General features: G+C 45.9%; 103 protein-coding genes and 1 tRNA gene (2 of these 104 running past the window's edge). 66 read left to right on the top strand and 38 right to left on the bottom strand.

Annotated elements, in window-relative coordinates:
* From wecB to IYN85_RS05105, 14 genes are all read left to right on the top strand, one after another.
* A protein-coding gene (gene wecB / locus IYN85_RS05040) for a non-hydrolyzing UDP-N-acetylglucosamine 2-epimerase (protein ID WP_230390473.1) crosses the window boundary here: on the top strand, positions 1 to 1,041 show its 3' portion. The gene continues 78 nt to the left of window position 1, outside the view; the window shows 1,041 of its 1,119 coding nt (coding positions 79–1,119); its start codon lies off the left edge, out of view; it ends in the stop codon at positions 1,039 to 1,041.
* A gap of 14 nt (positions 1,042 to 1,055) precedes the next feature.
* Positions 1,056 to 2,303: a UDP-N-acetyl-D-mannosamine dehydrogenase gene (wecC, locus tag IYN85_RS05045; protein ID WP_196157736.1), complete on the top strand. Its 1,248-nt coding sequence runs from the start codon at positions 1,056 to 1,058 to the stop codon at positions 2,301 to 2,303.
* 3 nt (positions 2,304 to 2,306) lie between these two features.
* The gene (locus IYN85_RS05050; protein WP_196157737.1) at positions 2,307 to 3,503 is read left to right on the top strand and encodes a glycosyltransferase family 4 protein; all 1,197 of its coding nucleotides are present in this window, start codon (positions 2,307 to 2,309) and stop codon (positions 3,501 to 3,503) included.
* Entirely contained in the window at positions 3,500 to 4,900 is a 1,401-nt protein-coding gene (locus tag IYN85_RS05055) for a lipopolysaccharide biosynthesis protein (protein ID WP_196157738.1), read from the top strand. Before IYN85_RS05050 ends, IYN85_RS05055 begins: the two co-directional genes overlap by 4 nt.
* Entirely contained in the window at positions 4,887 to 5,438 is a 552-nt protein-coding gene (locus IYN85_RS05060) for an acyltransferase (RefSeq protein WP_196157739.1), read from the top strand. Before IYN85_RS05055 ends, IYN85_RS05060 begins: the two co-directional genes overlap by 14 nt.
* Positions 5,435 to 6,631 (top strand): hypothetical protein, encoded by a 1,197-nt coding sequence (locus tag IYN85_RS05065; protein WP_196157740.1) that lies wholly within the window; start codon positions 5,435 to 5,437, stop codon positions 6,629 to 6,631. Before IYN85_RS05060 ends, IYN85_RS05065 begins: the two co-directional genes overlap by 4 nt.
* On the top strand, positions 6,628 to 7,674 hold the full coding sequence (locus IYN85_RS05070) for a glycosyltransferase family 4 protein (RefSeq protein WP_196157741.1): 1,047 nt from the start codon (positions 6,628 to 6,630) through the stop codon (positions 7,672 to 7,674). The genes IYN85_RS05065 and IYN85_RS05070 overlap by 4 nt, the downstream gene beginning before the upstream one ends.
* Positions 7,667 to 8,944, top strand: a complete 1,278-nt coding sequence (locus IYN85_RS05075) for a hypothetical protein (protein WP_196157742.1) — start codon at positions 7,667 to 7,669, stop codon at positions 8,942 to 8,944. Before IYN85_RS05070 ends, IYN85_RS05075 begins: the two co-directional genes overlap by 8 nt.
* Positions 8,945 to 8,946: 2 nt before the next feature.
* Positions 8,947 to 9,993, top strand: a complete 1,047-nt coding sequence (locus IYN85_RS05080; RefSeq protein WP_196157743.1) for a glycosyltransferase family 4 protein — start codon at positions 8,947 to 8,949, stop codon at positions 9,991 to 9,993.
* 10 nt (positions 9,994 to 10,003) lie between these two features.
* Positions 10,004 to 11,275: a nucleotide sugar dehydrogenase gene (locus IYN85_RS05085; protein WP_196157744.1), complete on the top strand. Its 1,272-nt coding sequence runs from the start codon at positions 10,004 to 10,006 to the stop codon at positions 11,273 to 11,275.
* 98 nt (positions 11,276 to 11,373) lie between these two features.
* Complete coding sequence (locus tag IYN85_RS05090) at positions 11,374 to 12,465, top strand: glycosyltransferase family 4 protein (protein ID WP_196157745.1); 1,092 nt, start codon at positions 11,374 to 11,376, stop codon at positions 12,463 to 12,465.
* Positions 12,462 to 13,412, top strand: a complete 951-nt coding sequence (locus IYN85_RS05095; protein WP_196157746.1) for an SDR family oxidoreductase — start codon at positions 12,462 to 12,464, stop codon at positions 13,410 to 13,412. The genes IYN85_RS05090 and IYN85_RS05095 overlap by 4 nt, the downstream gene beginning before the upstream one ends.
* Positions 13,412 to 13,963, top strand: coding sequence for a sugar transferase (locus IYN85_RS05100; RefSeq protein WP_196158491.1), 552 nt, complete (start codon positions 13,412 to 13,414; stop codon positions 13,961 to 13,963). The genes IYN85_RS05095 and IYN85_RS05100 overlap by 1 nt, the downstream gene beginning before the upstream one ends.
* Positions 13,964 to 13,973: 10 nt before the next feature.
* Positions 13,974 to 15,878, top strand: a complete 1,905-nt coding sequence (locus IYN85_RS05105; protein WP_230390474.1) for a nucleoside-diphosphate sugar epimerase/dehydratase — start codon at positions 13,974 to 13,976, stop codon at positions 15,876 to 15,878.
* A 16-nt stretch (positions 15,879 to 15,894) separates the two neighbouring features.
* On the opposite strand, the gene IYN85_RS05110 is transcribed toward IYN85_RS05105, so the two are convergent.
* The 6 genes from IYN85_RS05110 to IYN85_RS05135 all read right to left on the bottom strand — a co-directional run bounded on the left by IYN85_RS05110 (position 15,895) and on the right by IYN85_RS05135 (position 22,905).
* Positions 15,895 to 16,947: an LptF/LptG family permease gene (locus IYN85_RS05110; protein WP_196157748.1), complete on the bottom strand. Its 1,053-nt coding sequence runs from the start codon at positions 16,945 to 16,947 to the stop codon at positions 15,895 to 15,897.
* A complete protein-coding gene (gene lptF / locus IYN85_RS05115; RefSeq protein WP_196157749.1) occupies positions 16,944 to 18,038 on the bottom strand; it encodes an LPS export ABC transporter permease LptF in 1,095 nt (364 codons plus the stop codon). Before lptF ends, IYN85_RS05110 begins: the two co-directional genes overlap by 4 nt.
* On the bottom strand, positions 18,022 to 19,335 hold the full coding sequence (locus tag IYN85_RS05120) for an O-antigen ligase (protein ID WP_196157750.1): 1,314 nt from the start codon (positions 19,333 to 19,335) through the stop codon (positions 18,022 to 18,024). Before IYN85_RS05120 ends, lptF begins: the two co-directional genes overlap by 17 nt.
* A gap of 66 nt (positions 19,336 to 19,401) precedes the next feature.
* A complete protein-coding gene (locus IYN85_RS05125) occupies positions 19,402 to 20,220 on the bottom strand; it encodes a glycosyltransferase family 2 protein (RefSeq protein WP_196157751.1) in 819 nt (272 codons plus the stop codon).
* A 231-nt stretch (positions 20,221 to 20,451) separates the two neighbouring features.
* Positions 20,452 to 21,537, bottom strand: a complete 1,086-nt coding sequence (locus IYN85_RS05130) for a Wzz/FepE/Etk N-terminal domain-containing protein (protein ID WP_196157752.1) — start codon at positions 21,535 to 21,537, stop codon at positions 20,452 to 20,454.
* Between the two features lie 66 nt (positions 21,538 to 21,603).
* The gene (locus tag IYN85_RS05135; protein ID WP_230390596.1) at positions 21,604 to 22,905 is read right to left on the bottom strand and encodes a Wzz/FepE/Etk N-terminal domain-containing protein; all 1,302 of its coding nucleotides are present in this window, start codon (positions 22,903 to 22,905) and stop codon (positions 21,604 to 21,606) included.
* Positions 22,906 to 23,075: 170 nt separating this feature from the next.
* On the opposite strand from IYN85_RS05135, the gene IYN85_RS05140 reads away from it, so the two are divergent.
* Together IYN85_RS05140 and IYN85_RS05145 are read left to right on the top strand one after the other, a co-directional pair.
* On the top strand, positions 23,076 to 24,440 hold the full coding sequence (locus IYN85_RS05140; RefSeq protein ID WP_196157754.1) for a phosphomannomutase CpsG: 1,365 nt from the start codon (positions 23,076 to 23,078) through the stop codon (positions 24,438 to 24,440).
* Positions 24,441 to 24,740: 300 nt separating this feature from the next.
* The gene (locus IYN85_RS05145; protein WP_196157755.1) at positions 24,741 to 26,429 is read left to right on the top strand and encodes a stealth family protein; all 1,689 of its coding nucleotides are present in this window, start codon (positions 24,741 to 24,743) and stop codon (positions 26,427 to 26,429) included.
* A gap of 58 nt (positions 26,430 to 26,487) precedes the next feature.
* On the opposite strand, the gene IYN85_RS05150 is transcribed toward IYN85_RS05145, so the two are convergent.
* The gene (locus IYN85_RS05150) at positions 26,488 to 26,976 is read right to left on the bottom strand and encodes a hypothetical protein (RefSeq protein ID WP_196157756.1); all 489 of its coding nucleotides are present in this window, start codon (positions 26,974 to 26,976) and stop codon (positions 26,488 to 26,490) included.
* Positions 26,977 to 27,093: 117 nt separating this feature from the next.
* On the opposite strand from IYN85_RS05150, the gene IYN85_RS05155 reads away from it, so the two are divergent.
* The 7 genes from IYN85_RS05155 to IYN85_RS05185 all read left to right on the top strand — a co-directional run bounded on the left by IYN85_RS05155 (position 27,094) and on the right by IYN85_RS05185 (position 34,433).
* The gene (locus tag IYN85_RS05155; protein ID WP_196157757.1) at positions 27,094 to 27,324 is read left to right on the top strand and encodes a hypothetical protein; all 231 of its coding nucleotides are present in this window, start codon (positions 27,094 to 27,096) and stop codon (positions 27,322 to 27,324) included.
* Entirely contained in the window at positions 27,321 to 28,064 is a 744-nt protein-coding gene (locus IYN85_RS05160; protein WP_196157758.1) for a pseudouridine synthase, read from the top strand. Before IYN85_RS05155 ends, IYN85_RS05160 begins: the two co-directional genes overlap by 4 nt.
* A 25-nt stretch (positions 28,065 to 28,089) precedes the next feature.
* Positions 28,090 to 29,856, top strand: a complete 1,767-nt coding sequence (locus IYN85_RS05165) for an ABC transporter ATP-binding protein/permease (RefSeq protein ID WP_196157759.1) — start codon at positions 28,090 to 28,092, stop codon at positions 29,854 to 29,856.
* Between the two features lie 306 nt (positions 29,857 to 30,162).
* Positions 30,163 to 31,191, top strand: coding sequence for an enoyl-CoA hydratase/isomerase family protein (locus tag IYN85_RS05170; protein WP_196157760.1), 1,029 nt, complete (start codon positions 30,163 to 30,165; stop codon positions 31,189 to 31,191).
* A 12-nt stretch (positions 31,192 to 31,203) separates the two neighbouring features.
* The gene (locus tag IYN85_RS05175) at positions 31,204 to 31,959 is read left to right on the top strand and encodes an SDR family oxidoreductase (protein WP_196157761.1); all 756 of its coding nucleotides are present in this window, start codon (positions 31,204 to 31,206) and stop codon (positions 31,957 to 31,959) included.
* Positions 31,960 to 31,982: 23 nt separating this feature from the next.
* Entirely contained in the window at positions 31,983 to 33,158 is a 1,176-nt protein-coding gene (locus IYN85_RS05180) for a thiolase family protein (protein ID WP_196157762.1), read from the top strand.
* 846 nt (positions 33,159 to 34,004) lie between these two features.
* Positions 34,005 to 34,433, top strand: a complete 429-nt coding sequence (locus IYN85_RS05185; protein ID WP_196157763.1) for a GNAT family N-acetyltransferase — start codon at positions 34,005 to 34,007, stop codon at positions 34,431 to 34,433.
* A 137-nt stretch (positions 34,434 to 34,570) separates the two neighbouring features.
* Here IYN85_RS05185 and IYN85_RS05190 read toward each other — a convergent pair whose 3' ends face one another.
* Positions 34,571 to 36,259: a hypothetical protein gene (locus tag IYN85_RS05190; RefSeq protein ID WP_196157764.1), complete on the bottom strand. Its 1,689-nt coding sequence runs from the start codon at positions 36,257 to 36,259 to the stop codon at positions 34,571 to 34,573.
* A 215-nt stretch (positions 36,260 to 36,474) separates the two neighbouring features.
* Between IYN85_RS05190 and IYN85_RS05195 the strand changes: the two genes are divergently transcribed.
* From IYN85_RS05195 to IYN85_RS05205, 3 genes are all read left to right on the top strand, one after another.
* Entirely contained in the window at positions 36,475 to 37,500 is a 1,026-nt protein-coding gene (locus IYN85_RS05195; RefSeq protein ID WP_370592158.1) for a Fe(3+) ABC transporter substrate-binding protein, read from the top strand.
* Between the two features lie 70 nt (positions 37,501 to 37,570).
* Positions 37,571 to 39,193: an iron ABC transporter permease gene (locus tag IYN85_RS05200; protein WP_230390475.1), complete on the top strand. Its 1,623-nt coding sequence runs from the start codon at positions 37,571 to 37,573 to the stop codon at positions 39,191 to 39,193.
* A 3-nt stretch (positions 39,194 to 39,196) separates the two neighbouring features.
* Positions 39,197 to 40,276, top strand: coding sequence for an ABC transporter ATP-binding protein (locus IYN85_RS05205; protein ID WP_196157765.1), 1,080 nt, complete (start codon positions 39,197 to 39,199; stop codon positions 40,274 to 40,276).
* Positions 40,277 to 40,290: 14 nt separating this feature from the next.
* On the opposite strand, the gene arsJ is transcribed toward IYN85_RS05205, so the two are convergent.
* The 4 genes from arsJ to IYN85_RS05225 all read right to left on the bottom strand — a co-directional run bounded on the left by arsJ (position 40,291) and on the right by IYN85_RS05225 (position 46,379).
* A complete protein-coding gene (arsJ, locus tag IYN85_RS05210) occupies positions 40,291 to 41,484 on the bottom strand; it encodes an organoarsenical effux MFS transporter ArsJ (RefSeq protein WP_196157766.1) in 1,194 nt (397 codons plus the stop codon).
* On the bottom strand, positions 41,484 to 42,479 hold the full coding sequence (locus IYN85_RS05215; RefSeq protein WP_196157767.1) for an ArsJ-associated glyceraldehyde-3-phosphate dehydrogenase: 996 nt from the start codon (positions 42,477 to 42,479) through the stop codon (positions 41,484 to 41,486). The genes arsJ and IYN85_RS05215 overlap by 1 nt, the downstream gene beginning before the upstream one ends.
* A gap of 140 nt (positions 42,480 to 42,619) precedes the next feature.
* Complete coding sequence (locus IYN85_RS05220) at positions 42,620 to 44,575, bottom strand: hypothetical protein (protein WP_196157768.1); 1,956 nt, start codon at positions 44,573 to 44,575, stop codon at positions 42,620 to 42,622.
* A 193-nt stretch (positions 44,576 to 44,768) separates the two neighbouring features.
* Complete coding sequence (locus tag IYN85_RS05225; RefSeq protein ID WP_196157769.1) at positions 44,769 to 46,379, bottom strand: isocitrate lyase; 1,611 nt, start codon at positions 46,377 to 46,379, stop codon at positions 44,769 to 44,771.
* A 213-nt stretch (positions 46,380 to 46,592) separates the two neighbouring features.
* On the opposite strand from IYN85_RS05225, the gene IYN85_RS05230 reads away from it, so the two are divergent.
* Both IYN85_RS05230 and IYN85_RS05235 read left to right on the top strand, forming a co-directional pair.
* On the top strand, positions 46,593 to 47,543 hold the full coding sequence (locus IYN85_RS05230) for a LysR family transcriptional regulator (protein WP_196157770.1): 951 nt from the start codon (positions 46,593 to 46,595) through the stop codon (positions 47,541 to 47,543).
* A 114-nt stretch (positions 47,544 to 47,657) separates the two neighbouring features.
* Positions 47,658 to 49,829, top strand: a complete 2,172-nt coding sequence (locus IYN85_RS05235; RefSeq protein WP_196157771.1) for a malate synthase G — start codon at positions 47,658 to 47,660, stop codon at positions 49,827 to 49,829.
* 49 nt (positions 49,830 to 49,878) lie between these two features.
* Here IYN85_RS05235 and IYN85_RS05240 read toward each other — a convergent pair whose 3' ends face one another.
* The 4 genes from IYN85_RS05240 to purM are packed head-to-tail and all read right to left on the bottom strand — an operon-like array spanning position 49,879 to position 53,348.
* A complete protein-coding gene (locus tag IYN85_RS05240) occupies positions 49,879 to 50,874 on the bottom strand; it encodes a 2-hydroxyacid dehydrogenase (protein WP_196157772.1) in 996 nt (331 codons plus the stop codon).
* 18 nt (positions 50,875 to 50,892) lie between these two features.
* Positions 50,893 to 51,618 (bottom strand): DUF3108 domain-containing protein, encoded by a 726-nt coding sequence (locus IYN85_RS05245; RefSeq protein ID WP_196157773.1) that lies wholly within the window; start codon positions 51,616 to 51,618, stop codon positions 50,893 to 50,895.
* Positions 51,619 to 51,652: 34 nt separating this feature from the next.
* Complete coding sequence (gene purN, locus IYN85_RS05250; protein WP_196157774.1) at positions 51,653 to 52,294, bottom strand: phosphoribosylglycinamide formyltransferase; 642 nt, start codon at positions 52,292 to 52,294, stop codon at positions 51,653 to 51,655.
* Between the two features lie 4 nt (positions 52,295 to 52,298).
* The gene (gene purM / locus IYN85_RS05255) at positions 52,299 to 53,348 is read right to left on the bottom strand and encodes a phosphoribosylformylglycinamidine cyclo-ligase (RefSeq protein ID WP_196157775.1); all 1,050 of its coding nucleotides are present in this window, start codon (positions 53,346 to 53,348) and stop codon (positions 52,299 to 52,301) included.
* A gap of 328 nt (positions 53,349 to 53,676) precedes the next feature.
* Between purM and IYN85_RS05260 the strand changes: the two genes are divergently transcribed.
* Genes IYN85_RS05260 through hda form a run of 3 tightly spaced genes read left to right on the top strand, consistent with a single transcriptional unit; the run spans position 53,677 to position 56,586 of the window.
* On the top strand, positions 53,677 to 54,696 hold the full coding sequence (locus IYN85_RS05260; protein ID WP_196157776.1) for a DUF2066 domain-containing protein: 1,020 nt from the start codon (positions 53,677 to 53,679) through the stop codon (positions 54,694 to 54,696).
* Positions 54,697 to 54,715: 19 nt separating this feature from the next.
* Positions 54,716 to 55,885 carry an AI-2E family transporter gene (locus IYN85_RS05265; RefSeq protein ID WP_196157777.1) on the top strand — a complete coding sequence of 390 codons (1,170 nt, stop codon included), beginning with the start codon at positions 54,716 to 54,718 and terminating at the stop codon, positions 55,883 to 55,885.
* Positions 55,882 to 56,586, top strand: a complete 705-nt coding sequence (hda, locus tag IYN85_RS05270; protein WP_196157778.1) for a DnaA regulatory inactivator Hda — start codon at positions 55,882 to 55,884, stop codon at positions 56,584 to 56,586. The genes IYN85_RS05265 and hda overlap by 4 nt, the downstream gene beginning before the upstream one ends.
* A gap of 72 nt (positions 56,587 to 56,658) precedes the next feature.
* On the opposite strand, the gene IYN85_RS05275 is transcribed toward hda, so the two are convergent.
* Positions 56,659 to 58,500: a beta-ketoacyl synthase gene (locus IYN85_RS05275; protein ID WP_196157779.1), complete on the bottom strand. Its 1,842-nt coding sequence runs from the start codon at positions 58,498 to 58,500 to the stop codon at positions 56,659 to 56,661.
* A gap of 100 nt (positions 58,501 to 58,600) precedes the next feature.
* On the opposite strand from IYN85_RS05275, the gene IYN85_RS05280 reads away from it, so the two are divergent.
* Positions 58,601 to 59,575, top strand: a complete 975-nt coding sequence (locus IYN85_RS05280) for a GlxA family transcriptional regulator (RefSeq protein ID WP_196157780.1) — start codon at positions 58,601 to 58,603, stop codon at positions 59,573 to 59,575.
* A 140-nt stretch (positions 59,576 to 59,715) separates the two neighbouring features.
* Here IYN85_RS05280 and IYN85_RS05285 read toward each other — a convergent pair whose 3' ends face one another.
* From IYN85_RS05285 to arsC, 3 genes are read right to left on the bottom strand one after another with little or no spacing between them, the layout of a single operon-like run.
* A complete protein-coding gene (locus tag IYN85_RS05285) occupies positions 59,716 to 60,117 on the bottom strand; it encodes a DUF2069 domain-containing protein (RefSeq protein WP_196157781.1) in 402 nt (133 codons plus the stop codon).
* On the bottom strand, positions 60,110 to 60,703 hold the full coding sequence (gene wrbA / locus IYN85_RS25795; protein ID WP_230390477.1) for an NAD(P)H:quinone oxidoreductase: 594 nt from the start codon (positions 60,701 to 60,703) through the stop codon (positions 60,110 to 60,112). The genes IYN85_RS05285 and wrbA overlap by 8 nt, the downstream gene beginning before the upstream one ends.
* Complete coding sequence (gene arsC, locus IYN85_RS25800) at positions 60,704 to 61,048, bottom strand: arsenate reductase (glutaredoxin) (RefSeq protein ID WP_230390479.1); 345 nt, start codon at positions 61,046 to 61,048, stop codon at positions 60,704 to 60,706.
* 27 nt (positions 61,049 to 61,075) lie between these two features.
* Here arsC and IYN85_RS05295 point away from each other — a divergent pair, with 27 nt between their 5' ends.
* Positions 61,076 to 61,885: a YihY/virulence factor BrkB family protein gene (locus IYN85_RS05295; protein ID WP_196157782.1), complete on the top strand. Its 810-nt coding sequence runs from the start codon at positions 61,076 to 61,078 to the stop codon at positions 61,883 to 61,885.
* On the opposite strand, the gene IYN85_RS05300 is transcribed toward IYN85_RS05295, so the two are convergent.
* Positions 61,870 to 62,226 (bottom strand): hypothetical protein, encoded by a 357-nt coding sequence (locus tag IYN85_RS05300; protein WP_196157783.1) that lies wholly within the window; start codon positions 62,224 to 62,226, stop codon positions 61,870 to 61,872. The genes IYN85_RS05295 and IYN85_RS05300 overlap by 16 nt on opposite strands.
* A gap of 237 nt (positions 62,227 to 62,463) precedes the next feature.
* On the opposite strand from IYN85_RS05300, the gene IYN85_RS05305 reads away from it, so the two are divergent.
* The 7 genes from IYN85_RS05305 to IYN85_RS05335 all read left to right on the top strand — a co-directional run bounded on the left by IYN85_RS05305 (position 62,464) and on the right by IYN85_RS05335 (position 71,483).
* A complete protein-coding gene (locus tag IYN85_RS05305; protein WP_196157784.1) occupies positions 62,464 to 64,935 on the top strand; it encodes a c-type cytochrome in 2,472 nt (823 codons plus the stop codon).
* A gap of 18 nt (positions 64,936 to 64,953) precedes the next feature.
* Positions 64,954 to 66,636 carry a DUF1501 domain-containing protein gene (locus IYN85_RS05310; protein WP_196157785.1) on the top strand — a complete coding sequence of 561 codons (1,683 nt, stop codon included), beginning with the start codon at positions 64,954 to 64,956 and terminating at the stop codon, positions 66,634 to 66,636.
* Positions 66,637 to 66,702: 66 nt separating this feature from the next.
* Complete coding sequence (locus tag IYN85_RS05315) at positions 66,703 to 66,915, top strand: DUF4266 domain-containing protein (protein WP_196157786.1); 213 nt, start codon at positions 66,703 to 66,705, stop codon at positions 66,913 to 66,915.
* A gap of 14 nt (positions 66,916 to 66,929) precedes the next feature.
* Positions 66,930 to 68,246, top strand: coding sequence for a DUF3570 domain-containing protein (locus tag IYN85_RS05320; protein WP_196157787.1), 1,317 nt, complete (start codon positions 66,930 to 66,932; stop codon positions 68,244 to 68,246).
* On the top strand, positions 68,246 to 69,136 hold the full coding sequence (locus IYN85_RS05325) for an FAD:protein FMN transferase (RefSeq protein ID WP_196157788.1): 891 nt from the start codon (positions 68,246 to 68,248) through the stop codon (positions 69,134 to 69,136). Before IYN85_RS05320 ends, IYN85_RS05325 begins: the two co-directional genes overlap by 1 nt.
* A gap of 4 nt (positions 69,137 to 69,140) precedes the next feature.
* The gene (locus IYN85_RS05330; RefSeq protein ID WP_196157789.1) at positions 69,141 to 70,838 is read left to right on the top strand and encodes a protein-disulfide reductase DsbD; all 1,698 of its coding nucleotides are present in this window, start codon (positions 69,141 to 69,143) and stop codon (positions 70,836 to 70,838) included.
* 138 nt (positions 70,839 to 70,976) lie between these two features.
* On the top strand, positions 70,977 to 71,483 hold the full coding sequence (locus IYN85_RS05335) for a hypothetical protein (protein WP_196157790.1): 507 nt from the start codon (positions 70,977 to 70,979) through the stop codon (positions 71,481 to 71,483).
* 152 nt (positions 71,484 to 71,635) lie between these two features.
* Here IYN85_RS05335 and IYN85_RS05340 read toward each other — a convergent pair whose 3' ends face one another.
* On the bottom strand, positions 71,636 to 72,187 hold the full coding sequence (locus IYN85_RS05340; protein WP_196157791.1) for a hypothetical protein: 552 nt from the start codon (positions 72,185 to 72,187) through the stop codon (positions 71,636 to 71,638).
* Positions 72,188 to 72,257: 70 nt separating this feature from the next.
* Between IYN85_RS05340 and IYN85_RS05345 the strand changes: the two genes are divergently transcribed.
* The gene (locus tag IYN85_RS05345) at positions 72,258 to 72,560 is read left to right on the top strand and encodes a BolA family transcriptional regulator (protein ID WP_196157792.1); all 303 of its coding nucleotides are present in this window, start codon (positions 72,258 to 72,260) and stop codon (positions 72,558 to 72,560) included.
* Positions 72,561 to 72,588: 28 nt separating this feature from the next.
* Here IYN85_RS05345 and IYN85_RS05350 read toward each other — a convergent pair whose 3' ends face one another.
* A complete protein-coding gene (locus IYN85_RS05350) occupies positions 72,589 to 73,134 on the bottom strand; it encodes a YecA family protein (protein ID WP_196157793.1) in 546 nt (181 codons plus the stop codon).
* 250 nt (positions 73,135 to 73,384) lie between these two features.
* Here IYN85_RS05350 and IYN85_RS05355 point away from each other — a divergent pair.
* Together IYN85_RS05355 and IYN85_RS05360 are read left to right on the top strand one after the other, a co-directional pair.
* Positions 73,385 to 73,460 (top strand) — tRNA-Arg (locus IYN85_RS05355).
* 60 nt (positions 73,461 to 73,520) lie between these two features.
* Positions 73,521 to 74,276, top strand: a complete 756-nt coding sequence (locus IYN85_RS05360) for an S-methyl-5'-thioinosine phosphorylase (RefSeq protein ID WP_196157794.1) — start codon at positions 73,521 to 73,523, stop codon at positions 74,274 to 74,276.
* Positions 74,277 to 74,356: 80 nt separating this feature from the next.
* Here the strand turns inward: IYN85_RS05360 and IYN85_RS05365 are convergent, their stop codons facing one another.
* Positions 74,357 to 75,190 (bottom strand): CsiV family protein, encoded by an 834-nt coding sequence (locus IYN85_RS05365; protein ID WP_196157795.1) that lies wholly within the window; start codon positions 75,188 to 75,190, stop codon positions 74,357 to 74,359.
* Positions 75,191 to 75,207: 17 nt separating this feature from the next.
* The gene (gene mfd / locus IYN85_RS05370) at positions 75,208 to 78,657 is read right to left on the bottom strand and encodes a transcription-repair coupling factor (protein WP_196157796.1); all 3,450 of its coding nucleotides are present in this window, start codon (positions 78,655 to 78,657) and stop codon (positions 75,208 to 75,210) included.
* A 365-nt stretch (positions 78,658 to 79,022) separates the two neighbouring features.
* On the opposite strand from mfd, the gene IYN85_RS05375 reads away from it, so the two are divergent.
* The 9 genes from IYN85_RS05375 to sthA are packed head-to-tail and all read left to right on the top strand — an operon-like array spanning position 79,023 to position 87,604.
* On the top strand, positions 79,023 to 80,360 hold the full coding sequence (locus tag IYN85_RS05375) for a Na(+)-translocating NADH-quinone reductase subunit A (protein ID WP_196157797.1): 1,338 nt from the start codon (positions 79,023 to 79,025) through the stop codon (positions 80,358 to 80,360).
* Positions 80,361 to 80,362: 2 nt separating this feature from the next.
* Positions 80,363 to 81,565, top strand: a complete 1,203-nt coding sequence (locus tag IYN85_RS05380) for an NADH:ubiquinone reductase (Na(+)-transporting) subunit B (protein WP_196157798.1) — start codon at positions 80,363 to 80,365, stop codon at positions 81,563 to 81,565.
* Complete coding sequence (locus IYN85_RS05385) at positions 81,558 to 82,331, top strand: Na(+)-translocating NADH-quinone reductase subunit C (protein WP_196157799.1); 774 nt, start codon at positions 81,558 to 81,560, stop codon at positions 82,329 to 82,331. Before IYN85_RS05380 ends, IYN85_RS05385 begins: the two co-directional genes overlap by 8 nt.
* Before the next feature lies 1 nt (position 82,332).
* Entirely contained in the window at positions 82,333 to 82,992 is a 660-nt protein-coding gene (locus IYN85_RS05390; RefSeq protein WP_196157800.1) for an NADH:ubiquinone reductase (Na(+)-transporting) subunit D, read from the top strand.
* Positions 82,993 to 83,601: an NADH:ubiquinone reductase (Na(+)-transporting) subunit E gene (nqrE, locus tag IYN85_RS05395; RefSeq protein WP_196157801.1), complete on the top strand. Its 609-nt coding sequence runs from the start codon at positions 82,993 to 82,995 to the stop codon at positions 83,599 to 83,601. It begins immediately after the preceding gene.
* A gap of 20 nt (positions 83,602 to 83,621) precedes the next feature.
* Positions 83,622 to 84,848, top strand: a complete 1,227-nt coding sequence (nqrF, locus tag IYN85_RS05400; protein WP_196157802.1) for an NADH:ubiquinone reductase (Na(+)-transporting) subunit F — start codon at positions 83,622 to 83,624, stop codon at positions 84,846 to 84,848.
* A 19-nt stretch (positions 84,849 to 84,867) separates the two neighbouring features.
* A complete protein-coding gene (locus IYN85_RS05405) occupies positions 84,868 to 85,893 on the top strand; it encodes an FAD:protein FMN transferase (RefSeq protein WP_196157803.1) in 1,026 nt (341 codons plus the stop codon).
* Between the two features lie 43 nt (positions 85,894 to 85,936).
* Positions 85,937 to 86,170 carry a (Na+)-NQR maturation NqrM gene (gene nqrM / locus IYN85_RS05410; protein WP_196157804.1) on the top strand — a complete coding sequence of 78 codons (234 nt, stop codon included), beginning with the start codon at positions 85,937 to 85,939 and terminating at the stop codon, positions 86,168 to 86,170.
* A 39-nt stretch (positions 86,171 to 86,209) separates the two neighbouring features.
* Positions 86,210 to 87,604 (top strand): Si-specific NAD(P)(+) transhydrogenase, encoded by a 1,395-nt coding sequence (sthA, locus tag IYN85_RS05415; protein ID WP_196157805.1) that lies wholly within the window; start codon positions 86,210 to 86,212, stop codon positions 87,602 to 87,604.
* Here the strand turns inward: sthA and IYN85_RS05420 are convergent, their stop codons facing one another.
* From IYN85_RS05420 to dusA, 3 genes are all read right to left on the bottom strand, one after another.
* Positions 87,605 to 88,462 carry a DNA replication terminus site-binding protein gene (locus tag IYN85_RS05420; protein ID WP_196157806.1) on the bottom strand — a complete coding sequence of 286 codons (858 nt, stop codon included), beginning with the start codon at positions 88,460 to 88,462 and terminating at the stop codon, positions 87,605 to 87,607.
* A 158-nt stretch (positions 88,463 to 88,620) separates the two neighbouring features.
* Positions 88,621 to 89,535, bottom strand: coding sequence for a transaldolase (gene tal, locus IYN85_RS05425; protein WP_196157807.1), 915 nt, complete (start codon positions 89,533 to 89,535; stop codon positions 88,621 to 88,623).
* Positions 89,536 to 89,654: 119 nt separating this feature from the next.
* Positions 89,655 to 90,668, bottom strand: coding sequence for a tRNA dihydrouridine(20/20a) synthase DusA (gene dusA, locus IYN85_RS05430; RefSeq protein ID WP_196157808.1), 1,014 nt, complete (start codon positions 90,666 to 90,668; stop codon positions 89,655 to 89,657).
* Positions 90,669 to 90,995: 327 nt separating this feature from the next.
* Here dusA and IYN85_RS05435 point away from each other — a divergent pair, with 327 nt between their 5' ends.
* Positions 90,996 to 92,651: a hypothetical protein gene (locus IYN85_RS05435; protein WP_196157809.1), complete on the top strand. Its 1,656-nt coding sequence runs from the start codon at positions 90,996 to 90,998 to the stop codon at positions 92,649 to 92,651.
* Positions 92,652 to 92,696: 45 nt separating this feature from the next.
* On the opposite strand, the gene IYN85_RS05440 is transcribed toward IYN85_RS05435, so the two are convergent.
* Positions 92,697 to 93,008: an SCP2 sterol-binding domain-containing protein gene (locus IYN85_RS05440; protein WP_196157810.1), complete on the bottom strand. Its 312-nt coding sequence runs from the start codon at positions 93,006 to 93,008 to the stop codon at positions 92,697 to 92,699.
* A gap of 61 nt (positions 93,009 to 93,069) precedes the next feature.
* Here IYN85_RS05440 and sohB point away from each other — a divergent pair, with 61 nt between their 5' ends.
* Complete coding sequence (gene sohB / locus IYN85_RS05445) at positions 93,070 to 94,146, top strand: protease SohB (RefSeq protein ID WP_196157811.1); 1,077 nt, start codon at positions 93,070 to 93,072, stop codon at positions 94,144 to 94,146.
* 162 nt (positions 94,147 to 94,308) lie between these two features.
* Here the strand turns inward: sohB and IYN85_RS25805 are convergent, their stop codons facing one another.
* On the bottom strand, positions 94,309 to 94,455 hold the full coding sequence (locus IYN85_RS25805; RefSeq protein ID WP_196157812.1) for a LysM peptidoglycan-binding domain-containing protein: 147 nt from the start codon (positions 94,453 to 94,455) through the stop codon (positions 94,309 to 94,311).
* Positions 94,456 to 94,524: 69 nt separating this feature from the next.
* Positions 94,525 to 95,868 (bottom strand): LysM peptidoglycan-binding domain-containing protein, encoded by a 1,344-nt coding sequence (locus tag IYN85_RS05455; RefSeq protein WP_196157813.1) that lies wholly within the window; start codon positions 95,866 to 95,868, stop codon positions 94,525 to 94,527.
* A 278-nt stretch (positions 95,869 to 96,146) separates the two neighbouring features.
* On the opposite strand from IYN85_RS05455, the gene IYN85_RS05460 reads away from it, so the two are divergent.
* From IYN85_RS05460 to dnaQ, 3 genes are read left to right on the top strand one after another with little or no spacing between them, the layout of a single operon-like run.
* A complete protein-coding gene (locus IYN85_RS05460) occupies positions 96,147 to 96,938 on the top strand; it encodes a class I SAM-dependent methyltransferase (protein ID WP_196157814.1) in 792 nt (263 codons plus the stop codon).
* Positions 96,939 to 96,944: 6 nt separating this feature from the next.
* Positions 96,945 to 97,385 carry a ribonuclease HI gene (rnhA, locus tag IYN85_RS05465; protein ID WP_196157815.1) on the top strand — a complete coding sequence of 147 codons (441 nt, stop codon included), beginning with the start codon at positions 96,945 to 96,947 and terminating at the stop codon, positions 97,383 to 97,385.
* Entirely contained in the window at positions 97,382 to 98,098 is a 717-nt protein-coding gene (gene dnaQ / locus IYN85_RS05470; protein WP_196157816.1) for a DNA polymerase III subunit epsilon, read from the top strand. The genes rnhA and dnaQ overlap by 4 nt, the downstream gene beginning before the upstream one ends.
* 207 nt (positions 98,099 to 98,305) lie before the next feature.
* On the opposite strand, the gene lexA is transcribed toward dnaQ, so the two are convergent.
* Positions 98,306 to 98,908, bottom strand: coding sequence for a transcriptional repressor LexA (gene lexA, locus IYN85_RS05475; protein WP_196157817.1), 603 nt, complete (start codon positions 98,906 to 98,908; stop codon positions 98,306 to 98,308).
* A 73-nt stretch (positions 98,909 to 98,981) separates the two neighbouring features.
* Here lexA and IYN85_RS05480 point away from each other — a divergent pair, with 73 nt between their 5' ends.
* Entirely contained in the window at positions 98,982 to 99,830 is an 849-nt protein-coding gene (locus IYN85_RS05480; protein WP_196157818.1) for an alpha/beta fold hydrolase, read from the top strand.
* Here the strand turns inward: IYN85_RS05480 and IYN85_RS05485 are convergent.
* Positions 99,807 to 100,961 carry a cation:proton antiporter gene (locus IYN85_RS05485; RefSeq protein WP_196157819.1) on the bottom strand — a complete coding sequence of 385 codons (1,155 nt, stop codon included), beginning with the start codon at positions 100,959 to 100,961 and terminating at the stop codon, positions 99,807 to 99,809. The two genes, IYN85_RS05480 and IYN85_RS05485, sit on opposite strands and share 24 nt — an antisense overlap.
* A 405-nt stretch (positions 100,962 to 101,366) precedes the next feature.
* On the bottom strand, positions 101,367 to 102,437 hold the full coding sequence (locus IYN85_RS05490) for a 3-deoxy-7-phosphoheptulonate synthase (RefSeq protein ID WP_196157820.1): 1,071 nt from the start codon (positions 102,435 to 102,437) through the stop codon (positions 101,367 to 101,369).
* 95 nt (positions 102,438 to 102,532) lie between these two features.
* Here IYN85_RS05490 and IYN85_RS05495 point away from each other — a divergent pair, with 95 nt between their 5' ends.
* Positions 102,533 to 102,970: a hypothetical protein gene (locus tag IYN85_RS05495; protein ID WP_196157821.1), complete on the top strand. Its 438-nt coding sequence runs from the start codon at positions 102,533 to 102,535 to the stop codon at positions 102,968 to 102,970.
* On the opposite strand, the gene IYN85_RS05500 is transcribed toward IYN85_RS05495, so the two are convergent.
* Complete coding sequence (locus IYN85_RS05500; protein ID WP_196157822.1) at positions 102,967 to 103,740, bottom strand: sulfite exporter TauE/SafE family protein; 774 nt, start codon at positions 103,738 to 103,740, stop codon at positions 102,967 to 102,969. The genes IYN85_RS05495 and IYN85_RS05500 overlap by 4 nt on opposite strands.
* Positions 103,741 to 103,974: 234 nt before the next feature.
* Between IYN85_RS05500 and cysB the strand changes: the two genes are divergently transcribed.
* A complete protein-coding gene (cysB, locus tag IYN85_RS05505; protein ID WP_196157823.1) occupies positions 103,975 to 104,949 on the top strand; it encodes an HTH-type transcriptional regulator CysB in 975 nt (324 codons plus the stop codon).
* Here cysB and IYN85_RS05510 read toward each other — a convergent pair whose 3' ends face one another.
* Complete coding sequence (locus IYN85_RS05510; RefSeq protein ID WP_196157824.1) at positions 104,950 to 105,663, bottom strand: phosphoadenylyl-sulfate reductase; 714 nt, start codon at positions 105,661 to 105,663, stop codon at positions 104,950 to 104,952.
* 249 nt (positions 105,664 to 105,912) lie between these two features.
* Between IYN85_RS05510 and thrH the strand changes: the two genes are divergently transcribed.
* The gene (gene thrH, locus IYN85_RS05515; RefSeq protein ID WP_196158494.1) at positions 105,913 to 106,530 is read left to right on the top strand and encodes a bifunctional phosphoserine phosphatase/homoserine phosphotransferase ThrH; all 618 of its coding nucleotides are present in this window, start codon (positions 105,913 to 105,915) and stop codon (positions 106,528 to 106,530) included.
* A gap of 226 nt (positions 106,531 to 106,756) precedes the next feature.
* Here the strand turns inward: thrH and pabB are convergent, their stop codons facing one another.
* A complete protein-coding gene (gene pabB, locus IYN85_RS05520) occupies positions 106,757 to 108,118 on the bottom strand; it encodes an aminodeoxychorismate synthase component I (RefSeq protein WP_196157825.1) in 1,362 nt (453 codons plus the stop codon).
* A gap of 135 nt (positions 108,119 to 108,253) precedes the next feature.
* Here pabB and IYN85_RS05525 point away from each other — a divergent pair, with 135 nt between their 5' ends.
* Entirely contained in the window at positions 108,254 to 109,195 is a 942-nt protein-coding gene (locus tag IYN85_RS05525) for a DegV family protein (RefSeq protein WP_196157826.1), read from the top strand.
* A 110-nt stretch (positions 109,196 to 109,305) separates the two neighbouring features.
* On the opposite strand, the gene IYN85_RS05530 is transcribed toward IYN85_RS05525, so the two are convergent.
* Positions 109,306 to 109,686 carry an FHA domain-containing protein gene (locus IYN85_RS05530; RefSeq protein ID WP_196157827.1) on the bottom strand — a complete coding sequence of 127 codons (381 nt, stop codon included), beginning with the start codon at positions 109,684 to 109,686 and terminating at the stop codon, positions 109,306 to 109,308.
* Between the two features lie 100 nt (positions 109,687 to 109,786).
* Here IYN85_RS05530 and IYN85_RS05535 point away from each other — a divergent pair, with 100 nt between their 5' ends.
* The 4 genes from IYN85_RS05535 to uvrC form a co-directional block, all read left to right on the top strand.
* Positions 109,787 to 111,835, top strand: coding sequence for a serine/threonine-protein kinase (locus IYN85_RS05535; protein ID WP_196157828.1), 2,049 nt, complete (start codon positions 109,787 to 109,789; stop codon positions 111,833 to 111,835).
* A 115-nt stretch (positions 111,836 to 111,950) separates the two neighbouring features.
* Complete coding sequence (locus IYN85_RS05540) at positions 111,951 to 113,342, top strand: PhoH family protein (RefSeq protein WP_196157829.1); 1,392 nt, start codon at positions 111,951 to 111,953, stop codon at positions 113,340 to 113,342.
* A 78-nt stretch (positions 113,343 to 113,420) separates the two neighbouring features.
* Positions 113,421 to 114,065, top strand: coding sequence for a UvrY/SirA/GacA family response regulator transcription factor (gene uvrY, locus IYN85_RS05545; RefSeq protein ID WP_196157830.1), 645 nt, complete (start codon positions 113,421 to 113,423; stop codon positions 114,063 to 114,065).
* Positions 114,066 to 114,092: 27 nt separating this feature from the next.
* Positions 114,093 to 115,343, top strand: the 5' portion of a protein-coding gene (uvrC, locus tag IYN85_RS05550; RefSeq protein WP_230390486.1) for an excinuclease ABC subunit UvrC. The gene runs 585 nt beyond the window's last position; 1,251 of the gene's 1,836 nt are visible here — the first part of the coding sequence; it begins with the start codon at positions 114,093 to 114,095; its stop codon lies beyond the right edge, outside the window.

Here is a 115,343-nt window from a genome sequence, read left to right on the forward strand (position 1 = left end):
AGTGACATCGATGCCAAAGTCTGCGTAACTGCACAGCACCGCGAAATGCTTGACCAAGTATTGGATTTGTTCGAAATTAAACCCGACTATGATTTGAATATCATGAAGGCGGGGCAAGATCTATACGATATTACTAGCCGTATCTTGTTAGAGCTAAAGTCGGTGTTAGTTGAGTTTAAGCCAGACTGGGTACTGGTACATGGCGACACCTCTACCACCTTTGCTGCGTCCCTGGCCGCCTTTTATCAGCAAATCAAAGTAGGGCACGTAGAGGCTGGGCTTCGCACTGGTAATTTGTTATCCCCTTGGCCGGAAGAAGCCAACCGGAAGTTGACTGGTGTACTTACGGCTAAACATTTCGCACCAACAGCCACCAGTAAGGCAAACTTAATTAAAGAAAATGTACCCGATGATAGTGTTGTAATTACCGGAAATACTGTAATCGACGCATTGTTTGATGTTCGTGATAATATCCTCAGCCGAGAGGATGTTAATAAGGAACTATCTACCCAGTTTGGCTGGATAGGCGTACCCTATGTACTTGTCACTGGCCACCGACGTGAAAGTTTTGGTGGTGGCTTCGAGCGTATCTGTCAAGCGATTCATGACATAGCAAAAGCCTATCCAAATTATAAAATAATTTACCCAGTTCACTTGAATCCTAATGTTCGCGAGCCAGTAAACCGCCTATTATCAGATGTGAGCAATGTTCAACTTATTGAGCCGCAAGAGTATTTGCCTTTTGTGTACCTGATGAATAACGCACACATTATATTGACTGACTCCGGTGGCATACAGGAAGAAGCTCCTTCACTAGGCAAGCCTGTTCTGGTTATGCGAGATACAACGGAGCGCCCAGAGGCTGTAGAGGCAGGGACAGTTAAACTTGTAGGTACAGACGTGCAGGCAATTGTGAGTGAAGTTTCAAAGCTTATTGAAGATAAAACTCATTACGAGGCGATGTCTTTAGCGCACAACCCCTATGGGGATGGCGAAGCCTGCGCACGCATTATTTCTGCATTAAAAGCTACTAAAATTTAATAATAGGAAGTTACATGGCATTTAAAACAATATCGGTGATTGGCTTAGGTTATATTGGATTACCCACAGCAGCAGTATTTGCTTCACGCAAAGTAAATGTTATTGGTGTTGACGTTAACCAAAAGGCAGTGGATACGATCAATAAGGGTGAGATTCATATCGTCGAGCCAGACCTTGATATGGTTGTTCATGCTGCTGTAACAGAAGGTTACCTTAAGGCAACCATAACCCCAGAGCCTGCTGATGCTTTTTTAATAGCAGTGCCAACGCCGTTTAAGGGTGACAACCATGAGCCTGACCTTTCTTACATAGAATCTGCTTCAAAAGCAATTGCGCCAGTACTTAAAAAAGGCGACTTGGTGATTTTGGAATCCACATCGCCAGTGGGCGCAACGGAACAAGTGGCAGAATGGTTGGCGGCAGCTCGCCCGGACTTAACATTTCCGCAAACGGCCGGTGAAGAATCTGACATTCGAGTAGCGCACTGCCCAGAGCGAGTGTTGCCTGGCAAAGTATTGGAAGAACTGGTCAGCAACGACAGAGTGATTGGTGGTATGACATCAAAATGTACAGAGCAGGCATCTGCTTTGTACAAAATCTTTGTGAAAGGCGAATGCGTGGCGACAAATGCCCGTACCGCTGAAATGGCAAAACTAACGGAAAATAGTTTCCGTGACGTCAACATCGCCTTTGCAAATGAACTTTCAATTATTTGCGATAAATTAGACATTAATGTCTGGGAATTGATTTCTCTTGCTAATCGACACCCGCGTGTAAACATTCTACAGCCTGGTCCTGGAGTGGGTGGCCACTGTATTGCTGTAGACCCGTGGTTTATTGTAAGCAAAACTCCGGGTGAAGCTCGTTTGATTAGAGCAGCCCGGGAGGTGAATGATGGTAAGCCTGAGTGGGTGATCGAAAAATACAAGGAGTTGCTTAGCACCTTGCTTCTCGCTAATCCTAGTCTAGCAGCAAAGGACGTAATAGTGAGCTGTTATGGTTTGGCTTTTAAGGCGGATATTGACGATGTAAGGGAGAGCGCTGCTCTTAAAATAGCGAAGGCCGTTAAGGTGATACACCCAGGCGAGGTGTATGCGGTAGAGCCTAATATTCAAGGAGATGTATCTGGTCTTCGTAATTTAGATCTTCAATCCGCAATAGAAAAAGCACACTTACACATTCTATTAGTTGAGCATGCGCAATTTAAAGGCGAATGCCCCGACTCTAAATATTTGATTGATACAAAAGGTTTATGGTGCTAATGCATGGGTAGGCAAGCATTATTGATAGCAAACTATGCATCTCCTTCTATCGGTGGGATAGAGCGTTCACTTGATGCAATTGCACAGACTTTAGCAGACCAAGGGTGGTTTGTTACAATATTATGTACTAAGCATGATCCGGCGCTTCGAGATTTTGAAGTTTTAGCGAAGGATGTTGAAATTCGGCGTTTAGATATGGCAAATACTAAAGTTCCGATAATTAGATTGCTCCGCCAAATAAGAGTTTTTAAAAAGTTCTTGGAAACCGTTGAAATCGGTTCTAATTCTTACGATATTGTGATTACAAGATCTTTGAGCGCAGCCACGGCTTGTCGATATGCTGACGTCAGCCATTTGCATGTATTCTCTACAACTTCAGAAATGGAAAGAAAAGGACTATCAAAATCAGACGGGAGCGGGTGGGGAGTGTATCGTTTCGTTAAAAGTATTTTGATGTATTCATATTCAAAGTATTCATCAATACTTGAGGCTAAATTGCTTTCCTACAATAAAGCTAAAACTTTTGTTTTTAGCCGGATGATGTTGCGAGAGCTTACCAGGCTTCATTGCTTGGCTGATAGTCTACCGCGAGTGCTTTCCCCAGGTTACGATGAGGAATTATTTGGCATCGAAAAGAAACGGGTGGGAAAGTCTTTTAAGCGAAAGCAACTTTTATATGTAGGTAGATTAGCTCCTGAAAAAAACTTGGAGCACCTTTTTCAAGCTTTTTCTCGTGTTGACTTAAAGGCTGAGCTAATACTCGTGGGAGATGGCCCTGCTGAACTCGAACTTAGAGCATTAGCCAAAAAGTTAGAAATTGATGATAGAGTTGTATTTGCGGGTCGTGCAAGTAAAAGTCTAGCTGGTATGTACTCATCTGCATTGTTTACCATATTGCCCACATTCTATGAGTCATTTGGTCAAGTTTACTTGGAGTCTATGGCATGTGGAACACCAATTATAGGTATTAAAAGTGGTATTGGTGTCGCTACAGCGGCAGACGAGATTATATTGCATGGCGAAAATGGTTTTCTTGTTGAAGATAAATCAATTGCTGGGTTAGCAGAGACTTTGGAAATGGCTTTGCTCGTTGATGCTGCTCGGTACGAAAAAATGTGCCTTAAATCTAGTCAGATAGTTGCTCAAAAATATGGTTGGGGCAACTTTTGCAAGAAATTACTCAACGTTGGTGCTGAATGAGTAAGGCTTCATTTAATCAGGGCGTTCGCTGGTTGGCAATTCTTTCTCTGGTCGCAATACCAGTTAACTACTTGAGAACTTGGATGTTTTCTAACTCTATTAGTGGTGCTGAATTAGTTGCGTCATTTGCTGTTCTAATGATGATTACTCAAGGGGCTATAACGTTTCTGGTGATAGGTGGTGGCGCTTCAGTTGCAAAAGTATATGTTGAGTTGGAAGAGGAGCAGCAGCTGGCTTTCTTTTCTAGTTTTTTAGTCATTAATTTTCTGCTATTGGTAATTGTTCTTCTGTTAATTTCTATGATATCTAGTCGAATTGACTTTTTATCTGGAATTGGTCAAGGCTATAGCTTATTTCAGATTTTGGTGCTTATTTTCCTTTCATCAATGTCAGCAATTGGAATTGCATTTCAACTAGCACAAAAAAAATATGTATATTTTTCAGTGTTGTCGAACCTCTGGGCGTACATATCTTTCTTTGCTTCGATCATATTATTCTTGGGCGTATGGGAGAATGATGATTTTATATTTTATGCTTATGTTGCCTATGGTTTAGTCTCTTTTACTGTATTTTCCTGGAGTTTTAGGTATGAGCTGAAGCTGAATACAGTTTCGTTTTCGATTTTATGGAAGAAAAGAGAGGATTTAGTTCCGACATATGTTAATAGCATCAGTTCTTATCTATTCCTGTATTTCGACCAAATTATAGTTTTGTCAAGGGTTGGATCGTTGCAGCTCGCGGCGTATTTTTTGGCTTCTCAAATTGGTATGTTGATTCGGTATATACCAGATAAGCTTGCTCTGTTGTATATGCCTGATTTCTCAACCGATATTAGCGCTAAAAGAACAGATAAGATTGTTGAAAGATACCATCGCTTTGGTAGGTATGTGACGGCATATTCGCTCGTGGTTTTTTGTGGGCTTTTACTTGGCGCAGACTTTATACCTTATATTTTTGGTGAGTGGGTCACAGGTTATATTTCGATTATAATTTTGTTTTCGCTAGCTAGCTCAGTTAGCGTGCTTGGTGGAATAAATAGTACTTTAATTATTGCAGCAGGTGCAGCAAGAATATTTTTATTTTCTAATGTTCTTTTGGTCTCTATCCAAATCATTGCTGCACTTCTATTAGTGTCTGAATATGGAGTGCTAGGGGTAGTGTTAAGCAGAGTTTTTGTAGCTATCCTAGGGCAAGTAATGAATTTGTTTATCATCAGAAGGTTGTTTCTTAGTGACTTTAATTATGGTGCTTATTACTATTTATTTTTTATTTTAATTGTGTTTGTTTGTATTTTAGAGCTCCTTGAGATCGGTTCGCCAAAGCTAATATGTTTCGTACTGGCTATTATTTCAATTGCTCGTTTGTGGTTTTTAAGGAGGTCAAATGCTCTTAGCTAGAAAAATAGCTGTAGCTAGAAATATGTTCATTTATATTGTTAAAACTGTTCTCAGCGTGGGGCATAGGTTGCTCGTATCTATTGCAGATTTATTACCACCAGATGAGCGGTCCTGTAGGATTAGAGGTAGAATCCATGGGCTTTCAATTGGTGCTGTAGGAGGTAATTTCCAAGTGGCGCAGGGTGTTAGGTTTGAGCATGGCTCGGGTATTAGAATCGGCGACGATGTTTATATAGGAACTGATTCCTGGCTAAGTGGTCTTAGGGGGGGGATTGTCCTTGAAGACCAAGTTATGATTGGACCAAAAGTGACTATGGTTAGCAGTAATCATACGCTAAAACAGGGGAGTTACCGTTTTGGGCCAGGTAAGCCAGGTGCCATTAAAATCGGCTATGGCACTTGGTTAGGCGCTGGAGTTAGGGTCATGGCCGGTATAGAGGTGCCTTCTTCATCTCTAGTTTGCGCAGGCGCTGTTTTGACTAAAACTTTTAGAGAAAGTGGTATATATGGTGGAGTGCCTGCGGGAAAAATAAAGTGAAAAATAAAATGAAGGAATTAGTGCTTTTTGCTGCTCGTCCCCCATACGTAAAGCATTCAAGCCAGACGTTGTATCAAACGCTACTAGGTATATGCAATATGTATCGAGTTACTGGGGGGGCATATTGGAGAGACGAAGCTGCTCGCGTTGCGGCCTTATTGATCAGTACGCAATCTAAAGATGGCGGTTTTGATATAGGTTATGCATTTAATTTTGGGCTCAGGAAGAAGAAGGGTACTAGCTCTACTCCCGAACTTTATAGTGTTGTTGCATTGGTCGACTATAAGACTACTTTTGATACCACAGTAGCAGACCAGAGCATTAAAAAAGGGATTCAGTGGATAAAAGAAAACTCCATTAGGATGCCCGATGATTCATATACTATTCCTTACTGCCCAAAAGCGATTAGAGAAACGGTTGTCATCAATGGTGTATCATTTGCGCTTGGTGCAATCGGTTCATATTTGAGTTGTTTTAAAGATATTTCGGCGGAAGAGCTTTATATTAAATTAGGTCGATTTATAAATAGTAAGATAGAGCTTTGCGAAGGCGAAGAGACTGCTTTCTGGCCTTACTTTGATCAAAAATCGGATATTCCTTCGAAAGAGCTTAAAGATAAAGTCGATTTCTATCACCAGATGCAGCAGATAGAAATGCATACAATAGGCCCTTTAGCGGATAAATTTACCAATAGTACTGCTCTATGGTCTCTGTACGAACATGTCAGATTAAAACAAGATGAATATGGATATATACCGTACGCGAACCATAGCAAGTACTTCGGCGAAAATGCACATCTTTGGGGTCTTGTTTCGTTTGTGACCGCTTCTCTCCGGTTGACCCATATAGCTAAAGACGAAATTATGAAGGACAGAATTAAAAGTTCCGCCGTGAAAACTATGGAGTGGGTAATCGATAAAGGGTGGAATGGAGAGTATTTCTGGGGTGTGGTGAATAAAAACGGAACCCCAGTGGGCTATAAAGGTTATTTACCAAGATCTGATGCATGGGTTTTTAACGCTTTATCTCTGTGCCAAGTAGAGTTAGGGGAAGGACCATGGACACCCCTGTTGGATGTTGTATATAAAAAGCTAGCATCTTGTAATTATTCTGGGCGTGAAAACCATTCTAGAAATCTTAGAACTACAATACTGGCGAATTCAGCAAAAATTATCCGGCAAATTAAGTCATGAAAGCTATCATTTTTACTCATGAATACCCTCCGTTTTTAGGTGGCGCAGGCTCGGTTGCGCGCAATATTTTTGGACAGAGGTGCTGTTTAAATAAGTCTGGAATCGATCTTTTTGTTTTTCATGCAAAGTATTCTGAAGAGGTTATTCAGGAAGGTGAGGCGATATATGCCCGCAGTTTTTTAGGTGACCTATATTCTGTTGTTAAGTTTATCTTTTGCCTGTTTCGATATGACATAATTATTGCAAATGACAAGCGTTACCATAAATTAGGTGCATTTTTAAACTTATTCGGCATGTCGAATAAAGTAATTTACTTTATGCATGGCCAAGAGTTAGAGTCGATCAAGTCAAGTCTTTTTAGGGTTGTTTATAAAAGAGCATTACGATCGGCTAAAAATGTGGTTTTTGTTAGTGAGTTTTTGCGAAGGAAGATTGGAGATGAGCTAGGTAGGGATTATCGAAGTTCCGTATTGCGCAATACTTCCAAATTTGAATCATTTGTTACGACTCCCCTATCTTCTCCTATAAGATCAAAATCACTCTTAACGGTTTCGCGATTAGTTCCACAGAAAGGCCTGTTGCGAATGGTGGATTTATACATCGAGTTAGTGAAATTTTATCCAGAGTTGGAATGGCACATTGTTGGAGATGGACCTTTATTTTCTCAAATTAAAGATGCGACAGCAGGATTGAATGTGACAATGCACGGGGCTTTGCATGGTGAAAGTCTCGCTGCTTTGTATCAACATTGTAGTGTAAACTGGTTGCTATCCGAATATGAGGAATCATTTGGGCTGACATTTCTAGAGTCTGCATCATTTGGAGTCCCGTCTATTGCCTATAGCGGAGATGGCGCTGAAGAGGTTTTGAGGCGTTGCCGTGGGCTTGTTCTTGATTCAAATTCACCAAATAAACATATTGTTAATTCTATTGCATTCTTTTTAGAAAATATGCCTGTGCCAGCTCTTGTTGTTGAGGGTGCGAGTTTTTATTCTTCAGCAGCTATGGTTTCAGAGTTTGTTAAGGCCGTTGGTGATGAGTAGGATACTATCGCTCCCGTTGGCTTTGTGGGTATCAGTTTTGTTGTTTCTAAGCTTGGGTACTTCGTTTTTTTCATTTGAAGTTGCAGGGGCTAGAGTCTACATTTTTGATTTGATTGCAGTATTTCTCTTGCTATATTTTTTGTTGCAATGTGGTAGTGTCAGGCTCAAGGCTTACAATATCCGAATGTTACTTGGGGTCTATTTCTATATCGCCTTGCTTATTTCATTGCCGTTGTTTGTTTCGGTGCTAAATAATGAACAGGTCTCAGGGGTTCTCCTGACATCTGCTCGTTTTTTTCTATTGTCTATACTTATTTTGTTAGCCCCTATACTGGTCTCTGAATCATACGATATTCAATTGGTTTTCTACAACTGTTTGGGGTTTATGATTGCTCTGAATTTTATTTATGGCTTATTGCAGTTGCTAGAGTTTCAAAATGTGATTCCTTATGGGGTGTTACCTCACCATTGGGTGTATTCTGATAATGAATGGTTTAAGTTTGATGATTGGGGCCGTTCGTCAGGCCTTCTAAAAGGACCTAATGAATTGGGCTGGTTTGGCGTTATCGCGTTTAGCTTAGTATTAGCAAAATACATTCAAAAAAGTACACTCCTTAATTTAGTAATGCTTTTGATGGCAGCGTCATTGCCATTTGTGTCCAATTCTCGCAGTGCTATTCTAGGTTTGATTATAGCTTATATAACATCTCTCATTTTAGTTGTGATTTTTTTGTTTGCATCACGTAATAGTTCGCTTAGTCGGATGTATTTTAAGTATTTATTGCTATTTGTGCCTATTGGTGCAGGAGCAGTAGGGATGGCATGGCTGTTTTTCGATTATTTGAAAATTGACCGATTGTGGTCTGGCGTTGTTAGTGTATTGGGCCTAGAAGAAGATACATCGCTAAGTGGAAGGCTTGATATGTGGCAAGGAGTGGTAAGTTTGCTCAATCAAAATAATGGGTGGCTTTTTGGTTTGGGTGTAAATCCTGATTCGTTGTTTGGTGCCGTAGATTCTGGTTGGTTAAGTTACATTGTGAAGGGCGGCTTAGTATTGGCTTTTACATTTTTCATCGTATTGTTAGTTTTATTCATTCAGTCAATTCTCATTTTTCGAAAAACTAGAAAGCCATTTTTTTTAGGTGTCTCATTGGTTTGGGTGGCGGTAATCGTTGGCCTGTTTTTTGTGGAGGTGCAACATTTTTCAAGTATTTTGCTTCTCTATGTGGCGTATTCTATGGTTTTGGCTGATTGTCACAAGAGGGGCTGAACGTGATATTGGTAGTTGGGAATTTTGGTGTAGTTAGTGGTAGGCAGTGCGGTCAAACTGTAAAGACGCAGCAGATTTGTAAGATGTTAGGGAACACTTGGCAAGTGATTGAGTTGAATTCTGAGGAATTCAAGACTAAGCCTATCGCAACTTTATATACCTTAATAGCTTCGATCTTCAAAGCTGACGCTATGGTTATGCTTCCAGCGCAATCTTTACTCCCTTATATGGTTTTATTCTCTTCCATTGTGAAGTTGTTTTCAAAAAAAATTACAGTTTATTCTGTCATTGGGGGTTGGTTGCCAAATTACCTTGAGCGACGAAAGGTTCTAAGGTGGTTGGTTAGAAGGGTTGATGCAATATTGGTTGAGACAAAAGGAATGCAGAAATTATTGCAAAATCAAAGGATTACTTCTCTAGTTGTTCCTAACAGTAAGGATTTTAGTTTAGACGTTGTTAATCAGCTGAAATCGAATATAAATAATGTTGAAGATTTCACCTATTTGAATCAATGTGTGTACATAGGGCGAGTTACCGCTGAGAAAGGAGTAGGCTATGCCTTGGAGGCAGTTGCAGAGTTTAATAAATTGACAAATAGCCGCATTATTTTAGATGTTTTTGGTCCGATCGATATAGAGTATAAGAAAGAATTTGAGAGTCTGCTAGAGAAATATAGTAGCGACGTTAGGTATAAGGGGGTAATTCAGAGCCATGAGGTGCAGCGCCAGATTGGTAAATATGATGCACTTTTGTTTCCTACTTTTTATAAAGGTGAGGGGTTTCCGGGTGTATTAATTGATTCCTTTTCTGCGGGGCTCCCTGTTATTGCTTCAAATTGGGCTTACAATAAAGAATTCATTAAGCATGGAGTGAACGGATTTATCGTTAATGTTAAAGATACTAGTTCTATAGTGGCCGCTTTACTAGAGCTTTATGGAAGTGATTTGAGCTCGATAAAGCGAAGTTGTTTGAATAGTTGTGCAGATTTCCATAGCGATAAAGTAGGTAAAGATATAACTACCATAGTTTATGGTTTATTAAAAGGGTAGGTTTTGTTTTATGAGTAGAAAAATTTCTGTTATTGGGCTGGGGTATGTGGGTTTGCCAGTCGCAGTCTCATTTGGGAAGCGCCACAAAGTAATTGGTTTTGATATATCTAATGCAAGAGTAGATGCCCTTAAGTCTGGGGTTGATTCCACTTTAGAAGTTGAGGCTAGTGAATTGGCGGAAGCTGATATTCTCTTTACTTCGACACCAGGTGACCTCGTAGAGGCAGATTTTCATATCGTAGCCGTTCCAACGCCAATAGATGGCTCAAAAGTTCCTGATTTATCTCCTTTATTAGGAGCCTCTAAAACTGTAGGGTCTGTGTTGAAAGCTGGCGATATAGTTGTGTTTGAATCTACTGTATATCCAGGTGCTACAGAATTTGATTGCATACCTGTTTTGGAGCAGGAGTCTTCATTGAAGGCTGGGGTAGATTTTTTTGTGGGGTACTCTCCTGAGCGAATTAACCCTGGTGATAAGGAGCACTCGTTTGAAAATATTCTAAAGGTCGTATCTGGGCAAAACGAAAACATTGCAAATATTATAGCAGAAACCTACGCTTCGGTCGTTAAAGCCGGTGTATACGTGGCTGAGTCAATTCAAGTTGCGGAAGCGTCTAAAGTTATTGAAAATACACAGCGTGATTTAAATATCGCTCTAATTAACGAGCTGGCAGTTATATTCTCGCATATGGGAATTGATACAGAGTCTGTACTTGAGGCTGCTTCTACAAAATGGAATTTTTTGCCGTTTAAGCCTGGGCTTGTAGGAGGGCACTGCATTGGGGTAGATCCCTATTATTTAACCTATCGTGCTAAGCAATTTGGATACTATCCTTCAGTAATAAGTGCAGGGCGACGAGTTAACGATAATATGTCAGCTCATGTTACAGGCCTACTTACAAAGGAAATGATAAAAAAAGAAATAAATGTGGCTAAAAGTAGGGTATTGGTACTGGGAATAACATTTAAAGAAGATTGCCCTGATCTTAGAAACACTAAAGTCGTCGATGTAGTCAATCATCTTAAAGAGCTAAACATAGCAGTGGATGTTTACGACCCTTGGGTATCGCCCCATGATGTTGAAGAAGAGTTAAGAATTGGGGCTTTACAGTCATTGAAGGGGCAAGAAGGCATGTACGATGCTGTGTTAATTGCTGTTCGTCACAAGCAGTTTCTTGAAATGAGCTCGTCGAAAATCAAGACTTTATTGAAGCCTATATCTGTTCTAATGGATTTGAAATCTGTATTGCCGAAAAATGAAGTAAATGTAATTAGGCTGTAGTGAAAGTGAAAAGAATAGCAATCCTGTCCTTCTACTATAGTCCAGACCTTAGCGCAGGGTCGTTCCGAACCCGGGCTTTGGTCGAATGTTTACTGAAGATGCAAGATGTAAAAATTGATGTTATCACGACTTTTCCTAACCGTTATGCGAGCTATAGTGCAAGTGGCTTTGAACTTGAGTCGCATGGCCGCTTAACGGTAAAGCGTATAGCTCTGCCATATCATAAGAGTGGGATGATAGATCAAGCAAAATCTTTTTCTGTGTTTGCTTCTCTGGCGCTGAAGTATCTGAAAGGGAAAGAATATGACTTGATATACGCGACTAGTTCCAGGCTATTGACGGCTTGTCTAGGGGCTCTAATTAGCCGTATGAAACGAGTACCTCTGTATCTTGATATTAGAGATATTTTTGTAGATACCATTTCTGATGTGCTTCCGCGTAAAGTAACTTTTTTTATGTTGCCTGTGTTTAAAATGTTGGAGAAATTCGCGGTAAGTAGTGCCGTTAGGATTAACTTGGTGTCGGAGGGGTTTGGAGGGTACTTTAAATCTAGATATGATGATTTAGATTTGACGTTCCATACGAATGGAATTGATGAGCTTTTTATCAAGGATACAGTTCATTCTAAGGGTCAGAAGGAAGGCCCTGTAAATATTTTATATGCTGGTAATATGGGAGAAGGGCAGGGGCTTCACATAATTGTTCCAGCGATTGCTAAAAAACTTGAAGGCAGGGCAGTATTTAGGTTGATAGGTGATGGTGGGCGTAAAGATTTATTAAAAGAGCATCTTAGTAAGCATAGAGTGAAAAATGTAGAGCTACTTCCCCCTATATCGCGAGAGAAACTGTTGGTTGAATATGAAGAGGCAGACGTGTTGTTTCTGCACTTAAATGATATACCCGCATTTGAAAAAGTTCTTCCCTCGAAGCTCTTTGAGTATGCTGCGCTAGGTAAGCCAATATTAGCTGGTGTAGGTGGTTATGCTGCTGAGTTTTTGAAATCTGAAGTCGATAATTGTTCTGTATTTCCGCCCGGTAACTCAGAGGCTGGAGCGAAAGGATTGGACGCGTTGACGTTAGGCACATTTGAGCGCGCAGAGTTCAAAAATAAATATTCTAGGGATAAAATAATGTCTGTTATGGCAAAAGACGTATTGGAATGTGCTGTTTCTAAAGGTCCAATTGTATGAATGTTCTGGTGACTGGTGCTAATGGGTTCCTTGGACAGGCTTTAATCAAGCAGCTGGTTTCACAAAGGAATATTCACGCTCGCACCTTAACCCGAAAGCCAATTGATGCTGGCCAGTTAGACTCATTTGTAGGTGAGTTGGACGATATCGAATTACTAAGCAATGCGGTTAATGGAATGGAAAGCATTATTCACTGTGCCGCGCGAGCCCATGTTATGGAAGACTCCAGTGAAAACCCATTGGATGAATATCGCATTACTAACGTTAAAGGCAGTATTGCTTTAGCAAATGCTGCCATTCAGAGTGGTGTAAAGCGGTTCATTTACATCAGCTCTATTAAGGTTAATGGTGGGAGTACATCTGACGAAAACGCTTTTACCCCTTTCGATACTGCAAGCCCTGAAGATTACTACGGCCAGTCTAAATACGAAGCCGAAGAAGCACTCAAGGAATTAGTTCGGGAAAGCGATATGGAACTCGTGATTATTCGCCCGCCTCTTGTTTACGGGCCAGGAGTAAAGGGGAATTTCGCCAGTTTACTCAAGCTTAGCGCAAAGCCGCTTCCACTCCCTTTAGGCGCAATTAATAACTCACGCAGTTTGGTTGCTTTAGATAACCTTGTAGATTTAATCATGACATGTATTGGCCATGAGAATGCAGCTGGTAAAACCTTTTTAGTCAGTGATGATGAAGATGTGTCTACCTCTGAATTGCTAAATAAGATTGGGGCTGCAATGGGCAAAAAGTTATTGCTGCTTCCTGTGCCAAAGTGGTTAATGCTGGGGCCAGCAAAGCTGCTGGGCCAATCAGGTGCAGTAGAGCGGTTGTTTGGTTCACTCCGGGTTGATATTTCCTTTACTAAAGAGCAGCTATCTTGGGTCCCGCCAGTTTCTATGGACGAACAGCTCAAAAGTACCATTGCCGCAATGTATAAAGAGAAAAAGTGATGCTTCGAATTTTTGATTTTTTATTTTCTGTAATAGGTCTGGTAATAGGCTTTCCTGTTTTTGTAGTGCTGATCATTATCGGCTTATTTGATACTGGGTCTCCCATTTTTATACAAGAGCGTGTTGGGCGTAATAAAAAAGCATTTAAGCTCATTAAATTCAGAACCATGAGTGTCGATACCGCATCCGTTGCAAGTCATTTGGCTTCAAGCGCGTCTATCACCAAGTTTGGAGGCATTTTACGTAAAACAAAGCTCGACGAACTACCGCAACTTTGGAATGTCTTTAAAGGCGAAATGAGCTTGGTGGGGCCAAGGCCGAATCTTTATAACCAAGAAGAACTAATTGCAGAACGTGAATCTCGTGGCGTTTATGGCGTTCGCCCTGGCATTACGGGCTTGGCACAAATTAATGAAATCGACATGTCCACCCCTAAATTGTTAGCAGAGACCGATGCCGCTATGCTGCATAACCTGACATTAAAGACCTATTTTTATTATATTTTCGCTACTGTTGTCGGGAAGGGCAGTGGTGATCGGGTAAAGTACTGAAGGATAGATGTTGAAAAAGAAACTAACCCGTGGTTATTTGCGGCTTCGCCGTAGCCACAAAAGATGGATTATGGTGGCTGCAGACTGCTTAATGGTGCCTTTTGCGCTATGGGCTTCTTTGGCGTTGAGAATGGGGGATTTTTGGCCTGAATACTTATTAAATCAGTTTTGGTGGCTGTTCCCTGTTATTGTTCCCATTTCTGTGTTCTCTTTTGCCCGCTTAGGGCTTTACCGAGCCATAGTGCGATTTATTGGCAGTAAAGCTTTGTGGGCCATTGTTCAGGGCTCAGTGTTTATGGCTCTGGTGTTATGGAGCATGGTGTTTCTTTCACGTGAACCTGGGTTCCCTCGGTCAATTCCGATTATATTTGCAATGGTATTGTTGGCGTTTGTTGGTGGTAGCCGCTTATGGGTGCGCTGGTTATTCCAGTGGATAAACTCCAATTTTGTGGGTAAAGAGCCGGTTGCCATTTATGGTGCGGGTCAATCGGGTATGGAGTTAGTCACGGCTTTACAGAAGGGCAGTCAATTTATTCCGGTTGCTTTCTTTGATGATAATCCGCAGCTTTGGAAGCATTCTGTACATGGAATTAGGGTGTATTCGCCTAAATATGTTGAAGAAGCTTTGCAAGAATTAAAAGTAAAACGCGTTTTGTTAGCTGTGCCGCAAGCCACCAAGAAAGAACGTAAACGTATTTTGGATAGGTTAGAGCCTTTCCCTGTGCATGTGCAAACCATCCCCGCATTCCCAGATCTGATAGCAGGTAAAGCGACTTTTGATCAACTTCAAGAAGTTGAACTAGAAGATTTGCTCGGGCGAGATCCCATTCCACCGAATCCTGAACTATTTGAAAAGTGCATAAAGGGGAAGACGGTTCTGGTTACCGGTGGTGGCGGGTCAATTGGCTCAGAGCTGTGTCGGCAAATAATTACCGCGCAACCTGCCGTACTTATAGTTTATGAGCAAAGCGAGTTCGCGCTTTATGCAATAGAGCAGGAATTGACTAAACGTATTATTGAACAAGGCTTTTCTACCCAATTGGTGCCATTGTTGGGAAGTATCGGTAACGAACAGCGCGTACAGGCGTTGTTTGAACTCTACAAACCCCACACGGTATACCATGCTGCGGCCTATAAACATGTGCCAATAGTAGAACTTAATGTTTTTGAAGGTATTCGCAATAATGTTCTGGGCACTAAAGTAGTGGCCGAAACAGCTCATATAAACGGTTGTGAGCACTTTGTACTTGTTTCTACCGATAAGGCGGTGAGGCCTACTAACGTAATGGGCGCTACCAAACGTATGGCAGAGCAGGTTGTACAGCAACTCGCAGTACATTCGACTACTGTGTTTAGTATGGTGCGATTCGGTAACGTACTGGGTTCTTCGGGCTCAGTTGTGCCTTTGTTTCGTAAACAAATTGCAGCGGGTGGGCCTGTTACGGTTACACACCCAGATATAACACGATTTTTTATGACGATACCCGAAGCGTCGCAGTTAGTGATACAAGCTGGCGCTATGGCAGAAGGTGGTGACGTATTTGTACTCGATATGGGCGAACCCGTTAAAATTGTCGATTTAGCATCACGTATGATAGAGCTCAGCGGGTACGATGTTAAAAACGACGCTAACCCTTATGGTGATATTGCAATTGAATTTTCTGGGTTACGCCCAGGAGAGAAGCTGTATGAAGAGCTTTTAATAGGCGATAATGTTACCGGCACAGAACACAGTAAAATTTTGCGCGCTAATGAAGTGTGCGTGAATGTAGAACAGTTGGTCGCTGCGCTTGACAAAATTACAGAGGCTGAGCGAAGTCAGGATTCTAAACTCGCGCGCAAAACACTTCAGCAAGTGGTTAGTGGCTTTCAACCGAGTTCAGGCGATATCGATTTATTAGCGAGTGTTCAATAAGTTGAATTGGTCTAACTCAGGTAGAACGCATCTGTAAAACAGTAGCTAGCGTTGCTGCTAACAGAATGGGGACCATAGCCACTTGCCAGGCTGCTAAATCAGAACTTAGTGCCAGTTGACTGATAATCTGTTGCCCAATATTGAATATCAACGCAACTAATATGCCCATGAATATTCTGGCGCTCATGGATGAGCTGCGTAGTGGCCCAAATATGAACGTGATTCCCAACCAAACTAGTGTGATAGCCAGGAGCGGTTGCAGGTATTTCTGCCAAAGTTTAAGCGCATAGTTTTTACTGGCCAGGCCTTGGCTGGCTAAATAGCGCTGATATTGTTTAAGCTTCTGTATCGATAAATTCAGGTTTTCGTTGTTTTTCATCAACAGCAGTTCAGCGGTCAGGTGTGTATGCCAGGTGAGGGTCTCTGCAGTTTGTGGGTTGCTCCCGGTTTCACCGTTTCCTGAACTTAGCTCTATTGTCCAGGTTCCGGGCGCGGTCGGTGTGATTTTTTTGAAATCCTTTCTAGCAACATCACTCAGGTCACCTAAGGTCTGTAAATAGAAACCTTGCTGAATAACGCCACTTTGATCGATGGCGCTGAAAAAATAGTAAGTATCATTTTCTTTGTGCCATACGCCGTACTCGTTTGAGTCAGCGGAAACTGAAAGGTCTTTCAATTCCTTGGCTTTCAGTTCATAGCTCGGGGCGATGGTTTCCCCAAAAATAAAAAACAAACAAAGCCACAGAATGGGGGCGACTATAATGTGGCGTATCAGTTTTGTTTTTGAAAAACCGGCGTTCTCCAGTATGACAAATTCCAAGTGAGTCGCCATTTGTCCACAGGCAAACAATACACCAATTAAAATGATATAAGGAGAATAGAGATAGATTCGGGTCGGGGTGTTCAGCAGTACATATTGAATTGCCAGGCTTTCGGAGTAATTGTTACCCACTTCATACGTTAATTCGCTGAGTACAGCCAATGAAAAATCGATAATTCCAACTGCTACCAATGTAACCAGAATGGCGACAAATAAGGTTTTGAAAATGTGGCGTTGAATAATGCTCATAAGCGTGCGCTTTCAGATTTTCGTGTTACCCGCGTTTTAAAGGTGGGTTCCGTTAGTTTGTAGTAGGTTAAACCTATGGCTAAGAAAATAAGGTGAACCCACCAATAGATTTGCCAGTAGTCGGCATTACCCCTGAAAACGGGTCTTATACTCGCGCTTAACAACGTTGTGAATACAGCATACAGCAAAATACTGGGCAGCAGCATATTGAAGCGGCCTTCTCTGGGGTTAGCGCGGGAAAAAATTATTGCTAATACGGCGAGTGTCAACATGATTGGCGGGTAGCTGACCCGTGCGATAAATTCAGTCGTCTCCCACCGCCGTCCCGTTTCAAGTAATTCCCGGTTATTCATTGCCTTCGACTGCGCACGGTAAATCTGCGGTGAAGGGTCACTGATTGCGAACGCATAGGTCGCAAAGGTCGATTGGCTGTTCTTTTCCGTATTTTCGCGGGCCTCCAGGTGTATGCCTTTGTTAAGCTGGAAATATCGCCGGCCGGTGGCATCATCCGTAATTAATTTTGCAGATTCAGCCCACAGGTACGTATTCTGCGCTGGGTTTGCGAAGAAAACATGACTTAACAAGGTGCTTTCTGTTTTATTGCGCACAAACAAAACCGTGCCTGTCTTTTTATCGATCGTATTGAATTCACCTGCCTGAACCAATTCAAATGGATTTTTTTCTGCGATCGATCTTTGCAGCTGCACCACTTTTTTATTGTAATGCGGAGCGACATAAAGCTCTGAAAACCAAAGCAGACCCGTGCCTATGGCGCCCGCCAATAAAAGGATTTTTAATACAGTCTTATAGGGTACACCGGATGCAAATATGGCCGTCATTTCGTTGGTGCCGTAAAGGCTGCTCAGTGTTAGTATGCAAGCCAAGAAAAAGCCCAATGGCACTACATCAACCAAATAGGCCGGTATGCTGTAGGCCAGTAATAAGAACAAATCTGAAATAACCGCAGTGCTGTCCGTTTTTTCGATAATACGGATGAATTTGTTCGAAGTTACAAGGAGCAGGGTAATTAACGTAATCGCAACGGTGCTGCTAAATATTTGTCTTAACAGATACCTAGTTAATATGTTCATTTTTATCAACCCTAAAACTCTGGCTCAGCATGGGTGCAGCAATAAAGAAGAGTATGAATGGCCCCATCCAAAAAAACAGATACGATTCGAAGAAATTCATCACAATAAACAAGCACAGGCTGAAAAAGGTAAACGTTTCCACAAAGGAATTATGTTGGCGGGCTTTAACAAGTAAATTCGCTAACGGGTATAGGGCTAAAATCAACCCAAGTAACCCATAACTCAACGTTAATTCAATAAACGAATTGTGGAAATGGCCAAACTGTTTTTTTATGTGTTCAGGAAGCTTCGCTGAGCTGTGAATAATGTATTGACGTACACCGCCACCGTGCCCGATAAGCGGCTTTTGTTCGATCCATTCCAGCGCAGCGAACCAGGTATTTATGCGAATACCGATACTGCTGTAAGGAATGTTATCCCAATCTCTGTTCATAATGGCGCTGAGTGTTTCGTTTTCGTATTTAAACCGATCAATATTCTTATGGTTAGCGTGCAGAAGAGTGGAAGCCAGAATGAGAAAAACGACAATTGTAACAATGATATTTCTGGTCTGGTGTTCCGGTTTCCGGATGAGCTTGATTATGACGTTCGCAAATAAGTAAAGTGCACAGAAGAGTAGGCCTAAAAAGGCTGCCCGGGTCTGTGTGCCAAACAATACAAGCATTGATACGATGAGTATGGCAAGCATCAGCGCTATATAGAGTAGTCTCGCTTTGCCCGAAAATGCAGTCGCGTAATTAAGTGCAGCCAGTGCCCCAATAATGCTAATGGAGAAAAACAATGCGACGTGTTGGGCATTTAGTAAATTGAAGTCTATGCGTTGGCCATTAAACAGTAGTGTTACTGTTCGTCCCAGATTTGGGTCTTGCAGGCAGCCAAATAACAGCCCCACAAAACCAACGAGCAAGAATAGGGCGATGGTGCGTTTGTTTGCACCCAGCCACCAGGCAACAGGAATAAACAGATAGATTCTGGCCAGTACATCAAACTTAGAAAATTGAACCGCAATTTCCGAGTCCGTCAAGTAGTTAATGCCGAAAAAGACCAACGGTGCAACGATTGCAAGTAACCATAATTGAATGAACCGGTGTTTACATAATTCTGCCCAGTTTGTCACCAGCGGGTAGAGGAATAGTAACGTGAAGATGGCTTCCGGCCAGCGGTTTACGCTTGATGGTGTCCATAACTTAATAAACGCCGACGTAAATAATGCGAGTATTGCTAACCAGGCAACTAAATTTGGGCCACGTTGGTATCGCGTTGGAAAGTAATAATTAACGTCGGTATGAAATCTCATAAAGTCCCGTGAATGAATTTACTTCAGCAGCTGAATAGTTTGTTTATCCAAAAGTATTCAGTGAGTCTAGTTAAATGAATAAAAGTCGCACAGTGCCTGCCATTGAATCTTATTGCCGTCTGCTTTTATGTTGGTATGGCCAAGTGCCAATTTTTGACTCCCGGCAATAGGTATGGGTTTTGGTTTTGGCTGATTTGAACGCCGGACATTAGTCTGGTTGCGCATTGCCATAGCCTTAAACCATAAATCATCGGCTTTCGGTGCAAGTTTAAGATACTGTTCTTCATTGCCCGTATCAGCATGCAGGGCATTTACCGGGTAAAGGGTTCCACCGTAGCCAATTGCAAGGGTGTTTTTGGAGCTTTCGCCGGGTTTGCAGGTTTTCCACTCGCTGTAAGGTTGCACTTTCCCATTTGAATTATAGGTAATCGTTCGGCATTCATGGCCCACGATGTCGGTTGGGTAAGTCAGATGATCTTGCCATAGTCGTTCCAACCAGTTTGCAGGGTACATCAGGTCGTCGTCGGCAGTAATTATAACGTGATTTGGGTACTCAACTAAGGCAAAAACTAATTTGCGATGCGAACTGGTGCCTTTCCGATATTGTATGTCAAACCGTGGACCAACTAATTCGGATAGCCGGTGCGGTACCTGGGTTTTTAGGTCTGTGTTCAGCCAAAGTACAATTTTTTCGGCACTTTTATTCTGTAGTAACAGGCTTCGAATTGTGATGTCAACTATAGACAACCGGCTGGGAATGGTGGTTAATGAAATTATGGCAGGAATGACGTTGCCCTGAGTCTGCAGGGTTTGAAAGGCTGAGGCTTTTAAATTTCGTAATTTAAACTGCCGGTAGAATGACCCAGGGTATTCTTTAAGTTTCATCGTCTATTTGTGCCAGTTAAAAAGTGATTTTACGGGTGTAGCAACAATGGATGCAAGTTAAAGCATTAGGCTAAAAAGTGAAATCGCTGAGTAACTGTTATTCAAGGTTATTTGAATTACTGAGCAAGTGAAGTTAAAGCCATTTGTTATTTTGGGAGTATTTCTGTAAAAATGCCGCGCACCTGTTTGGTCGCGGCAGCGTTACTTATCAGGGTGAAAATTCTAACCCGATCAGTTTGGTCGAATCGCAACGCGGATTAACGCAACGAACAGCCCCAGAAAACCTGCCAGAACGGTTGCCGCAATAGCAATGAGTTTACGGTTTGGTTTTTCAGCATCTGCCGGAATGTACGCGCGCGTGTTATCGCTGACAAAGGAAATGGAGGCTTGGTCTATCTCGAATTTATCGATAGCACCCAGTTGGCCTTTTACACTTTCTGCGCTGAGTGTCTGTGCCAAACCCTCTTGATCGTAGCTAACAATAATGCTGCCTAACTTGGGTTCCGCTTGTTCAATATAGGCGAGTTCTGCGGTTAAAACGCGGGTGCCCTTTAAATATAAATCGTCACTGCTGCCGGTCCATTGCGCGGAATCGTTAATATTTAACGATTTGGCTATCGCCAGCGCTTTGGTGAATTCAGCAATTTGCGCGGCTTTTGCCGCCAGCGCGGCATCTTTCAGCTGCACCAACTGATTGGCAAGCTGTTGTTTTTGAATGGCTCTGGCACCGTTGATGTCATTGATGTAGTCGCGGGTCGTTTTTTCAGTGGCCAGTTTAAGCAGGCCATTCAACAATGTTTGGCCTTCCTGAGGGTTGGCGGTCAATAAGCTGTATGAAATCTGGTCTATTTCTGAGGTGGTATCTTTCAATTCAGGTAAAAAATCAAACTCGGCAGGTGCGATTCGAATATTGGCAGCCACATTACGGATTTGGGTAAACTGTTCTGCTTCGGTTAAAGGCGCGCCATCGTTGCCGGTCAGTAGGTTGTTTTCCGTCAGTACCTTTTCAATCAGATCGCGGGACTTCAGGTTTTTAAGGAAGTCAGACAATATTTTTTGGCGATCAAGTTCGATATAGGGTTGCCCTAAAAGAGGAGCCAACTCTGCATTGGAGGGTTTGTCGAACATTGCTTCAACGCGGTATTGTTTAGGAATGAGTAACGCAATACAAACGCCAACAACAGCGCCTAAAAGAGTAAAAATGGCGATAAGCTTCCACTGTACTAGCAGGTTGCGTATTAATTGCCCTAAATCAATTTCGTCGTTGTCCATTGGGCGGAAATGAGCCAGATCCGTTGTCGTTCCAGTATTCTGCATGTTCATAAATTCTGTAATGTCAGTTAATTGATTAATCGGCCAAGTTTACCACGGCGAGTAAGTGACTTATATATGTTCGTTTGTCGGCCTAATAGCAATGCGTATTAAAGCCAAAAAAATCGCCAAAAAGCCAGCGAGAACAGTACCAGCCACGGCGATGAGCTTTTTATTGGGTTTTATGGGGCTTCGTGGTGCTATAGGTTCAAGCGTGATATTTTTGAACGTCGTTTCAGGGAACGTTTCGGGTACTGTCTGTAAAGCGGATAATTTTTGGTTTAACTCATCGAAACGATCAATGTAAATCGTGTCATTCTCGCGGATTTTTAACGCGGCTATTTCAGGGTCATTCTTCAGGTTTTGAATATCTTGCTTAATCTGGTCGTAGCTACTGATAAAGGGTGTATCGTCTTTTCGGGATCTTAACCGTTGAATTTCAGCCGATAGAATCCTGGAACCTTGGAAATAAAGTGGGCTAGCCTTTGTTGTTTCACCTAGTTCATTGGTGATTTGGCTGGGTTGCCTATTAGGTCGCAAATCATCCCAGGTGACGGGTTCTACAATATTTAATGACTTTGCTGTCGCTAATGCTTCTTCCAGTGCAATGATGCGATTTTCTCTTGTTTCTTTGGCATTGGTAAGCAAAGTGGTGAGTTGCTGTTCTAATTGTGCAATTTTTAAGTCGTTTGCTTCCTCCATGCGCTGGATTTTAGCTTTTCGGGCAGTCTCAGCTGCAGAAGTTAGGTTTTCTAAATCCAGTTTTAATTGCTTGATTTGCTGTGATTTTGCCTTTACTACCGTTAATTCAAATTCTTGCAAAGCACGGGTGTTGGCCGTATCAAGCAGTTGATTCATGAAGTTCGTTATTTCTGTGGGATACTGTGATTCTGCTGATATTTTAATGTCTCGCAGTGGTGCCAACTCATCTTTAGACGTTTGATTGTATTCATGGTCAAGTCGCTCAATTTTCAATGATTTTTGAAAATCTAAAAAACTGACTTCCAGGTTAAATTCTGGAGTATTTTCGCTTAATTTAGCGGGCAATGAGCTCATTTTGTAGGCGGTTTTTTGAACTTCAGAATTGGAGAGTTGAACGAGCAAGTTACTAAAGGTAATCCCTGGGCTTACAGGAATGAGGTTTTGTTCGGTCGCACTGCCAAGTTGCTGCTGAGTCGGTAATGAAATGATGCTATTGACTTGATATATTTTAGGCAAGCTTAGCGCGACAAATACACTTGCTATAGCGCCAACAGCCGTAACACTTGATATGAGTTTCCATTCATTAATTAGATTGCGTATGAGTTGCCCTAAATCTATTTCGTCATTGGGAGCCGGTCTTAAATGAGCGAGGTCCTGTTGTGAATTCTGCATCACCGAGTGATTCATCCTTAGGTATTCTCTTGTGTAATTCGGGAAAAGTTTGATATCTAACAATACTAGCGTAAAAGGTGCCCTACACAACATGCCAATTTTCAATTAAAGCTGTATTATTGGCACCCATTATTTCAACCTGCTCGTTAATTGTACATAAAGGAACGAAAATGGATCTTACCTGCTTTAAAGCCTATGACATCCGTGGTGAGCTGGGCACCGAGCTGAATACAGACATCGCCTACCGGATTGGCCGCGCTTTTGCCGCGTTCTTAAAGCCTAAGAAAGTCGTTGTGGGCTGGGATGTTCGTGAAACCTCCCCAGAATTAAAAGATGCCTTCGCAAAGGGTGTGCTGGATTTTGGCGCAGATGTGGTTGATTTGGGCTTATGTGGTACGGAAGAAGTCTATTTTGGCACCAAGTTCCTGAATGCCGATGGTGGATGTATGGTCACCGCCAGTCACAACCCAATTAATTACAACGGTATGAAAATGGTTCGCGATGAAGCTAAGCCAATTTCAGCCGATACTGGTTTGGCCGATATCCGTAAAATGGCCGAAACTGAGAGTTATGGTGAAAAGGCTGCGGTTCCAGGTACGTTAACCCAAATCGATAACCGCGCGGCCTATGTAGAGCATCTGATGACTTACATTGAAGTAGCGGGCCTGAAGCCCATGAAAGTCGTGGTTAATGCGGGCAATGGGGCGGCCGGGCCAACGCTGGACGCTATTGAGGCTGCCTTGAAGGCAAAAGGGGCGCCGATCGAGTTTATTAAGCTGAACCACGAGCCCGATGCAACCTTCCCGAACGGTATTCCGAATCCGTTACTGCACGAGCAGCAGCCTGTCACCGGCAAAGCGGTAAAAGAGAACGGGGCTGATATCGGTATTGCATGGGATGGTGATTTCGACCGCTGCTTTCTGTGGGATGAAGATGCTAACTTCATTGAAGGTTACTATATTGTTGGTCTGTTGGCTGAAGCCTTTTTGGTCCAGAAGCCTGGCGCTAAAATTGTTTACGACCCGCGTTTAACCTGGAATACGGTTGAAATTGTGGAAGCTTCCGGTGGGGTGCCGATTCAGTCTGTTTCTGGTCATGCATTCATTAAAGAACGCATGCGCAAAGAAGACGCAGTTTACGGCGGTGAAATGAGTGCCCACCATTATTTTAAGGACTTCGCCTACGCCGACAGCGGTATGATCCCATGGCTGTTAGTGATCGATTTGTTGAGCCGTAAGCAAACCTCGTTGAAAGCGCTAGTTGAAGAGCGTATGGCAAAGTTCCCAAGCCCAGGTGAAATTAACAGTAAGGTCGCCGACGCTGATGAAGCCATGGCACGGGTATATGAAGCTTACAAGGCCGACGCAATTAATGAAGACCGTACCGATGGTCTTTCATTGGAGTTTGCAGAGTGGCGCTTTAATTTGCGTAAGTCGAATACAGAACCTGTTATTCGCTTAAATGTTGAGACTCGCGCGAACAAAGAGTTGATGGAAGAGAAAACCCAGGATTTGCTGGCGTTGATTCGCCAGTAAGCTTGTATCGGTTGTGATGAAAAAGCAGGGTCTTACGATCCTGCTTTTTTTGTATGTGATCTGCTAAAGTGCTTGGCAGTCGGTAATCCCCCAAAATTGATTTTTTATGTGGTTTGAGAGATGAAACTAAACGAAATCTGGCATTCGGCGATTGTGTCACGACGGTTGTCGAAACTTGATACGAGCACTCTGCATTCACTTACTGCCAAAGAACTACCTGTAGTCGTTTCATTTACGTCAATACCATCCCGGTTTCACTTAAATCATTTGACCGTAAGAAGTATCTTATCTGGATCGGTATTGCCGGAAAAAATTGTATTGTGGTTACACGAGTCTCATGAAGGCAAACTTCCGAATAGCCTGACGTCTTTGGTTGGTCCGCGGTTCAGTATTCAGTTTGTTCCTCAGGACAGTCCACATCTGAAACTGGTTAGAAGCCTTCAAGCGTTCCCTGACAAAGTTGTGGTGACCTGTGATGATGACCTGTTATATGAGTCTGCTTGGTTACGGTCCCTTTATGATGATCATCTTAAGTACCCCAATGAAATTATTGCTCATGAATGTCGATCCATTGTTTATGACGATAAAGGGCGTGTTTTACCTTATAGCTATTGGTATCGCGAAACTTTACCTGGCGCATCTTATGACGCCTTAATGCCACTGGGTTTTGGAGGTGTTTTATACCCGCAAAATTGCTTTCATAGCGATGTTTGCGATGAAAGCCGATACCTGCAATTAACCCCGAAAGCGGATGATTTGTGGTTTAAAATGATGTCTTTTTTACACGGTACCCGTTCCCGTGTAGCGTCCAAGCCGTGTACGACGCCGACTAAGATATTGAACTCTCAGGCCGTTAATTTGCGGGATGCCAATATTGGCCAAGATGGAAATAGACGACAATGGGATGTTTTGGCCGAATTCTATGGTATTCAACCCTTTACGGCTTTTTCTGTGGATGAACAAAGCGAATCCGATAGTCACCAAAGCAGCGAGGTACCGATTGATGCTGTTATTACCTGGGTGGACGGTGAAGACCCAAAACATGCTGAAAAGCTCAAAAACTATCTGATCGAGCAGGATATGGAGCGACCTGCGTCTGCGCCCGCAACTCGTTACAATGACCGAGGCGAAATCAGCTTTTGCGTGGCTTCAATTTTAAAACATGCGCCCTGGATCAGGACAATATTTATCGTGACTGACCAGCAAACGCCCCATTTGATGCAGTGGATCGAGCGAACTCCATTTTCTGAACGGGTTAAACTAATTGATCATATGGATGTGTTCCAAGGGCATGATCAGCATTTGCCGACCTTTAATACGCGCTCCATTAGTGCGGCTTTGTGGCGCATTCCCGGTTTGGCGGAGCACTTTCTCTATTTAAACGATGATTTCTTTTTTATAAAAAAAACGAAACCAACGGATTTTTTCGTGGAGGACAAAGTCGTGCTGCGCGGAGGTTGGAGTCGTTGGGCATCACTGGAAAATTGGGTGAAAAAACGGAAGTCTAATTGGCAAGCCGTGCTAGCGAAAAGCAAGCAGTCCTCTCGTCCGGGGTTCAAACAAGCACAGCGTTTGTCAGCTAATTTAGCGGGTTTTTCGAATCGTTGGTTTAAACTGGAGCACAACCCGCACCCAATTCGTAAATCTCGCTTACGACATTTCGCTGAAGATAATGCTGAATTGTTTGACCGGCAACTGAGTCACCGTTTTCGCTCCGAAGAGCAGTATCTTTTGGAAAGCCTGTCTGCGCATTTAGAGCTGGCAGCAGGTAATGCTATTATCGACAATTCGCTCCATGCGTTTCAACTGACGCCAGAAAAATATCGACGTAAACAAATTAAATGGAAGTTAAAAGCGGCTAAAAAAGATAAGGCTGCCGCGTTTGCTTGCATACAGAATATCGACAAAACAACCGCGCGCTCAGAAGAGCTTATTTTTACCTGGTTAAAGAATCAGATAGGAACATTGGTCGCTAGGAATAAAACCTAATTGCATAATGGCTGTTACCAAGGTGGGCTCGAGCCTCTCCTTGATAAATATTGATAAATTAAGCTTGAGTGTCCAACCTGGCATACAAAAAGATCATCGCCTTGAGCGCATCCTCACAATGCGTTGCACTGAGCCCTTCGGTGTCCATAATCCAACGACGTTGTTCGTCTAAATCTAAGCTGTCGATGTTCTCATAAAGGTCATATTCGCTGATCAGATCGTAATCACATTCGCGGCCATAAGCGTCAAACATCAAATCCAGGCAGTATTGGGCTAAAACCGGATCCTGACAGTAGAGTTCACCGCTTTCAAAGTCGAGATCCCATTCTTTAAGGATATCGAGGACCGATTCACCTTTGTCCAATAAATCTTGTAAAGGCGGGGCATCCGGGTTGTAGCTGCCCATTTCAAAGTCGATCAGCCAGTCTTCTTCAGGGCGGACCAGGATAGACTTGTATTGTCCATCCGGTAGCGACCAAGCAATGGCGTACGGATAGCCGGTTTCGACGTCGGTGACTTCAAAGGTGATAAAGGTTGGTATGGTCATAGTGTGTCGCAAAGGTTAATTCGCGGGTATTTTCGCACAGTTTTTTTGTGGCGGCGAATATCCGGTCAGGTCGTTACACTTATGGTATCTTTTGCCAAAATCACAAAGGGGAGCACTATGTCAGACGAACAGGAACGCATTGCGCGTGATTTTTATGCGCGGGACCCAGAAGAGCAGGCGGCATTTCTGGAGAATACCTGGTGTAATCATTGCCAGCAGGTTGATTTGGGTATGACAGAACCTGTTGAATATGAGTTCTTGGGCCGGATTTTCGTGGAAGGCAAATGCGCTGTTTGTGGTGAACCTTCGATCACCGAAGTGGTTGAAGATGAAGAAGACGATGCATGACACCATTAAACATCGTTTATGAAGATGACAGTCTATTGGTAGTTGATAAGCCCGCTGGGCTGTTGATGCATCCCTCGTGGCTCGATAAGCGCGAAACCGACACATTGGCAGGTCGTGTAAAGGAATATCTGAGTATCAGTGGTGATAATGTTAAGGTGCATACCGTACATCGCTTAGATCGGCCGACGTCGGGTTTGGTGGTCATCAGTAAGGACGCGATTGTGGCTCGAACACTGTCAGAGCAGTTTGTAAGTGGGGATGTTAAGAAAACTTACTGGGCGATATGCCGTGGGTTCGCGCCAGAACAGGGCCTCATAGATTATCCGCTCATTGAGGAGCACGACAAAATAGCCGATAAATTCGCAGCATCTGATAAGCCTGCGCAGGAAGCACGGACTCAGTTTCACCGCTTGGGCATTGCCGAGCTATCCTTACCTGTCAGTAAATACAACAAAATGCGCCTATCATGGCTGGAGTGCCAGCCGTTCACTGGGCGTAAGCATCAGATTCGCCGGCACTTAAAACACATTCGCCACCCCATTATTGGCGATACTCGACATGGCTGCCGACACCATAACAAAGAATGTGCAGCAGAGCTGGGCATCACATCGTTAGCCTTAAGGGCGGTAAAACTGGAATTTACCCATCCGGTTACCGATTTTCCTTTGAAGCTTGAGGCACCTTTGGATGAGCGTTGGCAGGCGTGGTTTGAGACCCTGGGCTGGGTTCGGGAATGCTAATAAAGTAGAAAAATAGAAGAAGCGAATGGACAATAAACCGTTAGATTTAAAGTTGGTACTGCGCTCGTTGTTCCCCCATTTGTGGGCGTTCAAAGGTCGCGTATTGATCGCCTTGTTCTTTCTGGTGTGTGCGAAAATAGTCTGGGTGGCGATGCCCTGGGCGATGAAACATATTGTCGATTCGCTGGACAGCGGCTTGCATCAGGCCATCGCTGTGCCATTCATGTTTTTATTTGCTTATGGCTTTTTCAGATTTGGCTCGGTGGCATTCTCAGAGATTCGGGATGCGATTTTTTCTCGGGTGACGGAACGGGCCATGCGGTTGGCATCTTTGCAAGTGTTTGAACATTTACACAAAATGGATTTGGAATTCCACCTGAGTCGACAGACTGGCGGAATCAGTCGAGATATTGATCGCGGTACAAATGGTATACATTTTTTGCTCCGTTTCATGGTGTTTAATATTTTCCCGACCTTATTGGAACTGGTCATGGTGGCGTCCATTTTGGTGGTCGCGTTTAACATCTGGTTTGCGTTGATAACTCTTTTTGCGGTTATCACCTTCATTACGTTCACTGTCATCACTACAGAATGGCGCAACCGGTTTGTGCGCGAAGCCAATACACTCGATAGTAAATCCAATACCCGTGCAATCGATTCATTGTTGAATTATGAAACGGTTAAGTATTTCGGCAACGAAGCTTGGGAAGCGGAACAGTTCGATGAAAATCTCGCAAGTTGGGAGTCAGCACGGTTAAAAAACCGTATGTCGTTGCTGGCACTGAATACGGGGCAAGCCGCCATTATCGCCATGGCGTTAACTAGTATGATGATTATGGCTTCGTTTGACGTCGTTGCCGGTGAGATTACGCTGGGTGATTTGGTCATGATCAATGCCTATACCATACAGATTTTCTTACCTTTGAATTTTCTTGGTTTTGTGTATCGCGAAATACGCCGCGCCTTAACGGATATCGAAAACCTGTTTTCGTTACTCACGAAAACGCCCAAAATTGAAGATGAAGTCGATGCTTCAGAATTGCTTGTGACACAGGGTTTCGTTGAGTTCGATGAGGTTAGTTTTGGGTATCACGCTGACCGGAGTATTTTAAAGAACGTCTCGTTTTCCATTCAGCCCGGTGAAAAAGTAGCCCTGGTCGGCGGTAGCGGAGCAGGGAAGTCAACATTGGGGCGGTTACTATTTCGCTTCTACGATGTGGATCAGGGTGATGTGCGTATAGACGGCCAGTCGATACGCAAAGTCACGCAGCAATCATTGCGAAAGGCCATTGGGGTTGTTCCGCAAGATACGGTGCTGTTTAACGACACTATATTTAACAATGTGCGTTATGGCCGGCCATCGGCGAGTGACGAAGAGGTATGGCAAGCGATAGAGCTCGCTCATTTGGCGTCTTTTATTCAGTCGCTGCCAGATAAGGAGCATACCCTGGTGGGCGAACGCGGTCTCAAGGTATCCGGTGGCGAAAAGCAACGCATCGCCATAGCCCGAGTGTTGCTGAAAAACCCACCGATTTTACTGTTTGATGAGGCGACGTCTGCCCTGGACAGCCACTCTGAACACGCCATTCTGCAAGCGATGAATGAAGTGTCTGAAAGCCGAACGACGATTGTCATTGCGCATCGATTATCGACGGTTATTGATGCCGACCAGATCATAGTGGTGAACGACGGCCAGATCGTAGAGCAGGGCACTTTTAGTGGATTGTTGGCGAACGACGGGCATTTTGCGGCCATGTGGCGCCGGCAACAATCCGACTTGCGGGAGCAATAAACCTCCTGACGCATTGCTTTCGGATAGCGGAAATCCCCGTTGTTAGCTTAAGTCGCCTGGATTTTCGGTGATCAACGGCTGTCAAGTCGTTCTTTTTTAACCAGTCGACCCTCTGATTCTCGCGCTCATTAATTTCCTTAGGCTGCTCAGGCCCCTGACTTCGGCAGTTCACGCCGGCTGTTCACGAAATATTCCACTGCGCTATGTTCTATATTTAGCGGTACCGGTTGAGTGAATACCCTCAATTCGGCATTCTCGTACCAAGGCACTATGGTTCCCGGACTCAATCGGAGTAAGGTTAACAACATGACAACTCAAACAATAAAAACCAGTCATACCGGTTCATTGCTCATTATTCAGCTGGATCGACCCGCTGCGTTAAATGCGCTGAATCTCGATATGCTGAAGCAATTAAAGACGATTCTGGTCGACGCCTTCGCCGACGACCAAGTGAATTCTATTTGGTTGGAAAGCAGCACTGAAAAAGCATTTTGTGCCGGTGGCGACGTAAAAGCGCTGGTGCAGGATATTGATCAACACGCGTTGGCGATCGAACGATCGGCGATTGGTAAAACCTACTTTTCGCTCGAATATGGTATAGATCTGCTCATTGAACAAAGCCCAAAACCCATTGTCGTGTATGCCCAAGGCATCACCTTTGGCGGCGGTTGGGGGCTGTTCGCAGGGGCGAATTTGCGGCTGGCCGGTCCAGGGGCCCGTTTTTCGATGCCGGAAATACAGATCGGATTTTACCCAGACGTTGGCGCGGCCAACTTCTTACAGAAAACGGATTGGAAAATCGGCACCTTTGTGGGGTTGTCGGGTGTGGTGCTCAGCGCAAAAGAGGCTATGGCGTTGGATTATGTCGATAGTTTGGTGACAACGGACTATACCGACACGTTGAAACAGCAGCTTGTGGAAGGTATTGATGTTATTGAACTGGATATCGATTCGGCGGAACCCGGTATAGACGATATTCACGGTCATTGGCACGAAGCCATGGCGTTGCTGCCCGATGACGCGGCACTGAATGACTGGATTAACATAGCCGAACAACATCCCGAGTTTGAACCGTTTATGCGGGCTGAACAGAATTGGCAAACGGGTTCTCCCTGGTCTGTTGCATTTACTTGGCATTATTTTCAGCGGTTGCGGCATGCCAGTCGCGCAAAAGCCCTGGAATTGGACACCAAAGTCGGTGCATTTTTTTGTACCCATGATGATTTTTATGAAGGTGTTCACGCCAAGCTTATCGATAAAAACCGTTCACCGAACTGGCTGTATCCACATGTGGAGTCGGTGCCATTGGACGACATTCTAAAAGCGATTGACTGAAAAGAGAGTGATATGGAATTAACTTCAAAACACATTGTGGTGACCGGAGCAGCTCGCGGCCTCGGATACGCTATTGCGGAGTTCCTGCTGCGCAAGGGGGCGTTGGTTTCGGTTGTTGATATTGATGAAAATGCAGTGCGTGACGCTGAACAAAAATTGCTGCCACTGGGTCAGGTAAAAGGGTACGTTTGCAATGTTGCCAGCGAATCCTCCGTTGAGTCTCTGTTCGATCAGTTAAAACAGGATTACAAAGAGCTCGATGGCATCGTGAATAACGCAGGCATTTTGCGTGACGGTTTGTTGATCAAAGAAAAAGATGGGCAACAAAGCAAGATGTCGTTGGCGCAATGGCAGTCCGTTATCGATGTAAATTTAACCGGTGTCTTTCTGTGCGGGCGTGAAGCGGCCAGTTGGATGGTGGCCGACAAAAATCCTGGCGTTATTGTTAATATCAGCTCTATTTCGCGGGCTGGCAATATCGGTCAAACCAATTACGCAGCAGCGAAAGCTGGTGTGACAGCCATGACCGTGACTTGGGCGAAAGAGCTCGCTCGCTATGGTATTCGCGTAGCCGACATTGCACCCGGATTTATCGAAACCGAAATGACGGCAAGCATGAAAGAGGAAGCCAAAGCACGGGCGACCAGCTTGGTGCCCCTAAAACGCTGGGGTCAACCGAATAACATCGCACAGGCGGTCACCTTTATTTTAGAAAACGATTATTTTTCAGGACGTACGCTGGAAGTTGATGCAGCGCTACGTTTGTAGACAAAACAAGAAGAGAGACGCAAATGACAGACGTAGTGATAGTCGCCGCCAAACGAACACCGATGGGTGGTTTTCAAGGTGCATTGAGTAGCGTAACAGCCACCGATTTAGGCGCCAACGCAATTGCAGCCAGTATCGCCGCTGGTGGTATTAAACCGAGTGATATCGAAGAAGTCTACATGGGCTGTGTGTTGCCCGCCGGGCTCAAGCAGGCACCGGCGAGGCAGGCTGCCTTAGGTGCTCAGTTGCCAGAATCGGTTCCCTGTACCACGGTGAACAAAGTATGCGGCTCTGGCATGAAAGCCGTCATGATGGCCGCGAGTCAAATCAAGGCAGGGGAAATTTCTGCAGCTGTCGCGGGCGGTATGGAGTCAATGTCGAATGCCCCTTACCTGATGGATAAGGCTCGTGGCGGTTACCGAATGGGTCACCAGTCCGTTTACGATCATATGTTTCTGGATGGCCTGGAAGATGCCTACGATGGCAATGCCATGGGAGTGCACGCACAACGCACAGCGAACGAACGAGACATCAGCCGTGAACAGATGGACGACTATGCGTTGGAAAGCTTAAGACGGGCTAATGAGGCAATCGCCAACGGCTATTTTACTCAAGAAATTAGTCCGGTGACCGTAGCATCACGACGTGGTGATTTTGTCGTCGATGTCGACGAACAACCTGGTTTGGCCAAACCGGATAAGATTCCGCAGCTGCGCCCGGCGTTTGCGAAAGACGGTACTATTACCGCCGCAAATGCGAGCTCTATTAGTGACGGTGCCGCCGCTCTGGTCGTCATGAGTCGCGAAAAAGCCGATCAGTTAGGCCTGACCGTTTTGGCCACTATCAGAAGTTACGCGTCGCATGCGTCCACACCCAGTGAGTTTACCTGCGCACCCATTGGTGCCATGCGCAAGGCGCTGGCAAGCGCAGAATGGCAAACCAATGAAATTGAGTTGGCAGAAATCAACGAAGCTTTCGCAATGGTGACCATGATGGGGATGAACGATCTGGGCTTCCAACATGGCATCACAAACATCAGTGGTGGTGCGTGCGCGTTGGGTCATCCACTAGGGTGTTCCGGTGCCCGGATTATCGTGACATTGCTGCACAACATGATTCGCTTGGACAAGAAAAAGGGGTTAGCGGCGTTGTGCATCGGTGGTGGTGAAGGTACCGCGATCTGTATCGAACGGGCGTAATTGATTCGTTTAACGGTTTAAAGTCATTAGCGCATGCGTATTGAGCAGGTGTCGAGGAAAATACGAACGGCACTTGCTTAAGCTTGTTTAGCTTGGAAATTGGCATATCGAGAGCACCTGTAACCTGGTTCAAATGTAAGATCCTCTCTGCGAGGAACCAATCCGGCCCAAAGATTAGGATTCGGTTCTTAACCAAAGGATTTCTTGGAGGGTTTTTCTTTCCAAGGGGAGATCCCCTTGATCCGGCCTTCACCAGAGGTGAAGTCGTTAAAATCGAATCGAAGCCCATTTGGGCTTCGCTTTTAATCGATTTTAACCCCCCTTTTTCGCCCGCTTTGGTTTTCAGCCCTGCCTGCCACTTTCTTCGAACGGTCGCTTGAGCGTACATCCTTGCACGCGCGGCGCTTTCAAGGGCATCCATGACCTTGAATCCGTTGCGACGTGTCCGTCATGTCAGCCAAAGCAGATGCGACGATTCAGTTATTTACGCTAACACCGCTGAAATCGAATTTTGCGATTCGTTTTTAAAATCGAAAATACAACGAGTGGTGCTGTTTTTTCTCGACTTTCAAACGACCACAAAAAAGCAATTTGTGTGTTGTTCAAGCATGAATGCTTGCACAAGTGGGCTGGAAATGGCGTCCCGACGTTTCGGTGAACGTCATGAACGATCTGTTGAAAACGATATTGAGAAGTGTGATCAGTCGTTTGCGGCGGCGGTTGAGATTGCTAAGCCACTTAAGTTGAATGAATCGATCTCAGCAGCGTTAAACTCAGCAACGATTTTTGCAAGGTTGTTCTCTATACTGCACCATTCCATACCATCCTTATTTCGACGGAACTTAAATGACAGCCCTTTCTGTTTCAACCGACCCAGCCAAACTCGATATTGATTTCATTTACCAATTCTTAAGCACTGAAGCTCGCTGGTGTTTGGGGATTCCACGCACAGTGGTTGAAAAAGCTCTTAACAACAGTCTTTGTTTTGGGGTCTACGATGACAATGTTCAGGTTGGTTTTGCCCGGGTGGTAACAGACTATGCCACCTTTGGGAATCTGGTGGACGTATTCGTAATCCCAGATCGGCGCGGGCAGGGTATTGCTCGAATGTTGCTCGACGCCGTGGTGACGCACCCGGATTTATTCGGTTTGCGTCGGTTTACGCTGGCAACATCCGATAAGCATGAGTTGTATCGGAAGTTCGGCTTTACCGAACTCGGGCGCCCGGAGATCTTTATGGAGATTTTCAGATCGGATGTTTACAAAGATTCCTGAAACGTTTTTGAGTAATGACCATTAAGTTTGTCGTTAGAAGAAGTGCACTAGGTTCCGGGCGAGTTCTGCCGGTGAAAGTCTGCTACCTGTGCAAATAAACCGGGCGCCTGCGTAGCAGAGACGCCCAAGTCAGATGATCAGAACGTTACCACGGTTAAATCATTCTGGATGTGGATACGGCTCGGTTGCAGATTAAACAGATAGGGTTGAAAGTGGCCTTCGGTACGTGCGAAATAGAGACGAATAGGTTGTTGTTTTAATCGTTGCGATGCAATTAATGCAACCAACCCAAATTCCGTTTCGTGATAACCATTCTTCCACAAATGCTGTTTCGCACCGCCGTTGGCACTCATCCAAACGCCGCCGTATTTTTTATCGACAAAATTGTTCAACCACATCTGATAAACGTCAGGTAAATACCGACTGTAGTCTGGATTGTCCAATGCCAGTGTTGCTGTCGCTTGGGTTAATTCAGCAAATTCCCACCAGCTGCTGCTGTTACTTTGAATCTGATTGCCCCATTGACTGTAACCTTGAGGATGCTCACGAAAGCGGATCGCTTGTTGAATAATTTTTTCGATGCCGTCGGTACCGATTCGCTGGTAACGCTCGTCGTCCAACAACTGTCCGGCGATGTAAATCATCCAATAGGTTTTCACACTGTGGCCGAAATCGTTGTGGCGCTCACCAGGGTCATTAAATTCGCCGTTGACGAGTTGCCCGGCAAAGCGGTTACGGTCCTCGATATGAAATTTATCCAACATCGCCTCGACGATAAAACGGATATCCGCTGCCCATTCTTTTTGCATGGCATCCGGCAGGTGGGGAAACACCAATAGCATGTAGGCGTTGAGTTGATCCAATTGCGCGACCAATTCTTGATTCTTGGCATCGCCGGGCATCTGATCTTCCAGCGTCCAAGCCAACATGGTTTTTTCTTTATTTACGTATTGTGTCACGATGTGATTTTTTAGTAGTTCTATTTTGTCGAGCAGTGCCGCGTCACCGGTTAAGTAAAATGCCATGGCTAAACCGACTTGCGCATAGGCCAAGTCTTGCGATGTTCTTTGTGCCGGACGGTATACCGCCTTACCTTCGCGGAGGATGGTAGCCACAGAGCCGGTATCTTCAAAACGAGACAGTAATTCGGTTAACCCTTTTTGCATGGCCGCATAGGCCTGTTTGTTTCCCGTCACATTGAACAGCACACCATAGGCATAAACTTGCCGGGATAACATGCGGGTATAGTTATTCGGTAAACCTTCGGCAATCCAGGGAGCGCGCAACTCGCGACAAAGGTCGGTGATATCCGGCAACTCTCCATCGTTACAGCGTGAGCTGCTGAATTCCAATGCCGTGTCTGTTCCCCAGAATTTCCACAGATCTTGGTTGGCATAATCGAGCCACACGGACTCCTCTGGCAGGTCTGCAATCGCTTGTTCGGTCGGGTAGTCTTCAAGGGTTGTAATGCCAGATTTCACCGGTTTCAGAAACGCCAGTGCGTTGTTGTCTTTCTGAGTGTCATCAATACGCTGGAAAATGAATTCGCCAAAAGTGGTTCGTCTGATTTGCATATAAGGGGAGCCGTCGGTTCGCGCTATGGTTTGCGAATCGTCGGTAAAGCGGAATGTCTGTGCTGTCAGATCATCGTCGTCTTGAGAAAGGTTGTCTAATTTGACTTGAATGGCCGACGAAGATGTCGTCACGATCTGAATATCAATAATGTCGCCATCGACACTGGCTTGCCAATGTCCCTGTGACCATTGGGCGGCCAATGCCGGCAAAGTGGGTAGCCAAAACAACAATATAAGCAGGGCTCTGTTCATGGTGCGTTCCTTCAAATAATGGTTATTAACTCAAGACTATCAAAGAGGCGTTGATTTGAAGTGGCGGAATCTGATCAAGGTCTAGTCTGAGCCAGTCAACCGTGAAAGATCGAATAGTTGATGTAAATCAATTAAATACAAATGATAATTATTTGCATTTAGGTTGAGTAATCCTTAAAATCGCCAATCATTATTCATTGAAGAGGTTTGTCAGAGTGAGATTACGTTCCCTGTCTCGAGTTATTTTGGGTGTTGCTGCAACAGGTGTATTTGCACTGCAAATGGCCAATGCTGAGGTCAATGTTTATTCGTCTCGCCAGGAAGCGCTAATCAAGCCCTTGCTGGATAAATTTACCGAGCAAACCGGTACCAAGGTTAATCTGATCACCGGTGGTGACGACGCGTTGATTACCCGACTGGAAACTGAAGGGTCAAAATCACCGGCGGATTTGTTGATTACCGCGGACGCTGGTCGTTTACATCGCGCAAAAGAAGCCGGTGTATTGCAGGTGCTCAACAGCGCTGTCGTGAATGAACGAGTGCCACAGAATATGCGTGACACCGACGGCTATTGGGCTGGGTTGACCATGCGTGCACGACCGATTTTTTATGTGAAAGGGCAGGTTGATCCTGCGAACTTGTCGACCTATGAAGCTTTGACGGATTCAGCGTTTGCCGGTCGAATCTGCATCCGGTCTTCAAGCAACATCTATAACCAATCTTTAATCGCGTCTATGATTGAAGCAGAAGGTGAAGCCAAGGCTGAAGCGTTTGCCAAGGGCTTGGTAGCAAACCTTGCTCGACCACCAGCCGGTGGGGATACCGACCAGCTTAAGGCTGCAGCTGCTGGTTTGTGTGATATTGCCATTGCCAATACATATTACTTTGGGCGTCTTACGAATTCAGAAAAAGCGGCTGATCGCGAAGTGGCCGAAAAGCTGGCTGTGTTTTGGCCAAACCAAAACGATCGTGGCACGCATGTCAATGTCAGCGGCGTGGGTCTGACCGCAGCGTCCAAAAACGTTGGTGATGCCACTGCATTGATCGAATTTATGCTCATGGAGGAATCGCAAACCTGGTATTCCGAAGTCAACAATGAATACCCGGTTGTGGAAACGGTTAAGCCGTCTGAAACACTTGCTAGCTGGGGTGCATTCAAAGCAGATGCATTGAACCTCACAGTTTTAGGTGAGAATAACCGCAAGGCCGTTGAGTTGATGGACCGCGCTGGCTGGAAGTGATATTAATTACCTCTGAATAAAACACCCTGCGGGGTGTTTTTGTCGTTGTTGTTTGTGTTTTGAGGTTTTCTTGCAAATTCATCGTTTAGGTCGTCTGTCGTATTTGGCCATCACTACCGCCTTGGTGCTGAGTGTCCCCATTTTGGTGATCGCCGGTTTTTTGTTTACGGGTGCTACCGATGTTTGGGTTCATCTCTGGGAAACGGTGTTGCAGGACTACGTTAAGAACTCGCTGGCGTTAATGTTTGGTGTTGGTATCGGCGTGTTGATGTTAGGCGTGGGTTCCGCCTGGTTGACAAGTTGTTGTGATTTCCCACTTCGCAAGCCGTTAACGCTGCTGCTGCTCATGCCAATGGCGATGCCGGCTTACATTATTGCTTATACCTACACAGGACTGTTGGATTTCGCGGGACCGGTACAGACTGCGATTCGGGATTGGACCGGTTTGCGTTATGGGCAATATTGGTTTCCTGAAATACATTCGCTAACGGGTGCCATGCTGATGCTGTCGTTGGTGTTGTACCCGTATGTGTACTTAATGGCTCGCGCCGCTTTTTTGTCGCAGTCTGCGCATGTGTTGGATGTCAGCCGTTCGTTGGGTTTGCCGCCTGTCCAGGGGTTCTTTAAAGTTGCCTTGCCCATGGCCAGGCCGGCTATTGTTGCGGGATTATCTTTGGCTTTAATGGAAACGCTGGCCGATTATGGCACCGTCCAATATTTTGGTGTTTCAACATTCACAACCGGTATTTTCCGCACTTTCTATGGATTCGGTGACGCGGCTGCTGCCGCGCAATTGTCTGCGGTGTTACTGGGGTTTGTGTTTTTACTGGTGGCCCTGGAAAAGTATTCCCGGCGGCGCATTTCATATTTTTCTAACGCAGAGTTCAATCCCGTATCAAAACGTATGTCATTGACCGGGATCCGCGCTTATGTGAGTACCTTTGCGTGCATGATTCCTGTGCTTTTTGGTTTTTTATTGCCGGCAGGTGTACTGATCCGTTGGTCATTGCTGTCCAACGAGTGGCAGCAATCGTCTTTTGTCGACATTGCTGTTAATTCGTTATCGTTAGCGGCAGCGGCTGCCTTTATTTCTGTTCTATTGGCACTTATTCTCGCGTATGCGGTGCGGTTGCAACCGTTTAAGTTGACTCGATTTTCGGTTCAGCTGACATCACTTGGCTATGCGTTACCCGGCACTATTATTGCGATTGGCGTCATCATTGCTTTTGCGTGGCTAGACCATACCATTGTGCCTGTCTTTGAAAAGCTTTTCAGTGTGGATCTTGGATTATTGTTTTCCGGAACGCTGGTGGCGCTTTTGTTTGCCTACACCATACGGTTCTTAGCGGTATCGTTGGGTTCGGTTCAGAGTGGGCTGAATGCCATTAAACCCAGCCTGGATTCGTCGGCCCGTTTACTCGGGCGTAAACCTTTACAGGTACTGAAGGAAATTCATGTTCCTTTGTTGCGCGGCACGGTACTGACGGCGTTCTTAATCGTGTTTGTTGATGTGTTAAAAGAGTTACCTGGAACCATTATTCTGCGGCCTTTCAACTTCAATACACTGGCGGTGCGAGCTTACGAATTGGCTTCCGACGAGCGCTTGATCGATGCGGCGCCCGCGTCCTTGATGATTGTCCTGGTTGGTTTGATTCCTGTGTTTTTGCTGAACCGTTCTATTACAAAGAGTTAACTAATGAGTCCATCTTTGTCTAAACCAAATCATTTGTTGGTTCAACACGTTGAAGTTCGTTACGGCGATGTGGTTGCCGTGTCGGACGTTAATTTGCAACTGCATGAAGGGGAGATAGGCTGTTTGCTGGGACCCAGTGGTTGCGGGAAATCCACCCTATTGCGGGCGATTGCTGGTTTTGAAAACCTCACCAACGGTAGCATCCATATGGGGGAGGAGTGCTTGTCCGATTCGCAGAAAACCATCGCAGCGGAAAAGCGTGGCATCGGCATGGTTTTTCAAGATATCGCGTTATTTCCGCATTTGACGATTGAACAAAACATAGCCTTCGGTTTGCAAAAGCAATCTGCGAGCGAACGTCACAGCCGTGTTACTCAATTGTTGGATTTGATTGGTCTCAGCGGAATGGAAAAACGGTACCCTAACTCACTCTCTGGCGGTCAACAGCAGCGTGTTGCATTGGCCCGGGCATTGGCGCCTAAGCCTAAGATTTTGTTAATGGATGAACCGTTTTCTGGATTGGATGCCACCTTGAAAGAAACCCTGGTTCCGGAAGTCCGAAATATACTGTTAAAGGAAAATATTACCGCGTTGGTGGTCACGCATGACCAGTTGGAAGCGTTCACCATTGCGGACAAAGTTGCGTTGATGAACCGGGGGCGAATTGAACAGTTTGACACGCCGTATACCATCTACCACCAGCCGCAAACCCGGTTCGTCGCGGACTTCATCGGCCAGGGATACTTTATTCCGGCAACGGTATTGAATGACCGGCAAATCAACACGGATTTGGGGGTGCTTGAGTTGATTCACCCGACCTCTCTTGCCGCCGAAACGCAAGTCGATTTATTAGTCCGCCCAGACGACGTATTGCATGACGATAACAGCGACTTTATGGGCATCATTACTAGCAAACAGTTCAAGGGTACCTTTTTTCAATATCAGGTAACTCTGACGAACGGCAGAAAACTACTGTGCATTGCGTCGAGTCACCATAACCATGGTGTCGGGCAGAGGATTGGTATCCGGCTCGACTTGGATCACTTCGTCATGTTTGCTGCAGAAACAGAGGCAGCGACGTAAGTCTCAGTGACTTCTTAATATTTCTTTAAACGCAATGAGACCAATACAGTGCAGCCTAAAAGAATGGTTGCTGCCAGAAGTGTCATGTTTAAGCCGGCCAAAACAAATAACCAACCGGACAACAGGGTGCCCAACAAGCGACCCAGTGCATTACTCATGTAGTAGAAGCCCACATCGAGCGACACACCGTCATGACGGGCCCAGCTCACTATCAGATAGCTGTGAACGGCGCTGTTAATGGCAAAAAGAAAACCAAACCCCAGCAGTAAAAGTGCGGTTGATGCTGCATTTAAATCGTAAAAGCGATCCAGCAACCATATGATCCCAGTAAGCAAGGTGAGTGGTATTGCTGCCAGCAGCGCCAGTTGGCCACCGTTTATCGTCTGCCATCGTTGAGTGAGTTGTGGCGTGATCCCCTGTACGATCCCATACGCGATAATCCAGAAGGCAAAAAAGCCACCCACCTGAAAATGTGACCAAGAGAATTTCTCACTTAACGTAATGGGTAGTGCGACCACAAACCAAGCATCGCGAGACGCGAACAGAAATAAACGCGCCAGGCTAAGCCAGTTAATCGCGGGGCTGTTTGAAAAAAGTTGGCTGAACTTGGCTTTATTTTTGGAACGTCCTAAATCGCTTTTTAACAAGAGGATGCTGCACACCCCGGTGACAACAATCATTGAGAGCAATGTGACAATCGCCCACCAGAAGCCACACAACCAAAGCAGGAAACCACCGAGAAAAAAACCGACACCCTTAAGTGTGTTTTTGGAACCCGTCAGCGCCGCGACCCATTTAAATAGTTGCCCTTGCGCTTCGGCAGGTACCAGCATTTTAATGCCGGATTTTGCGCTCATTTTGTTCAGGTCTTTGGCAATTCCGCTCAACGCCTGTGCTGCCATTACCCAAGGGACGGTAAGCCAGGCACTGGGCACCAATAAGGCGCCCAGAGCTATGGCTTGTAAACCCAAGCCCAGATTCATGGTTTTATTTAGCCCAAAGCGGGCACCTAACCAACCGCCGACCAGGTTCGTCACTACGCCGAATATTTCATAAAACAGGAAGAGAAACGCAATGGACAGCGCGTCATAACCCAATTGATGAAAATACAGCACGATAAGCATACGCAACGCACCGTCGGTTAGTGTGAACGACCAATAATTCAACATAATCAGGCTGTATTGGCGGATGCTTGGGTTTGCGTTCATTACAGGCTGGCCAGCAAGCGCGTCAGTTCTGCGGTTCGGTTCACGTAGCCCCATTCGTTGTCATACCAAACATAGAGTTTTAATTGGGTTTCGTTGATCACCATGGTAGACAGCGCATCGATAATGGCGCTTCTCGGATCGGTTCGGTAATCAATGCTTACCAATGGGCGTTCTTCGTATCCGAGAATGCCTTCTAATGCTCCTTCGGCGGCTCGCTGCAACGCTTGATTGACCTCAGCTTCTGTAACTGCCTGCTGTAATTCAAATACGCAATCGGTTAACGATGCATTCAGCAATGGAATGCGGACTGCGTGCCCATTTAAACGCCCCTTTAACTCCGGAAAGATGGTAGTAATCGCTTTTGCAGACCCGGTCGTGGTTGGAATCAGGCTCATGCCACAGGCCCGAGCCCGGCGCAGGTCTTTATGCGGAGCGTCAACAATGGTTTGGGTGTTGGTCAAGTCGTGTAACGTCGTCATGGTGCCATGTTTAATGCCGAACGTTTCGTGAATTACTTTAACAACGGGTGCCAAACAGTTGGTGGTGCATGATGCGGCGGTGATAATTTGTTTTTCGGCCGTAACCAAATGATGATTGATGCCCATAACAATATTTGGGATCGAGTCGGACTGCACCGGAGCTGTAACGACGACTTTGGTGTTTTTGTCCCGGTAAGGCTGCAAAGCTTCATCGGTTTTAAACACACCACTGGCTTCAATCACAATATCGCAATTTTCCCATGGTGTATCGGAAAGGACTTTGTGGTTGAATACTTGGGTTGGAAACCCTTTAAATGATAGCAGATTCTCATCGATAACGCTGGCAAAGTGTTCGGCTTTGCCGTGAATGGAGTCAAAATTGTACAGGTGTGACAGCGTATGCACGTCGCCCGCAGGGTCATTGATCATCACGATTTGCACATCATCTTTCTGCAATAAAACCCTGGCTGTCAATCGGCCCATGCGACCGAAACCGTTAATACCCACCTTTAACATGCTTATACTTCCTAAGATTAAAGTCGCTATATTATGACAAAAATATGTCAGATTTGTGAATCTGTGTCATTAGCTGGATGCAGTGCGATGCTCCAGCAAGTGAGTGAAATGAGAGTGCGCATAAAAGGGCTGGAGCTGTTTCAGGGGGTGAGTTCTGGGTGCGCTTTAAACCAGGTGCGGCTAAGGTTACGCATGGCGTGGTTCGACAATTCGCCCGCGTCTGTGAAGGCCAGATTTATATCGTTCGCAACCGGTGCATTGGGATATCGGCTGGAGAAGGTTCGCATGCGGCTGGCGATCGTGTTGATAAAGTCGTCGAAGTCGTATGCTGCATCGACTACGGTATAGGCTTCGTTGCTGAATAAAAGATCGTAAGCCATTTCGGTCAGTCGTTGCCGAGTCTGTGCATCAATATCTCCGACATTGAAATTAAGCTTCGGCAACGGCCAGTGAGCTGCTTTGGTGAACTGATTGATCAGAAATTGCTCATTCGCGGATAGTTCACTGACCAATGACTGATACAGTGGCCAATTATCGCGCGTGATCACGCCGAGTTCGATCAGATCAACCATTTCCCGCGCGATTTGCTTTTGAACAGCTGGTGAGGTCTGTGGAATTAAGTGAGGCATATCGTCGTTGGCCATTTGTTGCAGTTGAAGTCGTGAATTGCCAAACCAGTGGTGCAATGCGCTGAATTGGTAAAAGGAGTCGCTATCGGCAATGCCCATCGTTTGTTTCCAGAGTTGATAATTCGTCTCGATGCGCTGCAGTAAATAAGCGTTTCGAATGACTTTAATGCGATCCTTCCGAGCCAAAAAATCCATCACGGTGTGGCTGTTTATCGATTGGTATTGGTAACTTTGCTGGGGCGAAACCGACAACAGGTGAGCTTCGATAGATTTACGGGTGACTTGATGGCCATTCAGTATCTGTCCCCAGAATAACTCAATAAGTTCATCTCTATCATCGTTTGGAATTACAGGTGCTAATGGTTCCGAAGCTTGAGCAGTACAGGGCAGTGCCAGCGACAACCGCTGGTTAATACCGGTCCGATAAGTCTGGCGAGGGCCAATGCATAACTCATAGCTAAAGAAGCGATCCCACCATTCGGAATTGGTGAGGTACTGTTCAAAACTGACCGTGGTCAGCAATGCATCAGGTGCGTTAATAGACAGAATGTCATACAGGAAACGATAAGATTCCTGATTCAAATGTTCACTGTTTTGCAAAAATAACGCAGCCTTATGCCAATCTCGTTTGATGAACAGATTGTAGATACTGAACAGTTCGCCGATCCGTGGTGATTCCTGTAAAAATTCCCGCTCAACTTCATCGATGTTTTTGGTTCTCAGGTAGGTCTGTAATCCGGAGCTGTTGCTGACCGATTCGGATAAATGAAATCGAAGCAGCCGTTCGATTCCTGTCGTCAGTGGTGCGAGTTTTTTGGCGAGGTGTTGGCGTTCAATTTTCAGCACAAAATCACGGTCGTAATTATTCAGCAGGATTTTGGGTGTGAAACTGAAGGACTCAGCGGATACAACCAGATTCATCGGCCAGAATTGATGGCCGACTTTGTCGATGAACGAAAACAGATTGAGGTGAATAAAGCTGCTTTCCGATGAATTTGGTTTATTACCGGGTTGTTGCATTCGTTGTTCCAAAAACAGATTCGTTTGGAACTGAGATTCTTCCGTATACAGTGTTAAACCGTAAAGTTTGTCCAGTTTTAAATAGCTCGCCAGTTCAGCCAGGTAAGGGGCACCGCTTACTAACCGGTCTTGCCATTTATCCTGCATGTTCGCACCAAATGGGGTAGTAAAATAATCTAGAAGCAATTCATTCAAGGTTGATGCAACTTTGAGATCCAGTGGCAGGTATTCCGACTCTGGCGTCGTGGTTGGTGCTTCCTCTGGCGTTGTGACAGAAATCAACGGCAAACTTACGTTGGGGCTGTAAATGGATCTTTGGGGTTGGTTGTAGACCGTGCGTTCCGTGACAACAGCAACGTTGGGTTTTAATTGGTACACCAATAGGGTCATGAATACCCCGAATAACAACAGTAATAGTGCCGGGGCGGATGTTGTTTTTGTTGTCATAGTCGTCCTCTGTTAACTGCAAACACTGAGGCTTTTGCTTCAGCATAGAGGAGATCCAGATGACATTTGTAGCGTTGTGTTTTGAAACGTAACGAATTGCGAATGAGGTTTGAGAGAGCAAAAAAAGGCGATCCGAGGATCGCCTGAAGACTCTTTGGGGGAGTGCTGAAAGTTAGGAAAGACTCAACAAGGATCAGGCAAACTGATTCATCGTGTTGTCTTCACCGGCGGCTTTTAACGCATTGTCACCAGAGAAGTATTCTTTGTGATCGTCTCCGATGTCGGAACCAGACATGTTCTGGTGGCGAACACACGCGATACCCTGACGGATCTCTTTACGTTGAACGCCTTCTACATAGCCCAGCATTCCTGCATCTCCGAAGTACTCCTTAGCCAGATTGTCCGTAGACAATGCCGCAGTATGGTAAGTCGGCAAGGTAATCAGGTGATGGAAGATGCCCGCATGTTTTGCAGCGTCTGCCTGGAAGTTCTGGATACGGCGATCGGCTTCAACACCCAGTTCAGTCGTGTCGTAGTCTGCGCTCATCAGGCTGGCGCGGTCGTACGCGGACAGATCACGACCTTCTTCAGTCCAGGCATCGAATACCTGCTGGCGGAAGTTCAGCGTCCAGTTGAATGAAGGTGAGTTGTTGTAAACCAATTTGGCATTTGGCATTACCGCACGGATGCGGTCAACCATGCCACCGATTTGACCCACGTGTGGTTTTTCGGTCTCAATCCACAGCAGGTCTGCGCCGGCTTTCAGTGATTCGATGCAGTCGAATACGCAGCGGTCTTCGCCAGTGTCTTTACGGAACTGGAACAGACCAGAGGGCAGGCGCTTAGGACGTAACAGCTTGCCATCTTTTTTGATGACAACGTCGCCTTGATTCATGGTTTCAGGGGAGACTTCTTCAACATCCAGGAAGCTGTTGTAAATGTCGCCAGAATCGCCGGGTTCATTAACCACAGCGATTTGCTTGGTTAAACCAGCACCCAGGGAGTCTGTGCGCGCAACGATGATGCCGTCATCAACACCCAGTTCCAGAAATGCGTAGCGTACGGCGCGGATTTTCGCGTGGAAGTCTGAGTGAGGTACGGTCACTTTACCGTCCTGGTGGCCACACTGCTTTTCGTCAGCAACCTGGTTTTCAATCTGAATACAACAGGCGCCGGCTTCAATCATTTTTTTCGCAAGCAGGTAAGTTGCTTCTTCGTTACCGAAACCTGCGTCGATGTCGGCAATGATTGGAACAATATGCGTTTCATGATTGTCGATTTTGTTCTGGATTTCCTGTGCTTTGATCTGATCCCCGGCTTTGCGCGCAGCGTCCAGTTCACGGAAGTAGCCACCCAGTTCACGGGCGTCTGCTTGGCGCAGGAAGGTGTAGAGTTCCTCGATCAGGTTCGCAACCGCGGTCTTTTCGTGCATGGACTGGTCTGGCAATGGACCGAAGTCGGAACGCAGAGCAGCAACCATCCAGCCAGACAGGTACAGGTACTTACCTTTGGTGTTACCGAAGTGCTTCTTAATAGAAATCATCTTTTGCTGGCCGATAAAGCCATGCCAGCAGCCCAGTGACTGTGTGTACTGGCTATTATCGGCATCGTACGCAGCCATGTCTTCGCGCATGATTTTGGCGGTGTATTTGGCGATATCCAGACCGGTTTTGAATTTGTTCTGTGCGCGCATGCGGGCAACAGATTCTGCATCGATGGCTTCCCAAGGCTGGCCTGCGGCTTCTTTCAACGCGGCTGCGGCTTGAATATCGGTTTTGTAAGCTGACAAGTTGCCTGTCGTCATAATCAGATTCCTCTTGTTGTTATCTCTAAGTCGAAGTGGCCCATTTGCGTCCTGTTCCCCTCCGGATATGACAAAACAATAGTTCGATGGGTATGATTCGCCTAATTTATATGTATAATTTTCGACATAACCCGTGTGAATTAATGTTTGTGTAATTAAAACAATCAGCGAAATTTCGCTAAAAGAATAAAAATTGACTACGAGAAATAAAAAATGCACTTAAACCGAGTCGATATGAACCTTCTGGTGTATCTGGATGCCCTGCTGCGAGAGCGAAGTGTGACCAAAGCTGCACACAAGTTGGGAATCAGCCAGCCTGCTATGAGTAATGGTCTGCGTCGTTTGCGCGATTTGTTCGAAGATCCGTTGTTGATCCGAACCTCGGACGGCATGACCCCGACAGAACGGGCACGCGAGCTTGAGCCAATGTTGCGTTTGGCTCTGCAATCGTTGGAGAAGGTCGTGCAACCCAGAGCACACTTCGACGCCCATGAGTCTCATCGCGTGTTTCGCATTATGGCCAGCGACTACGCTGAGTCCACGCTAATCCCGGCTTTGTTGAAGCGGTTAACAGTTGAGGCGCCGAATGTGTCGCTGGATATCATGACGCCCAGTGATGTGAGCTTTTCGGACGTTGAGCAGGGCCGAGTAGATATGGTGATAAACCGTTTTGATACCTTGCCTCAATCCTTTCACCAGATGACGGTTTGGTCCGATAACTTCTGTTGTATGTTAAGTGCCGACAATCCAATCCTCGATAACTTTAGTCTGGCGAATTACCTGGAATCCCGCCATGTCTGGGTAAGTAAAACCGGGTATGGTGTCGGTGTTGGAGTGGATCCGTCCGATGTTCAGAAGCTCGGTTTTGTAGATGAAATCCTGCATCAGATGGGTAAAAGGCGGAATATCGCGGTGTTTACCCGGCACTACCAAGCTGCCATGCTGCTCGCCGAAGAGAATGATCTGGTGGTCACCATTCCGGCACGCGCTGCACACTTACAGGCGTTGAATCCCCGCCTGGCGGTCAAGGCGCCCCCGTTTGAGATTCCCTCATTGTTATTGAAAATGGTATGGAGTCCTTTGTTGCATCATGATCCGGCGCATCGATGGATACGACGGTTGATTGTTGATGTGGCTGAGGAAATTCCTGCGCCGTATTTTTAAGGTTTCTCTATATATTCATAGTGTGAATGTAATGAATAAAAATCATTTATTAGGTAGATCGATCTCCTCGGCCTATGATCGGTACCAATAGGATGAGCCAAAAAAGGGTTAAAAATGACTGACTATATTCAAACAGGCGGCCTGAAGGTTGCTGAATCTCTCTATCAGCTGGTTAATCAGGAGATCTTACCGGGTACCGGTGTCGAACAAGCCCAGTTTTGGCAGTCATTGGAATCGATTTTTTCGGACCTTGGGCCGGAAAATCAACGCCTGTTGGCTGTGCGGGATCGAATGCAGCAGCAAATTGATGACTGGCATCGCAGCCGTCAGGGGCAACCTCATGACGCTCTACAATATCATCAGATGTTGGAAAGTATTGGTTATCTGTTGCCGGAAGTGGACGATTTCGAGATTTCAACCACGGGAGTGGACACCGAGATTGCACAGCAGGCCGGTCCGCAGCTGGTGGTACCGGTCAAAAATGCCCGTTTTGCCTTGAATGCAGCGAATGCGCGTTGGGGGTCTTTATATGACGCACTCTACGGGACTGATGCCATACCTGAGACCGATGGTGCTGAAAACGCCGGTGGATACAATCCTGTGCGTGGTAGCAAAGTTATTGCTTTTGCCAAGCAGCACTTGGATACGGTGGCACCGATTGCTGGTGCCAGTCATGCAGATGTTGTTCAGTATCAGATTCAAGGCGGTAAGTTGGTTTTGACGTTGACCAATAAAGAAACGGTGCACTTGGCTCAGCCTGAACGATTCGTTGGGTTTCAGGGCGATGTTGATAAGCCAACCGCGGTATTGTTAAAGCATAATGGCTTGCACGTTGAGATTCAGATCGACCGTGATCATTTGATTGGCAAGACCGATCTGGCTGGTGTTAAAGATGTGGTGGTTGAAGCGGCCTTAACGACCATTATGGACTGCGAAGACTCTGTCGCCGCTGTTGATGCTGAAGATAAGGTTGAAGTTTACCGTAACTGGCTCGGTCTCATGCAGGGTAACCTGTCTGCTGAGTTCGTGAAGGGCGGGAAAACATTGACTCGGAATCTGGCGTTGGACCGGCACTATACAGCGGCCGATGGTTCTGAGTTGGTGCTACATGGGCGCAGTTTGATGTTTATCCGCAATGTGGGCCACCTGATGACAAATCCTGCCGTTCTGAACGCAGACGGTGCCGAAATTCCGGAGGGTATTCTCGACGGGATGGTGACCGTTTTGGCGGCTATGCATGACCTAAAAGCAACGAACTCGTTATCCAACAGTCGCACCGGCAGTGTGTATATCGTTAAACCAAAAATGCATGGGCCGGAAGAGGTGGCCTTTACCGTTGCTTTGTTCGAGCGTATCGAGAAAGCTCTGGGGTTGGCTCAAAACACGTTGAAGGTGGGCATTATGGATGAAGAGCGTCGAACGTCTCTCAACCTGAAAGCCTGCATATTTGAAGCCAGAGAGCGTGTTGTATTCATTAATACCGGTTTCCTGGATCGCACCGGTGACGAAATTCACACCAGTATGCATGCCGGTGTGATGATTCCTAAAGCTCAGATGAAAGCCACAACCTGGATACAGGCCTACGAGAATAATAATGTTGATGTTGGGTTGGCCTGCGGTCTGCCTGGCAAGGCTCAGATCGGCAAAGGTATGTGGGCCATGCCGGATGAAATGGCGAACATGCTGGTGCAGAAGATTGCGCATCCGCAGTCCGGAGCAAACACTGCCTGGGTGCCGTCACCAAATGGCGCGACACTGCACAGTACCCATTATCATCAGGTCAACGTTTTTGAACTTCAGGAAACGTTACGCAACCGTGCTGCAGCGCGTCGCGAAGACATTTTACAGATTCCATTAATGGCTAATCCTTCTGAATTAACGGCTGAGCAGATTCAAGCGGAGCTGGACAACAACGCGCAGGGTATTCTCGGTTATGTGGTTCGTTGGGTGGAGCAGGGGGTGGGTTGTTCTAAGGTGCCGGACATCAATAATGTCGGTCTCATGGAAGATCGCGCGACGTTGCGGATTTCAAGTCAGCATGTTGCGAATTGGTTATTGCACGGTGTGACCAATGAAGCACAGATTATGGAGACGCTGGAGCGTATGGCGGCCATCGTAGACCAACAGAACAAAGGTGATGTAGGTTACCAGCCGATGAGTCCTGATTTTGCCAGTAGTGTCGCGTTTCAGGCTGCTAAAGATCTGATCTTTAAAGGGGTTGAGCAACCGAATGGCTATACAGAGCCGCTGCTGCATGCATATCGCTTAAAGGCAAAATTGCAGTAAGTTTGTCAGAGGTCCGATTGTCGGGGCTAGCGCCCCGACAATCATGAATTCAATTTGCTTTGACCACGCAAATGGTTTCCAAATCGTTCGCTTCGAACCCTGAAATGTTTTTGATGGTGACATCGGCAATGGCGCTCAGCGCTTCTTCGGTAAAAAATGCCTGATGACCGGTGATCATGACATTGTTGAAAGTTTGCAGGCGGGCAAAAGTGTCGTCATATAGGATCTTATTAGAGTTGTCTTCAAAAAACAGATCCGCTTCTTCTTCGTAGACATCCAACCCCAGATACCCGACTTTGCCGGTTTTTAACGCGTCGATCACCGCGCGCGTATCGATTAAGGCTCCGCGACTGGTGTTAATCAGCATGACGCCTTGTTTCATCTGATGCAGGCTATTGCTGTTGATAATGTGTCGGGTGGAAGGCAAAAGCGGACAATGCAAAGACAAAATATCGCTCTCCGCCCAGATCTGTTCCAGTGGTACATAACGAGCATCTGTTTGTTCTACTTCCGGATTGGGAAATGGGTCATGGCAGATGACCTTGCAACCGAAACCCAGCATGATGCGGATAAACGCTAGTCCAATTTTACCAGTGCCGATGACTCCGACTGTTTTTCCGTGCATGTCAAAACCTAATAGCCCATGCAGAGAATAGTCGTTCTCACGAACGCGGTTGTGCGCGCGGTGAAGGTTTCGATTCAGGCATAATGAGAGTGCGACTGCGTGTTCGGCTACCGCGTAAGGTGAGTATTCTGGCACCCGTGTGACGGTTATGCCGTGTTGCTCGCTTTGAGTAAGATCAACGTTATTGAAGCCGGCACAGCGCATGGCGATCAGTTTAACGTTGTTGGCTGCCAGAGTGTCGATAACAGGGGCAGATAAGGTATCGTTGACAAAACAGCAAACTGCATCAAAACCCTGAGATAGCGCAGCTGTCTGTTCATCAAGGTGCGGTTCGAAAAAGGTGAGCTCATGCTGGCCATTATTGATGGCATTCAAGTGAGCCTGGTCGTAGGGTTTACTGCTGAATACGGCAACTTTCATGTGGTTTCCTGATTGGGCTTAAGGTGACAGTGTTACAGGCTGATTGTTTATCCAGAGTTTCTGCACAATCATGTCATCTTTAATTTTATCTTCTTTGTAGGTGGTGTAGCGCACCGGGATAAAATCGTAGTCTTTGGCGACCCAGATGAGTTTCTTTTCATCGGGCTTAAGTGGCTTGGTTTGTTTGAGAATAAAGGTGTGTATTCGTCCGGATTCGAGCGATAGCAGTTCTTCGCCAATAATTTCAAACGTAATGTCATCTGGGCGTGAGTAGCGCATGTATCGATAGGAAAAGGATGTTTGCTGCCCACTGATCAGTGCGGCTCGTAATGGCAATTGAAAGCTTAGTGGGTCGTGAATAACTGAGTTGAGTGGGAACTCATAATCGTCTTTTTTCACGGTGCCGGTTATTTTCTTTTCGTTCCAGTTGAACAGCCAGTCAATGTTTTCTTTCACAAACAGAAACTTTGTTCGTTGCTGATATTGGCTGGGTTGATAGCCCAGGTTGCCGGTGTTGCCAATGGAAACTTCTTTGTGGCGCAGTGGGCCGCCTTTGATGTCGAGCAGTAACGTCCAATTGCCGGTCTCAGTCATGCTGAACTCGATATCGCCTTTCGCTTTCAGGTCGAGTGCCCCATGGCGGGTTGCTTCGATTTCTGCACGGTAATTACTGAGCTCGGCAGTGCTCAAAGATGCCAAGCTCAACAGGCTGATAACGATGACAGATTGTAGCAGTCGTTTCATAGGGCAGTGTTTGACCGAATAAAGTGAATTGCGACTAAGTATCCGGTAAAAGCTTGGGAAACTGAAGAGGGGTGCCATCCAATATCGGTAAGCCTTCAGCAAAGGTTAAGCGTTCCGAGCATAACCAGGCTAATGCCTCAGGATAGAGCCGATGCTCTGATGCCAAAACACGTTTACTCAGACTGAGTTCCGTGTCGCCGGTTTTAATGGCAACTTTTGCCTGCAGGATAAGCGGACCGCCATCCAACTCAGGCGTGACAAAATGAACCGTTGCACCGGCTTCCTTATCGCCAGCTTCTAATGCTCGTTTGTGCGTGTGTAAGCCTGGGTACTTTGGCAGCAGCGAAGGGTGAATATTGATCATTCGGCCTAAGTAGTGCGTGACAAATTCATCGGTCAAAATACGCATAAAACCTGCAAGAACCACAAAATCGGGTGCGTAGCTGTCGATACGGTCGCTCAATGCAGCATCGAAAGCGGCTCTGTTGGTAAATTGCGTATGATCCAGTGTGATCGCATCAGCTCCGGCTTTCACCGCACGCTGCAGTCCCATGACATTAGGTCGGTTGGAAATAACAGCGGCCACGCGACCCTGAATGCTGCCTTTGTCACAGGCATCCAGAATCGCTTGCAGGTTGCTGCCGCCACCGCTGATCAGAACGACGAGTTGCTTCATGAGGTCAGCCGTTAATGCCTTCAATGATGACACTATCTCGGGCCTTGGCTTCAATGCTGCCGATGCTGACGGGTGATTCACCCAGCTGGCTTAGTTTGTCCAGAATCGCCTGTTCAGCGGCAGCAGGTACAACTAAAATTAAACCAATGCCACAGTTAAAGGTTCGGAACATTTCAACATCTGTAATATTGCCTTGAGATTGCAGCCAATTGAATACTTCAGGCATTTGCCATTGGCTGGCATCAATTCTCACTGCCAGGTTTTCAGGTAGTACCCGTGGCAGGTTTTCCCAGAATCCGCCCCCCGTGATGTGAGAAATGGCGTGTACGGGCTGTTCTTTCAGTAGTGCCAAGATGGGTTTGACGTAAATACGGGTTGGTTCGAGTAACGCCTCAGCCAGAGTTTTGTTGCCCAATTTGGCGTTGGTGTCGGCGCCGGATACTGCAAGAACTTTACGGATCAATGAATAACCATTCGAGTGCGGTCCTGATGACGGCAAGCCAATAACCTTGTCGCCAGCGTTCACCTTGCTGCCTTCGATAATCTGGTCTTCTTCGACGATACCAGTGCAAAACCCGGCTAGATCGTATTCTTCACCTTGATACATACCGGGCATTTCAGCGGTTTCGCCACCGACCAATGCGCAATTCGCTTGTTTGCAGCCTTCGCCGATACCGGCCACAACGCGGCTGGCAATGTCGACACTGAGTTTGCCAGTGGCGTAGTAATCCAAAAAGTAGAGTGGTTCAGCGCCTAGAACGATCAGGTCGTTAACACACATGGCAACCAGATCAATACCAATAGTGTCGTGGTGATCCAGATCCATCGCCAGTTTCAACTTTGTGCCCACACCATCGGTTCCGGAAACCAGGATAGGTTTCTTGTAGCCTTCGGGTATGCGGCAAAGCGCTCCAAACCCACCAATTCCGCCAAGGACTTCCGGGCGACGTGTCGCTTTAACCGTGCCTTTAATCCGTTCGACTAATGCATTACCTGCATCAATGTCGACACCCGCGTCTTTATAGCTGAGGGAAGGTTTGTTTTGGTCTGTCATTTGGGGCTCCAAATCGTTGAAAAAGTGGCCTGATCGTGAGGCGCGCGGATTGTAACAGGGTCTTACGCATTGTTCAGCATGTCTGTTTGGTCAATTTTTTACCGTTGGGGCGGGCAGTAAAAGCGTAAATAATGGATAAGGGGTCACTGCATTTTCTGTAACGCTCTGTCACAATAGACGGATTGTTTCAAAATTATGAGTTTACTGGTCAATGAAGAGTTTTTTCCGTTTGAGATCCTTGCAAATAAGCCGTCGTATTCAGCTAAACCTCGTATTGCTTGCGTCTGCGCTTTTGGGCGTATCAGGTTCAGTGATAGCGGCGTCGACGGTGGATTTGTACCAAGAACAGGTCGTGGTTAGCCAAAACGCCTCTCAAAAGGAACAAAATGAGGCGATTCAGTCCTCGTTTGCCCGATTATTGGTTCGGGTTACTGGTATTACACAGGTACTTGAGTACCCAACCGTTATCGATGAATTAAAACAGGGCAGCAAATACCTGGCGACATTCCGGTTTGAGCCCAGTGATGTATTTTTTACCAATGTTCTGGGTGAAAAAGTCCCCACCAAATTAATGAACCTGACTTTTGATAAAAAGACAGTCGATGCATTTCTTGTGCAGAATCGACTTCCGGTGTGGGGTGAGAAGCGTCCGGATGTTCTGTTTTGGATCGCGGATCGTTTAGAAGGGCAGGATCACATTCTGGCCGATGCAGAAGAGTCACGGTTAGCGACCATAGTGGCAGAGCAGACCGATATTCGGGGCATTCCTTATCTGCTGCCTATTATGGATCTGACGGATTCGCTGACGTTGTCTTTTTCTGAGCTCTACGGCCTTTTTTCACAGGATATAGAAGTGGCTTCCGAGCGCTATAAACCGGAAGCTATTTTGACCGGGCGGGTATTAGCAGGCTCGGATGAAAACAGTTATCAGGCCGACTGGCTAATGTTGTTCAAAGGTGAACGGCTCCGTTTACCAACGGTAACTGGAACCCTGGATGAGGTCATTGCGCAGGGAGTTGACCTTGTTGCACAACGATTGTCCGAGCAATACGCACTTATTCTGGATCCGCTGATGTTAGGCAATCTCACTTTAAAGGTATCCGATATTCAAAGTCTGGGTGAGTTTGCTGCGCTCGAAAGTTACCTGCGGACCATCAATATTATTACCAAAGCGACGGTGCGGTCTTTTTCCGGCACCGATGTGGAATTTAATGTCGAAATCAGTGGTGATCAGTCTCAACTTCAGGATGTATTGGCTCTGGATGGCCAACTATCCCCCGTTGAAGAGGTCTCACTGGAGGCGCAGCTAGACAATAGGTTGGTATTCCAATGGCAGGAAAAGAAATAAACCTTAAGGACAAAATATCATGCGAATGACGGACTCTCAGAAATGGTTGGTCTTGGCCGGTGGGCTTTTGTTTGGTGGCTTGTTGGTGGTGTTGGCGCCCATCCTCAGTCCTTTTTTAACCGCAGTTCTACTGGCGTATTTAGGTGATCCTTTGGTCGATAAGCTGGAAGAGTGGAAGCTCTCCCGAACCAACGGTGTGATTGTCACGTTTCTGATTTTAATGTTGATTCTTGGTCTCGCAGCCTTGTTGTTGATCCCTGCCTTGGTTCAACAGGCTGATGAGTTGATTAAGTTAATACCCAAGGGTTTCGTCTGGTTCAAAGAGGTAGCAACGCCTTATCTAGAAAATCGATTTGGTATTGAACTGATTCAGTTTGACTGGCTCGAACTCAGTAAAAAACTGGATTGGGGTGCGACTGGCAATGTAGTGAAAGCTATTATGGCGAACGTCACTCAATCGGGTATGGCGCTTATCTCCTTTGTGGGTAATTTGGTTTTAATTCCGGTAGTGACTTTCTATTTATTAAGAGACTGGGATGTCTTGGTCGAACGTATCGGCTCCCTGATACCGCGTTACTACATTGGTCCCGTCAGCGATCTGGCAAAGCAGTGTCATGAAACGTTAGGCGCCTTTTTCCGCGGTCAACTGCTAGTGATGCTGGCGCTAGGCATTATATACGCCATCGGCATGATGCTGGTTGGCGTTGACCTTGGGTTACTGATTGGTATGTTGGCGGGGCTGGCGTCTATTGTGCCTTATCTGGGTGCTATCGTCGGTATTGGTGCAGGTTTGATTGCCGCGTTTTTTCAGTTTGGCGATATCCTGCATCTTGTCTTGGTTGTCATTGTGTTTGCCGTTGGTCAGACTCTCGAAGGTACTGTATTAACGCCAAAATTGGTCGGTGATCGGATTGGGTTGCATCCTGTTGCCGTGATTTTTGCTGTGCTCGCCGGTGGTCAGTTGTTTGGTTTTGTTGGTATCTTGTTAGCTCTGCCCGCTGCAGCAGTCATTATGGTTATGTTACGCCGGATCCATTTTAACTACCGGGCCTCCAGTTTGTACGGTGAGCCGTTGGCCGACAGCGTAGAAAATGAACAAGAATTACAATCGCTGGCAGAGCAGGTTGATAGCATTACCGATGCTGAAGATACTTCACTGCAGGATGATAACGAGGAAAACAAGGCATGAAATCATCCGTGAGCCAACAAATGCCATTGCATGTTGGCTTCCGCGAAGATGCGGTATTTGAGCATTATTTACCCGGCGAGAATGCCGTTGCCGTGGGAACGCTGCGGCAAGCTCTGGCGAAATTGTCCGACCATCTGATATTCCTCTGGGGCGCGCGCGGAACCGGTGTGAGTCATCTTTTACAGGCGGCGATTCATGACTTGCAGACACAGGGATTGGACGCATTGTATTTGCCTTTGGGCGAATGCATCGATTATGGCCCGGATGCGCTCGACGGCTTGGATGAAATGCAGGCGTTGGCGATCGACGATATAGACTTGGTGGCCGAACACGAACAATGGCAAGAGGCTTTGTTTCATTTATACAACCGCATGCGTGATGCCGAGAAACTGTTGATTGTTGGCGGTCAGCGTAGCCCATTGCATCTGACGTTGACCTTGGCTGATTTAAAATCGCGTCTGAGCTCTGGCTTAACCCTGCAGCTGATTCCAATGGGTGATGAAGATCGTGTGGATTGGGTGATCTGGAAAGGGCGTCGCAGAGGGTTGGTTATCGAGCGCGATGTCGCTGAATTTCTGATAACTCGACATAACCAGAATATGTCTGAGTTGGTGGCAACTTTCGATCAGTTGGATTCGGCCTCGTTAGCCGAAAAGCGACGGATTACGATTCCTTTTTTAAAGCAGGTGTTGGCGTTGTGACGAGTCCCAAAGGACATTCAGAAGTTTTAAAAAAAACGCACTCTTTTGAGTGCGTTTTTATGTAACCTGCGGTTACTTCAGATAAGGGTTGTTGTTGCTCAGTGATATCTTGTTGGCAAATTCGGACAATGAGATCTCTGTTGCCGACATGGTAATGTCTTTCTCGGACATCACGGATTCACCAAAAGAATATATTGCGCTGACACCTTCTTGCCTTGATGTTTGATCGTACGCAACCTGGGCTTCGATGACTTGTTCATTTGAGTTTAGATATTGTTTGAACAAGGTCGTGCCGTGACGCTGTTGCATCAGTTCTTTCGTTTTTGCTGGCGAAAGTATCAACGCGCTGGCGTTGTTGCCACCAAAACCTTTGGAATTGATCACGGTGCCCAACATATCCTGACCTTCTTCACCGGCATAGCCATGGTCCATCAGAATGTTCAGATGGCTATCGTGAACGTCATCAGCGATGTGATCTATGGTTTTTATGCCGGGGATATAGCCTGTATGCCAGACCCCCAGTGCAGCGGTGATCTGGTCAGCTGCGGCTGGACCAAGTGAATGACCAACGTAAGATTTAATCGCTGAAACCGCCCAGTTTTCAATGGCAAACGTTTTTGCAACTTCGTTAATAATATGAGATTCCGTTACTCGGTTTTGTGGTGTCCCGGTGCCATGCGCCATTACGAATGTTTTACCAACATCATGTCCGAGAATGCCTTTGGCAAGTGCCGCAGATTTAGCCATGGTAATGTAATTACCCACACCGGGTCCGGAAATGGATTTCTTATTGGCATCGGCATTGACGAATACATCAGCGACTGAACCAAATACCGTCGCACCGAGTTCCAGAGCGAGTTCATCGTCCATTAAAACCAGAAATTGTGCGGATTCGGCCATGGTAAAACCCGCATTCGAGGAGAACGGACGGCAAGCACGTCGGTTGTCGGGCAGTTCTGTGTCGTCTAGCTGGCATAACTGTTCATCTTCAGCTAGAGCGCCCATGACACGGAAGCCTTCCATGATTTCAGGTACGACCGGAGCCTCAGCATTACCAACAATGGCAACACGACATTGGCCTGCTTGAATATCAATAATACCCTGACGTAAATTATAGAGAAATGTTGCACAAGCGCCCGCATTCGAGCCGGTATTGCCGACGCTGTTGATCATATAGCTATTTATAAAGTCAGCAGTCATTTCTGGCAGCGCCAGAGGCATCATTTTTGATGTTGTGCGTTTGCCGTTATAGCCCGCTTGATAGAGACCTTTAATTCCAAATTGATCCAGTTGAGAAATCGCCGATCCGGCATATACCGAAACGGCATCTGGTGAGACTTTTGCCAATATGTCTTGCCAACGTATTCCAATAGATTGGATAGCATCAGAGGCACCATAAACCGCCATTTGCAATCCACGTGGGTGGTGAGCGGAGTTATAGAGATTTCCGGGATTAAAACCTGATGGTAATTGGCCAGCCGAGGATACGCGGGCTTTGTAATGATCGGGCAGAATGGCGTCGAAACTGCCGGACACAGTCACCTGAACAGTTTTTGAATCGACATCGGTTATTTCCCAACCCTCAGGGCGGGTATCGGGCAACTGAGATTTTTTGATCTGGAAGCTGATTGGGTTGGACACATTCAGCGTTGCCTTTTTGCCACTTTTAACGGCATCTGGATTGTAATGTGCGTCCGCTTCAATCTTGCGTACCAGCGTGCCTTCTTTGATTTCTGCCACTGCGTGGGCATGTTCAATATCAATCCCCATCAACGTTGCTAAATCCTGCCAGGTGGAAACCATTTCTTCGCTGGACAGTGCGTCATGGACCATCCGCTTGTGTCCATGGTGGGAGGAGGAGCGGCCCGCAGCATTAATACCACCTATGCCGACAATTACTGGAAGTTTTTTCATATTGAACCCAGACAGATTAAATGATTTGCGAGCAATATACGGCGGAATACGCTAACTTGTTAGGATTAAAAGGACAAATCTTTGACTAATTCGGACATTTATGAAGATTGCTTTTGTTTTATATCCGCAGTTGCTCACCACCGGTGTTTCGGTCCCAGTTGAAATGTTCAATGCGGCGAATCAAGCTATGGGCCGGCTGAAGGGAGAGCAGCTGCAGATTCACTATGTAGCTCAGCAGAAGGGGGCTGTCACTGTTGCTGGAGGCCTGCAGTTGGTTGCTGATAGCGATTTTAGCAGCGAATTGGATGTCGATTGGGTGTTTTTACCTCCGATGTGGGGGGCGCCTTGGCGTGTTATGTATTCGCAGATAGAGCTGATTCCCTGGCTGCACCGGCATTATCTGAATGGGGCGCGTATTGTGGCGACCGGTACTGGGGTATGTATTGCAGCGTATGCGGAACTCTTAGATGATCGAATTGCCACCACGCATTGGTACTATTTACCTAAGTTTCGTAAACGGTTTCCTCGGGTGCGGTTTCAAACTGAGCATTTCATTACCCATCAGGATGGAATTTATTGTGCGGGTTCAATAAACGCACAAACGGATTTGGTACTCTTTTTTATTGAACGTCATTTTGGGGAAGAAGCGTTGGCGCTGGTGGAGCAACAATTTATGCATGAATTGAAGCGAAACTTTACGACGCCTTACTATGAGCCTGGTGGCAATATCCACGACGATGAAGTGGTTAGTCTGGTGCAAAGCTGGTTAAGATCACACTTGAGTGAGACAGTTACATTGAGTGATTTGGCCAATGTTGCGGGGCATTCTGAGCGTCAGCTCCGGCGGCGTTTCGTTAATGCGACCGGTGAATCTCCAATGCAGTATCTTCAGCGTGTTCGAATTGAGGAGGCGCAATCACTATTGCGCGAATCGAATCTTTCTGTCACCGATATTGCACTGGCCGTTGGTTTTTCAAATTCAGCATATTTGGCCCGGACTTTTCGTAAAGTTACCTCAATGTCTGCTGGAGATTATCGCAAGATGGTGCGCAAAAAATCATTTACCAGCCAATAGCTCACCATAGCAAGAAAGTGCGAATTAAGAGAAAGCCTGCCAGCGTTTATAGAAGGTTTCATTGTTGCGGGTGTAAGGCGGTCTTCGAAACGAGATGTGCATTCCTGATTTCTTTGGTGAAGAAAATCAGGAAGGCAGTGTCAATTATTGTGTTGTTTGGCTCTCGCTTTTGCCTGCTTTTTGAACGGTCGTAACCATATGACGGCATAAATGAATGTCGAGACATTGAAAAAAGTAATCAGTAGGCCGCCGAGCACACCGTTACTGGAGAATATTCGGATAATCGACCACACAAGATAAGCCAGCAGGAAAAACCCTAACCAACTGATGCTTCGTGGTGTTGGATTAATGACCGTGGGTATAAAAAACAATAATGGAAACATGGCTATGAAGCTGAATACCAAACCGGATACCAACCATTTTGAAAAAGCCATTGAGCCGAAATTCGGTCCTGATAAGAAAGTTCCTGCAACACAAGCCGCTAGTAATAAGAAAAAATGCAGACGGAGTTTGCGATTGACGTTTATTTGTTGCTCATACATTGAGTAACCTCAGGCTGTATTGTGCCAATCTCATTCCTTGCAGGCGTGCAAGTTTGGCGATTTCAGGATGGATGTTTTGGTGGTGCTCTCCAGCGATGTGAGATACCCCGTAAGGCGTTCCTCCATTCACTTGTTGATGCAGTGCTGCCTCGGTAAAGGGGACGCCGGTAATGAGCATGCCATGATGCAGTAACGGGTTCATCATAGACAGGAGTGTCGATTCCTGCCCACCATGCGGCGTGGTCGTGCTGGTAAACACGGTTGCCGGTTTGCCCACGAGCTGACCACTCACCCAAGCCGGTGTCGTTTGTTCCAAGAAATATTTTAGCGGTGCTGCCATGTTGCCAAATCGTCCGGGTGAGCCCATAGCCAGCCCGCAGGCGTTAGCAAATTCATCAACGGTACAATAAAGTGGACCGGTTTCGGGAATATCGGATATCTCAGCATCAAAACCGGTTGCAACTGTTGGTACGGTCCTGATTTTTACATCAATACCTTTAACCTGTTCCGCGCCGTTTGCGATTTCCTGTGCGAGTGACGCAACACTGCCGTTTCGGCTGAAATATAAAACCAGCAGATAAGGCAATTAGAGAATCTCCAGGATGGCTTCAGTTGGCCGACCGATTCGAGCGCCTTTATCCGTAACGACTATTGGCCGCTCCAAGAGTTTTGGTGATGTTACCAGAGCGGCGATGATAGCGTTTTGTGACGAATTTTTGCTGAGGTTATGATCGTTGTATTCTGCTTCTTTGGCGCGCAAAAGGTCGTGTGCTGGTACGGCTAGCGCGGTGAGGAGTTTTTTTATTTCCGCTTTGTTTAGCGGCTCTTTCAGGTATTCGCGGATTGTAAAATCAACCTGATGTGTTTCAAGCAACTCTTTGGCTTGCCGTGATTTTGAACAACGGGGGTTATGATATAGTGTTGCCTTCATGAAGATACCTCGGATGATGATTCACGGATGAAAGCGTTATTGTATGGGATAGTGCAAAAGGTTATCAATTTTCTTCGTTCCGAAATGGCGACGACGGCGAGTATTGGTCCGCAAGCCGCCATGCTGACCTTGGCGACTTTGTTTGCCATGGTTCCTATGGTGAGCGGTATTCTCTGGCTGATTGGGCAGCTGCCTACGATTCAAGTGCAGTTGTTGGAGCAGTTTGAAATTCTATTGTCATATCTGGTCCCTGAACAGGCAATCGCCTGGCGATCCCGTGCAGGAGAGTGGGTCCAGGATGTTGGCAGTCTGCAATGGTTCTCTGTGTTAATGTTGTTTGGTTCTCTGTTGTTTCTGGTGAACAGGGTAGATCATGCATTGCATTGGGTATTCCAGATTGATCACCGTCGTGGAAAGCGTCGTTGGTTGCATTATCTGTGGGTTATGCCGGTGTTAATGGCGGTACTGGTGGTCAGCATGACACTGGTTGTGATGCTGCAAATCTTGATGGGGACGGGATTGTCCACCTTGTTTCCCGGTATTAACTTGACGTCGATACCGGCACTTTGGTTGCTTTTGGCAGCGGTCTATCAATTGTCCAGTCGTGGCACAGTGCCATGGCGACAAACGCTGTTTGTGTCATTTTTAGTGGCGCTATCCTTTTTGCTGTTAAAAAGCATTTTCGCTTGGTTGTATTTGACGTTGCCGAATTGGTCGGTCGTATTCGGCGTGTTTTCAGCCATTCCGTTGTTTTTACTCTGGTGTCAGATGGCTTGGAGTCTGTTTTTATATGGGGCTCTGGCGTTGAGCTGGTTGTCCCGTTATGCATCGGAATAGAACTGAAAAACCTTTTCCAATTCATTCTGATGCCACATTTGTGCTTGGGAGCCACTGTCACTTCCAGCATATACCCCGAGTCGCTTAAGTTGTTGAAAAAAACCGGGGCGAGGGTAAGGCTCACCGCGCTTCTGAACAACAACTGCAGCAAGTTGAGGTTGATTGAGCAGAGCGTCATCTTCCTGGCACGCCTCAAGTAAAATTGTGGTTTTTTGAATGGTGTTAGGCGGAGTGAATCCAAGTTCATCAGCCAAGGTTTTGTAGTCAATCGTCTGGCGATTCGCTGCCCGTGATATTAGTATTCTGCGTAATACATTAGTGTCTTTTTCATTCAGTTCCATCGTTCCTGCCTTGTTCCCTGCGTGAATTGTCAGTTTTTAGGTGTGCAAAAAGTCAGCTGCTGACAAATTTGGTCACATGTCGATAACGCCTATTCTGCCGCAATGTGAAGCCTTTCGCATTGTAAAAATAAAGTACAAAAAGTGTGAAGTCGTGCCATGAATCGGCGCCCAATGATGATACCTTTGCTCCAATGAAAGAACCTCATTCAAACAATTCAGGGGTCTCGGAGAGAGTAAATGAACGCGATTAGAAGCACATTTTGGATATTGAAAGGACTGCTGGTTGCCAGTGCCATTCTGCTGTCATCCTGTAGTCAGCAGTACGGTGGTGATGGCGAGCGAGCAGCTGTCATTAATGAAAAGGGACGTGAGATCTACAATGAGCAATGTAGTTCCTGTCATGGACCAAACGGGGAAGGTGGTTCTGGCGGTGGTCTCATCGGTTGTGCGACCTGCGGCGCTGAGGAATCCTTGATCGCTAAAATTGAGCGTGATATGCCATCCGCCAAAAATCCATTACATGGTGATGATGCTGCTAATGTATCGGAATACATTATCGCTGCGTTCAATGAGTCCGCTTCTGGTCAGGTACAGCGTTCCTTGCCAGGTGTCAGTACCATGACTGCCCATGAGGCCGTTTATAAACTGGCTTTTGAACTGGCTGGCCGCTTGCCTACCGATGATGAAGTCGCGTTATTTACACGTGACCTCGAAGGTGAAAAAGAAGTCGTTTATGGCTTCATGGAGACTGACTATTTCTACGAACGTCTGAAAGATATGTTTAATGATTCATTGTTGACGGATCGTTTTCGTCCAGAAAACGCTGATAGTCGCAACCCATTAAACAGTTTATACAATAATTCTAATGATGGGTTCAGAGCCAAAATTAATCCAACAGGCAGTCGAAACGGCAATAATCTCTATAACGTTTTTCCGGATATCGACGGTTGGTATGGCGATTTACAGGCCGAAGCAATGGCTGCCGCTGGGGATACAGCGAGCGTGTCTAATCAATATTTAGAATTCTTTACCCTAGAAGCCATTTCTCGTAAACCACTATTGTTGGTTGAGTATTTGGCTAGGAATAATCGAGATTTCCGTGAATATGTTTCTGGCAAATATACGGTAGCCAATGCCTTTTCTTTCCAGGCATTTACGCGTGGCGATAACGGTCCAAACATGAAAGTCGTAGATCCAGATAAGCCTTTGGGCAATGGTGCCTCAGCTATTGTGTCCAATCCTCAATGGCGGAAGTGGTCATCGGGTGCTGAAATGCTCGACTATTTGGACGTGATTAACCTATATGCAAGCCCTGTTGGTGTTGGAGATTTGTCTCAGGGCTATATCTTGCGCGATTTTCCTTATGACCCTCGGGACATCAAAGCCGTACAGCTCTATTACAACGATGAGAATGGTGTGCCTCAATACCAGGGGGTTCCTCATTCTGGTGTAATTACTGACGAAATTTTCCTGAACAAATACACGGCAACCGAAACCAACATGCACCGAAATCGTGCGCGTATGATCTATTGGTTTTTTGCCGCGAAAGATCTGTTAGCCATTGAAGGTAATCGCGATGCTGCGCAATTAGAATTTGAAGATTTTGGTAATAATGTCGGCGTCGTTGATCCAACCAATACCAACCCAGACTGTGCTGTCTGTCATGATGTTATGGATCCAGTTGCCAAAGCATTCGAAGATTATGATTTAAACGGTATTTATGATCCGCGCAATCCAGATTTAATGCAGTCTCACGATGGGGCGATAGGTTGGGGGTTAAGCAAAGCTCAAATTGCAACGACAGGTAGCATTACCGGAAATTATAATAATCGGGAATTACAATGGTTAGGCGAACAGTTGGCTGCTGACCCTGCCTATTCACGTGGAATTGCTCAAATAATGGTGAAGGGCATGACGGGGCAGGATGTATTAGGCGAACCCAGTTTGGAATCTCCCGATGAGTACCGACAGGCTTATTCTGAGCAGGCTCGATTGATTTCAAGTGCAGCATCGGAATTTGCCGGTTCAAACTTCAATATCAAGGCGCTAATCTATGCCATTTCGAAGAGTGCTTATTATCGAGCGACGAACATAACCTCTGATATTTTGATGGATGATTACTCGCACATTGGGTCTATTCGTTACATCCAGCCGCAGTTGTTAAATCAGAAATTACGTGCTTTGAATTCTGGGGGGTGGGGTGTTTCTTCGGGGGGCGTAACAAATGCTCAAACGCTTTCAAATATCAGTTCCCGATTATTGCTAGGAGGAAAAGATTCTATTGATAAGCTAACCGATGTTGATTCTGTTGGCGGTATTATCGCTTCGGCCCTAGACCGCATGGCTGTCGAAGAATCCTGCGATATTGTGCGTGCTGAATTTAATAACACAGCAAAAGCGGATCGGTTAGTGTTCCGGAATGTTGATGATTCGGTTGATCTTTCAACGAAAAACGCACTGTCACGTGCTGCACAAGTTAAAGCAATTCGCTCGACCATAGCGCATTTGTACCTGGCAACCTTGCATAAGGAGGTCGCTACGGACAGTGAAGAAGTTAATATTGCCTTTGATCTATTTATGGATGTGCTGCAAGCCGGTGTGGATACAGGCTGCAATACAGGTGGTAGTGGCAAGGCACGCGATGTTCGCGAAGCCTGGTATGCTGTTTTGTATTTCCTCTTAAGCGATTATCGCTTTGTGTATAGCTGAGTTGCTGGAGTCATGACAATGAATCGAAGAGAATTTCTTAAAAATGTCGGCGCTTCTGGAATGGTAGCTGTCGCGCCGATTGCGTTAACTTCAAAAGCTTCCGCAGCAACAGACTTAGTGCCAGTGGGGAAATACTTTGTGTTTGCTCATCTGGGTGGAGGTTGGGAGCCAACAACCTTTTGTAACCCTCAAGGCAATAAGCTGCGTTCTACTGTCGGGCAAGAGCTAGGAATGGATAACGGTCAAGTTCGTAATGCCGGCAGTATCGTGAATAAATACCCCGCTTCGGCGATTCGACGCGCAATAGATGTTTATGCAGGTTCAGCTACTGTTTCTGCCGACATGAAATATGCACCTTATTTGGGGACGTTTAACCGAACCGGTGCTGATGGTGTAAATGATGATGGCAACGCTAATGACGGCCTTACTACGCTGCATATTCAAAGAATTTTGAGCGGTGATATTGCAGGTTCTTTATTGACGGCGGCCAGTAGCGCTGGGTTTGTTTGGAAAACCACCAAGACAGCTGCACAAATTGAAGCCAATGCGCGGGCGATTATTGAAGGCACAGTTCAAAATGTTCAATTAAACGGCATTGAGACTGAGTTGGTTGATCGAGATCTGGCTTTAAACGGAACTCAAATGACAGCAGATTTGTTTGTTTATGATGCGTTCGTTTGTTTGCATGCGGATCAACTTCGAGTTTTAAATGGCGTTGATAACCGAACCAATTCGCACTCAACGGGAACTCAGTATGCTGATACCGGATCGATGGCGATGGGGTATCCGGATTTTAGTGCGCTGTATGCCGCTCTTCAAGGGGCAGACCGACCGCTGGCTTGGATGACGGATGGATCTGGGAATGACTCAACGGCCAGTTTGGTTGCTCGCTCTACTGCTTCAGACGCGAGTGTTTTTGACATATTGGCTGATCCTAAGCGAAACACCAGTGGCGCACCCGGTGGCAATCCGATGACGGCTAACATTCAGGTATTCTTGGATGAAGCAAATAATCGACGGGCGGCGCTACAAAAGCAAAAAGAACGATTACCGTTGCGTCAGCAATTCCAGGATCAACTGTATTTAGTGCGAGATCAAGGAAGTGAGTTTACTGCTGTTGCAAACGATATTAATAATCCACCTCCTGGACCGAAGCTGGATCTCAAGGTGATCGCTGAAGATGGAAATATTGGCAGCGGGCGTAGGCGTCATATACGTATTGGCGCAGCCGGATTTGAAACGGGCATGGCCTCTTCAATGCAAATTGGTTTTGGCAGTTTTGATACACATGGCAACCACGACCAAACACACTTTAATAGTATTCGAGCAGTCTTGATCGATTTGCACTTTTTATTCAGAGCACTGGAAGCGCATGGTGTAAAGGATCAAACAACCATAATTGTAGGTTCTGATTTTGGTCGGACGCCTTGGTATAACGATGGTGATGGCAAAGACCATTGGGCGGTGACCAGTTATATGCTAATGGGCAACGGTGTGGCCGGTGGTACTTCGGTAAATGCGACGAATGGTTTGATTGAAGCGTTGAATGTCAATTCCAGTATGCAACCTGTAACTGCCGGAGGTGTCAGGATGACGGCCTCCCACATACATCGTGAATTGCGGAAGTTTGCGGGAATAGATAATAACCCAATCACACTTCAATTCCCGATCGAGGCTGAGGATATGAATATTCTGGGCTAGTGTTCATATATGAATAGATATAGGCAGGGTGACCTGCCTTTACTTTATGAGAGAAAGAAGTCAGTGATGAGATTGAAATGGTTGTTCGTCGTTCTTTGTGTAGTTGGCGTCAGCGGCTGCGTTACGGTTAGCCCTTGGCAACGTGGTAATTTAGCCAAGTCTGAAATGAGTTGGTCCCCCGACGCATTGGAGTCCACCTTGGATGGGCACATTTACTTTGCGAAAGAAGCGTCATCTGGTGGTGGCGCTGCCGCTGGCGGTGGTTGTGGTTGTAACTGAGTTAAGGGATCTTCATGTCTAAAAAATTAACCTTGCTGGCTAAGAGTGCCTTGGCCATTCCCGGAATGATTGCAACAGCTCAAGCTGCTGGACCAGCCGGTTCAGAAGCATCGTACCGTTACACGTACTACACGGAAGATGACAGCCCTGAAGCGCGGGACGACTCTGGTGGGGCGCAGGACCGTTATAAAATACAGGTACATCAATTTCACATTTTGACGCCCGTGACAGACAAATTCGCTGTTAATGTCGAGGCCAGCTATGAGTCTATGTCGGGTGCGTCACCCGTTTATTCATACATCGCCGATGGGCAAGAAGATGTATATACCCATTTTAATGGCGCATCAAGAGAACGCCGGTATGACGTCAGCGCAAATGGCCGGTATTACGGCTCTACATCGGATGCTGGTGCCGGTGTCTATGCATCTATGGAGCGAGACTATTTTGCTTTAAATGGCTCTTTGGATGGTTCCATTCAAATTAACGATCAGATGACAACTCTCAGCGGCGGTGTGAGCGCTGGACACGATTGGTTGAACCCTAACAGTGGCGTCGTGAGCGACAGTGGTGATGTGCTAATGGTCAATGATCTTTCATCTGAGGAGCTGGAACAGCTCGCGGCAGATGCGCCAGCCCGGCATGCCGCCAAAGGCAAAACGAAATGGCAACTGTCGGTATTTGAAGGCGTAGGACAGATTATCGATATGAATACAGTGGTGCAGGGGAGTGTTTCCTTTACCTACAAGACCGGGTACCTATCTGACCCCTATCGAGACTGCGTGGGTTCGGATGCGCCTTTGGCTGATAACGTTCCCTGTGATATTCGACCGTCTACACGTGCCGCAGGTACGCTATCGCTGGGTGTTCGTCGCTACTTGCCAACCCTGAATGCAGCTGTACATGGCGACTATCGATTGTTTGTGGACAACTGGGATGTCATGTCTCATACATTGGATTTGGATTACTATCAAAATTGGGCACCGAACTGGAACTTTTTTGTTAATAACGACGTCAACTTCCAACTGGTTCCAGGCGTTCGTTACTACCAACAGAGTCAGGCTTACTTTTACGAAATTCCAGATTTAAATACGACCACAGGGTCTGCTTATTCGGCAGATACAACGCGGTATTACTCGAGTGATCCGCGTTTATCACATTATGGTGCTATTTCGTTGAAAACACGCCTGAAAATAGATTTCCGGCAGTTCTCGCTAAACGGTTCGGTTGAACGCTACGCGGCTAATCCGGCGTACGGCTTCAATTTCGATGATGATACACCTGGTTTGCCGGCCTATTGGCGTTTCACGACGGGGTTGGATTTCAGATTCTGATGTCTGCACGACTGAGAAGTTTCGGTTTTAAAGCCATGGGTGGGCCATGTAATGTGCACCTGTGGCTAAGAGAAGAGGACGAACTGACTAAAATAGAGAAGGAATTGACCGACGAGGTTCGGAGGTTAGAAGCTAAATTCAGCCGTTTCCAACCTTCAAGCTTACTGTCGCAGATTAATCGAGGTGAGTTAAACGAAGTTTCCCTAGATGCTGAGACAGTAGGGCTGTTTAATTATGTTGACCAGTGTTTTGACCTCAGCGGTCATATGTTTGACCCGACTATCGGTAGCCTGCATAGGGTATGGGACTTTAAAATTCCTAACCTGCCTGATCCCAGAGATTTAGAGCGAGCTTTACAGCATATTGGTTGGAAAAAAGTAAATTGGGATGGCAGGACGGTCAATTTGACACACAATGTGCAGATCGATCTAGGCGGCATTGTTAAAGAGTTTGCGGTTGATCGACTATGTACCTTACTGAAAGAAAAGGGGCTTATCGGTCTGGTTAATTTATCCGGTGACATTGCGGTCAGTCAGGCTCCTGAAGACAAACCAGCTTGGAAAGTTGCGATACAGCACCCCAGAAAAGCCGGAGCTATTGCCGAAGTTGATTTAGCCGCCGGCGCAATAGCGGGCAGTGGCGACTATGAGCGGTTTATAGAAATTGATGGCGTTCGCTATTGCCATTTGTTAAGGCCAGATACCGGATACCCTGCGCCGAACGGTTTTTGTGCCGTAAGCGTTATTGCTGAAAATTGTTTATTGGCTGGGACGGTTTCGACAGTAGCGATGTTGAAAGGTGAGCTCGGTCACGCATGGTTAGAAGAAATGCAGCTGCCTTATGTGGCATTTGATCAGGCTTTGCAAGCCTACAGTTCTATTGAGGTTTAATACAATGAAGAAGTTTGGTCTGTTGATGTTGACTCTACTCATGAGTCACGTATGGGCAGAAGATTTTTTACCGGTTGATGATGCATTTCAATTGCACGTCACGCGTATCGGCGATTCGTTGGAATTTAGTTTTGACATCGCGGATGACTATTATCTGTATCGTGATCAGTACCGGCTGAATACCTTAGAAGGTGCTAAGTTGTCGGAACCGGTCTTCAGCGATAATGTAAAAATAAAATACGACCCTAATTTCGAAGAAGATATGGCCGTTTTTTATCACACTATGAGTGTGAGCCAGCAAATCCTGTCGGAAACGGGTCATGTACAAGTAGTTTATCAAGGCTGTGCCGATGCAGGACTGTGCTACCCACCTCAAAAAAGACTGTTCGACTTGCAAGGTAATGCCATTGTAACCGAGGCGGTCAGCTTACCCCTGACGCTGGATACTGAAATTGAAGGGGCCGAGTTTGTCGGGTTCGATGAGCCTGCTTCTGCTCAAACCAGTGGTAGCTTGACCATTGTTACAGCGATCGCCTTTGCCTTGATTGGTGGTTTGATATTAAACCTGATGCCTTGTGTGTTCCCGGTTTTGTCATTGAAAGCTATGCACATGGCACAATTTGGCCAGGATGAACGGCACGCGAGACAGCATGGTTTAGCTTATACCTTCGGTGTTATTTTAAGTTTTATCGCCGTAGCTGGCGTTTTATTGCTAATTCGTTATTTTGGCGAGTGGGTCGGTTGGGGCTTTCAATTGCAGTCTCCCTATTTTGTTGCAGGGCTGGTGTTACTCTTTTTTGCCATGTCGTTAACAATGACTGGCTATGTCGAATTTGGACAAAACCTGATGGGCTTGGGGCAGGGGTTGACCCAAAAAACCGGCTTAACGGGTTCATTTTTCACGGGTGTTTTAGCCACTGTCGTGGCGACACCCTGTACGGCCCCATTTATGGGGTCCGCTATTGGTTTTGCTTTGTTGCAGCCGGCGTTCGTCAGCCTTCTTATTTTTGCCTCTATGGGCTTGGGTTTGGCGTTACCCATTCTGGCGATTAGTTATATTCCCGGTTTGGCTCGTTGGATGCCAAAACCGGGTGCCTGGATGAATGTATTTCGTCAACTAATGGCGTTTCCGCTATTCGCGACTGCGTTGTGGTTGATGTGGGTACTGATTGAGATTAAGGGTACTAATGCATTGTTAAAGGTGGGAATCGGTTTAATTTTGTTTACCATGGCAATTTGGCCAGCCTTGAACATTCGGCACAACCAGGGAATGTACGGAAAATGGTTTAAGGGGCTGGCTCGTTATGGCTTAATTGCGCTGGCTCTGTTTATGGTGTTGGATCAACGCGCGACTAAGGAGCTTTGGCAGGAATACAGTCCTGAATTAGTGTCGCAATCTCTGGCTCAGGGCAAATCCGTGTTTGTGGATGTGACAGCAGCCTGGTGTATCACTTGTAAGGCAAATGAGCGGGTAGCATTGTCTGGCAGTAAGTTCGAAGATCTGGTTGCAGCCAATGACATAGTCTTAGTGAAAGCTGACTGGACCAATCCGTCGCCAGAGGTTGATGCCTTAATCGCCGGGTTTAACAGGGATGGTGTGCCATTGTATGCTTTTTACCCTGCTGGCAACCCTGTGCCGGAAATATTACCTCAAATCCTTACCTTTAATTTAATTGAAAATTTGTTCACTAATCCTGGCTGAGCCAGCTACTATGTAGTTCTATTGTTTATAGTTTAAATAATACGTTTGACTGCCCAATCCTCTGATTGGGCAGTCGTGTTTTGGGGATGTCGTGTTGTTTGACTTAATTCGTAAAAAACTGGTTTTAAGGTGTTAGTTTTGGATCGTAATCGTAATCCAGCGATATTGGATATTGAAGCTTCTGGATTTGGCAAAGGCAGTTACCCAATTGAAATTGGTGTCGCCGCAGAGAATGGGAAATCTTATTCTTGGTTAGTCTATCCCGAATCAGACTGGACACATTGGCAACCCGAAGCTGCCCGTTTGCACCGGATTACCCGTGATGATCTGCTGAAGGACGGTGTAAAGCCGGCGGTGATTGCCGAAACGCTGAATGAGCTTTTTGAGGGGCAGACACTGTACAGTGATGGTTGGGGATTTGATTCCGGTTGGCTGAGCCTGCTGTTCTATGTCGCTCGAAAATCAATGTTATTTAAGTTGGAAACGTTGCCCAGGATTCTCAGTGAGTATCAGCTTGAGCACTGGGATCGCGTCAAGGCGGAGTTGCGAGAAAAGCATGGGTGGGTGCATCACCGCGCTGAGCAAGATGCCAAACTATTACAAAAGACTTATCAGAAAACGGCCATTAATGAGACATTAAAATGAGTCTGTCCTTTGGTCATTCGGTTTTATGGATGAGATAGCAGGCATATTGGAAGCGGGTCTTCAGACTGCGGAGCATGCCGGTCTTGTGTTCGACATGCTCCTCTACGGACAGGGCGTAGAATAATACCTGAGGCAATCAGGGTGCCAATGTTTTAGCTGGCAAATACTGACCGTTCTGTTGCAGTAACACTCTCACTCGCAATCTCCGCGGCTACCTGTTCGTCAGCAACGTTCTTTGATTCTTCATCAGATAGGTTATCTGCAATTTGTGACGGCGCAGAGAAGTCATGGGCACTGCTGTCGGTTGGTGTATTTTCTTCTTTTTCTTTCTTACGTTTATTTTCTTCACGTGTAATGGCTCGATCGTTCATTACCCAGGTCACGGATTTTTCATCGAAGTCAGGGTTACCGTTAGCCCTGGCGGCTTTTTTTGCAAGTGTTTCGTTCAGTTCGTCCGCTTCTTTGGACATGTTTTTGCGCTCAGAGGGTTCCAAGGCTTCGACCATTGAGTAAATGGCGGCAGATACCGCTTCAGAAGCAATTCGATCCGCTGATTTACCAAACCGCTTGGCTATCACCTCCAACATCGCAATATCGGACGTGTTTAAACGGACACTGTAATCGGAAAACGTAATTTCAGTCTCTCGACGCAGGGCTTCTTCTTCGTAATATGTCTTGATCAGTTCTTGAGCGCGGTTAGACATGTAATCCTCTTTTTTTCATGGTCAATTGCGTTAAACTTAGCGGCCAAGTGTACTTGAAGTGACATAAAAAATGGCAGTACAAAATACAATTGAGCAAAAACTATCAGTGTTAAACCCTGTCCATTTATCGGTGGACAACGAGAGTCATATGCATTCTGTGCCGCCAAACAGCGAGACACATTTCAAAGTAGTGTTAGTCAGCGAGCTCTTCTCGGGGATGCGTCCGGTTAAACGGCACCAAAAAGTATATGGCTTATTACAGGAAGAACTGTCCTCAGGTGTGCATGCATTGGCTTTGCATATTTACACACCTGAAGAGTGGGATGGACAGATGCCTGAGTCTCCGGCGTGTAAGGGCGGTAACGGTAAATAACCCGCCCAGTAAAGTGTGAGGCGTCAAGTTATTTGCTGGGTGCGTGAAACAGCAAATACATGTCGGTTAGTAACTCCGGAATGTCATCAAACATTTGTTTCAATAACTTAGGTTGCTTATAGAGCGTCTTGAAATCCGGTTCATCAGCAAAAAAGCCAGACGCTGTTTCAATCGGCAAAAGTAGCAAAGCGAGTTGTTCTTCATCTTTATGTTGCCAAGCATCTGGTAGTTCAAACACCACTTCCATAAATCCTTGGCACCACGCTTCCATATCTGAATTTTGATAATCGACGGTGGGTTCGAAGGTGACGGTAAGATCGGAATCCGAATATAACTCGTCGCTGATGTCTTTGTACAATTGAACGCAGCTGTTAGCGAATGATATTGCTTCCTGTTCTGGTAACTCAGTCAACGGTTGTCCAATAGCAGATGCAAGCCAATCATCATCCAGCGATTCTCCGCACATAAACAGCGCGGTTAAAAAGCCGTGTAATCCATGAATATCGAAGCAGTCTTCGTGGCGCTCTTCTTCTTCGAGCCAGTCGGCGAGTTGGTCTATATCTAGCGTGGTCATATGCAAGTCTGAAGTTAAAAGAGGCAGTATAGCTGTTTCATCAAGAATAGGTTATAGCGCATTGCTGATTAATTTTTGCACATGGCCAGATTCCGGCAAGCGACACAGCAAAATTTTGGCATGCTCGAGGTATTAAACCGTCATCAGGCAGGGTATGGCGACGAAACTTGTCTCGACATTGATAATTCCAAGGGTGATATTGGGCTTTCAATGTCTTACGACGCTCGTTACAATCCAACCGTTTTACAATGTCCCCTTAGTTCAGTTGGATAGAACAAGGACCTCCTAAGTCTTAGACGTGAGTTCGAATCTCGCAGGGGACGCCAACTGCATATTGACGCATCGAAAAAAGCTGTGTTGGTGCTCACGGATAAAGAGAGGTTACTATGTCTGGTTCTTTGGCCATAATTGGAGGTACCGGGTTAGCTGAACTACCTGGATTAACTATTTCCAAGGCTCATGATATTCAAACGCCCTTTGGTTCCCCATCGGCCCCGGTGCTGGAAGGTGAACTGTACGGCTTGCGGGTTTTGTTTATTGCGCGGCACGGACATCCTCATAGAATCCCTCCTCACTTGGTTAATTATCGTGCAAATCTGTGGGCGTTGCAGAAGCTCTACGCCACCGATGTATTGGCCGTGAATGCAGTCGGTGGTATTTCAAAGAATATGAAGCCTGGTACCTTGGTTGTGCCTAAACAGATCATCGATTATACCTTTGGTCGGGAAATTACGATTTTTGATGGCGAGTTCGCTCCTGTTTCGCATATTGATTTTTCTTATCCTTACAGTGAAAAGTTACGTGAGTTGATCGAAAAGTCAGCTCAGAATGCAAATGAGAAGGTTATAAATGGCGGTGTTTACGGGGTGACTCAAGGGCCTCGATTGGAAACAGCCGCTGAGATTTTCCGGATGGAAAAAGACGGTTGTGACATCGTTGGGATGACCGGAATGCCAGAAGCCAGTTTGGCCCGCGAGCTAAAATTGAACTACGCCAGCTTGTCTTTGGTTGTGAATGCAGCGGCGGGCAAGGGCACAGGTGCAATTACAATTAAAGAGATAGATGATCATTTGAATGTCGGCATTGCACGTGTGCGCAATATCATTGATGAACTGGTGAAAGAGTTTTATCTGAAGCAATGACCGTACTCTGCAGTTAAGAGTCACATGAACTGGATGTCTAATGAACAATGCAGCCTAGGCTGCATTTTTGATGTCAGTCATTATTTGATTTCTATTGGAGTGATCAAGACAAGCATCCCAAAATCTGGGTTGTCCAGGTAGTGGATTTCCCGTGACCGCATTCGCCGACTTTCTTTCAGTTGGGCGCTCTGTACGGAAATGAAAAATTGATTGGATTTTCTTGATATCTGGTTATTGGACAATGAGTCTGCATTAAGTAGTGATATTCCGCCAAAGTTGTCGAGTGTCTGTTCGCTGTTCAAGCTATCATTAACGTCACCGATGACACTGAATGGGTCTGATGATTGTTCATAGGTGATCAGATGAAGATCTGTTGATAAATGAAGATAACGCTCAACATATAAACTGATATACCCTTGTAACTCAGACTGGCGACCAAATCGCTCGCCACCGTCAATCCGAATAGGAATAATATTGTCCCGCCCTGGTACCGGTTGGTTCCAGGCCTCATGAAACAGGATTTTATAGCGAGAATTTGATTCCAATGTTTCGCGCTGTTCAATCATAAGGCGTTCAAATTCAGACAGGGCTTTAAATGCTTTCAGTCCTTGTGTCGACTCGGGTGCCGGCAGTTCAACGGCGGTGGCAGGTGTATTGGTTTCATGCTCAGATTGCTCGGATGTCTCTGAGTTGTCTGTTAAAATTTCCGATATACCTTCGAGTCGAATGAAATTTGACGGATGTTTTATATCTGGGAAAGAAGGCCATGACTCGGGGTTGTCCGTTTCCGTGATCGGGTTTTTAAATATCATAACTTCAACCTGGTACCAGCGTTCAGGCTCAGCACTGTCTTCCGCGAAGGCGGCGACGGAGAGTAAACTGGAGAGAAGAATTATGGTCGGTAACAGCTTCATTTCGAGTCTCATTAATATCATTCGGAAATTCTTTTTAATATCTGTTCTATAGTGGCAAAACGCTGATCAGCTGTCTCGGTTTCAATTGTAAATTTCAACTGAGTTCCTTTGATCAAGGCAAAACGATGAGGTTCGGCCTGCACCAAATGGACGATTCGAACCGGATCAACGATCGTTTTTCTGCCGAAGTCGATAGTGCCAAGTTTGTTGTTCATGTCGACCCGGTCGATACCAATAGCTTCGAGCGATATTCTCAGTAATGTTTGACGGCACAGGTTTTTAACGGGCTCCGGTAATAGGCCAAAGCGGTCAATCATTTCTACTTGAAGTTCTCGCATAGCTTCGCTGTCTTGCACGCTGGCAATACGCTTGTAAAGTGACAGGCGCGTGTTGATATCATTGATGTAGTCATCTGGAATGATAGCGGGTATACGCAAGTTGACATCGGGTCCTTGTTTGTCTAAGTCTTCCAGTGATATTTGCTCGCCTTTTTTAAGCGATGCCACGGCTTTATTTAGCAGATCGAGATAAAGTGCAAAGCCGATGCCTTCAATGTGGCCGCTTTGTTCCTCGCCGAGAAGCTCACCAGCCCCGCGAATCTCGAGATCGTGCGTTGCCAGGGTAAAGCCGGCACCGAGGTGTTGAGATTCTGCAATGGCTTCAAGCCTTTTCTGAGCATCCTTTGTCAGCACATTCCAGCCTGGGGTCAGCAGGTATGCGTATGCTTGGTGGTGTGAGCGCCCGACACGACCCCGTAATTGATGCAACTGGGCTAGTCCGAACTTGTCGGCGCGCTCTATGATAATGGTGTTTGCACTGGGAACATCAATACCGGTTTCAATGATGGTGGTGCAAAGCAGAACATTGAAGCGTTTGTGATAGAAGTCACTCATGATGCGTTCAAGTTGTCGCTCTGGCATTTGGCCATGCGCAACAACCACTCGAGCCTCAGGTATTAATTCGCTCAGGTATTGTTGCGTTTTCTCGATGGTGCTGACTTCATTATGCAGAAAGTAAACCTGGCCACCACGAAGTATTTCGCGCAATACAGCTTCTTTTACCAAGGCGTCTTCTTTTTCCCGGACAAAGGTTTTAACCGATAAGCGCCGAGCCGGCGGAGTGGCGATGATGCTGAGATCACGAACCCCGGACATCGACATATTCATTGTGCGCGGAATAGGTGTCGCGGTAAGGGCCAGAATATCGACATTGGCACGTAGCGACTTAATCGTTTCCTTTTGGCTGACTCCGAATCGGTGTTCCTCGTCAATAATCAGTAAGCCGAGATTCTTGAATTTCACTGACTTCTGGATCAGCTTGTGAGTACCGATGACGATATCAATTTTGCCGTCAGCCAGTTTTTCAATTACTGATTGAGTCTTTTTGGAGCTGTTGAACCGGCTTAGTACTTCAACATTAATTGGCCAGTCTGCAAAACGATCCTGAAAGTTTTCGTAATGTTGTTGTGCGAGTAGGGTGGTGGGGACCAATACAGCAACCTGTCTGCCATTCATTGCCGCGATGAATGCTGCTCTCAGGGCTACTTCAGTTTTGCCGAAGCCCACGTCGCCACAAACCAAGCGATCCATGGGGCGTTTTTGTCGCATGTCTTTGATGACACTTTCAATAACCGATGCCTGATCGTCCGTCTCTTCGAATCCGAATCCCGCTGCGAACTGCTGATACTCCGTTTCGTCGAATTTAAACCCGTATCCTTTTTGCGCTTCCCGGCGAGCGTATATTTCCAACAGCTCAGCAGCAGTATCGCGGATTTTTTCGGCGGCCTTACGTTTGGTTTTCACCCAGCGATCGTTGCCTAATTTGTGCATGGGTGCATAGTCAACGTCTGCACCGGAGTACCGGCTGATCAGGTGCAGGTTGGAGACCGGCACGTAGAGCTTGCTACCTTCGGCATATTGCAGCATTAGGAACTCTTGAATCTGTCCATCTACTTCCAGGGTCTCAAGGCCGTTGTATCTTCCGATGCCATGGTCAAGGTGCACGACCGGCGTTCCCGGATGTAGTTCAGTCAGGCTCTTGATGATCTGGTCATTATTGTCATTCTGTGCTTTTTGACGTCGACGTCGTTGGGCGACGTACTCGCCAAATAATTGAGATTCGCAAATCAGGGTGACTTGATGTTCGACCAGTGTTAAACCATTTGATAATGGAGCCACGGTGAGACCTACCGTCACTGTGTCGTCGCTCAGAAAATCATGAATATTCGAGACATCACGCGGTGTCACTCGAATTCTGGACAGCAGATCTTTTAGTGCTTCGCGTCGACCCGCTGATTCCGCGCAGAACAGAACGCGGTGGCCGGTTTCTTTCAGGTAGCATTCAAGTCGATTCAGCGGTTCCTGGGCCCGGTGGTCTATCGGATAGGCCGAAGGCTTCTCGATAGCCTGAGGGTAAATACCTGCTTTGGCCTCAAGTGAAAGGTTTGACAGGATGACCCTGGGAAACTGATTGGCCAGATGAAAGAGATGTTCCTTGGGCAGAAATAGCTCCTGGGGTGACAGGATCGGGTTTGAAATGTCGTGACGTCTATTTTCATAGCGACTTTCCACTTCCTGCCAATATCGGTCGAGTGTGGTATTGAAGCCCTCGAATGTCACAACCAATGTGGCATTTGGAAGGTAATCAAAGATGGTTGACGTTTCGTCGTAAAACAAAGGCAGGAAGTATTCAATCCCCGGGCTGGGAATGCCCTCGCTGACGTCTCTGTACACTGCATTTTTTGTGAAGTCACAGTCAAAGCGTTCACGGAAATTCTGGCGAAAACGATTAACACCCTCATCGTTTAGTGGAACTTCTCGACCAGGAAGCAATTCAATATGATCAACTTTTTCTGCGGTACGCTGTGAATCGGGGTCAAACCAACGGATAGAGTCGATTTCATCGTCAAACAATTCAACCCTGACGGGAAGTTCAGAGCCCATGGGGAAGACATCCAGCAACGCTCCGCGGACGGTAAATTCACCGTGTTCAAATACAGTATCGGTGGCACGATAACCCGCTTTTTCCAGTTGGATGCGTTGGGTATTTAAATTCAGCTTCTGACCGACACGCCAATCAAAAGAGCCACCTTGAATGGCAGACGATGGAGCCAGTCGGTGGCTGATGTTGGCCGCGGTGGCCAGAACGATGGCTTTTGGGCTGTTTTGCAGGCGTTTAAGCACCGCTAATCGTTCGGATATGATGTCTTCGTGAGGTGAGAAGTTATCCCAGGGGAGCGTTTCCCAATCTGGAAAAGTTAAAACTTCCCAATTTTCAAGGTGTCGGTAGGCTTCCAGATCGGCAGCAAGTTGTTCTAGTTCCAGCGGCGAATCTACTATGCAGAGCACCGTTTTGTCGGCGCTATTCATAATCTGGGACAGAGCTAAGGCTTTGCCGCTGCCGGATAGATTGCTGATGGTTTTTACGTCGCCGGCGGTGACGGGAATGTCGAACGTTAGATAACTCATGCTTCAGGTCAATTCAGATGCCACTAATTGGGTGCGCATAATAGAGGAAGGTGCTGTAGAAATCATCGCTGAGAATCTTCTGGATGCGGAAAAGGGGTAAATTTGTTATCTGATCAGCAAAGACTACACTGAGTTTTCTTAATTTTTTACCGGAAATGTCGGATTTGAAGAACGCAAGTCGCCATTCGTCGGTAGCTATCTAAACTGTTGATCTTTATACTATTGCACGATTTTTTGGGGGGTGTGCTTCTGTTGAATGTTTCTCATTCAACAGCAGAGTCGCCTGAAATAAATTTGACAACGATAAGAACATTGCCTGTAACGATGCAGCAATGATACTTCTAGAAGTCAACGGAACTATAAATATGATAACCATCAAAAAAGGACTGGATCTCCCTATTACCGGCGCTCCTCGCCAGGAAATAGCGGATGGTCGAACAGTCAACACGGTGGCTTTAATCGGTTATGACTATCACGGCATGAAACCAACCATGTTGGTTCGTGAGGGGGAGACGGTTAAGAAAGGCCAGCCAGTTTTTTCTGATAAGAAAAATGAAGGCGTCATTTATACAGCACCAGCATCCGGTGTGGTTACGGCAATCAACCGCGGCAAACGTCGGGTTTTCCAATCGCTGGTAATCGAAAAGCAGGGTTCTGAATCCATCACATTTAAAAAACATACCATCGAAGAATTGGCCAACTTGTCTGGAGACGCTGTGGCCGCTCAAATGGTTGAATCGGGCATGTGGACGGCGTTGCGTACTCGTCCTTATTCTAAAGTTCCCGTCATCGGAACCAAGTCTAGCTCAATTTTTGTACAGGCGATGGATACCAATCCTCTGGCAGCAGATCCGGTGTTGGTTATCAACGAGCAAGCGGAAGCGTTTAAAACTGGCTTGCAGTTGTTGACCAAACTCACAGAAGGCAAAGTCTGGTTGTGCAAAGCACCTGGCGCAAATGTTCCTGTGTCGGATGGTGTTAGTGTAGAGGAGTTTGCCGGTGTTCACCCAGCGGGTAACCCGGGGACCCACATCCACTATCTGGATCCCGTCTCGGCAAACAAGGTTGTCTGGACAATCGGTTACCAGGATGTCATTGCACTGGCGAATTTGTTTACTACTGGTGAGTTGGACACACAGCGTGTTGTATCTGTGGCGGGTCCTCAGGTGAAAGAGCCTCGTTTGGTTCGTACTGAAATGGGTGCTTCATTAGCCGAATTGACTCAGGATGAGTTAAAAGATGGCGATAACCGAATCATATCCGGTTCTGTCTTCGGTGGCAGAAACAGCAGTGAAACACTGGCTTTTCTGGGTCGATACCATACCCAGGTCAGTGTTATAGAAAATGATCATTCTCGGCCCATGCTTCATTGGCTGCGCCCCGGATTAGAGACTCATTCGGTTCTGAATCTTTACGCTGCTAAGCTGTTTAAAGGTAAATTGTTTAATTTTACCACTCAGCAAAATGGTTCTGAGCGAGCCATGATTCCTATCGGCCAATATGAAAAAGTAATGCCTCTCGACATTCTTGCAACACAGCTGTTGCGAGCTATTGTCGTGAAAGATATTGATTCAGCTGAACAATTGGGTGCTCTGGAGCTGGATGAAGAAGATCTGGCCCTGTGCACATACGTTTGCGCAGGTAAATATGAATATGGTCCGATTTTACGGGCAAACCTGACTCAGATAGAGGCGGAGGGATAAGCATGGGTTTAAGAGCTTTTCTGGACAAGATCGCCCCGGAATTTGAGAAGGGTGGTAAGTACGAAAAATGGTATGCCTTGTATGAAGCTGTCGATACGGCGCTCTATAAGGATCGGAAATTCACTCACACCACGTCGCATGTGCGCGATGGTATGGACCTGAAACGAATCATGGGCATGGTTTGGGTGTTGACTTTTCCTGCTATGTTTTGGGGTATGTGGAACCTGGGGTATCAGGCAAACACGGCCATTGCCAGCGGAGCTGGTGTCATGGCGGATACCTGGCATGAAGTGATAATCGCATTACTGGCTGGCAACAACCCAGCCAGTATTTGGGATAACTTCGTCTACGGTGCAGTCTACTTCTTACCAATATATGCCGTGACTTTCGCAGTCGGTGGTTTCTGGGAAGTTTTGTTCGCAGCCATTCGGGGCCATGAAGTTAACGAAGGTTTCTTCGTTTCTTCTGTGCTGTTCGCTTTGATTTGCCCTCCGACGATTCCTTTGTGGGCCGTTGCTTTGGGTATTTCATTCGGTATTGTCGTGGGCAAGGAGGTGTTCGGTGGTACAGGTAAGAACTTCCTCAACCCCGCTCTAACGGGTCGAGCCTTCCTGTATTTTGCCTATCCGGCATCCATGTCAGGTGATGCGGTCTGGACTGCAGTTGACGGTTTTTCTGGAGCAACCGCACTAAGCAATGCATTTAGTACGGGTATCGTGGATGGAATGTTGGGTAGTTTGACTTGGATGGATGCGTTTCTCGGCATTCAACAAGGTTCTGTCGGTGAAGTATCTGCGTTGCTAATTTTACTCAGTGGCCTTGTATTGATGATCATGGGCATTGTCCAGTGGCGGATTGTATTAGGTGTGATGGTGGGCATGGTAGCGACGACGTTGCTGTTTAACGCTATTGGATCTGATACCAACCCAATGTTCAATTTGCCTTGGTATTGGCATTTGGTTATTGGTGGCTTCGCTTTCGGTATGGTCTTTATGGCAACGGATCCTATATCTGCTTCGATGACAGAGGCAGGTAAGATTTGGTTTGGTGTCCTGGTTGGGCTGATGACCGTATTGATCCGAGTAGTTAATCCTGCTTTCCCCGAAGGCATTATGTTAGCAATCTTGTTTGCTAATATTTTTGCTCCGACAATCGACTATTTCATTGTGCAACGCAATATTAAGCGGAGGTTGGCTCGTGGCTAAAAATAAAGACTCCATTTCCTATGTATTCACAGTTGCCTTTGCGGTTTGTTTGGTTTGCGCAGTTATCGTGGCCACTGCGGCAGTGTCGCTGAGACCACTGCAGATCAAAAACAAAGAGGTTGATTTTAAGCAGAATATTCTCGCGGCAGCAGGTCTGCTTGAAGAAGGTAAAACGGTCGAAGAAATGTTCGAGCAAGTGGAAACGCGCCTGGTCAACATCGAAACAGGGCAGTTTTCAAGTGAATTCGATATAGATACCTTTGACCCGGTTAAGGCCACAAAAGATCCTAAAATTACCGAGAAGTTGGACGCAAAGGTTGATATCGCTAGCATTAAACGTCGTGAAAAATACACGGAAGTGTATATCGTTCGTGATGCCGCTGGCGACATCGATACTTTGGTCTTACCCATTCGCGGTTACGGTTTGTGGTCTACATTGTGGGGGTTCATCGCCCTGGAAGAGGATTTCAACACCGTGGTCGGTTTAGGGTTTTATTCGCACGCTGAAACTCCCGGTTTGGGTGGTGAAGTGGATAACCCCAAATGGAAGTCACAGTGGCCTGGGAAAAAGGTTGTAAATGATTCTGGCGAGTTGGCGTTAACCGTTACCAAGGGTGGACAAGCTGATACGACCAGTCCGTATGATGTGGACGGGCTGTCAGGCGCTACATTGACCACTAATGGTGTCAATAATCTGGTCCACTTTTGGCTGGGTGACAATGGTTTCAAACCGTTACTTGATAACTTGAAAGCAGGAGGCGCATAAGATGTCTGAAGCGCGTAAAGTTCTGTTACTGCCTATCATCAAGAACAACCCAATTGCTTTACAGATTTTGGGTATTTGTTCTGCGTTAGCAGTAACAACCAGCCTTAATGTTACGTTGGTTATGTGTGTCGCGTTAACAGCGGTGACCGCATTTTCAAACCTGTTTATTTCGTCGATTCGAAATTTTATTCCGAGCAGTATTCGAATTATTGTTCAGATGACGATTATCGCTTCATTGGTTATCGTGGTTGACCAAATCCTGAAAGCCTATGCTTATGATGTGTCTAAGCAGCTTTCAGTGTTTGTCGGTTTGATCATCACTAACTGTATTGTTATGGGTCGTGCTGAAGCCTATGCCATGGCAAATCCACCTGTTCCAAGTTTTCTGGACGGTATCGGCAATGGATTGGGCTATAGTTTGGTTCTGATATTTGTAGCGACTATTCGCGAGCTGTTCGGTGCTGGAAAGTTATTCGGCATTGAAATTCTGCCACTGGTAAATGATGGTGGTTGGTATGTGCCTAATGGCTTGCTGTTGTTGCCACCGAGTGCGTTTTTTATTATTGCTGGTTTTATCTGGCTGTTGAGAACCTCTCAGAAAGATCAAGTGGAAGGCGCAGAGTTTAAAATTGCTAAGAATGTCAACAAAGAGGCCCTGTAAATGGAAGGTTTGATAAGCTTATTCATACGAGCCGTATTTGTTGAAAATATGGCGCTCGCTTTTTTCTTGGGCATGTGTACGTTTTTAGCGCTCTCCAAGAAAATGTCCGCTGCAATCGGTTTGGGTATTGCGGTTATCGTCGTTCAGGTCGTGACGGTACCGGTCAATAATTTGCTATACGTCTATGTGTTAAGGGAAGGGGCGTTGGCTTGGGCCGGCTTTCCGAATGCGGATCTTAGCTTTCTGGGCTATTTGAGCTATATCGGCGTTATCGCTGCTATTGTGCAAATTTTAGAAATGGTACTGGATCGCTTTTTCCCTGCATTGTACAACGCTTTAGGTGTGTTCTTACCTTTGATTACAGTGAACTGTGCGATCTTAGGTGCCTCTTTATTCATGGTGGAGCGCGACTATAACTTCAGCGAAAGCGTTGTATATGGCATCGGTGCTGGTGTGGGTTGGGCAATTGCCATTTTGGCGTTGGCTGGTATTCGCGAGAAATTAAAGTACAGCGACGTTCCGGCTGGGTTGCAGGGCTTAGGGATTACCTTTGTCACTGTGGGTCTCATGTCTTTAGGTTTCATGTCGTTCTCCGGCGTGTCTCTGTAAACAGAAAGGATTAGCAAAAGATGAGTACTGAAATTATCTTGGGCGTTGTGCTGTTTACGGTGATCGTTCTTGCACTGGTGGCTGTCATTTTGTCGGCACGTGCGAAACTAGTCAGCAGCGGTGACGTAACCATTGAAATCAACGAAGAAGCAGACAAGTCCATTACAACACCGGCAGGTGGTAAATTGTTGCAAACACTGGCTGGTAATGGCGTATTCCTGTCATCAGCCTGTGGCGGCGGTGGTACCTGCGCTCAATGTAAGTGCCGTGTTCTCGAAGGTGGTGGTAGCCCGTTGCCGACAGAAGAACCGCATTTCACTAAAGGTGAGTTGCGTGATGGATGGCGTTTATCCTGTCAGGTCGCTGTGAAGCAGGATATGAAAATTGAGGTGGAGCCGGAGATTTTCGGTGTTAAGAAGTGGACTTGTACCGTTGAGTCTAATCCTAACGTTGCAACGTTCATCAAAGAATTGACGCTGAAACTACCAGAAGGTGAAAATGTCGATTTTCGCGCCGGCGGTTATGTGCAGCTGGAATGCCCACCACATGAAGTCGATTATAAAAATTTCGATATTGAAGAAGAGTATCGTGCGGATTGGGATAAGTTTAACGTTTGGCAGTATAAGTCAAAGGTTGCAGAGCCGACGATCCGAGCTTATTCGATGGCTAATTATCCTGAAGAAAAGGGCATAGTTAAGTTTAATATTCGAATCGCTTCACCACCGCCGGGGACTAATCATCCGCCAGGCATAATGTCATCCTATGTGTTTAACCTGAAACCAGGTGATACTATCGACGTTTATGGTCCTTTTGGTGAGTTTTTTGCCAAAGACACAGACGCCGAAATGGTGTTTATCGGTGGTGGCGCCGGTATGGCACCCATGCGTTCGCACATTTTCGATCAGCTCAAACGTTTGAACTCAAAGCGTAAGATCAGTTTCTGGTATGGTGCGCGTTCAATGCGTGAGGCTTTCTATCAAGATGAATATGATATGTTGGCCGCTGAGAATGAAAACTTTGAATGGCATTTAGCCTTGTCCGACCCAATGCCTGAAGACAATTGGAATGGATACACTGGCTTTATTCATAATGTGCTTTATGAAAACTATCTTAAAGATCATGAAGCGCCAGAAGACTGTGAGTACTATATGTGTGGTCCTCCGATGATGAATGCCGCTGTTATCAAAATGTTGGAAGATCTCGGTGTTGAACGGGAAAATATCCTGCTGGATGACTTTGGCGGATAATCGATAGCAGCGAGAAAAAATGTTTAAACAGCTGTCCCAGCTCGTATTGATGGCCTGCCTTTCGGCGGGTCTTCTTACGGGCTGTTCTTTTTCAGAAAAGCAAGAAGTTCAATCCTTATTCGGATATTCAATGGGAACCAGTTATTCCATTAAGTTGGTAGCTGGATTAAATGAATCCCGAAATCTGCAGCTTGGGATTGAAGGGGTGCTTTCCAACATTAATAGTCGGATGTCGACCTATTTGCCGAATTCTGACTTATCGAAGTTTACTGAGGCTCCTCTTGATCAGGCATTGCCGGTAGATCCAAAAACAAGCATTGTTGTTGCGAAAGCGTTAGAAATCGCAAAAACGACGGACGGATTTTTTGATCCTACAGTGGCCCCGCTGGTCGATCTATGGGGTTTCGGTCCAACGCCCCGCAATAATGAGGTCCCAGACGAGCAGCAGATTTTAGCCATCCTTGATCGAGTGGGCTATCCAGCGGTGTCCGTTGATTTGAATAGTCACAATTTAAAGCGTTCTGAGATCCGGGAACTGGATTTGTCCGCTATCGCCAAGGGTTATGCTGTGGACGAAGTTGCCAATTATATCGAATCTAAGGGCTTTTCAGATTATCTTGTAGAGGTCGGTGGTGAAATGCGCTTCTCAGGACAGAAACCCAATGGCAGCGCTTGGCGCATCGCCATTGAAAAGCCCGTGCCAGGTGAGAGAGAACCCTACCGTATAATCGATGTGTCGGATGCTGCTATCGCAACGAGTGGAGACTATCGTAATTACTTTGAAATTGATGGTCGACGGTTTAGTCACTCCATTAACCCTCGTACCGGCTATCCTATAGAACATGATTTGGCCTCAGTGACTGTGGTTATGGACAGTTGTATGGAAGCAGATGCCTACGCAACGGCGTTCTCTGTTATGGGTAAGGAAGCTGCGCTAGAATTGGCAGAGAGACTGAATATAGCGGTCTTTATCATTTTTAAAAAAGAGGACGGTTTTGATTCAATTCAGTCTTCTCAATTCACCAGAAAATTTGGTGCACTTTAAGGTTGAACCCAAAATGGGTGCCTAATCGATGTGGGAGAATATGATGTTATCCACTTTCTTAATTGTATTTGTCGCTATGGCGATTATTGTTGCCATTATGGCGGTCGGTGTCATGTTTGGCAGAAAACCGATTGCTGGCTCTTGCGGTGGGATGTCTGCCATCGGAATGGAATCCGAATGTGATGTCTGTGGCGGTGACAAGACCAAATGTGACAATGAGGTCAAAAGTTCCAAGCGTAAGGGGAAATCCGAATTGGCCTATGACGCCACCCGATAATTTCTCTTTGAATGGCTAAGCAATACTTAAGGATAAATAATGGCGGATCATAATTACGATTTAATTGTTATAGGTAGCGGTCCAGCTGGCGAGAGCGCTGCAATGAACGGTACCAAAGCTGGGTTAAATGTCGCGGTTATTGATTCGCGTCCAGAAGTCGGCGGAAATTGTACACATCAAGGGACAATTCCCTCAAAGGCGCTGCGACATGCGGTGCATCAGGTTATGCAATATAATCGGAATCCAATGTTTCGCCATATGTCCGGCCAGAAATGGTTGAGCTATGCGCAGGTACGAGATACCGCTCGGAAGGTCATTGAAAAACAAGTGTCCATGCGAGCGCGATTCTATGCTCGGAATCACGTCGATTTGTTTTTTGGTGAAGCCAGTTTTCTGTCTGAAAACATGATTCAATTACGTTTGCCCGATGGTCAGAAAGATCAATTAACCGCCAAAAAAATCGTTATAGCCACAGGGTCACGACCTTATCGACCACCAGGTGTCGATTTTAACCATCCTCGAATTTTCGATTCGGACACCATTTTGAATCTTGATCAGACACCTAGGAACATTGTGGTCTATGGTGCGGGTGTTATTGGTTGTGAGTATGCCTCAATTTTTAATGGTTTGGGCGCCAAAGTTGATCTGATTAACCCTGGCGACAGGCTATTAGCGTTTATGGATGACGAGATTTCGGATGCCTTGAGTTATCACCTTAGAGGGCATGGCGTTTTGATTCGACACAACGAGTCTTTTGTGTCTGTTGAAGGAAATGATTCGCACGTTATTCTCACGTTAGCGTCTGGCAAGAAAATCAAATGTGAAGCCTTCTTATGGGCCAATGGGCGAACAGGTAATACAGATAATCTTAATCTGGACACTGTGAATTTGTCTGCAAACAGCCGGGGCCAGCTCGAAGTGAACGATATGTATCAGACATCGGTAGAGTCGATTTACGCAGCCGGTGATGTCATTGGTTGGCCTAGTCTGGCCAGTGCTGCTTATGATCAAGGTCGGTCAGTTGCTGGAGTTATTTCTAACAACGGAACTTTTCGGCACATAAATGATGTACCGACTGGGATATATACCATTCCTGAAATTTCCTCTATTGGACACACCGAAAGGGAGCTAACAGAAGCTAAAATTCCTTATGAAGTGGGTAAGGCCTACTTCAAAGACACGGCTCGTGCTCAGATAACCGGGGAAGAGGCTGGCGTTTTAAAACTCTTATTTCATCGGGAAACGACGGAATTACTTGGTATCCACTGTTTTGGTGACCAAGCTGCCGAAATCCTACATATCGGACAGGCAATAATGTCGCAAACAGGTGGAGGAAACTCAATTCGATATTTCCTAGAACACACCTTTAACTACCCGACGATGGCCGAAGCCTATCGAGTAGCGGCTTTAAACGGTTTAAACCGAATTTTCTGATCAATAAAAAGAAGGCGGCCTCGTCGCATAGCGGTGAACCCGAATTGAAGGTAGAAAAGGGTCGTCTTCTATTTTGATGTCGCTGCGCACGAGTCTTTGGCGTTGTTTCGGAGGCTCCACAGGTGGCAGGTTGAAAGTCGGTAAATTTCTTTTTCCTTCACTGGGAAACATCAGCGGTAATGAGACATTCATGGATCTCCGTTTCTTGTCCGCAAATACCATATTTGCGCGTAAGACAGGAGCTTGATTCTGTACTCTGGCTAGTGGTTCGCTATCAGCTAGCGAACTCAAACGTTCAATCTGAATTTTGATGTGCGTCGCATCTGTATTTAACTTGCAGAGTAAGTCATAGGCTTCTTGTTTGGTGATTTTTTTGATCGATCGACCACTGGTATACCAACTAAAGCCAACTTTTTCTGGCCTTCTTACCACAAGAGGAATATGACGAAAAACTTGTTTTAAATGCAGTCGATGCAAGCCTTCTTTGCTCAAACTGTCGTTCAGGGAAAGGTACCTGCGTGCAAGTTGTGATTGGATTTCACGCCAATTTTTATCATCATTGTCTTTAATTCGGTGTACGGCTTTTCTGAACTCATCTTTTAACAGATTAATTTCGTTGGCAAACGTCATCTGCTCCCGGGAAAGGGCTATCAGGCCAGGGTAAACTCGAGTTTCTCGGCCATCCTGGTCTTCGTGATACCAAAGATCGGTTAATACATCTTCCAGGGAGTGGAGATGTCCACTGTGGCTTTGCCAGTCGGCAAGCCAAAAATGGCTGGCAGTGGGTTCAATGTTTTTGGCAAACATAGACATAGAAAGCTTTAACTTTTCAAAGAGTTTGAAAATAGGCTCGTCCATTAAATTATACCGTTATCTTTGGAGTGTTGGTGCTTATAGTAAGGATGAGTGGTTAGTTTGGCAAACGTTTAAGGAGAGTAGTAGCAGGTATGGTATTCCAGGTGCTGTGATGGGTTTCATAGGGCCTGACACGAGGGGTAACAGGCCCATTCCTGCATTTAACCGAGTAAATCTGCTAATTTATCCTGATCGGCAATAAAGTTACGGATCCCTTCTGCCAGTTTTTCAGTAGCCATCGCATTTTGATTCATTGCAAACCTGAATTCTGCTTCGGTAATCGGTGATAAATGTGGCTGAACGTCAGTTGAAGGTGCCAGCTTCTGAACGACCGGCGATTGCGTTGAAGCTAACTCTTCAAGTAAAGCAGGCGCAATGGTTAAGCGATCACAGCCGGCCAGTTCCAAAATTTCACCGGTATTGCGGAAGCTTGCACCCATGACAATGGTTTTATAGCCGTGACTCTTATAGAAGTTGTATATCTCTTTAACACTTACCACGCCAGGATCGTCCTGCGCGGTGTATTCCTGTTGTGTTTCCTTTTTGTACCAGTCGAGAATGCGTCCAACAAACGGTGATATGAGCGTTGCTCCTGCGTCCGCACAGGCTTTCGCTTGTTCCATAGAAAATAATAACGTTAAGTTGCATCGAATACCTTCTTGTTCAAGCTGTCGGGCGGCCTGTATGCCTTCCCAGGTAGAAGCAACTTTGATCAGAATTCGGTCTTTGCTCCAACCTTTTTGCTCGTAAAGACCGATAAGCTTGCGTGCTTTTGCTATGGTTTTTTCGGTATCAAAGGAGAGCCGGGCATTGACTTCGGTTGAAACATAACCAGGAACAATTTTGAGGATTTCATCGCCGATTTCGACGGATATCCGATCAATGAGGTCATCGGTGTCTTCTGACTGTTTCTTTAAGGCATCGAGAATGTGATCAAACTTTCCACTTTGAATTGCTTTTAGAACTAATGATGGGTTTGTCGTTGCATCTTCAGGTGTAAATTTGCGAATTGAATCGATATCGCCTGTATCTGCAACGATGGTGGTTATTTTTTGCAGTTGTTCAAGTTGATTCATATTGATCTCTTATTTATTGTAGTTGACTAGGTGGTCAAGTTTACCCGTGATAATCGACTCTGCAAGCTTAATTATAGTTCTAACTCACAATAGTAAGGTGTATAGCGATAATAAAGGCGTCAGCTATGGGGCGTCGGGTTGGCCAAATGTTTGGGTGGCTGAATCATCGATAGGGCCTCGCCAAATAGGGAAGCATCCGCGCCCTGTTTCGTCATATTCTCGCTGAGTAACCGACGGTATTTTTTAGATCCTGGCTGACCACTGTACAATCCCAGCATATGGCGGGCTATGTACTTCAAAGGAGTGCCATCCAAAGTAGACTGTTCAACCCATTGTACGAGCGTATCATTGAGGGCTTCTGACGTTTCAATAGGGTTTTTCGTGCCATAATAATGGTGATCAACGTCGGTCAACAACAATGGGTTTTGATAGGCTTCGCGGCCAAGCATGACCCCATCCAAACCCGCATTCAGCAGCTCGAATGCTTCTGTATGATGTTTAATACCGCCGTTTATCACAATGTTCAGATCTCGGAAGTCCTGTTTTAGCTGAATAACTCGGTCATAGTCCAATGGTGGTATTTCTCGATTCTCTTTAGGACTTAAGCCATGTAATATGGCCTTTCGGGCATGGACGATAAACGTTTTGCACCCAGATTCAGCAACGGTACCCACAAAATCACGTAGGAACTCGTAGCTGTCAAAATCATCAATGCCAATACGGTGTTTGATGGTAATGGGTATCTCAACACTGTCCATCATGCTTTTTAAAGCATCTGTAACTAATTGGCTGTGCGTCATTAGAATCGCGCCAATCATACCATTCTGAACTCGGTCACTCGGGCAGCCAGCATTTAAATTTACTTCGTCATATCCCCATTTTTCGGCTAACTTTGCGCAGGTTGCCAAATCAGTTGCGTTATGCCCCCCCAGTTGCAAAGCAATAGGATGTTCCACGCTGTTAAAATCTAAAAAACGTCTAGTATCGCCATGAATAATGGCGCCCGTTGTAACCATTTCGGTGTATAACAAGGCTTTTTTGGTCATTAATCGGTGAAATTGACGACAATGGCTGGTCGTCCAGTCCATCATAGGTGCGACACTAAACTTGTGGGGATAGGGACTGCTGATCATCTCTGGTGCTTGAGTTAAATTGAAGAGCGATTATACGAATTTAAAGTTGACTGGAAAGCGACTTGGTAGAAATGTGCAGTTTTGCGCAATTTCAGTGAATTAGACCACAGAATTGCTATCAAAACGGCGGACTTTTGGTGTCAATGGTAGACAGCATAGGGCAATGCCAGTATTTTGAACATTTTAAGAGTTTGCTTTCAGTGTTTTCGCTAAACTAATGTTTGGAAACAGAATTTGCTGATTTTCACCGTTCAAATTGACATACTTTAGCGTCAATTAGAGCTAGAATGTTTTTGTCTTGATGGTTTTTGAGGTTTGGTACAACTGATGAGTGCAATTTTTTCCGCGGATGCGATTAAGGGTGAGCTAGAAACAACTATTCAACAAGCTCAGAATGCCCTTGAAGGCTTCAGCGAAAATATTTCTGACTTGGCTCTGCTGGAGCAAGTTACTGATTATGTCCGTCAGTTGCGCGGTATCTTTCAAGTGCTGGAAGAAAAGGGCGCGGTCAGCGTCTGTGATGAAATGAATGCCGCCTTGAATGCTATTCCCCATTCTACTGAAGGTAACGCCGATAAGGTGCTGAAAGGTATTTTGGAAGCACTAAGCCAGACGTTGGTGATTCTGAGCCGATTTCTAGAGTTGATCAGTCTGCAGCACAAAGCCGTCCCGTCTGTGTTGTTACCCGCGATCAACACCCTGAGGTCATCTCGCAAGGCTCCTATATTAGGTGAGGCCCATTTCTTTGAGTTTAGTTTCAAAATCGGAAAACCGCCCACCAATAAGCCTGTTCGGATAACACGTGAAACGTTAGCTCGGCTAAAAAAGTTTCGTCATATGTATCAGGCTGGGCTATTGCATCTTATTCGGGGCGATCGTACCGCTGGCGCCGTTCGCTATATGGGATTAGCGTTAAGCCGTATTGACCAACTGCTGGGTAATTCTCCTTGTGCTCCGCTTTGGTGGGTAGCGTCTGGCGCGTTAGAAGCGATGGTGCAGAATGATGCGAAGATGACTCCAGCCCGTAAGAGGTTGTTCTCGATGCTGGATCGTGAATTAAAAACATTGATAAAAGATGCTCCCAATTCTTTCCGGCAACCTTCGAGTGTTCCATTGACAAAAGAATTTCTGTATCTGGTGGCTCTTAACAAGAGTGATAGCCTTAAAGCTCGCCAAGTAGCCAAATTTTACAGGTTACCCGATCTTTCTTACAGTGAGGTGACTCTTGAAGAGCAGCGTCAAGTTTTGTTCAGCCCTGGACGGGGTGTGCTGACGAGCGTAGCCGAAGCTTTGAAAGAAGACATAAACGCCATCAAAGATGCTGTGGATCAGGTTGCACGTGGAGGTCAATTTTCAGCGAAGGATTTACATACCCGACTGGCTAAAGTGGCGGATGTATATGTGATGTTGGGGCTGCAAAGCCCCGCCAATGTGCTAAAGATACAAGCTGAGCACATTGGTCGCTGGGCTGACAATGCGGCCCCTTCTCAAGATGATCTGCTTAAGATAGCCGATGTGGTTTTATACGCAGAAAGTGCTTTATCTCGGCTGTTGCAAGGTCAATCTCAGTTAGATTCAGACGGCGACAATAAGGCATTTAAAGCTCAGGTTCATGAAGCAAGAGTCGTGTTGATCGATGAATCTGAGAGTGGTCTGGCACTAGCCAAGCGAGCCATTTCAGCTTATATGGATTCCAATGGTGACAAGCTGCATTTGTCAAATGTTGTGGCCACATTGCATGGTGTCCGGGGAGCGCTTGTGTTTCTCAACAGTGAACAGGCTGCTTCTATCGTGGCTAGGGCCATTGCATTCGTACAGCGTGATCTGCTTGAGAGTGCGGCGTTAATTGATTCTGGGCAGTTGGAATTGTTCGCGGACGCTTTGTCCAGTTTAGAGTTTTATCTAGAGGGACTGCTCAGTGGTAACGAAAATCTGGATATCTTGAAGCTAGCCTTACATTCCTTGAATAATTTGAAAGTATAAAAAAGCCAATCAAAACTGATTGGCTTTTCGAATGTTGACAAAAAGTTACAGAGAAAATAGATCGGACAGGCGAGTTGCTAACATCATGTCGCCTTCGGTTCGCAAGCGGCCAGTCATGAACGCCTGCATACCATTTATTTCTCCGGCAACGACTTCAGCAAATGTGTCCCCGTCCATGATTAATGTAACGGTTGGATCACTATGTTCACCTTGCTCGAGCTTACAGCTTCCGTCTTTGACGATCAGGTGGTGCGCGTCATCGTCAACTGAGAATTGAAAAACAACGTCCAATCCGGCAGCTGCGGAAGCGTCAAATCGTGATTCTATTTTTGCAAAGGCTTCAGCAATATTGCTCATTCTTGTTTGCTCCTGTGGCAAAGGTTTCATATTGACACCGGTTGATGCCTGAATGCATTGTATGGTGTCAGAATTAAAAAAATCAAACATTTGTTTGAAACAGTTGTTCATATTTAAGGAGAACACCATTTTGTGGTCCGATTATTTCCTATTTTTACTTAAAACCATCACGTTTGTCTTAGCTCTAATACTGATTATCAGTGTCATGGTGAGAGCGTCCAAGTCTGGTGGTGATTCCGCAAGTCAGGGTAAGCTGGTTGTTACCAAGATAAACCGCGCCGTTGAGCAGATTCGTTTGCGAATGCAGCATGAGGTCTTTTCAAAAAAAGAATTTAAAAAGGTACAAAAGAGTAATAAAGATAAGCATAAGCGTGAAGCGAAGACAGAAGTGCAATTGCCAAATGTATTCACATTACGCTTTAAGGGTGATATTCAAGCGTCGCAAGTCAGTTCACTTCGTCAGGAAGTTTCTGCAATTTTAACAATTGCGCAACCTGGCGATGAGGTCGTCATTTCTCTGGAAAGCCCCGGTGGTGCAGTTTCAGGTTATGGTTTAGCGTCGTCACAGCTGCTCCGACTTAAAGATGCGGGATTAAAATTGACTGCCTGTGTGGATCAGGTCGCTGCCAGTGGGGGGTACATGATGGCATGTGTGGCGGATAAAATCTTGGCAGCACCTTTTAGTATTGTTGGGTCTATCGGCGTTTTGTCGCAAGTGCCTAATTTGCATCGTTTCCTGAAGCGATTTGATGTGGATGTTGATGTATTGACTGCAGGAAAGCACAAGGCGCCAATGACGCTGCTGGGTGAAAATACCGATGAAGGGAAGCGTAAGCATGTTGAAGATCTCAACGCCATTCATAAGCGTTTTAAAGAGTTAGTTGGGTTACATCGCCAGCAATTGAATATAGATGATGTATCTGAAGGCGATTTCTGGTTAGCACAGGATGCCCAGGAGTTGAAGCTGGTAGATGAAATACAAACCAGTGATGCTTACTTATTGGAACTTTGTGAAAAAGCCAACGTTTATCGTGTGCAATGGGTACCACATAAAAGTCTGGAGGAGCGTCTCAAAAAGGCCACGAATGCAATGTATGCGTCTTTCGAAAATATGATTTCTAAACGCTGGCTGCCATAATCTCTAGCGTGCTTTTTATTGAAGAATGGTAAAAAGGGGGCGTTGTACCCCCATTTCTAAACCCGTTAGAAACAAACTCTAAAGGGCGTTTTTCTGGTTCAATCTTTTTTGGACGTGAGTCACTCACGACCCCATTACTGATTAATTCAGGTCTATACCTTGTTATTGAATTCTGGTGACATCGACGTAGAGCGTCAAACGGTCACCGGGTTGCAAGTATTTTTTCGACAATGTGTTCCATTTTTCTATATCGGAAACCTGTAGATTAAACTTGTCGGCTATTCTGTATAAGGAATCACCTTGTCGCACGACATAGCCGACTTTCCGAACAACTTGCCGACTGTCGAGGCTGGCTGCTGTCGAGTGCGAAGCGTCTACCTAGATGACAAGATTCTGTCCCGGGCGCAAGACATCTTTTGGCGCCATGTTATTCCATTTTGTCAGGCTGGTAACGCTGACATTGAACTTCTTCGCAATTTCCCAGAAGGTATCACCGCTTTTTACCGAATAGTCAATTCTCGATTTATCGGAGCCAGAAAGTGCATTTTGTTTAACTTTTAACCTGTTTTCCGCTGAGAGTGCATAGAACTGATCGTTTTGGCTGGCGACTGGAATCAGTAACTTATCGCCTGCTCGGATCAAATTGCCACGAATATTATTGACGTCTTTAACGACATCAACAGTCACGTCAAATTTATGAGCAATAGACAGCAGTGAATCACCCGATTCAATCGTATATCGCTTCCAACTTAAACGGTTTTCAGGTGGTAAGCTGGCAATGTTGGTTTGGAAGGTTTCTGCTCGGTCTGCGAAAACCAATAAGTGGTGAGGGCCATCAGGATCGGTTGCCCAACGGTTAAAACCAGGGTTGAGTAAATAAAGGTCGCTTAAGTTCATTTCAGCTAGTTTGGCAGCTTGGGCAAGGTCAATCTGACCACCGGTTTCGATGATCGCAAAATAAGGCTCGGTCGAGACATAGGGTAATTCAATGCCATACTTGTCAGGGGAGTGGAAAAGTTTTGCCAAGGCAAACATTTTAGGAACGTACGCTTCGGTTTCCTTGGGTAAATCAAGATGCCAGAAATCAGTAGGCTTGCCAGCCTTGGCATTCTTGCGTTGTGCCCTAAGAACAGTGCCTGGACCGGAATTGTATGAGGCTAATGCCAGTAACCAATCGCCATCAAACATTTTGTTTAATTGTGACAAATAATCCAAAGCAGCTCTGGTCGACTCCACAACATCACGACGACCGTCGTACCACCAGTTCTGTTTGAGGTTATACATACGGCCCGTCGAGGGGATAAACTGCCACATTCCTGAAGCACTGCCATGAGAGTATGCAAAAGGGTCAAATGCACTTTCGACAATAGGAAGCAGAGCTAAATCGAGTGGCATGTCACGGGCCTGTAATTCATTGACGATGTGGAACATATACCGTGAGGCACGTTCGCTAACCCGGTTAATATAGCTTTGATGCGATGCATACCATTTGAGTTGCTGGTTAATCCGTTTGTCTTCTAACGTAAGATCGAAAGTGAATCCGCGTCTGAGTACCTGATATAGATCGTCCGGATACTTCGCGTAGGGGTCGGGTCGCGATAGGTCCAATGGTTGCTGCCATAAACGTTCACTGTCTGTTACTTCATGAAACGTGTCATTGGCTCTGTTGCGGGCAATTTCCTGTGCGAGCCATTCATGATTGGGTTGGCTTGCAGAGGACAATTGCGTGTCCGTAGCTGACGTTTGGTTTCGTGCTGAAGTTGCGGTTTCGATGGTGCTCGCAAGATCAGTGGACTTGGGGGATACGGGCAGGACGTTGCAACCAGTTAGTAACAGGCCGACTCCCAACGTTGTAAATCTTTTCATTATAAGCATTAAGTCGCAGCAGATTATTTGTGACAGACATTCAGATCGGCGATAATTCTATTTTCGTCACCCCAATCAAGCAAGGTAAAGCTATGATTTGGGCCTGATTTCTATGTAAATTCTAGGGTAACACATTGGTCAAACGGCTTGGGCAACGTTTCAAACAGGTTTATCGGCAAGGTCCAATCAATACCCGGGCGCAGGAGGCGGCGCTTTCCAGGTGGTATCGATCAATATTGGGCCAAGAAGTGATCTCAGTTGAACGGGAATTGATTTCCAGAGCAATTGCCGGGCGATTTGGTGCTTCGATGGCTCAGCTGGATAGTGGTTATCATGAAGCTTTGTTTGAAAAGCGGTTATTTGGGTCAGGAATATTGGTCTCACAGCTCGAAAACAGGGCACCATGCCCTGTGGTTTGTGCTGAGCCTGAAAATCTGCCGTTTGAGCCGGAGAGTCTGGATATGGTCCTGATGCACCATACGCTAGATATTTGTGAGAACCCTTATCAGGCTGTTCGCGAAGGCGCTATCGCGCTGAAACCAGGTGGCTTACTGATTGTGTTGGGCTTCAACCCGTTCAGCACCTGGGGGGTTCGTTCTATGATTCAAGGGCAAAGGAATGGCGCAGGTATCTGGAATTCAAGATTTATCAGAAGTGGACGGGTCGAGGATTGGATGCACGTTCTTGATTTTGAACTCGAACGCCATGAAAAACACATATATAAGCCACCATACAATCGACCAAATTGGCTCAAACGAATTGAGTTTGGACATAAATTACAAAAATTGTTTTTCCCATTTACCGGCGCAGTTTATTTGCTTGTCGGCTACAAACGAGTGTTTGGTAAGATTAATCAGTCAGAAAAACGCCCATTACGAGGCATTCTTGAACCAGTCGTAACAGCAAATTCAAAAATTAGGTCATAATCAGAAATGTCAAACGTTATGCTATATACCGATGGTGGGTGCCGCGGGAATCCCGGTCCGGGCGGTTGGGGGGCCGTGTTAATATATGGAAAGCATATTTTAAAGCTCCATGGTTCTGAGGCTGACACGACGAATAATCGGATGGAGCTGTTGGCTACGATCGAAGGGTTGAGGGCTCTAAAGCGTCCGGTGCCCGTCGATTTGTATACCGATTCCAAGTATGTTCAACAAGGCATTACTCAATGGATTTCCAATTGGAAGAGAAATGGATGGAAAACGGCGGCAAAGAAACCGGTTAAAAATCAAGATCTTTGGCAGATGTTGGATGAGGTTTTAGGGGCGCATGAAGTGACCTGGCATTGGGTAAAGGGTCATTCGGGTAACAAATACAACGAGCTGGCGGATCAGCTGGCGAACAAAGCAATGGATGAGTTAGTGCAATCATGAGACAGGTAATTCTAGATACTGAAACAACGGGTTTGAACCCTAACAAGGGCGATCGTATCGTTGAAATCGGTTGTGTGGAGATGGTGGATCGGAAATTAACCGGACGACATTTGCACTACTACATCAACCCGGAACGAGATATTCCTGACGAAGTAGTTGCCGTTCATGGTATCGACAATGAAAAAGTCAAAGACGCGCCAAAGTTTCGGGATCTGGCCGTCGAAATATGGACATGGTTGGAAGGTGCAGAGCTTGTTATCCATAACGCTGCATTTGATATGGGCTTCCTGAACAAAGAATATGAAATTTTTGCGCAAGAGAACGGTGAGTCATTCGTAAAGCTGGAATCTGTGTGCGGCGTTCTGGATACACTAAAAGTTGCGCGTGAAAAACATCCGGGTTCAAAAGTATCTCTTGATGCATTGTGTAAACGTTATGGTATTGATAACTCGCATCGAACGTTGCACGGAGCCTTGTTGGACTCTGAAATTCTTGCTGACGTTTATCTGATGTTAACAGGTGGCCAGACTGCCTTACTGCTAGACGATGCTGAAGAGAATGAAGATCAGGGCGAACAGGTAGATCTTTCCGCATTGGGCGATGCGAAAGGTGATTTAATAAAAGTGTTATTGACCGCTGCGGAGCGGGAGGCACACGACAATTTTATAGCAATGTTGGCCAAAAAGTCAGGGAAGGATATTACCTGGCCATGAAAAGTGTAAAACTTGGATGATTTCGGCGGGAAAGTTCGAAGACAGTTTCGTTGGTAAGGCGGGGTATTAGCCATAGGCTATTACCCCGCGTTTGGTTTTCAAAGGACGAATCACCGCAATGAACGGTAAACTTGCCACTAAAATTTAGGTTACCGTTAAAGTTGTCCGTTTACATCCAACTACTTTGACAGTTTAAGCTCCGATCGATTAATGGATGGATCGCCGAATGACGCCGACATAAAGCCCTTCGACGACAAACTCTTCCTTTTTAAGGTTTACTTCAATGGGCTCGAATTCATCATTCTCAGGATAGAGGGTAACGATGTTGCCTTTCTTCTCGTAGCGTTTGACAGTTACGTCATCACCGACACGGGCAACAATAATATCGCCATTGCGCACTCGGTCAGTTTTATGAACTGCGATGAGATCATCTTCTAGAATGCCGATATTTTTCATACTCAAGCCCTGGACTTGTAACATGAAGTCTGCAGAAGGATGGAACAAGCCTTTCGGAAGATCGACATATTCAGCAATTTGTTCTTCCGCTAATATAGGTGAGCCAGCAGCAACTCGCCCAATAACCGGAAGACCTGTTTCCGATTCAGGCAAGCGGATTCCCCGACTGGCGCCTTGAATGATTTCAATATAACCTTTGCGAGCAAGAGCTTTAATATGCTCTTCTGCAGCATTGGGTGATTTAAATCCGAGGATTTTAGCAATCTCTGCTCGAGTAGGCGGATAGCCAGTCTCTTCTATGTTTTCTTTGACTACATCCAGGACTTGCTGTTGTCTTGCGGTGAGTTTATCCATAACCTAGTGCCTGTTGTTTTGTACAGTATCTGTGATTATATACAGTGACAATAAGCTGTAAAGGATTAATTGTTTGAAAAGTAGTAGCCAACTGTTTCCTGTAGAAATTGTTTCCGCTGAAATACGCGATCATTATTATCAGGATGTGTATTCTTTAAAGCCAAACAAGAGCCATGACAAGTCGGTGGAAGTCGCCTTGTTGCATCTGCATGCGAAGAAAGATGCATCAGCGCAAAAGCAATTGTTGTTTGTGCACGATGCGTTTCAAAGTCACTGGCAGTGGATGGACGATGGGCGCACCCAAGACGTAATACGGAAATTATTGCAAGGCGGATATTCCATCTGGTTAATGGATTGGCGGTCACATGGTTCATCCAAGAAGAATAAGCGACCATGGCTCAATACGCTACATGACATGGCCCAGTACGATCTTACCTCAGTGTTGGAGTTTATTGGTGAGAAAAGTCAGCAGAGGATCGACGTTATTGCCCAGGGCTATGGCGCTCAAATGGCTTTAGTTGCAATGCCCAGATTGGTCCAAGTCAGACAATATTATTTCATCGATGCACAGTCGCCATTGCCCAGCCGACTTTATTGGATTCCTGGTGTTCGCTTTTGGCGTTGGCTGAAATTAATGCGAAAAAATTGGGTCCTTGGCAATGGGGATGAACCAGAGCCTGCAAGTCTTTTTCGCTCAATGTTACGCGGTGGTGGCTGGTTGTGGTTGTTTGCCAGGCGCGAATTGAGCGCAGAAAAGGCCTATTTTCAATCTGTTGCTGCAAAAATAGTTTGGTTATGTACTGCTGGACGTTTTGAATCCAAAGCTCGTCGCTTAACCCGTAAGCATTCGAGAATCAACCGTGTTGCAACTGAGCAATTATTAGACGAGCTCTATGGTTTAATCACGTCTGAGTCTATCTGAGACTGCAATTGGGTTCTGGAAATTAAATACAATGATATAGCTGGAAATGGCGAAAGTGGCTATCGCCGTCGACTGTACCAATACAGAGGCTCTCTCGGATAGTAGTCCAGAGCTTTGCGCAATAAACGTCACTAACAAAGAAAACTCTGAAATTTGGCCGAGGCGGTAGCCAATATCCCAGGCCAGATGATTGGACTCACTCATTCGATGCAGAAGAAAGCGAAACACAACAGGTTTGCCTAGCAATACAATGGCGGTTAATACAACGAGTGGCAAAATAATGGTGGACAAAACGCCGACGTTTAGCTGGGCGCCTAATGTAAAGAAGAACAGGATCAAGAAAAAGTCCCTGAGTGGTTTTAAGTTTAATGCAATGAATTGAGAAATCGGACTACTCGCCAGGCTGACCCCCGCGATGAATGCACCAATTTCATGGGAGAGTCCCATGAGTTTTGCAAGTTCTCCAACACCTAAGCACCAACCGATGGTTAACAAGAAAATATATTCATGAAAGCGATCAAATTTGCTCAGAAGCGGCAATATTACGTATTTAACCGCTGCCAGTGTCGCGAAGATAAGGACAGGCAGTAAGAGCAGAGGTTGTATGAAAGTCCAAGTGTTTACGGTGTCCTTGCCGAGGCTTTCAATGGCAAGCAATACCAGTATCGCGATGAAGTCCTGAATCAGCAAGATACCTACCATCAGTTCACCAGAGTGTCTGTGATGTAAAACAGTCGTGGGCAATAATTTGATACCGATGATGGTACTGGAAAACATTAGACATAAGCCGATAATCGCCGAGTCTAAAATCGAAAACTGTAACAGTTGTGTGATACCAAAACCCACTATGGCGAATGATACACAACTTGTAATACCAACCAGCAGGCTTTTCCTGAGTGTTGTGATTAAGTTCGATATTTGCATATCTAAACCCAACAGAAACAATAGGAAGATTATGCCGATTTCGGCTATGTCACTCAGTAGGTCGGTATCTTCGAGCACTGCGAAGCCAAATGGGCCGACCAATATTCCGAGCAATATGTAGGCGATCAGCAGCGGCTGTCTGGTGTAAAGCGCCACGGTAGCTAACACGGCGGCTCCGGTGAAAATGAGGAAAAATGAAAAAAACATAGTGACCCGAATTAGTTGTATTGGTTACAGTCTAGATTGATATTACACCACTAGCACTTGTAAGCACTATTTAACAATATCCCACTTCCTGCTGATTATTAAATTGGTGTTGTTTTATTGTGTAGAGGGCTGCGCGAAGTTTAAAGGTAACGATGCTAATGTATGCTCGTAGAATCAAAATCTGACTATCTTGATAAATTGAATAGTTAACCATCTTGATGCTGGTATTCATGTTAGGGTGGTTTGTTCAGCAGGCAACACCGCCCAAACTAGCGGGTTAGGTTGTTGGGCTACAGGCCTACATTATCACGCAGTCCTTATAAGTCTTCGATTATTGCCAGGGGGTAGCGAGACAGGCAGGCGCTGCTGAATGTCATCTTCAGTGCCTGCCAAAGCAATGTTACGTTACGCGCTTTTCCGACCAGATAGAGCGGGTTTTATTTTATCTCGCATAGACCGAAGCAGTTTTTCCGTCACTTCCCAAGAAATGCACGCATCCGTTATGGATTGGCCATAGGTCAAATCGGCCAGATTTTCTGGGATTTTTTGATTGCCAGCTTCTATGTTGCTTTCGATCATCACACCGATGATGGATTCGTTACCTTCCATAATTTGGTTGGCAACGTTCTCAGCGACCAGTGGTTGCAGATTATGGTCCTTGTTTGAATTGGCGTGTGAACAATCGATCATGATGTTGGGCACGATTCCGGCTTTCCTAAGTTGCTCTTCGCAAACCGAGACTGAAACCGAATCGTAATTTGGCTTGCCGTCGCCGCCGCGTAACACGACGTGGCCGTAGCTATTGCCTTTTGTTGCAATGATAGACACTTGCCCTTGCGGATTAATGCCTAGGAAATTGTGCGGCGCAGAAACGCTTTTCAGGGCGTTAATGGCAACTTCCAAACTACCATCAGTGCCATTTTTAAAACCAACGGCAGAGGAAAGTCCGCTCGCCATTTCGCGGTGAGTCTGGCTTTCAGTGGTGCGTGCACCAATAGCAGACCAGCTGATCAAGTCTTGCACATACTGGGGGGAAATTGGATCCAGTGCTTCTGTTGCGGTCGGCAGCCCGATTTCTGCGATATCCATGAGCAATTTGCGGCCGATATGGAGGCCTTCTTCAATTTTGAAGGTATCGTTTAAGTGCGGATCGTTAATCAGCCCTTTCCATCCAGTGGTGGTACGTGGTTTTTCGAAATACACACGCATGACCAAAAGTAGAGTGTCATCTATTTCTTTGCTGATTTCTTTAAGGCGTCGGGCATAGTCAAGAGCCGCTTCAGTGTCGTGTATAGAGCATGGACCGATGACTACTATTAAACGATGGTCTTTACGATCCAAAATATTTCTAACAGCATTTCGGCCATCTGCTATGGTTAATGTTGCTGCCTCGGTCAGAGGAATGTCTTTTTTGAGATCCGATGGTGTAATCAGTACTTCTGCACTATCGATATTGAGGTTTTCAATCTGCGTCATTTTGTAAACTTCTGGTTATTTGTCCACGTTGATCCGTGATGATAAAGAAGTAAATAAATTATTACAAGGCGTACAAATAAGTTTACAGGTGTTGAATGGTAAGTAAAAAAAGTAAGTTTAGGACTGTCGTATTACCTTCGGTCATAGTTGTTGGATTTGCTGTGGGGTTGGGGATGGCAATTGACGAATTCGTCGCCTCACAGGGTGTTTACCGAACCACCGTTTGGGATTTGCTAAACGGTCGGGGTGAATTGCCAACGGGGCGCGCAGAAGTTAGTCAGCAGGTCGCAATAGAGGTATGCCGTCAGAAGGCTTCTCGTGAGTTGGGACGCAATCTTTTATTAACCCGTTTCGATCAACGCTCCTCTCGCTATAACGGCGAGCTTAAGGTTCATACCGTTTTTATTAATCTCACGGTAAAAGATCATGAACGTGAACAAGTTTACATTCGATGTGATATTTCCGCGGTTAACAGAATGATCATCGAATCCAGAATTAAGGGTATGAGCGGTTTTGGGTTCTTTAATAGTTAGAATATCGCGTATTTCATCCCCAATAGCATTAGCAAACTGGCCAAAATCGGGTGCAGAAATTTACCGGGAATGCGGCTGGAGAGCGCGGTACCCAGATAAATGGCGGGCAATGAACCGATCAAAAGCGCAAAGAGCAGTTTGAAATCTACGTTGCCTAAGTAGAGATGAACAGTGCCGGCGATGAGCGTCAGGGGTACTGCGTGTGCTATATCGGTTCCGACTATCTGCTTCGGCAGCAACCGGGGGTACAAGATCATTAAAACGGCTGTTCCGATTGCGCCAGCACCAACAGAGCTCAAGGTCACCAGAACGCCTAAAATGACTCCAGCTAACCATAATTTTTTGGAGAATCGGTGATCATCGACGGCTTTGCTTTTACCTAAATAGAGCTGGGACAGTTTCTTGCGGAGCAAAAGTACGATGGATGTCAGGATTAGCATAAAGCCCAATGCGGTCGTTAATAGGTTGGCGTAGTGTTCTGCGGAGCCGAACCAAAAAGCCAGGGCAAAACCTGTCACAATAGCCGCAGGCAGGCTTCCATACGCCAAGTTTAATGCGATACGCCAGTTCACATGTCCCTTGCGATTGTGGGCAATCATGCCGCCTGATTTCGTCAAAGCGGCAAACCAAAGGTCTGTGCCAATGGCTATATGCGGTGGGAAGCCAAAAAGCAGTAACGCGGGCGTCATTAACGCGCCTCCGCCTACGCCTGTCAGGCCGACAATCATTCCAATTGTTGCACCGGTCAATATTAAGAAAAGGATTTCCATGTGAATAAAAAAGGCATAAATTGTGTGTGTTGGTAAATCTAACTGTTATTAACTATTTCCAAAAAGAATGCTTAATAATATTTATATAACTGAATTGCAGGTTGGGCGGTAAGTTCGGTAAGATGCGAGTTGCAGGAACGGGTTGTTTTTTCAGCACTTCGCACAGAGAAACCAACAGCTCGTTGAACATTCAACACCATGACAATAATCAGCCTAATGGCAAGGATTTCGTACATGAAGCTACAGCAACTTAAATATATTTGGGAAGTTGCCCATCATGACCTTAATGTCAGTGCAACAGCGCAGGTCCTCTATACGTCACAGCCTGGTATCAGTAAGCAGATTCGGTTACTGGAAGACGAGTTGGGTATCGAGATTTTTGCCCGTTCTGGCAAGCATCTAACCAGAATTACGCCAGCCGGTGAGGCTGTACTGAAGGTTGCTGGTGAAATTCTTGGTAAAGTGGATTCTATCAAGCAAATTGCGCAAGAGTTCAGTAATGATAAAAAAGGCAGTTTAAGTATTGCTACGACCCACACACAGGCTCGGTATGCGTTACCAAATGTAATTGAAGGCTTCATACATGATTACCCAGACGTGTCCTTGCATATGCATCAAGGGTCACCAACACAAATAGCGGAGATGGCCGCAGACGGCACCGTAGACATGGCGATAGCGACGGAAGGTATGGAATATTTTTCAGACCTGGTGATGATGCCGTGTTATCGATGGAACCGGTCCATTGTGGTGCCTAAAGAGCATCCACTGGCGCAAAAATCAAATATCACACTTGAGGACATTGCAAGCTACCCGATCGTAACCTACGTATTCGGTTTTACGGGTAGGTCTAAGTTAGATGACGCTTTTATGGAGTTGGAACTCAAACCCAGAGTCGTATTTACCGCTACAGATGCGGATGTCATAAAAACCTATGTTCGGCTTGGTTTGGGTGTCGGCATTCTTGCGCATATGGCTATTGATCCGGAAACGGATCGCGATCTCGTGAGTATCGATGCCAGCCATCTCTTTGAGGCCAGCGTGACCAAGATAGGTATGCGAAAGGGGACCTTCTTACGCGGTTTTCAATATCGGTTTATTGAGCGATTCGCTCCTCATTTAACCAAGAATGTTATTGAAGAAGCGATGGCGTGTTCTACTCGGCACGATCTAGACGACTTATTTAAAAACACACCACTGCCAACTTATTAGTCAGGCATTATTGCCTGAATGCAAGCCACATTCTTTCTTTGTGGCTTCTTCCCACCACCAACGGCCTTCTCGTTCGTGCTGATTTGGGAGCGTAGGTTTTGTGCAGGGCTCACAGCCTATACTCTTAAAACCTTTCGTATGTAATGGGTTAAACGGGATTTCCATCATCCGGATGTAGTTCCAGACTTCTTCTGACGACCAATTGGCTAATGGATTGTACTTATACAGTACTTCAGCTTTTCCCTGAAAGGCGGGATCGGCCTGAACGGCAGGTATGCTGGCACGGGTGTCTGGGCTTTGATCTTTGCGTTGTCCAGTTACCCAGGCATCCAGGTTTGACAAAGCTCGCTTTAATGGCTCGATTTTGCGGATGCCACAACATTCGCCATGTCCATCCTGATAGAAGCTGAACAGTCCTTTTTCTGCGACGAAGGGTTGAAGTTTTTGATGATCGGGTGTGAATATCTGTATTGGTACGTTGTAGTGCTTTCTAACGGTGTCGAGATATTGATAGGTTTCCGGGTGCAGGCGTCCGGTATCCAGTGTGAAGATCGTTGGTTTGTCTGAGAGCTTACAGATCATGTCTACGAGAACAACGTCCTCAGCACCACTGAATGAAACCGCGATGTGTTCGTGAGAAGACAGGGCTCGTTTTAGAATATCCCGAGGAGAGAGGGCACTCAATTCCAATTGCAAGTCGTGTATGTTCGTCATTTTCTATAAAATTCCTAAAGTACTTTCTATTACCGCAAAAATAGCACGGCAAGATACATCGGAAAAATAACAGAATAAGATAACCTTATTACATAACTTTTATGTATAACGTGGAACACTCCAGCGTTCCACGTGGAAACTGTGGAACATTATGCTGAAAGATTAGAATACTGCTATGCAGTATTTGCCGTTGCGCAGATTCACCTGCCGCAATACATTAATGCTTTACTGACTAAATTGGAGAATTGTGTGGAACTGGCTTGTCTCGACCTTGAAGGTGTACTGATTCCTGAAATCTGGATAGCGTTTGCCGAAAAAACTGGCATTGAAGAATTAAAAGCAACAACCCGAGATATTCCAGACTATGACGTACTGATGAAGCAGCGTTTAAGGATTCTCAAAGAGCATAATTTGGGGCTTGTGGAAATCCAAGAGGTGATTTCAACCTTGTCTCCTCTACCTGGGGCGGTCGAATTCGTAGCATGGTTGCGTGAGCGATTCCAGGTAGTCATTCTCTCTGATACGTTTTATGAGTTTGCTCAACCATTGATGCGCCAGCTCGGTTTCCCGACATTGTTGTGTCATAAGTTGGAAGTTGCAGAGACGGGCGAGATCATCGACTATAAAATTCGCCAGACGGATCCAAAACGAACTTCGATTAAAGCATTTCACTCTCTAAATTATCGGTGCATTGCTGCTGGAGATTCCTACAATGACACAACGATGTTATCGGAAGCGGAAGCTGGCATATTGTTCAATGCACCGGAGAATGTGATTGCAGAGTTTCCACAATTTCCTGCGGTGCGAGGTTATGAGTCGTTAAAGGCGGAATTTATCAAAGCCAGTGAGCGGGATTTGACGCTTTAAGAATGATGAGGGTACTTTTTCAAATACCCTCCGAATTTTATTCGAGATTAGTCATTGCCAAGTGTATCGCACTCTGCTCCAGAGCTGGATAGACCTACTATTTGTGCCCTAAAGCTGAATGTGAAATCATTCGGCTTTCTTGGTTTTGCGAAGCGCTATACGTGTTTTTATCGCTTGATGGACAGATTTATACTAGGCGAAGTGACGTTTTAATTTGAGAAGAAGGTCAGGAAGTCAAGGTAGTGAGGATCCTCCGAACCTTAACTTCGCTTTCTTCGAACTCAGAATCACATTCACTGTCGAACACGATTCCTCCTCCGCCACTACAAGAGAGAGTATTGCTGGTCAATGTGACAGTCCTAATCAGAATATTGCTGTCGAACTGCAGGTCAGCAGAGAGGTAAAAGCTGCATCCGCAATAGTTTCCCCGTCGAACTGTTTCAAGTTCATCAATAATTTCCATTGCCCGTTTTTTGGGCGCACCGGTTATCGATCCCCCCGGAAATGCATCCCTTAGGGCGTCCAATGGGTGTTTTCCTTCAGCAAGGGTCGCTTTTATGGTGCTCACCAAGTGGTGTACATTTGTAAAGCTGTGAAGGGAGAATAACTCACTTACCGTGACGCTCCCAGCTTGAGCGTTTTTTGACAGATCGTTGCGCAGCAAATCAACAATCATCAAATTCTCAGACCGATCTTTTTCGCTGGTTAACAGTTCAGTTTTATGTTGCTCATCTTCAACTGGATCCACGGATCGAGGTCTTGTGCCTTTAATAGGTTGAGTGATGATAGTCTTGCCTTGAATTTGAATGAAACGCTCCGGCGATACGCTGAGAAGTGAATGGTCATGAGTTCGGTGAAATACTGAAAAGGGTGCTGGCATTTTTTTGATTAACTGCCGATACAGTGCCCAATCATTGGTATTGGTTGTCTTGCAGGTCCATTGCCGGGTCAGGTTAATCTGGTAAGCGTCACCTTCGACGATATAGGATTTTATCTTGGCAAATGCGACATCATATTGGTACCGGCTCATGCCACATTGCCAATGTCCGACAGTATTTTTGAGCGGTCTCTGCGTTGGTTTATCGGTAAGTTGTTCAGGTGCCGACAATCGTTCTTTTACCCTGCTAATAATTTCTTTCGGGCACTGGTTATGCGTTATCAGGTAAGTTCGTTTGTGCTGATGATCAAAATACACACACCAGTGGTATAGCCCAACCACGGCTAGCGGTTGAGTATTGGCGAAGTGCCTGCTGTTAATACCCAAGAGTTCTAAGCCTAGGTCGTAACTCAAATGTCCGGCCAGTCCGCCAGTAAATTTGAGGTTCGACGGCGAATGAGTATGTTGGTTGGATTTCTGCTTTAGAAATTCGAACCAGTCGGCCTGGTGGGTTTCGCCGTTTCCGAGAAAGTCAGACACTTGGATTTTGCGTTGCCCGAGGTAGCAGTATTCTTCCGTGGGCCAAGCAGATATCCACTCACTTTCCTGTGTCTCTTGTCCGCTGTGGTACCAAATCAGTCCAGGCGCATCTTTGAACAGGTCGGTGATAAGGGACGTATCAGGTGAATAGGTGAGGTCTGTAATTAACAAGAAAATACCTTAATGGCGATGACTCGGCGATTCGTGAAGAGTCAGGTGACCCCGCTGAAATGCTTTCGCAAGCCGTATCAATAAGCTAGTCTAATAATTGACTAATAATAACGAGAAAGAAAGGTAATTTCACCGATGAGCATTGTATTAGTTGTAGATGCAGCATGCGATTTACCCAAATCATTCCTGGAAGAGCGCGGTATAGAACTATTTCCCATTTCCATTCAAGTTGATGGGAACATTTATATCGATGATAAAGAACCGCAAACCTTGCAGGAGTTTTATCAGAAAAACCTGTTAACTCTGGATCATGAAGCTGAATCGATACCCTTCAGTACCGAGCAGATGACGCACCTCATGCTAGAAAACATTGTTCCGAAATATGATTTCGCACTTGTGCAGACCGTGAGTGAAAAGCGCAGCCAAATCTATGCTAATTGCACGGAAGCACAACCTCTGATTCTGTCGGCATATCGGGCCAAAAAGGAAAAGGGCGAATTGAGCAATCATTTTGGAATGCGCATCATGAATTCTTCGACTTTATTTACCGGTCAAGCCATGTTGGCCGCCTTTACGTCGGATTTGATAGCTGCAGGCAAGAGCAAGCAAGAAATCGTGCGGTTGGCTGAAGCCTTCAGAAGTAAGATTTTTGCGTATGTCATTCCACCGGATGTGGCTTATATCCGTGAACGGGCTCGAAAGCGCGGTGAAAACAGCTTAGGTATGTTGGGCGCACTTGTGGCCAAATCTCTGGACATTAAGCCCATTATTCGTGCAAAAGATGACGAAACCGCCCCGGTGGCAAAGGTTCGAGGATTCGATAAGGCGGTTGACCGCTTGTTCAATTATGGAATTGCACGGATTGAAGCCGGATTACTCAGCCCATATGTCATCGTCAGTATTGCAGGGGATGTTGCTGAGTTGGACAAGTATGAAGCTTTTGCTGCTTTAAAGTCGATTGCCAAAGCGCGTAAGGTATCGGTTGTCGCCTGTACCATGGGATTAACCAGCGGTTTGAATGTGGGGCCAGGAGCCATTTCGTTAGGCTTAGCATCAACCGATCATGATTTTTCCTGACTGCTTTTTGACCGTAGTGACTATGTGGCGGCAATCAGTAATTAGAGTCTTTTTTACAGCTGGGCAGCACACCAGAACGAGTATGAAGTTTTAGGTGTGCTGATTTCAGATTAATCTTTGGTGTAATAGACGCCAGGTATCCAGCTTTTGTGTACTTTGGATGTTTCTTCAAACCGATGTTCATTTTCATCGATATACTTAAATGAAACGAAGCCGATTCTCACAATATCATTATGTTTTATGTCCTTTTCAGTGATTTTTTCCTCGTTTACGAATGAGCCATTGGTGCTCTGCAAGTCGATTAGCCGATAGAACTCATGTTTGTGTTCATCATCGGCAGGATGAAATTCTAACCAAGCATGATTGGACGAAACGGTTTTATCATCGAGTTGAATATCGTTATCCGTACCGCGACCGATGGATACCGTTTTTTGGTCAAGCGAAAATTTATTTTGTACGACATCGTCTTTTATTTGCATCAAAATTGGCATTTCCGGTCTCCTGCGGTTGCCATTCGTTTAACATTTCGGGTATAGATTAGCAGGATTATCCCATGGACACTGATAAGTTGTTAACAGAATGATTAAAACCATGAGTCGAATGTTTTTTGTGAAGCTGCTGCCTGGCTCCTTGATGGCATTTGTTATCGTCGTGATTACGACGCCTTGGATGCAGCACTGGCACTCGGCTTTGGTCAATCAGGTGGCGGACTTATTACCCGGCAGCGATGAGCCAGTTAAATACCGTATTGATCCAGAAATTGGCAGTCCAGGGGAGTTGTGGGTGAAATGGCCAAATGGTCGGGTAACTCGATTAGATGCCTTTCGCAACGGGCGAAGCCAGGTGGATTTCCTCGACGACCTAGGTTTATCGTTCGATGGTCTGCCGTCTTTATGGGCGTCATTGGGGCATACGTTGTCTCCAATTGTCTATGAGAACCGCAGTGGGGTTTGGCGTCCTGCTGTTGCAGATTATAAGCAACTGGTTTATCGCAGTAACGGAGTTGCGGCAGTAGATCAGGTGATTCAGCGTGAATTTCAGAATGCCGACATACGTTTTGATCGGATAGGTGCAGGTTTTCTATCGATACCGGTCGATCCTTATGGTGGTGTCTATTTATTGATTAAACGGGCGCCAGACGCTATGCCGGCGCAATTAGGTGATCTGAGTGTTGTTGTGGTTTCGCAGTTTGACGCATTAACGGAGCAATTTCTCGCTGAAACGTGGGCCATTGATAATCAACAATGGGCAATCACGCACGGATTCATGTTGCTTGCCGCCACGCTAGCTCTGTTTTGCCCTTGGTTAGTTATCGGTCGTTTTCAGCGACAGTGGTTGGTCGTTTTATGCTTGTTGGCCGTCAATGTGATGGGGTTCGTTTTTGCGTTTTGGCAATGGCAATGGGTATACCCGGTTATTTTGCCGATGATTTCACCGTTTTTGGCTTGGGCTTGGTCTCACCGCTTAACGGCCAAGCAATTGGAAATTCAAAGCTGGCAACACAAGCATCTGTTGGTGACAGACCTCTGGGTTGGACACTTACTTGACGAAGGCAAACCTGAAGCGGCCTTCCGTCACTTAAAAGAAGTTCAAGCTGAGGGTCAGCCATACAGCCCAATCTGGCAAAAAGTTGGCAAAGGATTTGAACGTAAACGTCAATTTGATCGCTCCATCGAATGTTACCAGTCGATTCTGCGGAGCAATAAGTCAGACGTGGAAGCGCGGAACAAGGTTCGGCAGTTGAAAGACGTTGTTGATGGCAGTAAGACCATGGCAATCAGTCAGTCAGGTGGTGAACTACCTGTTGGGCAAGTCGATAATCTCAGTTTAGGGAGATATCAGATATCCAAAGAGCTCGGTCGAGGCGCAATGGGCGTTGTATATGAAGCCGAAGATCCTAAAATTCACCGAAAAGTTGCGTTGAAAGTTGTGCATTTGAAGAATCTGGGCATTGATGAAGTGGATCAGGTGAAGCAGCGATTTTTCCGGGAAGCCCAAGCTGCAGGTAAGTTGAACCATCCGAATATTGTCACGGTGTACGATGTTGGCGAAGAACACGATGTCGCCTATATCGCGATGGACCTTCTGGTAGGTCAGCCGCTCTCGGCATTGGTCAATCAAAAACCGATCCAGATTCTGCAGCAGGTCGTTTGGATCGCCCAGGCTGCAGAGGCATTAGGTTATGCCCATGAAAATGAAGTGATTCATCGCGATGTAAAACCGGCCAATATGATTATTGAGCAAAAATCGAATAGGCTGAAGCTAACTGATTTTGGTGTTGCCCGCATTGCTGGTGTGCAGCAGACGCAAACCGGAATCGTCCTGGGCAGCCCTTCTTATATGTCTCCTGAACAGATTCGCGGCGAAAAGTTGACCGGCAGTACGGATATCTTCAGCTTAGGGGTAACGTTGTACCAATGCATTACCGGTGAACTGCCTTTTGCCGGAGATACACTGCCGGCCCTGGCCTATTCCATTACGCAAAGCAAACAAGAAAGCCCACGCAACGTCAATAGTGAAGTCCCGGTATCATTGGTGAGAATTGTCAATAAGGCGTTGCAGAAGGACCCGAAAGAGCGGTTTCAAACTGCCGATGATTTTGCAAAAGCGTTAAATAAATGGGTGAAAGATCACAGCTAAACTAAACTTAGAAAATCAGCTCAATGTTTTAGAACAAAGGAGGTGAGGGCGCAGTAATTAATTGGTAGTACGAACACATAACTTATGACTTGTAATCCGCCTGAGGGAGAACTGAATGGCTGAAACTCGACTGTCCGACGTACGTACCTATGCATTAGATACCAATGTTTTGATACATGACCCTAATGCCGTTTTTAAATTTGAAGAACATACTGTGCTCATCCCAATGGTTGTGCTGGAAGAGCTGGATAAGCTGAAAGTTGGCGCCTCTGCGGTTGCTGCTGATGCCAGACAGGCCGTTCGCACAATTGACGAATTACTCGGTGCCTCATCACCGCAGGAAATTATGAAGGGTGTGCCCATTAAACGACCTTCCGGTGAAGAATTGGGAGAAATTTCCATTTTGATGCCTTCCAAAGACCAAGATATCCGACTTTCACCCAGCAGTAACGATAACCTTATCATTAATGATCTCTTGTTTTTGAAAACACACCGTCAGGATCGGGAAGTTGTGTTGGTGACCAAAGATATCAACATGCGTTTAAAGGCCCGAGGCACAGGGTTATCGGCAGAAGATTACCACAATGATCAATTGATCACCGATCTTGAGTCGCTCTCGACCGGTTACCATCACGTTGAAGGCAGTTTCTGGGAGGCCATTGAAGCCATTGAGCCGCAAAAGGTCGATGGCAGTAAGTACCATGTCATTAAAAAGGAGACTTTGCAGGCCTTATTGGAACGGCGTGCCTATGTGAATCAATTTATTTTTGATGATAAAGAGTTCGTGTGCCGTATTTACAAGGAAGATGACGACAGTTTCGCCATTGAATTGTTGAACACTGGAATACTCATGCGCCAAAAAGCCTGGGGGCTGACGCCCAGAGACCTGTTTCAGGCGATGGCAATGTTTCTGTTATTCGACCCAGAAATAGATTTGGTGGCTCTGAACGGGTCCGCTGGTAGCGGGAAAACCATACTGGCTTTAGCCTGTGCTCTGGAGCAAACAATGGAGCGCAAAGATTATAAGCGGATTATCGGCACGCGCAGTACGCGGGGGCTGGATGAAGACATAGGGTTTTTACCAGGCACTGAAGCGGAAAAGATGCAGCCCTGGTTGGGTGCATTTACCGATAACCTGGAAGCGTTGCATTCAGAAGATTTTGATCCGGGCAGCAGCGAAGATTATGTTGGTGCAAAAGTGCCGCTGCAGTTCAAGAGTTTGAATTTTGTCCGGGGGCGGAGCTTTCAGCAAACCTTCCTCATTGTTGACGAGGCTCAAAACCTGACTCCCCACCAGATTAAAACCATTGTGACACGAGCAGGCGAGGGTACTAAAGTCGTCTGTCTGGGGAATCTGGCTCAAATCGACACTCCATATTTGGGTGCAACCAGCAGTGGGTTAACCTATATGAGTGAACGATTCAAAGGATTCCAGCATGGAGGCTCCATAACGTTACAAAGTGTTGCGCGGTCTCGTTTGGCTGCGTACGCTGAGACGCATTTGTAATGTTGAGTTACGCAAAATTACTTTGATATGTGGTATGCCCGAAGTATGATGCTTTGGGCGTATTCTTAGGGGGTTCCTGTGGTAGAAATCATTGTTATCGACGATCATGACTTGGTGCGATTCGGCCTGGTCAGGTTGCTGTCAGATGTAGATGGCATTCGGGTAGTCGCTGAAGGAGATAGCGGTGAGAAGGCAGTGGAACTGGCTAAGAAGCATGAACCTGATGTCATCTTGATGGATGTGCGTATGCCGGGAATGGACGGTATTGAAGCAACGAAGAAGATTCAGCGCATTATGCCGGACATCAAAATTATCGCGGTAACCGCCTGTGGTGATGATCCGTTTCCGTCTCGTCTATTGCAGGCAGGAGCGTCTGGGTACTTAACCAAGGATGCTTCCACAGACGAAATGGTACAGGCCATTAAAACCGTCATGGCCGGTCAGAAGTATTTAACACCAGAAATAGCGCAAAAACTTGCGTTAACCAAATTTGGTGGGTCTGATAACCCATTTAGTGAGTTGTCAGAACGTGAGATGCAGATTGCGACGATGATCTGTTCATGCAAAAAAGTGCAGGAAATCTCAGATAAGCTTTGCTTGAGCCCGAAAACGGTCAACACCTATCGATATCGAGTGTTTGAAAAACTTTCGGTGACCAGTGATGTTGAGCTGACCCACTTAGCTATTCGACATGGTTTGCTTGAGCCCCAAGAAATGGTCTAATCGGGAAAATCTTGATGAATTTGGACCATGACGGACAGCATTGCCGATCCTTTCGATCATAAATCATTCCTACGTAATTTAACCACTCGCCCAGGCGTATATCGTATGTACGATACGCAGGGTGAGTTGCTGTATGTTGGCAAAGCCAAGAACCTCAAGAATCGGGTATCAAGTTACTTTCGCAGTCGTGGACTCACCAATAAGACAGTTGCCTTGGTGTCTAAGATTCACAGAATTGAAATTGCAGTAACTCACAGCGAAACGGAAGCCTTGTTGCTGGAGCATACGTTAATTAAACAACATCGACCGCCCTATAATATTCTGTTGGTCGATGATAAATCCTATCCTTACCTTAAATTGACCAAAGCGCACGCCTGGCCGGGACTCTATTTGCACCGTGGAACGAGAGGTAGCAAAGATGAGTATTTTGGTCCATTTCCAAGTGCCAACGCTGTTCGGGAAAGCCTTATATTGCTGCAAAAAGCTTTTCGCATACGTCAGTGTGAGGATAGTGTTTTTGAAAATCGTAAAAAGCCCTGTCTGCAATATCAGATAAAACGCTGTAAAGCACCTTGCGTTGGTTTGGTCAGTGAAGAGGAGTATCGACAAGACCTCGCTAAAACGAGGTCGTTTCTACAAGGTAAAAGCCAGGAATTGATTCAGGCGATAGAAAGTGAAATGGACCAAGCTGCTGCAAAATACGAATACGAACAGGCTGCTGAGTTACGCGATCAGTTAATGTTTTTGCGCAAAGTTCAGGAACAACAATACGTCTCAGGTGGTAAAGGAAATGTGGATGTTTTCGCTGTTGTGAAACAGGCTGCCGGTGTGTGTATTCATTTTCTGATGATTCGCGATGGACGTATGATTGGCAGTCGCAGCTTCTTTCCAAAACCTGGCATCGAAGACGACGATGGGCTGATCATGACAGGGTTTTTGGCCCAGTACTATCTGTCTAAACATCATGGCGATTACCCTGGCAGTATCCTGTCTAATGTGCCGATCGCTGATGCAAAGTCACTTGAAGCTGCATTGAAAGAGCAGTATCAGCGAACGGTACAGATTCAACACGCGGTCAGAACTCAAAACGCGAAGTGGCTAGAATTGGCAGTCACCAATGCCACTGAACAATTGCAACACCGCATGTCCCATGGAAAGCAGGTCACTGCACGCCTGGAAGCACTGCAGCAGGCGCTGGAACTGGAACAGATGCCTGAGCGAATAGAGTGCTTCGATATCTCCCACTCAAGTGGTGAAGCCACCACAGCGTCTTGCGTA

The organism is Reinekea sp. G2M2-21 (assembly GCF_015687175.1).
In the GTDB taxonomy this organism is placed as follows: domain Bacteria; phylum Pseudomonadota; class Gammaproteobacteria; order Pseudomonadales; family Natronospirillaceae; genus Reinekea.

What these genes read in the sequence shown, in the direction of transcription:
- IYN85_RS05060 (WP_196157739.1), top strand. Translation starts at nt 4,887, where the DNA reads ATGCTCTTAGCTAGAAAAATAGCTGTAGCTAGAAATATGTTCATTTAT.
- IYN85_RS05190 (WP_196157764.1), bottom strand. Translation starts at nt 36,259, where the DNA reads ATGAACAGAGCCCTGCTTATATTGTTGTTTTGGCTACCCACTTTGCCG.
- IYN85_RS05350 (WP_196157793.1), bottom strand. Translation starts at nt 73,134, where the DNA reads ATGACCACGCTAGATATAGACCAACTCGCCGACTGGCTCGAAGAAGAA.
- IYN85_RS05340 (WP_196157791.1), bottom strand. Translation starts at nt 72,187, where the DNA reads ATGTCTAACCGCGCTCAAGAACTGATCAAGACATATTACGAAGAAGAA.
- IYN85_RS05205 (WP_196157765.1), top strand. Translation starts at nt 39,197, where the DNA reads ATGAGTCCATCTTTGTCTAAACCAAATCATTTGTTGGTTCAACACGTT.
- IYN85_RS05090 (WP_196157745.1), top strand. Translation starts at nt 11,374, where the DNA reads ATGCAAGATGTAAAAATTGATGTTATCACGACTTTTCCTAACCGTTAT.
- IYN85_RS05300 (WP_196157783.1), bottom strand. Translation starts at nt 62,226, where the DNA reads ATGGAACTGAATGAAAAAGACACTAATGTATTACGCAGAATACTAATA.
- IYN85_RS05365 (WP_196157795.1), bottom strand. Translation starts at nt 75,190, where the DNA reads ATGAAGCTGTTACCGACCATAATTCTTCTCTCCAGTTTACTCTCCGTC.
- IYN85_RS05185 (WP_196157763.1), top strand. Translation starts at nt 34,005, where the DNA reads ATGACAGCCCTTTCTGTTTCAACCGACCCAGCCAAACTCGATATTGAT.
- IYN85_RS05155 (WP_196157757.1), top strand. Translation starts at nt 27,094, where the DNA reads ATGTCAGACGAACAGGAACGCATTGCGCGTGATTTTTATGCGCGGGAC.
- IYN85_RS05510 (WP_196157824.1), bottom strand. Translation starts at nt 105,663, where the DNA reads ATGACGAACATACACGACTTGCAATTGGAATTGAGTGCCCTCTCTCCT.
- IYN85_RS05530 (WP_196157827.1), bottom strand. Translation starts at nt 109,686, where the DNA reads ATGCCAATTTTGATGCAAATAAAAGACGATGTCGTACAAAATAAATTT.
- IYN85_RS05440 (WP_196157810.1), bottom strand. Translation starts at nt 93,008, where the DNA reads ATGAGCAATATTGCTGAAGCCTTTGCAAAAATAGAATCACGATTTGAC.
- sohB (WP_196157811.1), top strand. Translation starts at nt 93,070, where the DNA reads ATGGTGTCAGAATTAAAAAAATCAAACATTTGTTTGAAACAGTTGTTC.
- IYN85_RS05275 (WP_196157779.1), bottom strand. Translation starts at nt 58,500, where the DNA reads ATGAAAAAACTTCCAGTAATTGTCGGCATAGGTGGTATTAATGCTGCG.
- IYN85_RS05140 (WP_196157754.1), top strand. Translation starts at nt 23,076, where the DNA reads ATGGATCTTACCTGCTTTAAAGCCTATGACATCCGTGGTGAGCTGGGC.
- arsJ (WP_196157766.1), bottom strand. Translation starts at nt 41,484, where the DNA reads ATGAACGCAAACCCAAGCATCCGCCAATACAGCCTGATTATGTTGAAT.
- wecC (WP_196157736.1), top strand. Translation starts at nt 1,056, where the DNA reads ATGGCATTTAAAACAATATCGGTGATTGGCTTAGGTTATATTGGATTA.
- purM (WP_196157775.1), bottom strand. Translation starts at nt 53,348, where the DNA reads ATGACAGACCAAAACAAACCTTCCCTCAGCTATAAAGACGCGGGTGTC.
- IYN85_RS05075 (WP_196157742.1), top strand. Translation starts at nt 7,667, where the DNA reads ATGAGTAGGATACTATCGCTCCCGTTGGCTTTGTGGGTATCAGTTTTG.
- rnhA (WP_196157815.1), top strand. Translation starts at nt 96,945, where the DNA reads ATGTCAAACGTTATGCTATATACCGATGGTGGGTGCCGCGGGAATCCC.
- IYN85_RS05315 (WP_196157786.1), top strand. Translation starts at nt 66,703, where the DNA reads ATGAGATTGAAATGGTTGTTCGTCGTTCTTTGTGTAGTTGGCGTCAGC.
- IYN85_RS05380 (WP_196157798.1), top strand. Translation starts at nt 80,363, where the DNA reads ATGGGTTTAAGAGCTTTTCTGGACAAGATCGCCCCGGAATTTGAGAAG.
- IYN85_RS05150 (WP_196157756.1), bottom strand. Translation starts at nt 26,976, where the DNA reads ATGACCATACCAACCTTTATCACCTTTGAAGTCACCGACGTCGAAACC.
- hda (WP_196157778.1), top strand. Translation starts at nt 55,882, where the DNA reads ATGAAATCATCCGTGAGCCAACAAATGCCATTGCATGTTGGCTTCCGC.
- IYN85_RS05525 (WP_196157826.1), top strand. Translation starts at nt 108,254, where the DNA reads ATGAGCATTGTATTAGTTGTAGATGCAGCATGCGATTTACCCAAATCA.
- IYN85_RS05325 (WP_196157788.1), top strand. Translation starts at nt 68,246, where the DNA reads ATGTCTGCACGACTGAGAAGTTTCGGTTTTAAAGCCATGGGTGGGCCA.
- IYN85_RS05280 (WP_196157780.1), top strand. Translation starts at nt 58,601, where the DNA reads ATGAAGATTGCTTTTGTTTTATATCCGCAGTTGCTCACCACCGGTGTT.
- IYN85_RS05125 (WP_196157751.1), bottom strand. Translation starts at nt 20,220, where the DNA reads ATGAAACTTAAAGAATACCCTGGGTCATTCTACCGGCAGTTTAAATTA.
- nqrM (WP_196157804.1), top strand. Translation starts at nt 85,937, where the DNA reads ATGTTATCCACTTTCTTAATTGTATTTGTCGCTATGGCGATTATTGTT.
- IYN85_RS05215 (WP_196157767.1), bottom strand. Translation starts at nt 42,479, where the DNA reads ATGTTAAAGGTGGGTATTAACGGTTTCGGTCGCATGGGCCGATTGACA.
- IYN85_RS05495 (WP_196157821.1), top strand. Translation starts at nt 102,533, where the DNA reads ATGGTAAGTAAAAAAAGTAAGTTTAGGACTGTCGTATTACCTTCGGTC.
- cysB (WP_196157823.1), top strand. Translation starts at nt 103,975, where the DNA reads ATGAAGCTACAGCAACTTAAATATATTTGGGAAGTTGCCCATCATGAC.
- IYN85_RS05170 (WP_196157760.1), top strand. Translation starts at nt 30,163, where the DNA reads ATGACAACTCAAACAATAAAAACCAGTCATACCGGTTCATTGCTCATT.
- IYN85_RS05235 (WP_196157771.1), top strand. Translation starts at nt 47,658, where the DNA reads ATGACTGACTATATTCAAACAGGCGGCCTGAAGGTTGCTGAATCTCTC.
- sthA (WP_196157805.1), top strand. Translation starts at nt 86,210, where the DNA reads ATGGCGGATCATAATTACGATTTAATTGTTATAGGTAGCGGTCCAGCT.
- IYN85_RS05405 (WP_196157803.1), top strand. Translation starts at nt 84,868, where the DNA reads ATGTTTAAACAGCTGTCCCAGCTCGTATTGATGGCCTGCCTTTCGGCG.
- IYN85_RS05220 (WP_196157768.1), bottom strand. Translation starts at nt 44,575, where the DNA reads ATGACAACAAAAACAACATCCGCCCCGGCACTATTACTGTTGTTATTC.
- mfd (WP_196157796.1), bottom strand. Translation starts at nt 78,657, where the DNA reads ATGAGTTATCTAACGTTCGACATTCCCGTCACCGCCGGCGACGTAAAA.
- IYN85_RS05225 (WP_196157769.1), bottom strand. Translation starts at nt 46,379, where the DNA reads ATGACGACAGGCAACTTGTCAGCTTACAAAACCGATATTCAAGCCGCA.
- dnaQ (WP_196157816.1), top strand. Translation starts at nt 97,382, where the DNA reads ATGAGACAGGTAATTCTAGATACTGAAACAACGGGTTTGAACCCTAAC.
- IYN85_RS05420 (WP_196157806.1), bottom strand. Translation starts at nt 88,462, where the DNA reads ATGGACGAGCCTATTTTCAAACTCTTTGAAAAGTTAAAGCTTTCTATG.
- IYN85_RS05360 (WP_196157794.1), top strand. Translation starts at nt 73,521, where the DNA reads ATGTCTGGTTCTTTGGCCATAATTGGAGGTACCGGGTTAGCTGAACTA.
- IYN85_RS05245 (WP_196157773.1), bottom strand. Translation starts at nt 51,618, where the DNA reads ATGAAACGACTGCTACAATCTGTCATCGTTATCAGCCTGTTGAGCTTG.
- IYN85_RS05295 (WP_196157782.1), top strand. Translation starts at nt 61,076, where the DNA reads ATGAAAGCGTTATTGTATGGGATAGTGCAAAAGGTTATCAATTTTCTT.
- IYN85_RS05435 (WP_196157809.1), top strand. Translation starts at nt 90,996, where the DNA reads ATGAGTGCAATTTTTTCCGCGGATGCGATTAAGGGTGAGCTAGAAACA.
- IYN85_RS05390 (WP_196157800.1), top strand. Translation starts at nt 82,333, where the DNA reads ATGTCTGAAGCGCGTAAAGTTCTGTTACTGCCTATCATCAAGAACAAC.
- IYN85_RS05310 (WP_196157785.1), top strand. Translation starts at nt 64,954, where the DNA reads ATGAATCGAAGAGAATTTCTTAAAAATGTCGGCGCTTCTGGAATGGTA.
- dusA (WP_196157808.1), bottom strand. Translation starts at nt 90,668, where the DNA reads ATGATCAGCAGTCCCTATCCCCACAAGTTTAGTGTCGCACCTATGATG.
- IYN85_RS05100 (WP_196158491.1), top strand. Translation starts at nt 13,412, where the DNA reads ATGCTTCGAATTTTTGATTTTTTATTTTCTGTAATAGGTCTGGTAATA.
- IYN85_RS05175 (WP_196157761.1), top strand. Translation starts at nt 31,204, where the DNA reads ATGGAATTAACTTCAAAACACATTGTGGTGACCGGAGCAGCTCGCGGC.
- IYN85_RS05130 (WP_196157752.1), bottom strand. Translation starts at nt 21,537, where the DNA reads ATGCAGAATACTGGAACGACAACGGATCTGGCTCATTTCCGCCCAATG.
- IYN85_RS05485 (WP_196157819.1), bottom strand. Translation starts at nt 100,961, where the DNA reads ATGTTTTTTTCATTTTTCCTCATTTTCACCGGAGCCGCCGTGTTAGCT.
- IYN85_RS05095 (WP_196157746.1), top strand. Translation starts at nt 12,462, where the DNA reads ATGAATGTTCTGGTGACTGGTGCTAATGGGTTCCTTGGACAGGCTTTA.
- IYN85_RS05305 (WP_196157784.1), top strand. Translation starts at nt 62,464, where the DNA reads ATGAACGCGATTAGAAGCACATTTTGGATATTGAAAGGACTGCTGGTT.
- IYN85_RS05110 (WP_196157748.1), bottom strand. Translation starts at nt 16,947, where the DNA reads ATGAGCATTATTCAACGCCACATTTTCAAAACCTTATTTGTCGCCATT.
- nqrF (WP_196157802.1), top strand. Translation starts at nt 83,622, where the DNA reads ATGAGTACTGAAATTATCTTGGGCGTTGTGCTGTTTACGGTGATCGTT.
- IYN85_RS05540 (WP_196157829.1), top strand. Translation starts at nt 111,951, where the DNA reads ATGGCTGAAACTCGACTGTCCGACGTACGTACCTATGCATTAGATACC.
- IYN85_RS05240 (WP_196157772.1), bottom strand. Translation starts at nt 50,874, where the DNA reads ATGAAAGTTGCCGTATTCAGCAGTAAACCCTACGACCAGGCTCACTTG.
- IYN85_RS05375 (WP_196157797.1), top strand. Translation starts at nt 79,023, where the DNA reads ATGATAACCATCAAAAAAGGACTGGATCTCCCTATTACCGGCGCTCCT.
- IYN85_RS05230 (WP_196157770.1), top strand. Translation starts at nt 46,593, where the DNA reads ATGCACTTAAACCGAGTCGATATGAACCTTCTGGTGTATCTGGATGCC.
- IYN85_RS05490 (WP_196157820.1), bottom strand. Translation starts at nt 102,437, where the DNA reads ATGACGCAGATTGAAAACCTCAATATCGATAGTGCAGAAGTACTGATT.
- lptF (WP_196157749.1), bottom strand. Translation starts at nt 18,038, where the DNA reads ATGAACATATTAACTAGGTATCTGTTAAGACAAATATTTAGCAGCACC.
- IYN85_RS05500 (WP_196157822.1), bottom strand. Translation starts at nt 103,740, where the DNA reads ATGGAAATCCTTTTCTTAATATTGACCGGTGCAACAATTGGAATGATT.
- IYN85_RS05345 (WP_196157792.1), top strand. Translation starts at nt 72,258, where the DNA reads ATGGCAGTACAAAATACAATTGAGCAAAAACTATCAGTGTTAAACCCT.
- nqrE (WP_196157801.1), top strand. Translation starts at nt 82,993, where the DNA reads ATGGAAGGTTTGATAAGCTTATTCATACGAGCCGTATTTGTTGAAAAT.
- IYN85_RS05320 (WP_196157787.1), top strand. Translation starts at nt 66,930, where the DNA reads ATGTCTAAAAAATTAACCTTGCTGGCTAAGAGTGCCTTGGCCATTCCC.
- IYN85_RS05160 (WP_196157758.1), top strand. Translation starts at nt 27,321, where the DNA reads ATGACACCATTAAACATCGTTTATGAAGATGACAGTCTATTGGTAGTT.
- IYN85_RS05535 (WP_196157828.1), top strand. Translation starts at nt 109,787, where the DNA reads ATGAGTCGAATGTTTTTTGTGAAGCTGCTGCCTGGCTCCTTGATGGCA.
- IYN85_RS05055 (WP_196157738.1), top strand. Translation starts at nt 3,500, where the DNA reads ATGAGTAAGGCTTCATTTAATCAGGGCGTTCGCTGGTTGGCAATTCTT.
- IYN85_RS05180 (WP_196157762.1), top strand. Translation starts at nt 31,983, where the DNA reads ATGACAGACGTAGTGATAGTCGCCGCCAAACGAACACCGATGGGTGGT.
- IYN85_RS05085 (WP_196157744.1), top strand. Translation starts at nt 10,004, where the DNA reads ATGAGTAGAAAAATTTCTGTTATTGGGCTGGGGTATGTGGGTTTGCCA.
- IYN85_RS05265 (WP_196157777.1), top strand. Translation starts at nt 54,716, where the DNA reads ATGCGAATGACGGACTCTCAGAAATGGTTGGTCTTGGCCGGTGGGCTT.
- IYN85_RS05050 (WP_196157737.1), top strand. Translation starts at nt 2,307, where the DNA reads ATGGGTAGGCAAGCATTATTGATAGCAAACTATGCATCTCCTTCTATC.
- IYN85_RS05120 (WP_196157750.1), bottom strand. Translation starts at nt 19,335, where the DNA reads ATGAGATTTCATACCGACGTTAATTATTACTTTCCAACGCGATACCAA.
- tal (WP_196157807.1), bottom strand. Translation starts at nt 89,535, where the DNA reads ATGAATCAACTTGAACAACTGCAAAAAATAACCACCATCGTTGCAGAT.
- IYN85_RS05285 (WP_196157781.1), bottom strand. Translation starts at nt 60,117, where the DNA reads ATGTATGAGCAACAAATAAACGTCAATCGCAAACTCCGTCTGCATTTT.
- IYN85_RS05070 (WP_196157741.1), top strand. Translation starts at nt 6,628, where the DNA reads ATGAAAGCTATCATTTTTACTCATGAATACCCTCCGTTTTTAGGTGGC.
- IYN85_RS05135 (WP_230390596.1), bottom strand. Translation starts at nt 22,905, where the DNA reads ATGCAGAATTCACAACAGGACCTCGCTCATTTAAGACCGGCTCCCAAT.
- IYN85_RS05330 (WP_196157789.1), top strand. Translation starts at nt 69,141, where the DNA reads ATGAAGAAGTTTGGTCTGTTGATGTTGACTCTACTCATGAGTCACGTA.
- arsC (WP_230390479.1), bottom strand. Translation starts at nt 61,048, where the DNA reads ATGAAGGCAACACTATATCATAACCCCCGTTGTTCAAAATCACGGCAA.
- IYN85_RS05165 (WP_196157759.1), top strand. Translation starts at nt 28,090, where the DNA reads ATGGACAATAAACCGTTAGATTTAAAGTTGGTACTGCGCTCGTTGTTC.
- lexA (WP_196157817.1), bottom strand. Translation starts at nt 98,908, where the DNA reads ATGGATAAACTCACCGCAAGACAACAGCAAGTCCTGGATGTAGTCAAA.
- purN (WP_196157774.1), bottom strand. Translation starts at nt 52,294, where the DNA reads ATGAAGCAACTCGTCGTTCTGATCAGCGGTGGCGGCAGCAACCTGCAA.